This window comes from Legionella jordanis (assembly GCF_900637635.1).
Lineage (GTDB): Bacteria > Pseudomonadota > Gammaproteobacteria > Legionellales > Legionellaceae > Tatlockia > Tatlockia jordanis.
This window is the reverse complement of sequence record NZ_LR134383.1, coordinates 2437913-2553255: the sequence shown is the minus strand read 5'-3', so window position 1 is coordinate 2553255 and position 115343 is coordinate 2437913. Positions and strand designations below refer to the sequence as shown.

Here is a 115343-nt window from a genome sequence, read left to right as displayed (position 1 = left end):
ACATGCTTGATGAATTACAAAAAACTGTTAATAACAAGACAGTGCCTGCTAACTTAATGATTAAAGAAAAAAATGTACATGAAGCTTTTTCAACAATTAGCCAAAGATTTTTTAAATTGCAAAAAGACATTGAGTTATATGAGCTCCAAGAGGACAAACAGGTATATGTTCACTAGACATAAGCTTAGCTGACTTTAATTTCTCGTGCGTGACAAGCATTAAGAATGTTTACCACTTCATTGATTTGTTCGTCAGTACTTACTGTCACCCAAATGACAAATCCGCCTGCACGCTCTTGTTTTCGAACCTGCTCAATTTGGTGTTTCTTTATAAATTTGGCCAAGAAAGCGCCCACAATAGCACCAACAATGCCCCCTAAAACACCGTAGAAAATATTGTCAGAGGGAGAGCGGACATCCCCTATCAAAAAAACGGCGACCACGACGCAGATGAACACCGGTATGCCAAAAGAAAATCCCACAACCCAACCAAAATCATCTCTTAAAAAATGCTCTTTTTTGGGAGGATTTGCGCTCTTTTGAATGGCGTCAGGCCTTACGTAAGGTTTTCCGAAGGTTTGTTCCATCTTTTCAGGTGGACCTTGGATGCTAATGTCATGGCGAGCAACTGTTGTTTCTGTCAATTTGTTAATGACAACCTCGAGGACGCTTTCACTGCTGAAAATGGCACTGACAGTGCGAGTGACCACGCTAGCCATGGAAAACCTCCTTTTTCTTAAAGACCATTCATATTATAAGCATAGCTTTTTAAAGAAGCAGAATGCAACCCTCACATAGGGGCTGGCCAGACAACTTACTCTGCCTCCGCAAGCTCCATTGATGCCGTTAATTCATGGTGAGATTTTTCATCAACGAGCACGTACTGAGATAATTGCAGTACAAGTATGCTCAACGGCAAGATAAGAATGATGTCTAAGGGGAATTGCAGTTGCCCCCGTCCTCCAAATGAACCAAAGTAAGAAACGGCAAGCATGGCAACCATATAGAAAGCAAACCAGAACAGACTGCGGCTGCATTCAGTGATTCGACGCCGCTGATAAATTATATAGATCACAAAGCCAAGGAAAAGTGCCAAATCCAGCTTCCAAAGGATATCAAACCCACACCAGTACAGCATCAAGTTGCAAACGTAAAATGCAACATGACTGAAGAAAAGACTTGCCCATAGTTTAAAAGGGCGATGCCGATGGGGTTGTAGTTTTCGCATGGCTAGAAGGCAAATAGGACCAATCCCGTAAGATAAAATGCTGCAGGAAGACAGAAAAGCCACCATTTTTTGCCAACCGGGGAAGGGAAGAAAGGACAAGCTTCCTACTAAAAAATTGACATAGAGGGTAATATAAGGAATTTTATGCTTATTGAGTTTTAGGAATAAATTTGGTAAATGTTTATTTAAAGCCATACCATAGAGAATACGAGAGGTGGCTGCAGTATAAACCAAGGTTGTTCCAAATGGAGAGAATGCCGCATCAAACATCAACAACATGGCCACAAAACCAAGCCCTATCAAGAGTGTTAAGCCTACCAGTGGGCCGCTGTCTCCAGGGAAACTTAAGTTTTGCCAACCATTTGCCAAATAATCCGAGGGAATAGCGGCTAAAAAACTCAATTGCAACATGAAGTACAATAAAAAGCCTACGAGCACAGCTCCCAGGATGGCAATTGGAATGTTACGTTGGGGATTTTGAACCTCCCCTGCTAGCATTAAACCATTCTGAAAACCCGTGAAAGCAAAGGCAATTCCTCCCGTAGACAAAGCCGTAAAAATTTGTACCCAAGCCTGAGTTGTGTTGAGTTTAAGATGAACATTTTGCATGGAGGAGGTTGTCGAAAGAAGAGCTATAATGGCAATGCTTGGAACCAAAAATTTAATGATGCTTGCAAATTTATTGCATTCGGCAAGCATTTTAATGCCATAGGAATTTAGTAAAACCACAAAAAACATGATACCTATTGCAGCTATATAACCAGTTGCCGATAAAGTGAAGCTGTTGCTATTTTTGACCAGCAATATAGGAAAAAGGTGGCTGGAATACTGCAAAATAGCTTGAATTTCAATAGGGGTCATCACCACATAAGAAAGCCAAGAAGTCCATGCGAATAAAAAGCCAACGTCATTTCCATGAGTAAAACTGGGATAATTGGTCATGCCGCCAGAGATTGGGAACATGGCTCCTAACTCACATAAAGGCAACGCAATAAATAACATGAACAATGCGGCAATAAGCCAACTCATTAAGGCATTGCTGCCTGCCATTTGAGCGCTGATAAAAGGACTAAAAAGCCAGCCAGAACCAATCATGCCTCCAGCCGCGGCAATTAATACATTAGTACGGGAGATATCGCGTTTAAGCATAGCTGCTTCCTTCGCTTATGCAGGTCAAACTAAGATTATATCCTCAATGGGTTAAAGATTGCGATATGTTAAAAACTCTTTAATCCTGAAAATCAAGCCTTGGCGAAACACAAGCGGCAGTAATTGCAAGGAATTAGGCCATTGTTTTGCTTCTTAAGCTGCAATTACATTCATTTAGACTTATAAAACCAGTGTATGAGAGCAGCATGATTACACGCTGCTCATCATTCAAATTAAGAAAAGCTATTGAGTTTGGGCAGGGGTTGCGGCAGTTAATTGCCCGGAGGGTTGAGATTCTCTGACTTTTTGCAGCAATAGCATGCTGTTGGTTAAAAGAATTCGCTCTTCTTGCTGTCGGTTCAGATAAAGTTGATAGTTAATTTCGGCAAGCAACACAGCGATCTCTTTTTGCATGGTTGCAGCTGAGGCTTGATTTAAACTACTTAACCAAGGTGTTCCTTGCTGGCCATTTTGGCTAGGACTAAACAATCTCCAGGTAGCCATTTGATACTCGCTTAAGGCCTGGCTGGTGGTGTTTGAAGTCGCTCCACTTGAACCCTGCTGACCAATAACCGGCTGGGGCATTCTCTTGGAGAGAATATAGTAAAGGTTACTGACTCCTACAGAGGCTTGAGCGGCATAGACTCGTAGATTGGCTAAATAATTGGCAAGAAGCGATTGGGCTTGCCACTTTTGTAAGGGATTTTTAGACAAAGTTTGTGCATAGATTTGGTTATAAGCATTGCGGCTTGGTAATGCCAAGGGTGTTACGGAGCCTGTTGCATAGCGAATGAAATTTTGGGCTTGCTGTGCGGCATTTTGCGATTGTAAGGGACCCGCTGCGGTTTGTTGACCTGAAATGCCAACCCCCGTGTTTACAAAAGGAGATCCTTGATTGCTCGCTCCTGAAGAGGTTGTGTCATACATCAGAGGTGCAATCAAACTATTGCCATTCAGCTGGGCTATCCAGGGCTGATTGTAAGAAGGAGAAAAAAATGTTTGTGGGTCAGGAATTGCGCCGATAATGTTAAGCATGACCTGATTTTCATTTTTTATTCCTGAAGGATAAGTACATTCGACAAAGCTCGTCCCGGCATTATCCAGGCAGTAGCTGTAATCCGGGGTAGTCAAAATGTTGGCAATAGCCTGACTTACTGGATCATTTTGAAAACCGCCACCTCCAGAGCCAGGTTGATCAATTAAGGGGGATACGGAAATTAATCCACTGGATGGGCTTGAATACCGAGATGAATTAAAGGTGCTATTTGCAGAATTATTAAGTTCTGCATAAGGTGTATTCCCGGGCACAAAAATGGAGGGAGCTTCAGTTCCGCTGGCAATATTCGCAATGCCTGCAGTTGTAACTGGAAGGGCACCAAAAACAGTTTGCAAGGATGGCAACAATATTTGCTGAATGGCATTGGACGTCACCTGCAGAATGGCCTCACTCACTGGTGTTTGCTGTTGGCTTGGACTGGTGGTTAAATCGTAGCCCAAATATTGTCCTAAATTCAAAACATAATTTTTCAGCGTATCCATCGAGTTGTCGGTTGATGAGCCCGACCCGTCAGAAGCAAAGGTCGATGAGCTGGCAAGTAGCAATAAACCCGGTAATACTAGGCGACAACTAGGTAATTTCATCATTCTTCCCCTTCAAGAGCACGAGCAACTAATCTTAAGCGATACTCGGAAAACACACGGGCGAGTAAGCGTAAACGTTCAAAAACTATATTTCTTTTTAGAAAAAATCCAGCCGGGTCATGACTGCCGGCACTGGTTTCTTCAGCGTGAATGAGAATGCGGGAAGCACTGCCTGGATGGACGGTATCAATGGCTTGTAAAAGACGTAAGCCACGGCCGGACTTAATATTTCCAACAAGACGGATAAACAAATCTTCTTGACCCAGAGCACTCATGTCGATTTTTTCGATGTCATCCAGTTCTTTACCTAAGCGGTTTATGGCTTCTTCTAATTCGGGATTTCCGTCGAGAGTCCAGTCTTCAACACTTTCCATAAATGTGATGACTCGATAAATCATGGGGTCAACGTATTCGTACCAATATCTGGAAGAGGCTTCATGACTAAGATCGGGCATTTTTTACTCTTTTTTTACGGTGAAACTCGTTAGTTGGACTGCGAATGTTGTAACTACTATAGTATAGTATGAAGAGTAAAAGTCCATTAGCAAACAGTAAATTTTATGAAAATTAAAAGAAGCACTCGCTTGGCCAGAACCCTCAAACAAATTATAAATGTACGTGCATGGTCGGACTATGATCGTGTGCGATCTTTTACCTCTTATATTGTAGGTGGTTTCCAAAGAATGTTTGTGCCTCAACAGCACGGAGCAGAGGAATCCTTTGAGGCTGCAATGACCAGAATGAACTTAAGCGAGGACGATCTTAAGAACAAAGCTTCAGCTTTGTATCGTCTAAGTATGTTGATGCTGACTGCTGCTATATTTATCTTGGGTTATGCCATTTATCATCTGTATTTTGGTGGCTATCGAGCGGTCCTAGTCAGTCTGGTTCTGGTAATGATTGCTCTGGTCTTATCTTTTCGTTATCACTTCTGGTATTACCAAATCAAAGCAAGGAAGTTAGGGTGCACTTTTAGTGAGTGGTACAGACAAGGTCTGAAAGGTGAAAAATGATGAATAAAATAGCTTTGATTTTACTGGGTTTGCTCGTTCCAACTTTGGTTCTTGCAGCTGACAACGGTACAACCTTGAATTTTTCACCACCGCCAAGTGATTACTCGGTTATATTTCTTGGCAATATTTTTGGTATCGTGGATGGGGTTTTGCATGGTACCGGAAGCCAGATTATGGGCACCATGTTTGGGGTGTTTAATGCGGCCGTTCTTGCCATTGGCGGTATTATCATCATGTACACTCTAATGGTGTCTACGATGAATACTGCACATGAAGGCCAAATGCTTGGGCAAAAATGGTCTTCTATTTGGGTACCTATGCGCTCCGTCCTAGGCCTTACCTTAATGATACCCAAGGCCAGCGGGTATTGTGTAATGCAGATTTTTGTTATGTGGATTGTCGTCCAGGGGGTTGGTGCCGCAGACAAAGTGTGGCAAGCCGCGTTGAGCTATTTAAACCGTGGTGGAGCCATTATCCAAACCCAAATGAGTCCGACAAAGTCGTTATTAGCTGGAAGCAATAACGAGGTAGCTACTGGCGCTGAAATCATTCTTTCGGGTCAAGTTTGTATGCTGGGTTTGCAAACGGCTCTTAACAATCAAAGGCAAAGCTATTTAAATCTCCAGCAAAACAATGCAGGACCTTGCGCAGGCTCCCCCTCCGGCCCCATGAAAGATTTTTGCGAGAACCCTGTCCCTGATTTTCTAAGCAGCGTAAACGTGGTCGCTTACGAGAATGATCATAAAAAGGACAGCGCTTTTACTGTTCCCATGCCCAATCTAAGCGACAAACCTTATAGTGCGCTTAATGGTATTTGTGGCTCATTGCATTGGAATAAATTTACAGGAGCCGACAATCTTTCAAACGTTAGTCTAACCAAAGATGAGCTAAAAACCACACAAATGTCCAGAGCCATTGGTATACAGCAAATGTATATTGATTTATCCAGTGTTGCTCAAATTATGGTTAATAATGACCCCTTGCTAAATAACAATCTAGCCCCTATAAGTGGCTCCGATGGAAGCCAAAAATACTTCTCGTCAAATGCCGTTCAGCAATTCGGTGTTCCCTTGACCCCTAACTCACAACAAATTTGCGATGGTAACAATGCAAACACAAGTGAGTGCAGCAACTGGGGCTCCGACCCAAATAGTACCAACAACTCATCACCATTATTTAATGGAACTGAGGTCCAGGGAGCCATCGCTGATTACAATGGTATCTTACTACCTGCTCTCAATTTATTAGAGCAAGACCAGAAAGGTCAGTCTGCCAAGGATGCAAGAGCCTTTATCCAGGATGCAAACAATTACGGTTGGATTTTGGCTGGAAGTTATTTCTTCAACTTGGCTCAGCTTAATTCCACCTCGATGCTTAATCCCGATAAAACAGACTCAGGAACCGGTTTGGGTGAAAGTATCTTCCCTACGATTTTACCCGCTGTGACCAGTGGTTTTGCTTCAAACAATACCTGCTCCCCAGGCCAATCTGCACCCAACTATTTGTGCCAGTGGATGCAAGGAGATCCTGCTCCCATTAATGCTGTAGTGGGTTTAATAGACGGCTCCAATGTTGGCCAGGAACGGGTCAACTTCCCAGCATCTAAAGACATTGCCGGACTTAATACGGGCGGACAAGATGTTTCTGCTGCTAAAGGAGCGGCTTCTTCAACCGTCTATGGCTTCCTGCATAATTCTATGATGGTTCAATTACCTGGGCAACCCGGGCAAAATCCTCCACAATTTGCTATGAAATTTAACATCAATATCGATTTATCCAAATTTCAATTGCCAAGCCAGGATTTCCCATGCGGTGAATTGAAGATCATGTTCTTCCACATGTGTTTGGGTTCCTTAATGGGAGAGGTATTCTATAACCTCATTATTCGAAACATATTTAACTTCTTCTTGAATGCGATCGCCCAAATTATCAATGCGGTCATCATGACCTTCCTTTCAGTGCCATTACTGGGAATTGCAGCAACATTCCGGGCTGGGGTAGCTATGATTCAACAGCCATCGGTGAACCCAGTTATTGCCTTGGCGAATATGGGTGTTAACTACATTAACTTTGCCAATGAACTATGGATTGTCTTGCTCACGGTTGCCGTAACCACCTCATTGATTCCATTGTTTGGCCTATTCATTTTCGCACTGATAGCAATGGCCTTCCCGCTGTTGTTTGCCTGGATGTCAGTCATGTTAAGTATTGGGTTTATCACGGCCTATTATGTGCCATTCCTGCCTTATATGATCTTTACATTCGGCGCCATTGCCTGGTTAATGGTCGTGATTGAAGCCATGGTAGCTGCGCCAATTGTGGCCTTGGGAATAACCCATCCTGAAGGTCATGATGCTTTTGGTAAGGGTGAACAAGCCATTATGATTTTGTTTAATGTCTTCTTAAGGCCTGCGATGATGATCATTGGCTATATTGCCGCGATTGCTTTGACTTACGTATCGGTTTGGATTATTAACGCCGGCTTCTCCAATGCTATGGCCTTTATCCAAGGAAGCTACACCAGCGGTGGCGATTGGAGCTTTAACTCCAATTGGAACGCTCAAAATGCACCCAATCTGGTTGATCAGGCAGGTCAAATGAACATGACTCAAGGATATACAGGCTGGGCAGGCATATATGGCTTCTTCTTCTCGCTTCTGACTTACACAACGATGTACCTAATCGTTGTGCAAAAATCATTTACCTTAATTACTGTCCTTCCCGATAAAGTGCTGCGTTGGATTGGTGGTCAGGCTGAAAGCACTGGACAGGAGGTTGCACAGTGGGGTGAAGATGTTAAAGGGCAGGTGAAAGGCGGTGGTGACTCCACTTCAAAAGCTGCTCAACAAATTGATTCTCAATTGTCTGCCGGAGGCCAAAAAGCAGTTGGCAAAGTTAAAGGGTTGTTCAAGAAAGGTGGTCCTAGCATTGGAGGTCAAGGAAGCACTGGAACAGACTCCACGCCTAGCAAACCGGATGATTGATGCTTGCTACGCCTAAATGGAAAAAGGAGCATGATTGCTCCTTTTTTTTTTAAGACTCTCTTAAGCTTTATAAGTTATATTTGCTCATAATTTGTTCATAGAGTCTAAATATATGCCCAAGAAGTATAAAGAGAAGTGTGAATTGCTGAGAGACGTTCAAGAGACCCATTATTATCAGGAAAAAAAGCAAAAAATTCACGAAATTAAAAATTTTAAGCTCAAGAAGAAAATCGACTCCCACATGAAGAGTCATAAAAATATGCCACCAGATGGTACGACTCGAGAATCAGGTTATTCGGTATATTGCTTTTCAGGTTCCGAAGTGCGCGCCAATCGCGCCATGGTGCATGCAAAAAAAAATGGTCACGCCTATATTCTTTCTCGCCTAAAGAATGCACCTAAACTTCCAGTTTCCTGCTTGGCTTCTGCCGAACATGTAATTAGCATGCAGTCAGAAGTTGAAGACTTTCAATCCGAGTTTTTGCCGGAGTCTAAAAAGCAGGTGGTATATGAGATTAATCTTAAAATTAATAATCCATCTAACTGGAAGACTGAAAGAAACAAATTATTGAAGGTGATTTGCGAGAATGATGATCTGTTAACTGCTGCTGACATCCATTTATCTTGTGATAAAAAAAGTCAGATAGTGACTGTCGAATTGGGGACTCAGCAAGCCGACATACAGCACACGATAGGTAATTTAAGGAATGCCCGGCGTTACCAGATATTAAGTTGCAACTTTGATGCAATTCAGCTTAATGAGGGTATTTGCCTGCTAAAGCCTGATGCTTCGAACCCTATTCATGCCCTGGTTAATATTGCTGAGGGCCGGAGTGAAGGTGTTACGACAAAATTCTTTTTAGAAAGAGATGCAGGGAAAACCAGTGGCCAAGCTTGCTCTAGCTATCAAGACAATAAATGGACCTTTAACTTTTTTACCTCTCTGTCCCAAATGAAACAGCAAACAGGGTTTCCTGAAAATGCTTTGGCAGTAAAAATAGTAAAAAAATGAAGCCCGACAGCCAGTAACATTAGGCCAGTTCTGCCAGAGTTGAATTGCTAACCTCGAGGTGGAAAAGGATCATGGCCGTGACTGTCTTTCCTTAAAATCTCACCATCCATGCCATGAATAAATAACTCAGTACCTGCTCTTCGGCTCATTTTTCTTGCGGCAGCGATGGCTTTATCCTGAGTCTCAAAATGTCGACTTGCCTTTAATCCATGTTCCCTGCGCACATCCCATCCCCCAAGACGGCTATTTGGCAAAACATGATAATCATTTCTGCTCATGAGCTTCTCCCAAAAACATCCCTTATATTTATTCTAGCCTAGGCTCGATGGGGCATTCATAGGTAATTCCTTTCAGCACCGAGGAAGTGGGGGACAATTGACATGAAACCAACAGCCAAATCCCTGTTAGCTATCGGCATCAGGTACTTTATCGCTGGTATTCTTTCGTGCCGGCAATGATGAGCTTGTAGGTTCTTTCAGAAATGAGTCCCTGCTCAAATTTGCTTCTGGCATCCACAGTCATAAGCTGTCCCCGTTCGCGGACCAATTTTCGGGTTAGGGAGGTAACTTCATTGGGATCACCTTCCAACAGGGCATCGCGAACCTGCTCATCAAAAACAAGGTATTCACGTAAAGCCACACGTTTACCGTCAACAGTGGGAACCAGTTTTTGCCAAATACACAGGCGAATGGTTTCAAGAATATCAATGGTTCTTCCGATACGCTCTTCCCCCGCGAAGGATGTAACCAGGCGGCGCATGGTTTCGGCCACTCCTGAGGTGTGAAGTGTGGTGTAAACAGGATGACCCGTTAAAGCGGCTTCAAGTGCTGCACTAATCGTTTCGGCATCACGACACTCGCCCACCATAATTAACCTTGGCTTACGTCGAAGGGCATTTCTTACCCCATCGGCAAAGTCTGGTAAATGACGGGGAATTTCGGATTGGCTGACCACCGCTGAGATGGTTTCGATTTCGTCATACACGAATTCGATTGGTGCCTCATAAGTAAGTACTTTACGATGAGAATCTTCTTTCTCGATTAATTCACGGATAATGGATGCCAGGAGCGTCGATTTTCCGGAACCGGTAGCTCCCGTAATAAAGACAATGCCTTCTTGTGGCGCTATGGCCTCAAGAATATTGTCAGGCAACCCCATGGTTTCAAGTTTTGGTGGCGTGGTCGGTATGGTTCTTAAAGTAATTTGAATTGCATCATGGCCTTCAACGAGACAAGATGTAGCATTCACACGATAACGATATCGCACACCGCGATTTGGTCGAAATTCGTAATGGGTGTCGATGTCTTTACCGGAAAGCAGCTGGGTTGTCGCATTAGGGCCATAAATGGAGTTAATCAGATCGCCAAGCTCCGTGTTGGAAAGACGGCGGTTGGTGATTTTGTACAAACGTCCATAGACTTCGGCATAAATAGGTTCACCGGTCTGAATGGTAATGTCAGAAGCTTTAAGGCCCTCTGCATGCTCAAGCATTTTATCCATAAATACCGGGGTAAAACGCGTCGGCTCATCGGGCATTAAATTAATATTTGTACTGCTCATAGCTTAGTATTCTTAAGAGAGTGGCTTGTCGTTAATGGGAGCAATGACGGGTTGCCATGCCTTACTGGTTATACTAATTTTAGTGCTTTGTGCCAATTTTTCCATGTTTTTGAAACGTTCCAAAGCCTCTTCATCTTTAGCTACGGCAGCGACCCACTCTTTACTATTTATATTAAGTCCAGGTAAAGCAGTAATGCGTAATACACGATCATCTATGTGCATTTCGGATGAATCCCCGGTAACTCCCAAATCAGTGTGGGAAACAAACGGTGGAGAAACCATATTCATGGCCAGCAATTTACGATACAAAATCATACCGGCAAAATCTTCTTTAATTCGAGCTATGCTTTCTTCAAGAATAACCCCGGCCTGTTCGATGCCGTTTTTCCATCCCTTTTCCACGTAAAAGCACCACAACGCTCTTTCTTGTTTGGTTTTAGGCAGCAAAGTCACGTTGGGAGGATCTGGCTTTTTATAGTCGAGCCATAAGTATTGCCGCCAGTTTGGAGGTGTCGTTATAAATCGAGCTTGTTTTGCAACCTTGTAAGTGCGATCAGAAATTCGAATGGTTTGGGTATCGGCGAGATTAAAGGTATTTCGCCCTTCAAGCAGCACGGGTGGCAGAATATTGTGTTCAAGAATGAGTGAATTAAAATCAAAAATAGCATCTAAATTCCGCGCTTGACGATTTAAATGCTCATCAATTATTTTGGTTCTCCACGCTAAACCAGCTTGAGCCCCTAAACTGAGGGCGGTTTCTTTTAGCGCCATTTCACGAATTTTGCCCATGTTGGCTTTGCTTCGTGATTTGGATCCACTGGTGTTCGCCATGGCCTGTAAACCGGCAAGGGAGCCTGTATCAGGAACAATAACGGTTCTGTGACAGCCCACTAATAAAATAATTAAGCAAAGGCAAAGACTAGGAATATATTTTCGCATAGCGTAATTCTACAACTTGACTATTAGGATAAACGTAAAGGCTTGCTTTTTTCCCTGCTTGATAATCGATGTCACGCAGGATTTCAGCTAAGCTCACATCCTTGTCATTAAGGCTGATTAAAATAGGGACGGCAGGTTCTTTACCTAAAACTCGCAACCGAAAATGGGCGGCTTTTGCAACTCGCAAAGTGACTTCCTCAATTGGGCCTGACCAATCCACCGATGCTCGAGCTTGTAAATTATAAGCATTGGGAATGGTAAGGGTGTTGTCTTTGTCCTGTGGAATAATAACTTTCTCGATTCGTTTAATTTCCAGCATGGAATCACTAACCGATGAGGCTGCTTGAGCTAGTTTAATGGTGGCATCATCGCTGGGATTATTAACGGGTGGTTTCATGAAAATCGTTGCTCCACGACAACCAACAAGAATCACAGAAGCGAGAATCGGTACAACCAACTTATTGATCATATTTTGGACTTTCGTAAACCTTTGAGCTCTTGAGATTGAAACAGGAGCCTCTGTCTTTGTCAAGGACAGGATAGGCCGGGATAGGATGTTAGTTCTTCTTATAAAGGCCATAAGTTACTTGTCCTGCTTGTTTTAATTTTTCTTCTTGCCAATGTACTGGATCAATTGGCAGTTTATCAGGTGATTCAAGATAAACCAAGCCACCAGGAGGCAGCAAATTTGAATGCGCTAAAATATCCAAACATTGAAGTTGATAATTCTTCGCAAAAGGCGGATCTAAAAAAATAATATCAAACACTTCCTTGCAATGTTTAAGGTAATATTCTGCATCAGCATTGATTACAGTAATGACAGGAGAATTAAATGATGAAGCGATAGTTTGCAAATTGCTATAGGCTTTTTTAGAGGCTTCGACGAGCACGACCCGACTGGCTCCTCGAGAAAATGCTTCAAAGCCAAGTGCACCGCTGCCAGCGAAAGCATCCAAACAACGGGCACCTCGAATATCATTCATTAACCAGTTAAATAGAGTTTCCTTAACTCGATCAGGAGTAGGGCGCAGGCCTTCAATTGCAGGAAAAGACAGTTTTTTCCCGCGAAATTGGCCTCCTATGATTCGGACAGTTTGTTTCACAATTTACCCACCGAAACCAGGAGCATCTTGGTTGAATTAATTTGCTTTTGGAAAGCAGCTTTGATTTCTGCAGTGCTAACTGCATTGATGCGCTCCACATAAGTAGTCAGATAATCATCGGGCAGGTTGTAAAAGGCAATGCGTAATAACATGGATGCAATGCTGCTGTTGCTTGATAAAGACAAGGGGAAGCTGCCTGTCAAATATTTTTTCGCCGCCATAAGCTCCGCTTCATTGGGACCGTCAGCAATGAACTGTTTTAAAGTGTCTTCAGTAATTTTAAGTGCAGTAGGCGCTTGTTGATTGACAGTCGACAAGCTAATTAAAAAAGGTCCATACCCAGGCATCGGCATGAATTGGCTGACAACACCATAGGTTAGTCCTCTTTTTTCACGCACTTCATTGGCTAACCTTGAAACCAGTGCACCTCCTCCCAAAATGTAATTGCCCACCGTCAATGGAAAATAGTCAGGAGAGTGGTGATCAATTCCTACTTGCCCAAGGCGTAAAATAGTCTGGGAAGAGGGAAAATCCACAGTGATTTTATCGGCAGCCTTTAATTGAGGGGCTTTGGGAATTGCAGGAGCGGCTTGACCTCGCGCCAGGGGCTGAGTTAATTGTTCAGCCAGTTGATGTGCTTTTTCGACATCAATAGCGCCTACCATAACAATAACGGCATTAGCAGCCACAAAATATTGCTTGTAAAAATGGCGGACATCAGTTAATTCAAGGGATTTTACAGTGTCTTCGAGTCCAATGACAGGATGGCCATAGGGATGGTCTTTATACAATCTTTCAAAAAAAATTATATTGGCAACGTCGTCTGGCGATTCTTGCGTTTGGGCTATGGCCAGTAATTGTTGATTTTTTTCTCTTTGAAAGGCTTCAACAGGGAAATCAGGTTGGCTAAGGATTAAACCAAATGCCCCAACGGCTTGTTTAAGTGCTTCCTGAGTCGTTAAGGTTTTTAAACTTAGAACAACCATATCGCGGCTGCTTTCTCCCTGATATTGAGCGCCAATATTGGCTAATTTCTCAGCGATCACAGTCGCATCATCACCTGCATTGCCTTGATTCAATAAATTCGTCGTAAGAGAGCTTAAGCCAAATTTCGGACCGTCATAGGCCGAACCTGCTGCAAACGCAATATTAATGTCCAGCATTGGGACTTCAAGGGCTTGATAAAATACCACTTTGGCGCCATTGGCTGTTTGCCAACGTTGCACTTTAAAGGAATTGGCATCCGCAACTTGAGAAAAAAAGATTAGAGATGTAAGAAGGCTTAAAATTGTTTTCATGCTTTTTCCTCTCGATTGGCAGGGATCAACAGAGCATCTGTTTCTGCCATTTCTTTAAAGTAACGTTGCGCAACTTCCTGGATTTGCTGAGGCGTGATGCTGTTAATCCGATCGGTATAAGCCTCTGCCGTTTGCCAGCCAAGTCCAATTGTTTCTAACATGCCTAATTCCATGGCTTGGCCAAATATAGAATCCTTTTCAAAGGTTTTTTGAGCAATGATTTGGGTTTTTATTCGTTGCAATTCTTCTGGATTAACCAATTCGGTTTTTAAGCGATTGATTTCTTTCAACATGGCATTTTTTAAATCATTGATGTTGTGGGATTGTGATGGGGTGCCGAAGAAAACAATTTGAGTTTCGTAGCGGGAATACAGGTTATAATAGACATCTACTCCGCTTGCAACATGATTGCCACGAATCAGATTTTTAGCAAAGCGAGCGCTATCCCCTGCATCCAGAAGGCCAGTAATCACTTCTAGTGCATAGGGCTCCCAACTATTTTTGCTGCTTTTAACTGAAGGAACTGTGTATCCAAACATGAGCATGGGAATTTTCGCTGGAGCATAAACTTCAACGGTTTTTTGCCCCAAAGAAGGAGGCTCTAATTGCTCTCGGCGGATATAGTTTGCCTGTTTTTTTATAGAACCAAAATACTGAATGGCCAGTTGGTGAATTTTCTCAGCATCCACGTCGCCAGCAACGACTAAAGTGGCGTTGTTGGGAGCGTAATGATTTTGATACCAATTTTTTAAATCATCAACACTCATTTGCTGCAGGTCGCTCATCCACCCAATAACCGGATGATGATAGGGATTCGTCAGATGAGCAGCGGCTAAATAGCGTTCGAATGTCAATGCCTGGGGATTGTCATCGGTTCGAAGGCGTCGTTCTTCCCGAATGACTTGAATTTCTTTAGCAAATTCTTCTTTATCCAAGAGGAGATTTTGCATGCGATCGGCTTCTAGTTCGAAGGCGATGGGTAATTGTGAAGCTGAAATTTTTTCAAAATAAGTGGTGTAGTCAAAATTGGTAAAGGCGTTTTCTTGACCGCCAACTTCAGCAATTGTTTTCGAAAAAATGCCTAAAGGATATTTTTGTGTTCCTTTGAACATCACATGCTCTAAAGCATGTGAAACACCGGTTAAACCGCCTGGTTCATCGGCTGAGCCAACGTTATACCAAATCATGGAAACCGCAACAGGAGCGCGATGATCTTCTTTCACCAAAATTTTTAAACCATTATCTAATCTAAATTCTCGGACCTGAGTTGAGGCTTGAAAGGAGAGCGTTGTTAAAAAGAGCATTAAAGCGATTCGCATGGATTAACTCCGACGCAAAAAAAGTGATAGAATTTCATATTTCCTCTGTTTTGTACACTTATGATTAAATGGTTTAAGCGAAATCAGCATGAAACAGGTTCCGTTACAGAATCAACGGAAGCACTTTCTACACCCGAAGAAATGGGTGAAATTGAAGGGCAAAATTCTTCCGCATCTGCTCAAGATGCAGAAAAACAAGGGTTTTTTGCTCGCTTCAAACGAGGTTTAACCAAGACCCGCCAACAGCTCGGTGATGGCATTGGACGGCTATTGCTGGGTAAAAAGGAAATTGACAGCAACATTCTTGAGGAACTTGAGATTTTACTCTTAGGGTCTGACCTTGGAATTGAGACGTCGCAAACGATCTTAAAACAATTGATAGATGGTTTGGCCAGGCAGAAGTTAACGGATGGCAATGCCGTCTTCGATGCTTTAAAAGAGCGTCTTGAGAATATGCTTAAGCCTTGTGAAAAACCATTGAATCCGGAAACGGATGATCATTCTCCTTTTGTGATCCTCACGGTGGGTGTTAATGGTGCTGGTAAAACCACATCCATTGGTAAAATGGCCAAGCAATTTCAGCAGCAAGGTAAAAAAGTGATGTTGGCTGCAGGCGATACTTTTCGTGCAGCCGCAGTCGAACAACTCCAGGTTTGGGGTGAACGCAACCAAATTCCTGTCGTGGCCCAGCATACTGGCGCCGATAGCGCTTCTGTGATTTTCGATGCTTTGCAGGCCGCCAGGTCCAGAAAAATTGATGTGTTAATAGCGGATACCGCAGGGCGGCTTCACACCCAGGGTAACTTGATGGAAGAGTTAAAAAAAGTGAAGCGGGTGCTGCAAAAATTGGATCCCAAAGCGCCTCATGAAGTGCTTTTGGTTTTGGATGCCAGCATCGGACAGAATGCCTTGAATCAGGCCCGCCAATTCCATGAAGCGATTGGTTTAACGGGAATTATGATGACGAAACTGGATGGTACTGCAAGAGGAGGGATACTGTTTGCAATTGCTAATGAACTAGGCATACCATTCCGTTATCTAGGGATTGGAGAAGGGATAGATGATCTTCGTCCTTTCAATGCTTCACAATTTGTGAGAGCCATATTTAATGATTAACTTTGATCAAGTGACTAAACGCTATCCTGGAGGGTTTGAAGCACTAAGCCAGGTTAATTTTTCATTGCAAAGGGGGGAAATGGCTTTTCTAACTGGTCATTCCGGCGCAGGGAAAAGTACACTGCTTAAGCTCATCGCAATGTTGGAAGCGCCTTCATCAGGGCAAATTGTTGTCAATGGAATTCGCCTCAATCAGCTTAAGAAAAAAGAAATAGCTGATTATCGAGCCAGTCTCGGCATTACCTTTCAATCCCCCAATCTGTTGACTGACCGTACTATCTTCGACAACGTGGCTCTTCCTTTGCAAATTCAAGGAGTAAGCCCCGCCATGATTAGCAAACGGGTTCATGCCGCATTAGACATGGTAGGATTACTCAATAAGGAAAAAATGCTGCCTCTGCATTTATCGGGTGGCGAACAGCAACGGGTGGGGATTGCCCGTGCCGTCGTGCACAAACCTGCCTTGCTGTTGGCTGACGAACCAACCGGAAACCTGGATCCAGGTTTATCTACTGAAATCATGAAATTGTTTGAGCAATTTAATCAGGTAGGGGTTAGCATCCTCATCGCCACTCATGATCTTGCTTTAATTGCTGGAATGAAACATCGTATTTTCATGCTCAAAGGAGGTCGAATGTGTTAAAAACGATTCGAGCCATGGCTTCCTACCATTTGCAAGCGGCTAACAACAGCCTTAATTTTCTTTGCCGTAACCCAATGGCCACGATGATGACAGTGGTTGTTATTGCTATTACTTTAACTCTGCCAGCGCTGTTTTGGGTTTTAAGTGATAATCTGCAAAATATTACGAAAAATTGGCAAAGAGGCGGCCATATTTCTCTTTACTTGAAAACGTCTTTGTCGAATCAGGAACAAAATGCCGCTGTTATTCAGATTCAAGCGATGGAAGGGGTTGGAAAAGTGAACCTTAAAACTGCTGAAGAAGGTTTAAAGGAACTTCAGCAGCAAGAAGGCATGCACGATATCATGCGTTATTTGCCTGAAAATCCTTTGCCTGCAGTGATTGAAGTAATTCCTGCGATAGGATTTAGCCAGCCATTTCAGGTGCAGCAGTTGTATACTCGGTTGCAGTCTTTAGCTCAAGTTGAACAGGCAAAGCTTGATATGGAATGGATAAGTCGTCTTCATGCTATTTTAGGCTTTGCCAATAAGGCCGCTCATGCTGTCATGGCGCTATTAGCCAGTGCTGTTGTGTTAATCATTGGCAACACGCTCAGACTCGCTATACACAATCGACATGAGGAGATCCAGGTGCTAAAATTAATAGGAGCAACTGACCCTTTTATTGCCCGACCCTTTCTATATTCAGGTATTTGGTATAGCTTGGCGGGTGCCATTTTGGCTGTATTGTTTGTAAACATTTTTATGTTAAGTTTTGCAGTTGCCATTAAACAATTAGCCGCGGCCTATCAGATGCATTATCCCATTATGGGATTATCTGTAAGGCAAGCCTATTCTCTTGTTTTAGTCTCTACTTTATTGGGCTGGTTGGGGGCGAGATTGTCCGTTAAACGACAACTTGCTTCTATTGAGCCCTATAATTAGATATACTACAGGAGGTTTTTTACCAACGTTTCAGTATAATCTTGGTAGTAATTGGAGGATGTATATGAATCAGCAGTTACAACTGGCATCTCTCAATCTGCCCATTGGCAGCCTTGATGCCTATATTCATCGCGTTAATCAAATACCAATTTTATCTGCTGAAGAAGAGCATAGTTTTGCTGAACGCTTTCAAAATGAAGGTGATTTAGAAGCCGCTCGCCAATTGGTTTTAGCTCACCTACGCTATGTGGTACGCGTTGCACGCGGCTACTTAGGTTACGGCTTGCCTCTAAATGACTTAATTCAAGAAGGCAACATTGGACTTATGAAAGCGGTCAAACGCTTTGACCCCAAATTGGGCGTGCGCTTGGTTTCTTTTGCTGTTCACTGGATTAAGGCCGAAATACACGAATTTGTTCTTCGCAATTGGCGCATTGTGAAAGTAGCAACAACCAAAGCCCAAAGAAAATTATTTTTTAATCTCCGCCAAATGAAAAATCGTTTAGGTTGGTTTAGCCGCGAAGAAGTTGATGCAGTGGCGAAAGATTTGGGAGTGAGCCGCGAAGACGTATTGGTTATGGAGCAGCGTCTTAATGCCATGGATGCCTCTTATGATGCTCCACTTTCTGACGACGATGATGAAGGGTTTAAAGCACCGATTCATTTCCTTCATGACAATATGAGTGATCCTGCCTATTTAATTGAACAGGAAGTGAGTGGAGAGCGTGGACGTGAGCAGCTATTCCTGGCTTTGGAACAATTGGATGAGCGCAGCCAGGATATTTTGCAGCAGCGTTGGCTTGCTGATGAAAAAGCTACTTTGCATGATTTGGCTGCCAAGTATGGAGTCTCAGCGGAACGAGTTCGCCAGCTTGAGAAAAATGCCATGAAAAAAATTCGCCAATTCATGGAAAATGCTAATTGATCTTATCGGCGTGCCTTTTTGATTATTAACAGTTTAGGAATCTCATGTGCTCCTTTGCGAGTGCTGAGAATTCCTGAGTTCCCGTTTGCAGTTAAACTCCCATTTCGAATTCCATTCTGATCGCATGATTAAAACACCTCCAATTGCCCATGCATGGTTTAAGTAAATCTCCAAGCAGCATTGCTTTGCAATTATTGACCAATTAGTCTATTTTTAAAGATACCCCTATCATAAAGGAGATAAAAATGAACAAGGATGATTTGAATAAACCAAGTCAACATCAAAATATGGGTATCAATCAACCAGGCCAACCGAAACAAGCTCCAAGTCAACCGGGACAACAAAAACAAGGCCAATTTGGAAAAAACCAACAACAACAAAAACCTGGACAACAGGATAAAAGAGGTTTTTAAGCAAAAACCAGAGAAACAGGGCGCTGAGCGCCCTTTTTATTGGGGCTAACTCACTAAAAATAGCACAAGAGCCAATTATCCCTTCGAGCCGTTTAATATAATAATACCTGAATCTGCCATAGAAAATCAGAGTAGTTATGCTAAAATCTTCCTTTTAGTAGAAGAAATAAAGTGGATAAGTTATTAACAACAACCATTCGGAAGGCATTGCTGCAAGATGCAGCGGCAATTGCTAGCAATCACATCTGTTCCTGGCAGGAAACCTACAAAGAGTATATACCTGCGTCTGTGTTGAACAGTTTGTCATTGAAAGAGAAAACTGAGCAATGGCGTGCTCTTATAAAACAGAAGGTAGACATACTGGTGGTGGAAGTCGAGCATGAAATTGTTGGCTTTCTGAGTATGTGTGTATTTCGTGATGCCAAGCCAAATAATAACGACGGTGAAATCAGTGCTATTTATCTGCACCCAGCTTATTGGCGACAAGGATTAGGGACAAAATTATGCCAGATAGCCTTTGCTGAGTTATCGAAATCAGGCTTCAAATATGTCTACGTTTGGGTATTGTCCAGGAATAATGGCGCCAGAGTATTTTACGAGTCACTGGGGTTTGCAATGACTCAAGAAAAAAAAATAGAGGAGTTTTGCGAAGGAGGGGCTCCACTGGAGGAAATTCTATACAAAAAAACTGTGAAGTGAGAATTGTATTGTTAACTGCTTGATTAGAATGACTAATATTCGATATCACTGTGAAAAGGTTCAGATAAGTGAAAAAATAAAATTGAACAAAAATATAAATACATGCGCGAGTCATTTCCATCCGAGTCTAATTTTCTGGAAAAAAGGTTTATTCAGTAAAGAAAAAAACAATTCATAATGATCGAACTTTATTCATAATTCGTTAAGCTTAAGCATTTATACTGCATTTATACCTGTTGTTCTTAGTGATCCACCATGCTTGCAAATGAAGAAGTATCAAAAGTAATTGCAAGGGACAAAATGCAACTTACGCAGTTTATTCTTGATTTATGCGGTTTCACCTTGGATGAGGCTGGATATGATTCAAAGAGCTATGCTTTTTATTTGCATGTGGCATTTCGCCATCAAGCCGTTTTACAAAGTAAGGAATGGAGTGATCTTTGTACCGAAGTACTGGAAAAAGGGCAGGGTCTTGATTGGGACAGTAAGAATGAAGAGCTCTATCAAAGAATCGTATCTTTTTCTCAATCCATAGTTACCGAAGTCACTGAAGCAAGCCAGGATAACTGGGCAGTGAAGCTTATTAAAACCAGTTATCTGAGTCGTTTGGATAAAGCTCGCAGGAGCTGTGAACATGCTATTCGTTTTATCAATGCAGTAGATGAGACTCAATCAGATGTATCCGTGAGTCAAGTACTAGGTGTTGATGCACCGAGAGAAAAATACACTGAAGCTTTAAAAGCGCAAAGAGCTTATATGGATTCGCTTTTGGCGTTGCCATTTGTATTGGAAAAGACTTGCCTGAGCCTTGCTAAGAATACGGGTGTCCATTATCAGCCAAGAAAATCTGCTGAAATGCTGGCTGCCGCTTTAGATTGTATGAATCAGGGAATGAAGCTCTATGGAGTAGACAGGCAGGATTTCATTATAAAAGGCCTTAAGATTGCCCTGGACATTACCATGCCCAATGTGCAAGGATTTGATGCGCAACTGCAAGAAACCATTACAAGTGACTTGCTGCCATTCATCAACAAGATCCTGGATGCGGCGCTTCAGCTGGAAGAAAAGAAAAAGGCTATTTTTCCTTCAAGTGAATTAGATGGTGATGAGATAAGTCTTGCACGCAAGAGGCTTCTTGCCACTCTGGGTGTTAATTTTGAATCGTTACAAACGATTCTCCTGGAAACCTTATTGATTCCAGCTCAACAATGTTCCGATGCTGTAGCTGGTGTTTTTGGTTTGGCTCAGGCTGCTGTCGCAGCTGCTCAAAACCCAAACCCCCTAGACAGGGTATTCGAGGTAAAAACTGCTTTTAGCCATTTTGATCGCTTAAGTAGCTTATGCAATGAAGTGGACCCCGCTTTGTTGCCTGCGTGGCTAGTGCAAACCAATAACTATTACCAAGATTTGCGGGGTCATGCCTCCAACGCAGGTAAAGTGGTTCAGGTTGTAGTGGATGGCTTAGGCGTTTTCTACAACTACGCCTTATCTTTTATTCCTCAATCCGTTCGTCATTATGTCTCCAGAGCCAACGCCTTAACGCGTGTTTTTCAAGTGATTGATAATTCTCCCTTGGAATACAAAACGGATAAATTAATGGCCTATTTTGCTTTTTATGAATTGGCGAAGACGAGTGAAATTGAGGAGGTGCTTAAGGAAAGATTTTTTGCCGCTTATATGGATGAAGTGGTCAAATCGAAGCCCGATCTAGTACGTCAAGAATTCCTTTATAAGAATTATCTGGCTTTCGAGGCCCAGATGAACGCCAAATTTAATTTGGCAACCCCATTGAACAGTCGCATTGCCAATTATCCGAAAAGCAATGATATGACAGCATCATTGATAAGCGTTCTTGAAGAGAATGTTGGCTCATCTGACTTGCAAAAGTTGGATGTATTAATGCTCCTTTATCGATTACAACATTTGGAAAGTCAATTTGAGTTGAATTGGCAAAGAGAGCTTCAACTGAATAATTTCGGGCCAATATTTAAGGAATTGGCGGCAGGTGCCAAACAAGCCAAAGAAAGCCCACATCCTGTGCATCAAGCTTTTCAACGTGAATTTCTAAATCCAGCCATTCAACGCATGGTCGGTAAATACCAGGAAGAGAAACTTGTTCCAGCCTTGGAAAGTATGTTGGATTCTCGCGCCCCATCCCTAGGGGGGCATTATCATAAACTCCGAAGCATCTACTCCAAATTAAGAGAGGATATTGTTTGGTCTCCGGAAGATTGGCGAACCTTCAAAGAATGTTGTCGACTGGATGGAAAATTTCAATGGGCAGAATTTCAAGCGCTTAAAGTTGCTGCTTTGGAATTAGGTAACCATTCTAAAAAAGAAGCAAATAATAACCATTGGCTAACTCCAAGAGAGAATTTAAGAAAGCAAACTGAGGAGAGTTTTGAAACCGTCAAGCCGGTAATCAGCAACATGCTTAAGCTCATTCAAGAACGACTCGATGAACAGGAACTCTCTTGTAAAAAATTACAAAAACTCAGCAAAAATAACGATGTACTTGATCTTTGTCAAAAAAAGATAAGTTACATCAATGCATTAAATCAGCTAATTAATGCCTTGCTGTACGATCTGGAGCATGATCAGAAACTAAGGGCGCACATCAGTACCCTGCTCAGTGCAGATGCCGTTCAAGTTACACAAGAGGAGTTGCTAAGGCAGGTCAATGTCTCCGCTCTTGGAAAACTGCTTCGCCTGGCTTGGAATGCGTTGCCTAATGCGACAAATGGCGCCAGTGCTGTTAATGATAATTTTGTCTTTAATTTACTGAAATATTATTTTGCTGACAGTGTCATTGGCAATGTTCTGGAAAAGGAACAGGCTTTTGCGAGCGCTCTGGATAAGGAACCTATTCCAGCATTAATTGCTAAATTGAATGATCCTCTGGCGGAAAGCAATTTGCTCCCAAGTCAAGAAAAAATCATGGATGCCTTGGTTAATAACATGATCAATGTTGCCGATGAAACGATCATTCCTTGGGGGGCGAATTATTTAGCAAACATAGCCAGTAAGGTGGTGAAGCAAAACCTGGCGCAATTATTACCCTATCCTTTCTTGGTTAATCTGGCGATGGTTGTCATTCAAAGTGAAACAGTCCAGGAACAAATTGCTCCAATTTTTAATGATTTAATGAGTGAGTACAGCGGTATAGTGTTGGATAAAGCGTCCGAGTTTAAAGAAGAAGCAAAAAAACGCTTATACCCAGTGTTGGGTATTGAAATCCAAAGGACTCTTGAAGAAAGCGCTCTCCATTATGCCCAAAATCCAGAGGGTGCATCCGACACAGAACGTGATGCATTCATCATGTACTACCTGCAATATCAGCAAATCAAGCTCAATAATGTGGAATTCAATGCGGCAAAAACAATTGAATATTTGTTCCCGCAGTTATTGCGAAAAAAGACTATCGACATCAATGGGATGGTGGACGCTTTAGAAAATCAATTTAAAAAATTTGATCAATTTCTACCCTCATCTCCGGATGATGAGCCTGCAATTGCAGAGACAGAATCTCAGCTCGTGTTTTTAATTAGTCATATTGATCTGTCGGATCCAGATAACGACAAACTTGTTAAATTGGCTTTAATTAATCGTATATTAATCATGGCAATTGATACTGCGGAGCAGATTAGTAATCCAGAAAAAATTATGAGTCTGCAACAAACAGCAATCCAGCAAATGGCAGCCGCTTTAGAGAAAATTAAAGTTTTGCATCATGAACAGTTAGTGGAGCAAAACAAGGCCTTAGCTGGGATACAAATAGATTCTGAGGAAATGGACGATGAAGGCTTTATCATGCTCAATGCAGCCAATAAGGACAGCATGTATGAAACGTTGGCTGTAGCGAACACCAGAATACGCAAAATGCAGCTGAAAAATCTTAAAACGAAGCTCGCAGAAACGCAGAAACTGGTGAGTAAAGAAATGGATGAGCGCCAAGCCATGCTTGATTCCAAAGAACCTTTGCTAGGTATTAGTATTGCTGAATGGGAGTACCACAAATCCAAACCCATACGATTGCTGTACATCGTTTTGTCAAACTCATTCGAAGTGTTTAGCCTCATGTTTACTTGGCTGTCTTTACTGTTGCCAATTCTTGCTGGAAGTGGCGTATTAGAAGGCTTACTAACTGCGCTTGGTGTTACTGGTGCCATTGGAGCAACAGCTACTCCGATAGGAGCCATCATCTTTGGCGTTATCGCTTTAGCTCGAATTAGTTATAAATTGGGCATGGAGATTTGGAATAGACGTGATGAATTCACCCAAATAAACCAAAATCCATCTTTTTGGCGGCGTGCAGGATTAACTTCATTGTTGCTGTTGAAATGTCTGGGATTGGCCATTGCAAAAACCCTGTTAACGGACTACCTTGTCGCGGAATTGAGTACCTATTTTGCCTTTGGCCCATTTGAGCGATTACGTAATGCATTTCGTATATGGCCAAGTCGCGAAAGAGTGAGTGAAGAACAAAGAGTACTTAATGAACTAAAAACTCAAATGAGTAAACTGAATGACTTAATTGATGAACAAAATGCTTTTCTTGATGGTAAAGCCGCTAAAGATTGTCAGGCCGAATTAAACGAATCAGTTGATGCAATTACCAAGTCGTTGAAAGAAACAAGAGATTATTTGAACCAAGCAAGCTTTAATGATGCCAGACGAAGCCCAGGGATGGACTTTCAGCTTTCCCTTGAGCAATTGGACGCGAGTTTTAATAGTTTAAAACAAGAAGTGATGCAACTAAGTCAATTAAATCGTGCTCAATCAGGATTTTCTCAAGTTGTGGACAATTCAGAAAAACCGTTAGCAAAGAATAAAGACAGCACTGAAAGTACTGTCAAAAAAGAAGAAAATCGAGCTGCCATTGTAGATTTACAAGCTTATCGTAAGAAACTCGATGCGGTGAAAGCGTCAAAATCAGAACAAACGCAAAGCAGTTACCTCAGTCGTTTTTGGAATTGGTTTGCTAAACCACAAACCACAGTGGTTGCAATGCCTCCCGCACAAGTAAAACCTTTAGAAGAATCATTGTCTGTATCAAGCGTTTATATGATTCCGCCAAATAAGGACTTAACCTTATCTGAAATGATGGAAAGTTTCGTTCTAATAAAAGATGCAGATGAAGTTGGCCAAATCATTCAAAGCATCGAAGCGACCACAACTGCTGGTGAAAAAGAAATAAAAAGGGAGGGGGTGAGCCGGTCTCCATACAAAGAGGCAGTGGCAGCCTTATTTTTCAATCCGGCTGGAGAGGTGCAAAATTCCAAAACAGTGGAGCAAATGCCAGCCGTTGTCAATGGCAAGAGTCCCTAAGGCTATTTATATAATGACCTTTGAATTAATCTTAATGTTGATTTATTGCATATAGGCCATTCCAAAAGATTAAAAATTGTCTATTATTTTAGTAGACGGCTAATACCCAGGGAGGGAGTTATGGCTGATATTTATTTAAGTTATTCCTTCAAAGACGAAGTTTTACTGATTTCCTGTTCACATAATGCATTTAATTCCTTGGTGGGTTCAGGAGCTCACACAGCTCCAAATACAATAAGTCACAACAAAACAGTGGCGAATGACAAAGAACTTAAAAATTGGTTACACGATGAGTTTTCTGCAATTAAAACTCACTCCGATTATTCAAGCGTAAAAAAAGTAGTTTACATAGGGGATGTCAATTTAAACCACTCAGCTAAAAGCGAATTCCCCCTGTTTATTAGGGATAATTTTATTAAAGATCATTTCTCACCTCATCCCGTTCAAAAGGTTTTATTTTCAGCCGATGAGGACATTGTTCAAGATGCGCGAGCACTCAATATTCCAGATGCAACCGTAGTCATTACTCAATCGTCAAAACCCGCAGCGAGTCAAATCATTAATCAAATGCAAGCCAATAAAAAGCCTGCTTCACAAAATCAAGGAGACGAGTTTGGGATCTTAACCGAGGAGAATGAGGAGGATGAGAATTGGGTCCCTCCGGAAAATGAATTTAAATCTATTTTTAAAGGGGATAGGTATAGCATGTTTCATCACGATGCTTCTGCCAGCAAAAAAAATATACAGAAAGACAACCCCGAGCCGGATAGCCCTGAGTCTGGAATGTAACATTGCAAAAGACCTTATTGCTAATCTAATAAATAGTTCTTAGCAAAAGCAGCCAGAAGGTTATAGAAGTTACTGTTTACATAATAAAGGGAATGTAAGCTGTCTCGGAATAGCTTTGACCGTGAGCCTGGATGTAATTTTTTCTTTCCTTTTTTGCGACATGATTAGCTGAATGGCAAACTTGCACGATCTGCTTGGCATCAAAGCGATTTAAATAAGCTCCGATGAGATATCCTATTTCAAGAGGGAGTCCAGCGGCTGGAGCAGTAGACGTTGTGGAGTTCGCCTCTTCAACCAACTTTTCAGATGCAATTTTACCCTTGGCTGCATAGGGATTCCAAAACAATAATAGTCCCGCAGTAGCCGCCCTGGTAAACACTTTCTCTTCTTGTGAAGCGTAGCGGGCCTTACAATTGCGCTTGTAAGTAATGCCATTAGCTATCATAGTATCCTTATTGCTTAATCTCATAAATTTCTCTGTTTCAATCCTATGCAGACAATTGTTGACGAAGTTTGCTCTTGGTTTTTTCATCGGCAAAAGAAGCATCAATGGCTCGGTCTGTAAATGCCCTCATTTCATCGTCACTGTATTGATAATGCGTTTGTACTAGTTCGTATTCACGAGCCACATCTGTTCGGAAAAAAGGCGGGTCATCAGAACCCAAGCTAACATTGAGGCCCGCTTTAATAAATTCAGGCAAGGGGTGACTGGCAAAATCATTAAACAACCCCAAAGCAATATTGCTTGAGGGACATACTTCAAGAGCAATATTATTTTCTTTTAATATGGTCATGGTTTCAGGGGAATGAATGGCTTGTACCCCATGGCCGATACGTTTGATGGGCAAATACTTGAGGGCTTCAAGAATGCCACTCGGACCGGCAAATTCGCCTGCGTGGGCAGTGCAAGAAAGTCCACCGGCAGCGGCGATTTGATAAGCCGTTGCAAACAGCTTTGGCGGATAGTTCACTTCATCACCGCCCAAGCCAAAACCTACAATGTAAGGCATATCCTCCTTTACTGCCTGTTTAGCCACTTTCACGGCTGCATCAATGCCATAGTGCCGTACTGCCGTGATGATGATTCGACCTGTGATTCCGTGTTTCTGCTCTGCATCATCAATGGCTTGTTGAATGGCTTTCAAATGTTCACAAGAAGGAATGCCACTTGATTGCTCAGCATGATCAGGCGAATACATGGTTTCAAGGTAAATCACACCCTTCCTGGCGTTCAATTCCAGGTAGTTATAAGTAATATCATAGTAATCTTCAGGCTTTTGAATGACTTTTGCGATTTCATCATAAACCCTCAGAAAGTCTAAAAAGTTTTGATATTGATAACTTTGGCCATCGGCTGCAAACAATTTAACATCAAGATTAATGTTATTTCTTTCGGCAAGCTTTTTAGCCAAAGAAGGCGAAATCGTACCTTCGAGATGGCTATGAAGTTCGGCTTTTTTTATGGTCATAATATTTCCAAGAAAGGCTATAATGAACGTGATGGTAAGTTTTTGCAAAACCCGTTAAAATTACGTTTTTTAGTTATCCTAACAGGATTATTCAATGAGCAAATATGATATTGATAAAGCTTACGTAAGTCCCTATGACAAATTTTTCCATGGCTTTGATACTAAACACAAACCATCGGAATCACAATTAAAAGAAATCAAAAAATATGAAAGAATTTTTCGTCTTCGCGATAACCCCAATTTAAAAGTTGAAGACGGTGAAATTTGGGAAGGTTTCTAGTCCTCCTGGCTATAAACTAAAATCATTTCTTCTGGAACATCAAAAATAATTATTCGATGTTCCAGCATAGGCGCTTTCTATCAGCCGCCAATCAGAGCATGTAATCCCTTATAAGCAAGGATTGTTAACAGAGATGCTGCTGGTAAAGTTAAAATCCATGAAGTAAAAATATTGCGGATAACGATTAGATTTAACGCACCAATACCTCTGGCCAGGCCGACGCCTAAAACGGCACCCACTAAAGTCTGCGTTGCTGAAACTGGTATTCCGGTACTGGTTGCCACCACCACCGTTGTCGCTGCAGCCAAGGTGGCTGCAAATGCACGGCTTGGGGTTAAGGCAGTAATGGAGCTACCGACGGTTTCAATGACTTTCCGGCCATACATCAGAAAACCAATGACCACGCCACCGCAACCTAAAAGAATAATCCATGCAGGATAATTGGCCGCAGCAATGGGATGATCAGCATTCATAATCAAGCTGTAAATGATGGTTAAAGGTCCAACAGCTAAGGCCACATCGTTTGAACCGTGGGCAAATACCATGGCGCAAGCGGTTAATCCCATTAACACAGCAAAATGTTTTTCAACCTGTAAAAAGCGTTCCCGGCGGCGGATTCGAGGCATTTCAGGAATGTGCCTGATAATAATCATGCCAATGATAGTCAAGCTGATGCTTGAAGCTAATGTAACGGCTAGATCCTGTTTGAGATTTAAATGAATGTCAAAATGGTTTAAGCCTTTAAATACGGTAATGAAGGATAAAATGGAGCCCACCAGGAAAAGATAAATGGGAACATACCACTTGGCCTTTTCCAATGGATCGCTTTTGATAAAAATAGTTTGTTGGATGCTCATAAAAAGAGCATAGGCAGTAATGCCGGCGATAAGAGGGGAGGTAAACCAACCAATTGCAATATGGTACACCTGCTGCCACTGCACCGCATTTGAGCCCAGCACAAGTGAACCAAATCCCACCATGGAGCCTACGAGAGCATTGGTAATAGAGACAGGCACGCCCAAATAACTGGCCAAATTCATCCAGACGGTACAAGCGATCAAAACACTCAGCATCCCTTCAATGAGAACAAGGGGTTGATTGGATAATTGGCTGCTACTGATGATGCCATCGCGCATGGTCTCTGTGACACCACTTCCGCCAAGAAATGCACCTGCAAATTCAAAGATTACAGCGATGATCATGGCTTGTCGGACCGTGATGGCTTTTGAGCCCATGGTTGTGCTCATGACATTAGCCAAATCATTGGCGCCAACGCCCCATGTCATAAGAAAACAAAAAGCAATTGCAAGAATATATAATAAAACAGGATAAGCCATAGAAATTACTACCGGGCAATGAGAATTTGGAGACGACCACCTACAGTTTGAGCGTGATCGGCCAAGTCACCAATCCATTGAACAAGTTTGTAAAGAAAAATTACTTCGATGGCAGGTAAATCCTTTTCCAGCTCAAAAATACGGTGTCTAATGTCTGCCAGTTTGTCATCACTGTCATGTTCAATCTCATCAAGCGTTACAATCATTTGCTCAACAATTTTAACTTCATTTCCGCGAAAACCACTTTCAAGCAATTCATCTAATTCATTAATGGCTTTACAAGCTTGTCGCGAGGCATCAAGACAACGATCTAAAAAGGGAATGAAAACCTTAGTCAAACCTTGAGGAATAACCATTTTTCGACTAACTATTAAACCCGCTATATCCTGAGCTTTGTTAGCGATGCGATCTTGGGCGCTGAGTAATTCAAGAAGGTCTGTACGTGATACAGGGAGAAATAAACCTGTTGGGAGATGCAAACGCAAGTCCCTCTTGATCAGATCCGCCTCTTTTTCAAGGTACGAAATTTTTTTCTGGATGCTTTCAGCAGTTGGCCAATCCTCTTGAAGCACTGCCTCAAAAAAAGGGTGAAGTTGTTTAGCGCATTGATGTGCTTTACGCATATGCTGTTCTATTGGCCGAATTGGTGATGGCCCAAACATGTTAAATATGCTACCCATATTCTGTGCATCTTTTTTGAGATTGTTGGATTATAAACTAAACACTTCATTGCACAAAGGTTTATTGCAAATAAGCAAATAAAATGCTGACGAGCTTTCATTGGAGCGTTTCTTTGGTAGACTGAAAGAGGTTTAACAAGGAGTGTTTAGCATGGTCGTCCGCTGGATTTTCATAATATTGTTATTTAGTAATGCCGCTTGGGCTGACGAATTGATAACTAAAGTTATTGATTTGCACTATCAAAATGCTGATGCAGTAATTAAGTTGCTGCAACCATTGCTACAAACTAATGAACAAATTACCGGAAGCGGGCAAACATTGATTGTAAAGGTTCAACCGAATACTTTGACTCAAATCAGAGATATATTGCACAAGATTGATCAACCCCCTGTGACTTTTCAGATCACGGTTTATCAAGGTGATCCTGATTGGCTTAGTACGGCGAATTCAGACAGCATTGTCATCAGCACATCGTCTGCTTCACAGCAAAAACGCCGTCAATCCATTGAGGTTATGAATGGAGAATCTGCATTTGTAAGCACTGGGGAAGATCAGCCGGTGATTAGCTCCGTGGGCGTAGGTTGGTTATCAACTGGTGTAAGCTATAATAGGCGTTTGGTTCAAAATGGCTTGCTCGTTGAACCGCAATTGCAGGGACAGAAAGTAAAGCTGACCGTAAGAAGAATTCGTGAACAAGACAGCAATGCCAGTAACCAGCAGTTTGATCAACAACAGGTGGTCACCACCGTACTTATTCCTTTAAATGAATGGGTTTCACTCGGAAGTGCGGAAGGTGATGCGCCGGCGGATGCCGATACCACCGTTTATCGAGCTGGTAATCAGTATACGCAAAATTCTACCTTATACATCAAAGTAAATATTGTTCAAAAAAGCAGTTCTGGAATTCAAAAATAAGCGATTGCACCCAGGCGAGGCCTTCTGCAAGTGAGGGATGGGCGTCCGTCCTATTTTATTCAGAAATTACTTATTTTTTACGATTGCTGTTTTTTTAAAGCTATTTTTCTTTTTTTGTACTGATACAATATTGCCCTAAGCTTAAACAGATGCTGATAAAATAAGCGCAAATGCATAAATAAAATTGCTATTTTATGAGGCAAAACTGAACCAAAATTGGCTAGGGCAGGAGCTGTAAATGAAGAATTTGGAATTAACCAGTGACGATTGGTCGCAAGGTTATCAAAAATTTACCCAGAATGAAGGTGCTGTACAAACCAGTCTTCAACCTACTGTTCAGTTGAATTTAAAATTTGAACCAAGGGGTTGGCATTATTTAATTGAACAACTGGCGGATTTAAAAAAAGCCGGCTTGCTCTCAATCGATAATAACGCTGAACTGGGAATCTTGACCATCATCAGTAAGCTTGGCAAGACCAGCGATTACATTGCCGTGATTAATGATTATTTGAAACATCTTAGGACTGAGTTTGCATTTTTTAAGAAACAGCTTAGTCAAACAGGAGAGTCTATTGAGCATTTCCATGACAAAGTTACTACAAATGGCTTGGTCATTCGGATACCTTCCCCAAAGCTTTATGATCAATTCATGGCCAAACTGGATAAAAAACAATTGGTTTCCTTGGTTTATGAAAATCAACTTGAACCCTCAAGTGAAAACGATGAACACTTAGAACTTACGCCTTTTGACATGGTACCAAGGCCGAAAGGAAGCAGGGGCCGAAAAAAATAACACTTTCTATTTCGACTTGACAACAAGCAAGCCTAGCCAAACAATAACCCATTAATCAGAAACAGTTATGAGGCAAGATGATAGAAGACAGAATGCAAATTACTGGTATCAGAGGACGGGAGATTTTAGATTCTCGCGGCAATCCTACAGTTGAGGCGGATGTTTTCCTGAGTAATGGAGAAATGGGACGAGCCAGCGTGCCATCAGGGGCATCTACAGGGAGCCGTGAGGCATGTGAGTTGCGGGATAATGACCAAAGCCGATACGCCGGCAAAGGTGTGCGTGAAGCAGTCAATCACATCAATTTAGATATAAATCAAGCTTTAAAGGGTTTTTCGATAATCGATCAGGAAGGTATTGATAATCGTTTAATTGAACTCGATGGAAGTCCAAATAAATCGAAATTGGGTGCCAATGCCATTTTAGCGGTTTCGCTCGCCTGCGCCCGAGCTCATGCCCAAAGTGTAAAAAAGCCATTGTATGCATCTCTTAACGAGGGGCAGTTGATGATGATGCCTGTGCCCATGATGAATGTTCTAAATGGCGGGGCCCATGCAGACAATAACGTTGATATTCAGGAATTCATGCTTATGCCAATTGGCGCGGCAGATTTTCCTGGCGCCTTGCAAATGGGTACAGAAATTTTTCACACTTTAAAGGCGGTTTTGAAAAAACAAGGTTTAAATACGGCTGTGGGTGATGAAGGCGGATTTGCGCCTGATCTTAAATCGAATCAGCAAGCTTTAGACATCCTTGTGGAAGCCGTACAAAAAGCAGGTTACCAATTGCTGAAAGATGTGGTTTTTGCTTTGGATGTAGCAGCTTCTGAATTGTTTGAGAATGGCTATTACCACTTGGCTTCTGAGGGGAGGAAGTTAAGTAGTGAAGACATGATTCGATATTACAATACCCTTCTTGAGCATTATCCAATTGTCAGCATTGAAGATGGTTTAGATGAAAATGACTGGGAAGGCTGGCAGAAGTTGACTGCCTCACTGGGAAGCCAGGTACAGTTGGTCGGAGATGATTTATTTGTAACAAATTCAAAAATTTTGCAAGAAGGAATCGAACAAAATATGGCTAATGCCATCTTAATTAAATTAAATCAAATTGGCACTTTAACTGAGACGAGACAAGCCATTCATTTAGCTCATGCAAATGGTTATCGTTGCATTATTTCACACCGTTCAGGTGAGACTGAAGACAGTTTCATTGCCGACTTATCAGTAGCAACTGGATGTGGTCAAATCAAGACCGGCTCGCTGTGCCGCACCGACCGGGTGGCTAAATATAACCAGTTGTTGCGAATTCAAGAGATGTCTGCACTGCCTTACGCAGGCAGAACGACTCTCAATTTAAAATCCATTTAACAAAAGCTTCTTTGCCTACTTGTCCTTCTTTAGGGATGCCAAAAAGAAAGGACAAGTATATAATAATCAAAAGCACTCTTCTAACTTTCCCATGCGTACGATCATCATCATTTTGCTTTTAGCATTAATCGGTTTGCAATATAAATTATGGTTGGGGGATGGCAGCATTTTACAATGGATGAGTTTGGAAAAAAAATTGGAAACTCAGACTGAAGAAAATGAAAAACTTCTAGCACGTAATCGAGCCATGGAAGCTGATATTATGGAGTTAAAAAGTGGTGATCAGGCTTTAGAAGAACAAGCCCGCTATGAATTGGGTATGCTAAAGGAAGGGGAAGTTTACTATCAGTTTATTGACTAGTTTTATTGTGGTTTTGCTTAATTGCTATTCTTTAACTTTTTGCTAGAATGTAGCGCGGGTTTAAGAAAGCCTATTAAAGGGTTTGGAATAATACAACAACAGGGACTAGATATGAAATCAAAAATTTTATTGTTATCCATTGCATCTACTTTGGCATTTTCTCCTGCCTTTGCTGCCAGCAATTCAACGAATCAAAATAGTGCTACAACTGCTAACACCACCAGCAATCAGGCTGCCACCAACAACCAAGCAGATGGTGAAGTGCTTGGCTTTCTTGTTGTTCTCGATCAAAATGAAATGACGGCTGCCAAGGACGCTTTAAGTAAAAAAGTAAGTCCCAAAGTAAAATCCTATGCCAAAATGCTCTGGAATGATCATAATAAAAATCTGAAAGAAACGATGCGAATCAGTAAAAAAATGAATCAGTCTCCAGTAGACAATAGCCAAACTACTGCTTTGAAGCAACAAGGCCAGCAAACAGAAGCTACTTTACAGCCTTTAAACGACAGAGATTTCGAAGTGGCTTTCATTGATGCGATGGTAAAAGGACATCAAGATGCTTTGAATGCAATTGATCAGAACATGAATACAGTTTCTAACAAGGAATTGAAAAAACACTTAAAAGCTACGCGTACCAGTGTTCAACATCATCTGGATCAAGCCAAAAAAATTCAACAGTCTTTGCAAAATTCCAATTCTAACGCGAATGGTAATTCAAACTCTTAATCTAAAAAGGCTCTGCTGTCAGCAGAGCCTCCTTTTTGCGGAATAAGCATGCCCTTGAAACATTTAGAGATTCGCTGCTTTAGCAGAATTAAATGTGATCTCTGACATCAATATTCCCTTCCGCGCGGGCACAGTGTCCACAACAGTAATAATCCCCTTCTGCATCCACTCCATGCCCCACAATTTTGCAACCACAATGTTTACAGTTAGGTGCTAATTTGTGGATAGCGCATTCAAAACAGTCGAACGTATAGGCTTGACCATTTCGACGGACTTGAAAGGAATGCTCGTAGGAATTACCACAAACGTCACAGCTGGCCATATTGATATCCTTATCTTTGTATGGACATATTTAAACTATATACCAAAAATAAAAACCTTGTTTAAATGCATTGTCTGTACGCTAAGTTCACTTTTGCTAATTTCGTATAAGTTTCGCCTGTAGAAAAATTTACCTTCCAGTAAGCCAAAACAAAAGGACCAGAATAATTCAGTTGACTGCTCTGAAATTCTTCTCTGCATTGGTAGATAGAACGAGTTATCTCATATACAGCAGTAAATTCAAGCAGGGGTGTATAAATTAGGATAGCAATTAAAAAATAGAGAAACACATGTAAACATCGGTTAATAAATTTTTCTATCTCTCATGAGTAAGTTTTGGAGTTAAACCTCACTTTTTAGTGCCGACTGTCTAATTGTTAAAATTATACATTTTGCGTAAATTACAGAAGAAATGCTCTGATTTAGACGTTTTGTGGTACAATGCGCAGCAGTTCAACCGCAAGAAGAGCCTACTATGTTAGATTTACAATTAAGCTATTTAACGGGTTCTGCCGAAGTGGTGTCGAATCATCTTATGGGCGATGATACCAATCCCCGAAAACGACGCAGCATCGGTCAGATGTTTTTTAAACCTTATGAGTCTAAAAAAGAATTCATCTTTTGTGCTCGCCATACCTTTACGCCATTGGCCTTGTGGGGGATGACCCTCATAGATCCAGTGGGAATGGCTGTTTATGCGTTAGGCCTTACGGCTTTTGCAACCGGGATAATGCTCGGCGGCCTATTAGGCTATTGCTTTACTGGTGATCGGCTCATCCCGGCTTTTTGCCTCCATGCCTCTTTAAAAATAATGTCAATATTAGGCCAAGGTATCCTTGATATGCTTGTTTTACCGTTGTCCTTAGTGATCATGACCACTCGAGGCATTTCTACCGGCCTTCAATCTGCAGGTATTTATGATTATGACAAACCAGCAGAACCGGTTCTCACCAGTGAGATTAACATGCAACCCATTTAGTGGGTGTCGTATTGAGCTTTCAATTTGTCTAGCGCTGAGTTGAAGATTCTGTGATGCTTTTATCTTCAACTCGGCTGTTAATGTTGAGTCGGGAAATACGTCTTTTAAAAATGTATAATTGGTCATCTCATGGTTTATGGCTCAAGCTAAGCTATGGAATTGTTCAAAAACTTCAAACCCAGGGTCAGCACAGCTCATTTGAAATATGGGACTAATTGCAAAACTTTTTTAACGAAATCAGGCCCGGGGTCATCCTTATCCGTTTGATAATTAGGATCACGCTCAAGCCATAAAGCACTCCCTTTGAATCGCAAATATTCATTATGACCTATCACGTATTTTATTTCGGGGTACTTCTTTTTTAGATAACAAACCAAAAAAGCATTGGCTTTGACCTGGGCATCGGTTAAATCATCTACGCTGTTAACCCCGCCTATGTTTTCAATCCCTATGGCATAATGATTAAGTCCAATAACATGTCTGGCCATCCAATTTTCCGGCATCAGCTGATAGATAGTTCCATCGCGATCCACAACAAAATGGCTAGAAACATTTAAGGTCCCGGGCAACTCCTTTATTCTCGGAGAGTTTCTGGGGAAAGTGGGAGGATTAAAAATGCGAAATGTGTTGTCTAATGAGGGTATACAAGTCCAATGCAACACGATCATTTTAGGTTCTATTTCAATGGATTTGCTGTTAATGCCATAATGAAGAAGCTGATATTGCCTAGTGAGTGCAATGCGTTCTTCATTGAATTGGATAGGTTTTTGATGAATCTCTTGCGGATTGAAGCAAGAAAAGGCATAAGCCGTTGAATGTATACACCATAAAAAAAGTAGAAAAGATTTCATATTATTGTTTCAGCAACATGAAGTAAGCATTTACATAGTTAGGCAGATGTTGAGTGGCCTTGTAAAAAGCATCCTTGCCTGCGTAACTACCGCTTAAATAATCGATTTGAAAGGCATTATTGTCAAATGCTCCCCCCGTATCAGCCATAATACCGGCTTTCGTGATCATTCTGCCATCTTGCCCAGGATATTGCAGCATCAGCAATTTTCCAAGTCCGAACTGTTTAAGATCAGCGGCAAAAGTTACTTTTGGATTAACTGTAATTTTCTGTTCAGCGTCCTTGCCATAGCCTTTGATGCCATTGACTTCTTTAAAAAACCAATAACGCTCTTGTTGGTAAGGAGCTTTGTTTTTATCATAGGGGATGTTATTGCATCGATGCACATTGAAAATTTTATATTGATGATGACCAAAATCAGCGACAACAGTACCTTGCATTAATGCTGCTTCGAGATCGTTGCGGCTTAAATAAGCCAAAACGGGCACATTTTTATGAGTCAGCGCTCCTTTTAATATGGCTTGCTTACCGTAGCGAAAGCGCAATAATTCAGGCTTGGTGTTGGCTTCTTCCAGGGACAAAGATTCTTCGTCTTTCGGTAAAGCATAGAGTGCGAAAGGGTAAGTCGCTGAAGGACTATGAGATGCCTTGGCCAAATGGACATAATATTTGGTCATTAAAATTTTATCTTTGGCTAAATTTTTAATGAGTGGTTTGTTTAAGCTTAGCGGTTTGGCTTGCTCCATATCTGGATACCAACGTACAAAATCAAAGTGCTTTTGAATAAATTGAGGATTAGCCATTTCATTCTGATGTTGACAAATAAAAACTAAGGTTTCTTTCACTCGCCCTAAAGGTATTTTAAACAGCTTTCCCTCATGAATCACTGCCGGATCATAGTCTTTGCCTCTATTTAAATAAGCCAGTGTTTCTTTTGCGGTTGCGCATAAAGCTTTGCCATCAATCAGGTATTGTGTGGATGATTGTGGTGCAGAAGGCATAAAGTGAGGCGCCGCCATGGCCTGGGAACCAATCAGTAGGTTGATGAACAAGAGTTTAAATTTCATGTTAGTGCGTGAACTTGCATAAAAAGGCAATTATATCACTGCTTTAATCAAAAATTTAAATGCATTTGATAGATAGCCTACTATAACATAGCATGCTATATTATAATGAATGCATTATCACTTTAGATTAAAACCATGCAACCCCTACATATTAAGACAGCCCTAACACAATCCCAGTTACTGACAAATCGCTTTGGAAAAATTGTTTATTTCAAAAATGAACTTCTCCAGCCATCCGGCTCTTTCAAACTTAGGGGCATTGGCAAGTTGTGCCAATCTGAATGGCAACGGGGAGTTCGCTCTTTCGTCGCTTCTTCTGGAGGAAATGCTGGGGTAGCCGTGGCCTATTGTGGGATGAAATTAAAAGTGCCGACTAAAGTATTTATCCCAAGCACAAGCCATCCTATTTATATAGAAGCAATCAAGGCCTTTGGTGCTCAGGTGGTTGTTGCAGGGGGTGCATGGGATGAAGCGCATCGGGCAGCGCAGAATTTTGCCGAAGAAAAACAGGCAGCTTATATACCCCCCTTTGATCATCCTCTCCTATGGCAAGGGCATGCAACGATGATGACTGAGCTTGTGTCGCAAGGCATGCCAAAACCAGATGCCGTCATTGCTTCGGTAGGAGGGGGTGGGTTGGCTTGTGGTGTGTTGGAGGGTATGCGGCAGTGTAAATGGCAAGATGTTCCTTTGATAGCTGTTGAAACTCGGGGTGCAGACTCATTTTCTCAATCACTGAAAGCGAATCAGCTCATTCGCTTACCCGTGATTACAAGTAAAGCCACCAGCTTGGGTGCGAAATGCATTTCAGCACAATTAATGCGCTGGGAAAAAGAACACGATGTAAGAAGTTTGGTAGTCAGTGACGAAGATGCCGATTACGGCAGCAGGGCTTTTGCCAAGGATCAACGTATGCTGGTTGAGCTAGCAAGTGGTGCTTCTTTAGCCCCTGTTTATCAGAATCACCCAATTATCCAGTCTTTTAAAACCATATTGGTGATTGTCTGCGGTGGACTCAACATTAGCCATTTCGATTTGAATCATAGCTGAATAAGGAAATCAACTCGCCAAAGAGTATAGATGCCATAACAGGTAGATGGGTAATCTAGTTAGAGAAGATCATTGCGTAATCATCTTAAAATTATTGTCGTTGGGATCTTCCTCCATCATTTTTAACGTGTCAGCCGCTGACCTTTGCCAAGTTGAGGCTCGTTGCAAATAATGAATTTCTCCATGGGGGTCAAACTTTTTTTCTTCAGTGGCTTCTTCTATTGTGTAATCCTTATATAATTTTCGATTTTTTTTAAAGATGTCCCTTTCTGGGGTAGCGCACTTGGGTGTTCCTTCCCTTGGTTTTGGAATTGCTTGAAAAAAAGTGATTTTTTGACCATAGTCAATCTCATCAGAATATAAAGAACTCACTTCTTTGACCTTATAGCCATAAGCCAAGGATTCTTTGTTTTTTATGCTGCCATCAGGTCTAGGGCTTATATCAATGATCCTGGGATCCCAGGCATCCACTTCCCAATAGGAATAATCGATTTCATTCTCTAATTGAATCTTAATCTCTAAGTACACATGATCATGACTTTCAGATGCAACAATTCGTAGCTTTGCTAAAGCCGATCGGGCATCAATTCTTTGGCCAATTTCAACAATCAAGTGATCAGCCAATTCGTGGCAATTACCCAAGCCGGTGTGCTCGACCAAATCATGGCGAAACATGTAATCTTCATCTTTGGCCTTTAAGATGGGTTTTCGCACGTTTTTTTCAAAATAATGATTTTCCTTGATTTCCTTGTGGTATTTTTTATAACCACTCAGCTGATTTCGAATCACTACTTTTTTTCGGGTTTCTAGAATGGCTTCACTGCAGATCTGGACAAATTCGGCTCTTGTTAAACGCGACATGATAAAATAATGGGAAAAAATGATTGTTATTTTACCATTTTGGACATTAAGGAATTCTTAAAGATAAATGTTTTTCAAAAAGTTGTTTAATTTTCCAATTTCGAAGTCTAGGACCTAAACTGCAATCAAATCCAAAATTGCAGATGGCTTTTCCCGCCATAAACTAAGAACATAACCACCGCCTCCCGAGCCTGTGGGTTTTACAGCCATAGCTCCAGCATCTAACAGTTTCTGCATATGTTGCTGTAAATTTTCACTGATAAGCCCCCATTTTCTAAAGCAATGAGCCGCTTGATTGATTGCTTCAGCCAATTGGTTTATGGCTGTGCTATTCGTCTCCTTTAAAGCCAATTGTGCTTTTTCAACACTATCGTTCATTTCTACATCAATTAAGGCTGTGTTCTCAGGATTTAATAACCATAGATCCTGCACTTGTTTAATGCAGTGGGAAGTAATTCCAATCTGACCACAGGAGGAAAGAAACCAATGAGGTTGCCAACGTTGTTCGAGGGCCGTGATGTGACCATTTTGAAATTTTACTCCAGCTCCTGCTGAAACGCCTGCGATGTCGAGGCCGCTACTTTTTCCGTGGAATAAGTTTTCTAAATCTCTGGCAAAAGAAAAGAGGTTGTCTTGATGCAGCATGGATTGCGACATAAACCAGCGAGCAACGGCAACGCATAAGGCAGCCGAGGCACCCATACCCACGCCAATGGGAATATCATTGTATAAATGAAAATGCCCATGCAAATCACTTAAGGATCTACCTAGTAATTGCTGCCCTTGTTCCAATACACTCCAAAATAACATATGAATGTCAGAACTATTTTCCCCGTCATACTCAGCGCTTAGGCCAGCATTGCTTGCTCTATAGGACAAGGTTAGTGTCTTTCCGGGAATTGGAAAGACCAGCGCTGCATGTCCTCTTAAAACTGCATGTTCACCAGCCAAAATCCATTTTCCATGAGTAGTGGTTTGAAAATCAAAGGACATCATAATTACCAACTAAATAATCACGCTTAAACTGCAGAGCCATTTCAGTTTGCTCAGGCTTATACAGTAAATGAATATTGGGTCCAGCATCCATGGTAATGATTGGGCCGTCTCCTGTTCGCTCCCATAGATTCTGCAATACCTGTAAAGCTTCCTGGGTGGCTTCAGTCATGTAAGTAAATGGTTCAGCACAACTTTGAAACAATTGATGCATGTCCTGAAATTCTCGCCAACAAATGCGGTAAGCACTTACCCAATCTTTCATTTCCAAAGCCGTCATCAGGACTTTAAGATTTTCTGTGGCACGTTGGGCACGGGTAGGATAGTGACCACTGGTCTTCACTCGCTGATGGGCTTCTCTAGAGGAGACCTTTTTTTCGGCATGACTGATGACAATGACTTGATGCAGCAAATTATTATAGGGCAAATCCACTGCTTCTACTGTATTTTCATGCCAAAGTGCCCAAGGGGAAAAAAAGGAGCGACAAGAAGAGCCAGAACCTAATCGGCTTAATTGTGCCTGCTCCTCCACAGAGGGTAAGGGTTTTTGGGTTAGTTCACTTAAAGCCAGTACCGCGCACTTGGTTAGTGCAGCAAAACTGGATGCTGAACTGGCCAAACCGCTGCTATGGGGGAAATTATTTGAGGAACGAACCAAAAAAGCGCCAGTGTAGTTAAATTGATTTTTTATGAGTGCCAAATGTTGCAAAAAGCGGTTTTGTTCAGCAGCGGATAAATTGAAACTTGCCCCGCCTGGGATTTCCAAAGGCTCCCAGAAGTCTTTTTTTCCAGCAATTGATTCAAGTTGGACGCTGCTTAATAAATGATTTAAGGTATAAGATAATGAAGGATTAATGGGTAAATTACTGGCATCATCTTTTTTACCCATATACTTTATTAAGGCAATATTAGACGGTGCTTGAGAAAACCACTGCATAAAACCACTCCTTCTGTATCCATTAAAGTTGAAATTAATCCCAACTGCATTTTGCAGTCAATCACCATTGTTAATGCCCGGGAATGTCTCCCCACAAAATTTTGTGCAATTGCAATTGAAAGCGAACCGCTAATTTATCTTCAACGATCCAATCAGCAAGGGTGGTGGGGTTTAGTTGATTCCAGCTCGGTGAAAATAACACTTGTAGACGAGCCGTTAGATTATGTTCTTTAACAATCAAGCAGGCCCACTCGTAATCTTCACGGCTACATAGTACAAACTTGATTTGATCACTGGGTTTTAACCAATCCAAATTGCTAAACAAATTTTTTTGCTCTTCACCTGAGTCAGGTGTTTTTAAATCCATAACAATCATTACTCGGTTATCAACCTGACTGAGATCACGTGCTCCGCTGGTTTCTAAAGAAACTTTATAGCCTGCATCGCAAAGCTCGGTAAGAAGGTTAATGCAAGAAGGTTGGGCTAGGGGTTCCCCACCGGTTACGCAGACCTGTTCGCATTGGTAAGCAGACAATTGCTCCAGAATATCTGCAATTGACAGCATTTTTCCGCCGCTAAATGCATAGGCCGTATCGCAATAATGGCAGCGTAATGGGCAACCTGTTAAACGAATAAAAACCGTGGGGAGACCCACGGTTACCGACTCACCTTGTAAGGAATGAAAAATTTCGGTGATGCGTAAATGATTACTGCTTTGTTTCATGAAACGCCAAGACTCTCCAATTTAGTGGTTGCTAATTGCGCGGTAGGAGTGTCGGGATAATTCCTGAGTACTTCTTGTAAGCGTAGTCTAGCTTCTTCAACTTTGCCTGAAGCAGCCAAGGCATAGCCAATCTTTAAAGTACTTGCTGCCGCTTTGCTGGAAGATGGAAATTGTTTCAGGACAATTTCAAAATGATCAATGGCTTTGGGGTAGTTATTTTTAACCATGTACAACTCCCCAAGCCAATATTGAGCATTCGCCGTATAACCCCCTTTGGGGTATTGGCTAATAAAATGTTGCATGGCCGTCAAGGCTTCGTCAAAACGTTTATTTTTGACTAAGTCATAAGCAGCTAAATAACTGATTTGTTCATCGGCAGGATTTCCCCTTGTAACAGGATTGCTTGGGGCGACGATGATTTGTTGGGCTGGAGGTGCTAATTTTCCCTTTGTTTCCCCAGAAAGAGGGGGGGATTTGCTTTCTGTTGCTCCAAGGGATAGCTCTGTTGCAGCTTTAGGTTCTGGGCTCAGCTGGGCCGATTGCCCAGATTTGCTGCCACTGCCGCGCAGTCTGGCGTCCAAATCTTTATAAAATGATAATTGCTGTTGTTGTAAGGCTTTTAAATCATGAGCCTGTACTTCCAATTGTCCACGTAGCTCCTGAATTTCCTGCTGCATACCCTGGATTTTGTCCAATAATGCCGCATTGGGAGTAGTACTGTCGCGATTATCTTGCGCTAGTGCAATTTCTTCTTCGTTATTAATGTCATCTAATTGAGCTTTGGCAACAGGCTGCTCTGCGGCAGCCTGTTGTTCATCCAAAATCGCAAAATTTTCGCTATCATCAACTACAGGTGCTTCGGCAAAAACCTGAATGGGTAAAAAACAGGCAAAGCATAAGCATAGTAACAGTCGATGTGGCTTTATCATCTTGTTGCCTCATAAGTTAACTCAACACGACGATTTTGCATATGGGATGCTTCGTCATGTCCTAAATTAGCAGGACGTTCTTTACCATAACTTACAACGCGAATTTGATCACGGCCGACACCAGCCATTCTCATCAGTTCAGCTACAGTATTTGCACGACGCTCTCCTAAGGCGATGTTGTATTCACGGCTACCGCGTTCATCAGTATGACCGGCTAGCAATACACGTGCACCTGGATGCGTCTTTAAGTATTCAGACTGGGCGTTAAGAGAAGCAGTGTATTTGGGATTAAAAGAAGCATCGTCGTAGGAAAATAGGTAAAGCTGATTGTGAGGTGCTTGGGTTGTATAGGATTCACCAGGCTCCTGACCAGCAAAACGGCTAAATCCTCCAAGACCATGAGCAGAAGCTCCACCTGCACCACCCATGCCGTCAGCACTGCCAGGGGCTTTGGAACAGGATGCGAGCAGCACCACGCTGGCAGCAACTAGTCCAAATTTAAAAAACGATCTGGCTTTCATCCTTTTATTCTCCTTCTTATTCATTATTTCTAACAGTTAAAGCGCCACAATGGCGGCTCATTGTACAATTGTTTTAATGATTTCGCCATTGTCTTTAGAGATTTAAGATTCTCAGGCGGTTTCATGAATTTTTCTAACGTTGCGAATCACAAATTGAGTTAACTCCCCTGTAAATAGAGCAGTTGCGCGATTCGCTGCAACCACGCCTCCGTAGGGAGTGTCAGCCACACAAGGGATACGGTAACTGAAAATGCGCGAAGCTAAAACCTGATTGTCTTCCACACGGACTAAAACCACTTTGGCAGCGAACTCAACAGCACTGGGTTTTGTTAAAAAATTCTGCTGAAGTTCTAGCAGCTGCGTATCAATTCGGTATTCGGTGATTTCTGAACCAGGGCTTGAGGCAACCACATGAAAATAGCCACTTCGCTGCAAGCTTTGAACAATCAAGGGTAAAAGCATATCAGCTGGTTCATCTACCCAGGCACTGTGAACAAAAGGTTTAAGTTCAAACAACTTGTCTGTGTAAAGCATTTCTTCTCGCTGGTAACCAGCAACAGCATCTGGGGCATTAACAAAGATGGAATGAGATGAAGCCTTGGCCGTTAATTGCTTTTTGCTGAAGGAAGCCAGTTTAAATTGATCATTCACCAACGGTTTTACCGCACATCCAAGTAATACCAGACAGGCAGAACTGAGCAAAAGCCTACTAAATTTTTTCACATTACTCTCCTGGCCCAGGTTTGGGTGCTTTGGTACCTCGAATAAGAACAGAAGGATTTTGACGCATTTGAGCACTAATTTTTTCAAGATTACTGGCAACTACTTCCAGTCTTCGTAAGACGCTCACCGCGGGAGGTACCGCTTGTTGAGAAATCTTACTAATGGCCAGTTTTCCAGCTTGCATGGTTTCTGAGATGTTATCCCCTGCTTCGCTTAAGGAATTGGCCATGTGGTTAAATTTTTTGACTCCAGCCTTCAAGTCGGCAATAACCGCAGGAAATTCCTGACTGGCTTTGGCGGTGTTTTTCAAGAAAACATCGGCATTTTTCAAACTTTGATGAATGTATTGACTGTCTTTAGCAATTACACTCGTCACTTCCTCAAAATTGGCCAGGGTTTTTTTGATGTAGGTTGCATTTTCCTTATCAAATATTCGACTTACCTCCAGGCTCACTTTATTAACATTTTCAGAGACATCTTTAAGTACACTGTCGAGCTGATGGAACAAAGAGGGTTTTGAAGGGATGACCGGGTAGGCTTGATTGGGCAACTTTTGCAAGGGCGTCAAATCAGAAGAACTGGCAGAAAGACCCACATAGGTTACGCCAGTAATCCCTTGTGAAATTAAGGTGGCGCTGGTGCTGGTGGTGATTGGTGTTCCTTCTTCGATACTGAGGAGCAGTTTAACCTGTTGAGGATCCGTCTGGTTCAATTCAATGGCTTTTACAAAACCCACCTGAACGCCATTGAACTTAACGGCCGCTTCATTACTAAGACCAGATACTGCTTCATGCATATACACTTCGTATACATTGTATTTTTTTTGTTCAAAGCCAACGGAAAGCCATAACCCTGAAGCAATGAGACCTGCTATCAGAACCAGAACGATAATACCAACTACGGTGTAATTGACTTTCGCTTCCAAAGGTCATACCCCCATTTCAAAGAAATCAGTTTAAAGTTTACTGAAGTAATCAGCAATTAATGGATGTTTGTTTTTTTTCAATTGCTCAAAAGGACCAATGTCCAATATTTTACCTTCACCTACAAATGCAATTCTATCGGTTATGTGCTCTAACGATTGTAAATCGTGGCTGACCATGACAATCGTAAGATTCAAAGCATCTCGTAAAAAACGGATTAATTTATCAAATTCCCGTGCGCTTTTCGGATCTAAACCAGTCGTTGGCTCATCAAGAAATAACAACTCCGGATCCATAGCCAAGGCACGGGCAGCTGCAGCTCGTCTTTGCATGCCTCCACTTAACTCGGAAGGGTATTTGCCAGCTGCCTCTTTCGGCAAACCCACTAAGGCAATTTTAAGCATGGCCAACTGGTCCATGAATTTTTCAGGTAAAGTGCTGAATTCACGCATCGGAAAAGTAATATTTTCTCGCACATTCATGGCTGAGAACAAGGCACTGTGCTGGAACATCATTCCCCAGCGCCGGCGAAGTGCGTCTGCATCATGTGGAGAAAGTTTGTCAATTTCTTGGCCAAAAATTTTTATTATGCCAGCGGTTGGTTTTAAAAGCATTAGCAGGCTTCTTAAAATGGTGGTTTTCCCGCTGCCGCTCCCCCCAATAATCGCTAAAATTTCGCCTTTTTTGACGGATAGATTCACATCAGAATGAACCCATTGGCCTCCTAAATAATTTTTTAATCCTTTTATTTCGATAATTGGCTCGGTCATTTTACAAATTCAGCCAGCTGTAGATGATGGAATAAATGGCATCAGCCACTATGATTAAAAAAAGAGCTTGAACCACACTTTTTGTGGTCTGACTCCCTATATTGTCTGCTTCAACCCGAAACCCTTGATAGCAGCCAACTAATGAAACCAGAATGGCAAATGCTGGTGCTTTGTATAAACCTAACATGAGCTGATCAAGACCAACCGCATCTCGCAAACGCAACATAAAATCGGAATAGCTAACATTTAACATCCATTTCGACATAAACAAAGCCCCGAGAATGCTGAATACATCAGCCCAAAAAATCAGCAAGGGAAAGATCAACAGCAGAGCCAACACTTTCGGCAATACCAGCAGTTCAGTAGCTGATAAACCCATAGTATCAATTGCATCAATTTCTTCATTAATTTTCATACTGCCTATCTGTGCTGTGAACGCGGAGCTGGTGCGCCCAGCGACGATGATGGCAGTAATTAAAGGACCAAATTCGCGAAAAATGGCTAAACCTGATAAATAAGCAATAAAAATATTGGCGCCATAAGTTTGTAGTTGTAAGCCCATTTGATAGGCTAAAACAATACCAATCAAAAACGCCAGCAGACCCACAATTGGTAAAGCCTGAATGCCTGCTGAATAAATATTGGAGACAATACTGGCTAAGTGAAAACGACGCCAATAGCCAAATGCTTCAAATATTTTACTGCTTAAATCACCAAGCAGAATCACAAAGCCATCTAACTGTTGAAATTTGTTGATGGACTCTTCGCCGACCCTGGCGAAAAAATTCTTTTTGGCCGGAGGGGGGGGATCATAATTTAAAAATTGGCCACTTTTTTCCACCAGATTGACCAAAGCCATTTGTTCATCGGTAAATTGGATTAAGGAGACTTCTTTGCCTTTCTCCTTAAGGGCTTTCATGCAGTTTAATATGGTCAATGCACCCGCACTGTCCAGATAGCTTAAGCGTTCTCCACTAATGTTTAGTTTTTCAACTTCCGGAAACTGGGAAGCATAAAACTGCGTTAAAATGCCATCCAATTGTAAAACAGACCAGGAACCTTCGCACAGATAGCTGTTCTCTTCTTGATTAAAAATAAGTTGAGTCGAAGGGTTTGCCGTAGCCATGATTAAATCATTGAGAGAAATAGCCTAGCATAATACGAAACCTTTCTGTCAGCAAAACCTAAATCACTCATGGAACTTGCCAAACGGTAGATTCTTGTTATTCTGCTTGAATCCTATAGATTTTTTTTCTTAGTGCCATCAAGGGATTGTTGCAATGCAGATTATCCACAGGATAGGATTTTATCTTTGTTTTGGTCTTCTCCTGTCTTGTCGTATTGCTTTGCCGCCGCAAAAGCAGGTGGAACATTTAAAAGCACTGCCCAAAATGGGGCAGGAAATTCAAGCCCAGAAAAGAACAAAAACATTTAAAAAAGGCGTCTGGCCCAGCAGGTATTGGTGGCTTGCTTATGGTTCTTCTGAATTAAATGAGTTGATGCTGCAGTCATTGCTGAATAACCCTTCCATTCAGGAAGTAAAAAGCCGTCTTGAGGTTGCAAAACAAGAAGCACTCATAGAGCGTTCAAGACTCTATCCCTTGGTTTTTTTTGATTTTAGGGAAAATAAACAGTATCTAAGTAAAAACGGTTTGTATCGTGCTTTAAACCACAACATTCCTCTGGATGCGGATCTCATCGATCTGTCTTTGTCTTTCCGCTACGAATTTGATTTTTGGGGCAAGTACCGAAATTTGTTTTATGCAGCGATTGGTCGGGCAAAGGCTCAGCGGGCAGAGGTAGCTGAAATTCAATTGATTACCACCACCGCTTTAGCACAAGCGTATTTTGCCTATAAAGTGAATTTAATTAAAAAGCAGTTTTATCAGGAATTAGTTGGGGTTCGCAAAAATATTTTGGCCTTGCAAAATTCACTGGTCAAAAATGCTTTGGCGGATGATCTCCCTAGCTACAGCGCTGCTGAAAATCTGATAGAGGCTCAGCAATTGCTGGCGGGAATTGACAATGAAATCAGCCAAAACAGGCACTTGCTGAATATTCTTGCAGGTCGAAGCCCGGAAATGCCTTTATCACAGAGCAAAAAACTTCCGGGTCTTCCCAGACAATTAATTATACCGGGTAGCATTTCTTTGGACTTGCTGGCCCGAAGGCCAGATTTAATGGCGCAAATTTGGCGAGCCAAGGCCCTGGCTTATCAAACAGGGGCAGCAATGGCTGAATATTATCCTGATGTCAATCTGGTTGGTTTATTGGGGCTTGAAAGTACGGGTTGGAAGAAATTGCTTCGTGCGAGTAGTTTTACTGCAGCAATAAGACCGGCGGTGCATTTACCCATTTTCACGGCCGGAGCTATCCGTGCCAATATTCGCGCAACGAAAGCTGAATTTGATGAAGCCATTTTCGCATATAACTCGTTGCTGTTAAGCAGCACACAGGAAGTACTCGATGTTTTGCAATTTGCAAAAACAGTCTATGCACAAAAACAAGAGCAGGAAAGAATTCTTAAACTTGTATCGGATCGTTATCGCATTGTTCAACGAAGAGAACGCGATGGATTGGATAATGGCATGGCAGTGTATCGGGAACAGGAGGAGTTGATTCAAAGAAAATTGGTCAATCTTAATCTTCTTTATAACCAATACCTCGCCTCCGTTAAATTAACGAAAGCTTTGGGAGGAGGTTATTGCCAGGCTGACATTCCATTATTGAGACAATCATGAAGGAAAGACGAAATTATTACATTGTTGCCATTTTGATTTTAATTCTCCTTTTTTTCTTATTCATCTTTATTATCTGGCGCAATGAAATTTATACCAATGATGCTTATGTGCAAGGTAATCAGGTGTATATCAAACCTTTGCGCAGCGGTTTTGTAACCGGTATTTTTAGTGATGATACTTTCTTTGTCAGAAAAGGGCAGCTTTTAGTCAGTCTCGATGAAACGGATTCCTTAATCGCTCTAGATAGAGCCAAAGCCAACCTTTCTCAAATTGTTCGCGAAGTCTGCCAAGCCTTTCATGATGTCTTTCGTTTGCAAGCTGACATTGAAATTAGAAAGGCGCAGTTGCGAAAAGCCAAACAAAATTTTCAACATCGTGCTGGGGCTATTAAGGCAAAAGGGGTTTCTTTGGAAGATTACCAAAACGCTGCGGATGATTTGAGGGCGAGTGAGGCCGCTTTAAAAAGCACGACCAATGATTTTCAAAAAGTATTAGCTTTTGTGCAAGGCAGTTCAATTGTGAATCATCCGGCGGTGCAAAAGGCGTCTCAAGAGGTTCGTGACGCCTGGGTGCAGTTATACCGCTCTAAAATTTATGCTCCGGTCGATGGTTTAATTGCTCAAAGAACCATTCAGGTGGGAATGTCCGTAAATCCTACGGAGCCATTAATGTCCATTATTCCTTTAGATCAAATTTGGGTGAATGCCAATTTCAAAGAAACTCAGCTCAGGCATATGCGAATCGGTCAATCCGTTCTAATCCGTTCCGATTTATATGGGGATGCAATTTATTACCAGGGGAAAATCGTTGGTTTACCAGGCGGTGCTGGAAACGCTTTCTCCTTATTGCCTCCTGAAAATTTGACAGGAAATTGGATTAAAATTGTTCAGAGACTGCCGGTTCGAGTGGCTCTAAACCCTGAGCAATTAAAAAAATACCCTCTTCGCATTGGTTTGTCCCTTGAGGTGTGGGCTAATTTTTCTGATCAAAGCGGTCCATTAATACCCACGACCAATCAAGGACCTGTTTATCAAACAGACATTTATAAAAAGGAAGAATTGGGAGACAAGGAATTAATTAAACACATTATTTTAGCGAATCTTGATCCCTCGTTAAATCAGTACGCTTATCAAGCTTTGACCATTAAAAATAAGGAACAAGAGGTTTAAATGAGCTTTTTTGTACTGATGTTTGCTCTGGCTGCGGTGATATTTAATTTAACTTTGCCCATCATGGCAGGCGTTTACATTGTGAGTGATTTGGGTGGGAGTAGTTTTTTAAGCGCCTATGGTGTGTGCTTTTTTTGCCTTGGCAATGCGATAACCGTGCCCCTGGGCAAGCCCACGATGATGCCTTTGAAGCCCATTCAAATGTTGCTCTCTTGTCTCGTTCTCATGGCTTTGATTTCCTGGGAGTGTGCCACAGCAACTGATTATTTGAATTTCATTTTCTTTCGGTTTCTCGAGGGTTTGGCTTCAGGACCTTTGTACTTGCTGATTTCGGTCACTTTATTTCCCCGCGTTATTTCGCCTGAACGACAATCACGATTGCTGCCCTATTTGTTCATTGTTTTTTCGTTTACTCCTGTTCTAGGTGCAAGTTGGGGGGGGTGGATTGCCTACAGTTACCATTGGCGATTCCTGTTTTTTAGCAACATCCCCATCTGCGTATTCTTAATTGCTTATGCACTCATGGAATTTGACGATGAGGAGCAAAACGCTCCCATCGCTTTCGATGGATTGGGCTATGCCTGGTATGCAATGATGATTTTTTGTCTTGGTACGGCTTTAATTACTGGACAAGAACTGGATTGGTTCCGTTCTAATTTGATTGGTTTTCTATTTATTGCAGGAACTCTTTGCACAGTGCTTTTTGTCGTTGAAAGTTTAAATTCCCCGAGTCCCGTTATGGATTTGCGCATGTTTGGCAATTTTTATTTTAGTTTTGCCATGATTAATATTGCAATTCTGTTTATGATTTATTTTGGCATGGTTATACTTTTGGCTTTATGGCTTAAGCTTTATGTCAATTATACCCCTAACTGGATTGCTTTAATCATTGGAACAATGGCTTTCGGTGCCTGGATACCTGTCTTGTTACATCATAAGCCGATGGACCCGCGCATACCTCTAGCGATAGCCTTGTTGTTTTTTTGCATCTCCAGCTTCTATACGATGACATTTAATGTGGAAATTAACTTTAACCGCATTGCTTTTTCAAGAATTCTTGCAGGTTTTGGCCTGGCCTTATTCTTACCCCCACTGTTTCGTATTTCAGTGCAAAATTTTTCAGGAAAATACTCCGTTGAAGCCATTAATACGTTTCACATTATCCGTTTGGTTAGCAGTGGAATTGGGGCGGCTTTATTTATCATTTTATGGCAGCGCCGACAGGTATTTTATTATGAGCGTCTAGGCAGTAAATTAACGGTATTTTCCCAGTCCACACAAACTTTTTTTAAACAGGCAGGCCAGATAAACCTTTATGGAGAAAAAGCGCTAGCACAATTGAATGTGTATCTTACAAGGCAGGCAACGGCTTTGGCGCTGGATGATTGTTTTTACTTAATGGGTTGGATTAGTCTTGGTTTATTGCTGATGCTTGCACTAAGCATTTACCCTCTGAAACGCCGGTTTGAGCTGCCATTTCGCAGCAAAGATGCGGCAAATGCTTGAATTTGATGACCACCAATAAACGTCCTAGTTCAACCATTTAATTTGTGATAAAATAACCAGCATTTTTTTCTGGTTGCAATAAAGGGCATGCAAGACAACTACAGCCAATTTGAAAGACGAAAACAGGATCACATAGAACTAGCTCTAAGAGACAGTAATCAGGCCAGTGAGTTAAATGTTTTGGATCAATTTTCCCTTTGTCATGAAGCCTTACCCGATCTTGATTTTTCCGATATTGTAATTGCCAGTAACCGCTTTGGCCGAGCGGTTGAAAAACCTTTTTTTGTAAGCTCAATGACTGCAGGGCATCGCGATGCTGTAAACATCAATCACAATTTAATGGAAGCTTGCGCTGCAAGCCGATGGGCTATGGGGGTTGGTTCACAAAGACGAGAATTAACTGACCCGCAGGCGGCTCATGAATGGAGTCTCTTAAGAAGAAATTTCCCCAAGTTAAATTTATTCAGTAATTTGGGTATTGCCCAATTGATTCATAGCCCAATAGAGCAAATCCAGCGCTTGACAGATGCTTTGGAGGCTGAGGCTTTAATTATTCATTGCAACCCCCTGCAAGAAGCTCTTCAACCCGAAGGCACTCCCCAATTTAAAGGCTGTTGGCAAGCTTTGTCTGATTTAACCGCCCGATTGGCCATCCCGGTAGTGATTAAGGAAACCGGTTGTGGTTTTTCAACAACGACCTTACAGCGCTTAAATGATCTCGGCATTGCCGCTGTTGATGTGAGTGGTTTAGGTGGGACACATTGGGGAAGAATAGAAGGGCAACGTGCTGCTGAGGGCAGTGTGCAGCAAAAAGCGGCGATCAGCTTTAGAAACTGGGGAATTGATACAGTGCAAAGTGTTAAAAACGCCGTTTCGATTGCTCCAAAATTTGAAATTTGGGGTTCGGGGGGCGTGCGTCATGGGCTTGATGCTGCCAAATTATTTGCCTTGGGCGTGAGTTCGGTGGGTTTTGCCAAGCCCATGCTCAATGCCGCCCTCGAACAAGCCAATGCCGTTTTTGAACTGATGATGACCATCGAATATGAATTAAAGGTTGCTATGTTTTGCACAGGTAGCCGCGTACTCAGTGAATTGAAGGAGAAGGCATGCCGTTAAGCCATCAAGCCAATCATTTATTCCAGGGGTTTTCTAAATTGGCACCCGAGGAAAGATTTCAGCGTTTAATTGAGCTTGGCGCCCTGACGGCGGAAGACATTTCTTACTTAAAAAATGGCGGCGTAAAAGAAACTGCCCTGGCCGATAAGTTAATTGAAAATGTAATAGGGTATTTTCAACTGCCTTTAGGGGTAGCCACTAATTTTTGCATTGATGGGCAAGACTATATCATTCCTCTAGCCGTTGAAGAAACTTCAATTATTGCTGCTTTGTCCAAAACGGCAAAATGGATAAGACAACAAGGTGAAATTAGCACCTGGGTAAATGGTGATTGCATCTTAGGGCAAATTCAGCTTGCCAAGGTGAGTGATTTTGCTCGTTTTTCAACCCTGTTCAGTGAGAACAAACGCTTTTTACTGGAGAAGGCAAACGAGGAAGTAGCGGCTAATATGGTTAAACGAGGCGGTGGTGTGATGAATTTGCAATTGCGCCATATTCCTCGCCAGGATGGTAGTGATATGGCGGTTATCCATGTGTATATGAATACTTGTGATGCCATGGGTGCCAACATCATCAATCAGGTTCTTGAATTTTTAAAAACACCCATTGAAAATTTAACGGGTGAAAAAGTAAGTATGTGCATCTTATCGAATCTGAATGATGAGAAACTGACTACAGCCAGAGTTGTGATTCGTGATGTCGAAGCTGAATTGGGTGAGCGTCTAGAAGAAGCGTCCCTGTTTGCCGAGATTGATCCCTATCGTGCTGCTACTCATAACAAGGGAGTTATGAACGGTATTGACCCTGTATTAATTGCCACTGGAAATGATTGGCGTGCTGTTGAAGCTGGTGTTCACGCTTACGCCAGCAAATCAGGGCATTATCAGGCCATTACGCGCTGGCGCTACCACAGCGGTGTATTAACAGGAGAATTAACAGCGCCAATCATTGTAGGCACTGTGGGGGGAGTTACAGCGCTTCATCCTACTGCCAAGTTATGCTTGCGTATGATGGGGGTTGAATCAGCGAATCATCTGTCTCGTATTTTAGCCGCAGTAGGACTGGTGCAAAATTTAGGGGCCCTTAAAGCTTTGTGCACAGAAGGAATTATTCAGGGACATATGAAGCTTCACATTGATAATTTGCTCCTTGTAGCAGGGGCCTCAGAGAGCGAAATGCCTGTACTTAAAGAACGCTTGCAAAGATGGTTAAGTATTAATAAGCGCGTGAGTCTTAATAATGCTTGTGAATTACTCAGCGAAATCAGACAGGCGCATACTGCATCATGAAATGGCGTATTCCAGCAAAAACTTTTCTATTGGGAGAGTATGCGGCAATTGCAGGCGGTTCTGCCATTGTATTAACAACGACTCCTTATTTTGAACTGTCAGTCAGCGATGATAATGTCTTACATGGTATCCATCCCAATTCGCCAGCTGGCCAATGGTGGCTTCATCATCGCCTCTCAGGCCAAGGTTTGCTTTGGCAGGATCCTTACCATGGAAAAGGAGGCCTAGGCGCTTCCAGTGCCCAGTTTATCGGAACTTATCTGGCCATCTGTCATCGCTTGAAAATGACAGCGGATCCGCAGAGTTTGTTAGCCGCCTATTATGAAACCTCCTGGAGTGGAGAAGGTTTAAAACCCAGCGGTTATGATGTACTTGCCCAAACACAAAATCGTTGCGTTTACATCAATCGTCAAAAAGACATTATGCACTCTTATGACTGGCTGTTCAGTGATATAAAATTTTTATTGTTGCACAGCGGTCAAAAATTAGAAACGCATTATCATTTACAACGGCTTTCCTTAACCACACCAATGAATTCTTTATCGGACATCAGTGAGCAAGGGCGTGAAGCTTTTGAGAAAGGCGATAGCAAAGCTTTGGTGGAGGCAGTAAACTATTATCAACAAGAATTAATTGCCTTAAACCTCGTCGCACCACATAGCCTTAAATACATTCGTGCTTTCAGAGAGCAATCGGATGTTTTAGCCGCCAAAGGTTGTGGAGCTTTAGGCGCTGATGTCATTTTGCTGATCGTTTCCAATGATGCATTTGCCACCAAAGTTCAGGATTTAACCCATGAGGGCTGGGATATTTTGGCCACTAGCGATTCTTTATACAAAGGAAGAGCATTATTGAAAAATAAAACCCATAAAACACTTGAAATTTTACCCTAATCGGGTATGATTCCAGCCTCTTTAGGGCCGTTAGCTCAGTCGGTAGAGCAGGAGGCTTTTAACCTCTGTGTCATAGGTTCGAATCCTATACGGCCCACCATTTTTAGTTTTTGTTTTACTATGGAATCGCGAGATTCTAAAATTATAACCTGTAAGGGCCGTTAGCTCAGTCGGTAGAGCAGGAGGCTTTTAACCTCTGTGTCATAGGTTCGAATCCTATACGGCCCACCATTCTGGCAAATGCAGTCTTAGTCCAGACAAAGCAGTGCGGTAAAGAAATACCCGTAATCCTCTTGCGCTCGTAGCTCAGCTGGATAGAGTACTTGGCTTCGAACCAAGGTGTCGGGGGTTCGAGTCCCTCCGAGCGCGCCATTTAATCGCTTTAAAATCAAATAGTTAGCTCTTCATTTTTAAATTAACCTACTGCCCTAATTTCACACTGTGGGGATTTTGTGGGGATAGTGTGGGATCCACCTTGTTTTACTCTCAAAATAGTAAGCTCTTTACTTTCTCGTCGGCTTTGAATAATTAAATTTGCAGCCTCCAATAAATTGCTCAACTCAGCCTGAGAATAATGAGTAGTAATTCTGCCAGAACGATGCCCCAACAGATCCTGTCTATCCTCATAACTTACACCAGCTGCTCGAAGTCTTCTTCCAAAAGTGTGTTTTAAATCATGAACTCTCAGATCACTAAGATTTGCTTTTTTACGCGCATTTCGCCAAGCAGTGTTGTTCATGCGTGTAATTGGCTTTCCATTGTAAGAAAACACAAACTCAGAATGAATACCTCTAACCTCCTCAATAACTGCTTTAGCTTCATCATTAAGGATAACCAGCCGATCTTCCCCATTTTTTACCAACTGTCTTAATTCACCATCCCTATTAATATGGCTAGGGATAATGAAAACGCTCGTATTTAAACTTGGAACACGTTTTTCCCATTCCCAACGTAATTGACATACTTCTTGCTCTCGGCATCCAGTATTAACTTTAAAACGTGCCATTTGATTTAAATGAACTGGCAACGCTTCTAAGAACCTTGATTGCTCTGACCAAGATAAAGGAAATGGTGCTCGTGCATCTTTAACTGGCAATAATTTAATCTTAGGAGCAACCAGAAGCCACGTTAAACTATTCTCATCAATCCACTCAGTTGCTGCAACGTTTAAAATATGCCGAACTAACTCCAGTGTATTATTAATTGATTTCGTTTTAAGTTTCGCTTCCTGTTTTGCTTTTATAAATGATTGCAATGTTCCTATATGCACTTGCTCCAAGGTCAAATCACCAATAAACGGGCAAATAGACTTTAGGAGTATTGCATCGGTATCAATGCTGGCCTTATGTTGATTTTCATTTAAAAATCGCACCGCAGCTTCTTTAAAACTGCGTTTTGGCCTTACTCCATAAATCGTTGCCTGTCTAATCTCTTCGATCCGCCTGGCTAAGTATTGCTCCGCTTCCTGGAGCGACTTTGAGCCAGTGCTTTCTCGAATGCGATGTCCAAGGACTTGCTTTTCGATATGCCAAACTTGGCCTCTTTTAAATAGTCCTGTTGTTTGTTTACGTCCCATGGCTTTGTACTCCTTTGCTCTTTGCCGCCTGGACGCCCACTACACTGCTTATATTGATCTACCCAAGCATCCAGGTCAAGTCGATCAAACGCTACGCCTTGTTTGCCTATAGGAATTTCTATAAGATTAGGTCTTACGAAAGTATTAAAGCGATTTCTGTCCATGCCAATATACTTGGGGACATCTTTCAAACGAATAAGTCGAGGTAGTAAAGCGATAGTAGACATATTAAAAACCAAAAAACACGATTTGTTTTTTTATTTAAACATATCGTGTTTTTTGGTTCAATTGTTTTTCTTTAATTTTTTGAAAAATAATTTATTTGGAATACCTACTATTCATCATTGTCCCACTGTAATGCAAACTCGTGTAACTTATTTTGCAATACAGCTTTACTAATTAATTTGGTTTCATACTCTGCAATTAACGTTGGAGAAGCATGTCTATTCATCGCATATTGAACAACCTCCTCATCCTTCGTTTTGCAAATTAATATACCAATCGTTGGATTTTCATGTGTTTTTTTTATGTTTTTATCCAATACTTCTAAATAAAATTGTAATTGCCCTAAATGCGAAGGACTAAATTCTGTGCACTTTAATTCTATTGCAATCATACAGTTAAGCGCTCGATGAAAAAGCAATAAATCCACACGAAAATCTTTCATTCCTACTTGCAAAGGGTATTCCTCTCCAATCAAACTAAAATCTGGGCCAAGTTCAAGTAGAAATTTTTTTAAGTTTGCGACCAAGGCTCGTCTTAAATCTTTTTCTTTGTGATCATCAGGTAAACTTAAAAACTCAAAAACATAACTGTCTTTAAACCTCCCCTTGCTATCAGGTAATTCTGTCAGCACTGCTGACAGTTTTTGATCGGCAAGCACCGTTCTTTCAAATGTTCCGACGTTTATTAACCTTGAAAAATCGCGTTCAGAGTAATGATGTTTGGCGGCTAAACGCAGATAAAACTCTTTTTCTTCAATAGACTTTGTTTTAGACAAAATGTGCAAATGATTTGTCCACGTAATTTCTGTCAGCACTGCCGACAGTTCTGTATTCTCATGATAAGTCTCGTAAAATTGCTTCATTCTCCATATATTACGCGCTGAAAACCCCTTAATTGTTGGTAGCTCTATTGATATATAGTCCGCTAGCTCTTCTACAATACCCTTGCCCCAACCATCATGTGTTATCTTATTAGATACATACTGTCCGATAGACCAATACAACTGAATAAGAGTTTTATTGACTTGTTGCCAAACTCTGGATTTAGCTTCAGTAATCATTTGATGCACTTTAGCAAAATCTGACTGATTATTTCCTTTTAATTCTTTGGCCACTTATAAAATTCCTAAAAATTATTAAATTGATATAGTTAACACGTCGGTTGGATGAGAGAACAAACTACCCTCACAAACCACTTTTGCACCATGTTTTTCATATAATCGATTTAAACTAGGCTTTAGCGTATCTAGCAAAATCAAATCCGAACCTACCGCTGTGGCTAATCGTTTTGCTTCTTCAATAATCTGTTTACCAAACCCTAGTCCTCGATAATTTTTATCTACATAGACATACATTAGTTCACGTGCACTTAACCCACGTGGGTTAGGAAATTCATGTTCTAATAGAGCAAACATTGCTACAGGCTGTCCTGCATAAGTACCAATATAGACATCATGGCTCAGCGTATGCATTACGCCTTCACGATATTCAACCCCCTTATTTCGTATATATCCCCATTCAGCCTCAGCCCATTTGGCTGCAAGGGGGATATATTCCATACAATCACTTAATCGTGTAAAAGTAAGTCTGTGCTTTGCTAAAGCGGCACTAAACAATAACATTACAAATACCTCATTTTTAATAGGTTAAAGCGGATTCAAAACGTAACAATTTTCTTCGACCTTGTTCACAAATCATTATGGAGCCTAATCCTATGATTACCCCAAACATATAATACCAGGCGGGTGAAATAAAATTATTGGTTGTATTCACTAACCACATCATTACTATAGGTGTTGTACCACCAAACAATGAAATACCTACATTAAAAGCAACTCCAAACCCGCTATAACGATATTGATGAGGAAATAGAGAAACCATATAGGCGTTGAGTGGTGCATAAGTAATAGCAATCAAAATAGACATGAAAGCCAATCCCATTGCTATCAAAACAACATTTCCGGTGGCAAGTAGGTAAAAAATCGGAATACTCAAAATTAACATGGCTACCATACCCAATCGAATTACTTTTAGCAATCCTATTCTGTCTGCTAACAAAGCTATAAATGGTTCAAGTGTGGCATCAATTGCCAACGCCATTGTAATAATTAAGGTAGCTAAACCAAGTGAAATATGAAAATAACTATGCAGGTACGTAGCAGTAAACACATAAGTTCCAAAAGTCATGATACTCACCAACCATGCTATCCCTATAATACCAGCTACTGCCAGAGGCGCTTCTTTTAGCGCCGCCAGAAAAGGCAAACGTCGTTTATCATGTTGCGCAATATGTTCATATTCAGGCGTTTCAGCAACATGGGTTCGTAAATAAAAAATCAAAATACCAGCAATCAAAGCCAATCCAAAACCAATTCGCCATCCCCAGTCTGGCATAAATGAAGCCGTAAAGAATGAAGCTGCCAGGCCAGCCATTATCAAACCAGTACTGTAAGCTGAGCTGGTTAAACAACCATAAAATGCTTTTTTCTCAGACTTAGCATGTTCAACAAGAAAAATAGCAGATCCAGTAAATTCACTACTTGCGACAAAACCTTGAATAACCCTTAACAAAGTAATAAGAAGAGGGGCTGCGATTCCTATATATTGGTAAGAAGGAACGACGCTTATTAGAGCCGTAGGAATAGCCATTGCTAAAATACTTAGAGTTAAAGCACGTTTTCTTCCGAACTGATCACCAATATAGCCAAAAAATAGTGAACCAATTGGTGCCAATAAATAACCAACAGCGAATACACCAAATGCACTTAAAAGCGAAGCAAATTGATTGTCGTTAGGAAAATAAGTCGCTGCAATAATTGGCGCGAAATAGCCAAACAGCGCGAAATCATACCATTGTAATGCAGTGCCAGAAACGCCAGCAAATAATGCTTTACTCGAAGAGGATATGTTCATCAGCAACTCCTATGCTCAACAAGTTATTGATACCCATTTGGTCACACTTAAAAATTTGCCAGTCTAATAAAGCGACCCCACCAATTTTTTTATAAAAATGCCTGGCTTCTCGATTATTTCGAGATACCCACCATTCTATTCTTGAACAGCTAAGAGCAGCTGCTTTACATGCAACATACTTGAATAAAGCACTCCCAATACCTTGACGCCGATACTTAGGAGAAACATATAAATTCTCAATATAAATTCCCCGCGTTACATTGATGCAAATGTTATTTTGGGTGTAATTAAACATCACCAAACCACAAATTTCTTCTTCCACCAAAGCTACACCGATGAAATGGTTAGGCTCCTCAAAAAAAAGAAGTTCACCAAGCTGTGATTCCGTTATTTTAATTTTATCCAGAATGTTCTCATACTTTGCCAGTTCCAGGATTATTGCGTAAATTTGATTCAAATGCTCGAATTTTGCTTGAATTATTGTCACCATAGGATATCTTAATAAGGGTTGTAAATAATGTGATCATAAACTATGAACAAGGATATAGTACTCATTCCTGGAGCATTGGCAACTCCAAAGCTGTGGAATCTACAAGAGATATTTTTTCAGGAAAGCAAACGATTTCATTATGTTAATGTGCTCAATAGTCATTCTATTGTGGAAATGGCTCAGCGTTTTACTTCAATTGCCCCTAAAAAATTTTCTTTAATTGGCTTTTCTATGGGGGGCTATATTGCCCTAGAGTTGTATCGCCATATCCCTAATAAAATTGAAAAACTCATACTGATTAATTCTGCTGCAAAGCTAGTGTCTGAGAAGGGGCAATTGGAACGCGAGCGTTCTCTGGATTTAATGGGTAAAGGAAAATTCGATTTTTTAATCAAACTTATCTTTAAAAATTCAATTTATGATAAAAAAAAGCACAATGTGCTATTGCCCCTAGTCCAAGAAATGGCAATAGAAGTTGGCGTTGATAACTATAAAAAACAACTCAATGCCATTTTAAATAAACCAGATCATTCAACTTTATTACCTTCAATTGAATGTCCAACACTCTTAATAGCCAGTAAAGAGGATAATGTCATGCCTCCTGAGCGTTCAGAGCATATGGCAAAGAATATAAAGCATTCCAAACTTATTTACATTGAGCAGTGCGGTCACATGGCTATGTTGGAGCAACCAGAAAAAATGAACCAAATTTTAAATGACTGGCTGTAAGTAGTACTGCTGTTACAGGTGTAGCAATGCATAGCGTTGATGAAGATGGAACTATTTGTGTTAACTTAAATGACTATAATGAGTTATCAGACTCAATTCGGTTTCGCGCAAAAATTGATCACTTAACTGAGAAATTAAATTGTCCCAAAGAAATATCTAATTTTTCTGTTTCAATGCTTTTTCATGGTGGTCAACGGTATTACATTTCAAATCTATACCTTTGGGCAATTCCATATAGAACAGAAGGGCTGTATCGTGGGGATGTTGATCATGACCGTACCATCTATGAGAACAAAGAGTTTTTTATTCAGCGAGATATAAAATATGATGCGATGCAAATTCCCATTATTCAAATATTAGAAGCCCGTTACAGATTAAGTACTACATTCGCTATGGTTCGCCAATGTGATGAATGTGATTTAATTGTAGAGGCCTATCATTCTGAAAAAGTAGCAGATCCCAAAAAACTCTACTATCAAGTCCGAGAACCCTTTGAACAATTTATATGCCTTTTTCTTGATGCCATGTTGCCAGAAATAAAAACGGCGTTGCCTAATCAAAAATGGTTAGCCATATTCAACGATAGTGAATTTAGAAAAAATGTCATCATGCGAAAAGCGGTTAAAAAACCACTAATGCAGCTCACTCCAAGAGAATTACAATGCTTAAGCTTAATTTCCAAAGGAATGACCATCTCAAAAATATCTGAAACCTTATTTTTATCCACAGATACCGTAAAGACACATGCTAAATCCATTCGCAATAAAATGAATAGCGTTAGTATTACAGAAGCGGTTACAAAAGCCTTTCGTTATGGATTGATATCATAAAATTACCCACATTGGGTGATAGGATTATCCGCGTAAACTTTTATACTCCACATGTTGTCATAATTTTTACACGGAGTTGTAACATGGGATGTATTGTAGAATTTAACGATGGCTTTCGATTTGATTTTGCTCAAAATAAATGCAAACAAAAACTATGGATTGACGTTTTACTGCGGTTTAGTAAAGCAAATATTGAACATTTAGCTTATATTCTTGATTTATCAGTTGAAACATTAACTCAAGTTTATCTAGGTAATCATTATCTTGAGGATGAAGCAGCTAAACGTTTAGGCCATTTGTTCTTAGTCACATTTTGTGACTAGGAATTATCCTGAATGCTGCTTAAAACATATAATCTTTATCGTTTAAGTGTAAGGAAAATGAACTTATTTTTTACAAGGGATGTTGTTTCAATTTCTAACTAATTAAGTACTGTGCTCCCATCACACTTAGTAAAAATTATCAAGCAGCTATGGTAAAATTTTTGTTTACTTAAAAATAGCTTTATCCACATGATGCCTGTACAAAATACCACTCAGCTTAGATCAAATATTAAAAGGATCATGATTATCGACAGACCTGGAAGCGGTAAGTCAACCTTCGCTGTTCAGTTGCAAAAAAAATTGAAAGTCCCGCTATTTCACTTGGATAAATATTTTTTTGAAAAAAATTGGATCGAAAGTAATTATCAAGAATTTTTATCCTTACAAAAAGAAATGATTTCCAACCCAGGTTGGATCATCGATGGAAATTCCACCAAGTCTTATGAAATGCGGTACAAAAAGGCGGAGCTTTGTCTTTATTTTAATTTTCCGCGATTGTTGTGTATTGGCGCGTTTTTAAGCGCTTATTTCATAAGTATCCAGGTATTGATGATCGAGCATCAGAATGTCCTGAAACAGTACGTTGGTCATTATTAAAATACATGTGGAATTTCGAGAATAGAGTCAACCCTATTTTGCAACAATTGCAATCCAAATACCCTCACGTTCAATTCATAGAACTCCGCTCTGCTCGAAAGGTAATTCAATTTATCAACGATGTTTTTGAATTGTGATTCTTATAACGCGTAGTGGCTTCAATTCACGTAGTTTTACGTATTGATACATCTTTACACCCATTTGTATAATTATTGTATGGTTTATGTTTGGGAAAATAGAAATGAATCAACCTCTACGAATTTTTATTATTGGCCATCATGGAGCAGGTAAAGCATTACTTGCGAAGAGCATAGCCCAATCATTAGGATGGCGATTTATTGATGCAGATTTGGGATTGGAATCTCATACTGGCCGTCACTTGTCTGAAGTTCTCGGCAGCCAAGGAAGTTGTGCTTTTTATGATTGTCAATTTGAAATTTTAGCCTCCTTGTGCACCCAAGAGCATATCGTTGTGACAACCGATCCTAGTGTTGCTTGCTCCGAAAAAAATCGCCAATTATTGTGCCAAGAAATGACCGTATTTTTGGATGTTAGTACGCCAGTTCAAGTCGAACGCACTTCATGCAATGCAACCTATTTATTACCTGTACCAAGTTTGCATGACTTTTTTGATCAATTGCATAATGAACGCGATAGTTTATATAAAGAAATAGCTACACTGACGATTCAGGGTGATGATGGCAAATTAGAAGATCATACACATTGTATTGTTAAAGCTATTTTGGGAAATGAAAAGATACCGTCCAAACCAAGCTTAAAATCAACTTTAGAGAAAAAAGATATGACACTATTCCATAAAATATCTCATACAAAAGTTGATTTATCTGAACAACAAGCCATATACCTCAAGTTACTAGCCCAAGGAAAATCAGCTAAAGAAATTGCACGCGAAGCCCATGTTTCTTATAGGACAGTTGAAGGTACTATTGCCAAATTGATAGAATCTTTAGGTTGCTCTTCAAGTAAAGAATTAATTGCTTTATATCATGAACAACCATGAAACTTGATCCCTTATTATCATCCGCCCTGAAAACATACTATTCAAATGAAGTATAATAGCTAAATATTATTTTCTTAATCTCTTAATTCATCACAAAGGTTCCATTTTTTCAGCACCGACATGAATCATGAAATTCCTCTTCTATGGCGTTTCATAACACGCATCATCGATCCCGATTTAGATGTGACGATCCATGCGATTCCACTGTGTGGAAATTGCCTATCCAAGTATTTTTAGATTAATCCAACTGGGTTTGATTGGCATAAACCAAATCACGTTTTTCTGTTATGAATTTGTTTTTCAGATTTGTACGTTTTTCATCACAGCAAGGTGAGATTACCAATTCTTTTTGAGCGAATAATTAATAAAATAATTGTTAGCCTAGAATGCATGGCATTCATCATTCTAACTATCGAGATGAAACCAATCGAAATTATAGCGTTGTTTTTTCCTTCCGAGATCGCCTGCATCAAACAATAAATTTAGTATTTCTCAGCAAGATATAACAATTGGAGTACCTAGGTATTTAAAATCAGTTGAATCTGCAAAAACAGAAAATAAAGCCCCAACTATCTATTCGTTGCTATACTAGGTGAACAAGGGGAGTTCTCACAATCCTGTTTCGAACACACATTTGAAACTACTTAGTTTACGACGAGTAAATTATAGGAATGAAGATAAGGAGAATCATCATGTTTTCTTTACGCGATTTAATTATTTTTCTGGCCGGTGCTGAGTTTTGGCATACATTTACACATATCTTTTTCGCTTTTTTTGTTTCTTTACCGATTGATTTTAACTTTTACGTCTTAACTCCCACTAAAAATTTTTGGGGAATTATCATCAATGGAATTATTACCATTATTCTTCTTTGGTGGGCAAAGCGGTTAACTAAGAAGAGATAAGGAGAATGGATATAAGATTATAGATTGGCAGTATTAATTTCAGCCTTAAATGACTGGACAATTACTGTTAATGCTAGGATAAATTTGCATATTAGAGTGGACAATAAAAACGAAGTAGGACATAAACCATCTTTTTGGGTGTATGACGGTTTATCAACCATTTAATCATTGCTCTTCAAAAGAATTACTGAAGAATTTTCAAAGCAGCAGCAATGATAACGAAGCTATTGGTAAATCTCGAGGCGAAAATACTACGAAAATTCACATAGCTACCGACACTCAAGAGCTTCCAATCAATTTCAAATTAACGGGCGGTGAGGTACATAATTGCAGAATAGCACCAGAATTCATCAAAAAATTACCTCTTAGAGATGCTGACAAAGAATATGATAGTGAAGAAGTTTGAGAACTATTCGAAATAATCATCAAATCCGATCATCCCTAGATACCTATGTGAAATGCAAACGGCTCCTAATCATGATAGCTTAAGATTTTGTTGAATTTAGAAAGAAAAATATTTGACAATTATATAATGAACAAAGGCGCAACTTTATGCGCCAAAAATGTCAGCTTATGGCTGTGAAGTTGACATTTATTATTGACTTGGCAAGATAAGAACTGTAGCTGACTCTATACATGAAGGAAAAACCGAAGACAAAAATGAGGAAACAATGAAAAAAAACGCCACTAACGAAAGCGTCTTGTCACTGTATCTTGATGGACGCAAGGCAAAAAAACAGGGCCCCGAAGCTGTAAAAAAACGCCAGCGCAAACGGCTCGCAGAGTTAGTGGCTTTCGCGCGCGCTCATTCGCCCTACTATCACGAACTATATCAAGGTCTTCCAGAAAAAATCGAAGACCTGAATCTCTTGCCTATTACTGACAAGAAAAAACTCATGGCGCGCTTTGACGATTGGGCGACTGATCGCGAGATTACGGTGGACAAGGCGCAAAAGTTTGTTGGAAATCTGAACCTCATCGGAGAGCGGTTTTTGGGAAAATACGTGCTTATCACTACTTCAGGCACAACGGGAACGCCCGGCATATTTGTGGTGGACGAAAAAACCCTTGCAGTGACCCAAACCATGCTTCTTCGTTGGTTGATGGCATGGCAAGTCAGCCTGATAGACATTGCAAAGGTGATTTTCGGCAGATTTCGCACAGCCATGATTTGCGCTACTGGCGGCCATTATGCCGAGGTGGTCGCTGCCAACCGTATGCGCAAAGGAAGCAAACGCCGAGCGAAAGCCATTCGGGTGTTTTCCGTCGACATGCCAACACCGGAGCTGGTCGCACAGTTAAACAAATTTCGGCCAACCCTCCTTTCGCCCTACGCAAGCATAGGTGCGCTATTAGCCAGTGAGCAGGATGCAGGTCGCCTGCAGATTAATCCCGCTCTAGTTGTTCTTTCTGCCGAAGGGCTGCCGCTTCCTGAATATGATCGAATCGCCAATGCGTTTAAGACTAAAGTTCTTTATAGTTACGCGGCAACCGAGTGTATGTTCATTGGCCCCGCCTGCGAGCACCACTGGCTTCATGTCAACGCCGATTGGGTACTTCTTGAGCCGGTTGACGCCGATTACCGCGCTACACCGCCTGGCGTGATGTCGCATACCGTTTTGGTGACCAATCTCGCGAACAAGACCCAGCCCATAATCCGTTACGACTTGGGAGACCGAATCATGTTAAAACCAGAGCCATGCTCCTGCGGAAATACATTGCCTGCAATCCGCGTACTTGGTCGTACCGCTGATGTGCTTACCTTCAAAAAAGACAACGGAGAAAAAGTGAGCATCCCGGCGCTAGTGCTTGAGCTTGATTTAATTCCCGGAGTCGAGAAAGCACAGATCGTTCAAATATCACCGACAAATTTGCAACTGCGATTAAGGCTCGCTGCTGACGCTGATTCGGACTATGCATGGCAAATCGCGGAGGCAAATACCAAGCACTTACTTAAAAAGCGCGGCCTCAACAATGTTGCTATCGAGCGATCCAAAGAATTGCCTGAGCAATCCGCCGGCGGAAAGTATCGCTCGGTTATATAGATAGCGATTCTCTTGGTTGAGTCGTGAGCGCTGGATAAAAGCCGAGACAATGATCTCGATGAGGTATGAAAAGACGAATGAAGAAGATAATATAATCTTCTCTAAATTTTTATTTTAACTAGCATCTTACATAGATTTGAACCTCGTAAGTATTGACTCGTTTTTTTATTAGTTGCATTATTATGCAACTATGCAAACTATTAAAATTCAAAGCCCTGAGATATTCCAGGCCTTGGCTGATTTAACGCGGCTTCGTATTATGCGTGTTTTAATTAAGACAAACGAAAAAGCGTGCTTATGCGAATTAGCAGATAGCCTTATGGAGCCTCAATATAACCTTTCTCGTCATCTCAAAATTCTTCGACAAGCAGGTTTATTAATAGCAGAGAAACAAGGGCGTTGGGTTTATCACGAATTAGCTCATAAAATGGATAAAGCTAAATTCCTACCAAATCTTTATCAGCTAATTAAAGTTCTACCAGATAATAATGGTATTTTTGTTGAGGATTTGTCTCGCTTCCGAAAACGTTTACTTTTACGTGAAAAAGGACGTTGCAACATCAGTGCCCAAGCATTGCTAATGAATAGAAAGGAATATAAATAATGTCGTGTTCTAATTGCTCTAACCACAAAACCCCTATGCCCAGTCTCTGGCGTAATCCAAAGGTAATTACTTCCGTCATTTCTCTTTTTTTGTTGGCGATAGGATTTATAGGAGAATACCTTGATCTTCCTAAAAACATAGCAAATGGTTTTTATATCAGTGCTGTATTGATAGGTGGTTTCTATTTTGGACGCGAAGCTATTGAAAAGCTTGTTAAAAAATATGAAATTGGTATTGAATTTCTAATGTCTACAGCCGCAATTATTGCGGGAGTAATGGGTCATTGGGTGGAATCAGCAACGCTTGTGTTTTTATATTCTATTTCTGAGGCAGCAGAGGGTTATGCGAGTGAACGAGCACGTCATGCGATTCAAGCACTCATGGATCTCGCTCCCAAAATGGCATTAGTAATCCGCAATGGACAAGAACAACACGTATCTATAGAACAGATTCAAATAGGAGATTTATTTATTGTTCATCCAGGGGAAGCACTCGCCACTGATGGTGAGGTCGTCTCTGGTCATTCTAATGTCAATCAAGCCCCAATCACCGGTGAATCAGTTCCTGTTGAAAAATCCAAAGGAAGTCAAGTTTTTTCGGCAACCATCAATGGGGAAGGAACGCTTACAGTACGTGCAACGAAGACATTTACTGATAATACTTTATCTCGAATAATTTATCTGGTTGAAAAAGCCCAAGATAAAAAAGGCCGTAGCCAAAGGTTTATTGAACGATTTGGTAAATATTATAGTCCTATTATTCTTTTAGCTGGTATTTTTATTGCCGTTTTGCCCCCTTTATCTGGATTAGAATGGAGCGAATGGATTATGCGCGCTACTGTGTTTATCGTTGCTGCAGCGCCTTGTGCTCTGGTCATCTCCATTCCAATTACTCTGGTAGCAGCACTTGGCACAGCAGGACGCAATGGATTATTGATTAAAGGTGGAGTGTATTTGGAAAATTTAGCCAAGATAAAAATCATAGCACTTGATAAGACAGGAACACTGACGCTTGGGCATCCTGAAGTAACGGATATTATTGCATTCAATAATTATACGGAACATCAAATATTAACTTTAGCGGCGGCTCTTGAATTTCGTTCCCAACATCCCCTCGCTCAGGCAGTCTTACAGCGCGCAAAACAAGAAAATATCCAACCTGTTGCACCAGAAAACTTTCAATCATTGACTGGGTTAGGAATTAAAGGCTCGGTGGCAGGAGAAGAGTTATGGATTGGTAACTCTAAATTATTTACCCAAAGAGGAGTAACTTTAGATAACACAATTGAACAGATAAAAAAATTACAAGAAGAAGGAAAAACGGTCTCCTTGTTAGGAGATAAATCGAAAATTATCGGATTAATTGCTATTACTGATCCGTTAAGACCGGATGCAGCACAAGCCGTATTGGATTTAAAAAGCGCTGGAATTAAGCGAGTAGTTATGTTGACAGGTGATAATTCCTTAACTGCTTCCATTATTGCTCAACAAACAAATGTGGATGAGTTTTATGCTGAACTGTCTCCAGAAGATAAAACTCTTAAGGTAGAAGAACTTGAAGCCTCTATGGGGAGAGTAGCTATGGTAGGAGATGGCGTCAATGATGCACCATCATTGGCAACAGCTCATGTCGGCATCGCTATGGGTGCCATCGGCACTGACGTTGCATTGGAGACCGCGGATATCGCTTTAATGGGGGATGACTTATCAAAGTTGCCTTATTTAATCAACTTTAGTCACAGAACTTGGAATATTATCCTACAAAATCTAGGCCTTTCTGCTTTAGTCATTACTATCCTCATCATCGGCGCTGTGAGCGGTTATTTCACTTTGCCTGTGGCTGTACTAGCCCATGAAATAAGTGAGATTGTAGTTATTGCAAGTGGGCTTCGTATGCTTAAAGCTTAGGCTCTTGTATTGTAAGTAGTCTAATAGACTACGACTGATATAAAATGCATGTTCTGTTGGCAAAATTTTAAGTCATTCTCACCTTTCATTGGATTCTCTATTTAGATTTAGAAGGATGAGTGACATCGTAGCACCAATAGTGATTACTGAGTCTGCGATATTAAAGTTAGGAAAATACCAATGATGATAATGTATTTGGATAAAATCAATCACATGACCGTGAGCAAATCGGTCAATTAAGTTACTGATTGCACCACCCAGAATTAAGCTTAATGAACAGGCTTGCCAGTGTTTTTCCATGGGTAAACGATAAATCCAGACTACTATTGCGATTGAGAAAATTATGGCAATCATTGCAAATAAACTAACCTGCCAACCACCTGCATTATTTAAAAAGCCCCATGCCGCACCTTTGTTAAAGGTAAGAGTAAGATTAAATATTGGGAAGATTTGAATGGACTCACCATAGTATAAATGACTTGCTGTAAGATATTTTGCATATTGATCTAGTAGGACGGCAAACACTGATAACCAAAGCCAGTATAATTGTTTTTTGTTACATAGCATATTTTTTCCTGTTTAATAAATTTAGTAACCGTTCTTTTTTTGAGGTATTTCAAAGACTAAATTAAGTCACGTGCTTTAGTAAGGGTAACAAGTCACTAATAATGACATCGATCCTTAAATCAGTTGGTCATTTAATTATTCCTCAAAACTCCTACCAAAAGTCTTAATTCTGAGCAATTCACTTCCCAGAAACATAAATTTTCAATTAAGAGGGGAACTCTTAGCCAGTGAAGACCTGAGTCCAATTGCTATTTATTGGTTAATAATACACTAACACGCTCGAGTCGATTGCGCGCTTCTTGTGCTATTTCTTGCATTCCAGGTTTATTAACAAGCCCCATAACCGCAAGCGGATCCATAAAGGAAACAAGAATATTACCTTCATTTTCTTCTCTAATAACAACATTACAAGGTAATAACAAACCAATATCAGGGTCTATTTCAAGCGCGCGATGTGCAAGCTGGGGATTGCATGCGCCGAGAATTAGATAAGGATTAACATCCACGCCCAGTTTTTGTTTAAGTGTTGCCTGTACGTCAATTTCCGTTAATACACCAAATCCTTCTGTTTTTAAGGCTTCAATTACATCTGTCTTAGTATTTTTAAAAGAATCCTGTTGTTTTATATTGAAACTATACATAATGCACAAATTCCTTTTTCTATTTTGATTTAATTTCGTTAATCTGACTAATCACTAAAACAATATCACTTTCAAAGGGCATTGTAAGTAAGAATATGCCAATGCCTGCATTATTAATACAAATATCAATTCGATGTTGATCTTCTTCAATCTGTTTAAATACAGTGTGTACTGACTTCTTATCTGCAACATCCATAAGATAAAATGAACTATTAGGGATTTGCTTTTTAATAGCGTGTAAGACCTCCTCTCTTCTGGCAACCAAAATCACTTTGGCACCATGTTCCGCTAATACAAAAGCCATACGTTCGCCTAAACCACTAGAAGCGCCAGTGATTAAAGCCGTTTTTCCTTTTAGGTTATACTGCATCAAATTATATCTCTATTCTTGAAAGCTCTGCCAAAAATCACCGCAGATACTTTCTAATCTCTATAACGACCCCTATTATCTGAGCCTCTTGAGCGTCCTTAATACTGACTGTTGCCCATAAGTCACTACATGCTAATAACTGAAAGTGGCAACCATCTGCTTCTCCATATCGGCGTAATACTGTCTGTTTTTTCTGGGTTAAATAAACTAAAACATAGTGGCCTGGATTAGGTTGTGAATCTCCATCAATAACTACCACATCTCCTGGGTTAAGCTCCGGTTGCATGCTGCTATCGTCCACTGAGGTGGCAAATAACGCCGAGCTTTTAATCGAGGGATTCAGTGAATCAACCAAAATTGTTTTTTCAAAAATAAAGGGTTCTTGTTGACCTAAAATTTCTCTAGCATGTGGTGCTTCTTTCATACTCAATATAGGGATGTACCGAAACTTATTTTCAGGATTCTGAATTAAATCGCCTTGCGGATTATCCGTTAAGCATAACAAGTAAGAAGCAGACACATTTAACTGATCGGCAAGCAGTTTAGCTTCCAATGGCCCAGGGCTTCGTGTTCCTTGCTCCCAATTACTAATTCTTGCAGGAGATAGTTCTGCTGTTCTTGCTGCTAATTCTTTAATTGTAATACCCAGTTCTTTACGAGCTTTGGTAATACGATTACCTATTTGTTCTCTAATATCCATTGTGATCCTTCAAAAAAATGAGACATACCCATTGACAAAAACACGATTCGTTTTATATTATGAATAAATTAAAACGATTTGTTTTTTATAAATTAGTGATACTTACCATATTTAATCATAAATTTATTTAAAAATCACATCCTGTTTTATTTTTTCTTTTTTATTCATTGATAATAGGTCATGCTATGGAATTTATTATTATCACCCATCAGGAACTTTCTGCACTCAGTGGTTTACCTTATCTACAACAATTAACTTATCTTCAAGGCATTAAACCCTACGTTGATTACAAAACAGGGTTAGTCGGTATTCGTCGTGGTATTAGTTATCAGTCATTGAGTGAAGCACTTTACATAGAACCTCATTCTGGTATTAAAAGCGGTAGCCCAAGTAAAGATCAATTGCGACGTGCTTTGAAAGGGCTTGAGAAGGCTGGGTTAATTCAAATCCAGTCTTGGGAAAGGAAGCTTGTTTTACGTTGTTTATTACTAGACAGGCATGATTCTGTTCATAATAAAGCCGCCATAAAAACACATGACTATAGCGCACCTCAAGAACCACAAAAAAGTCTATTAGACTCAACAAAATCCAATACGAATAAACTAGATCCCGACACAACCCCAAGGGATGAACCCGCCACTCCTCAAGATAATAATAATTATTTTTTTATTTCTTTATCACAAGCCTTTGATATCTTCTGGGATCTGTACCCTCTGAAAAAAGAAAAAGAAAACGCTTTTGAGGTATTTAAAAAACTAAAGCCTTCTCAGAGCTTAGTCCAGCAAATCATAGCCCGCTTAACCGAACAAATTCAACTTGAGATAAAAAAACGCTCCGAAGGCGTTTGGGTTCCGGCCTGGAAGTATCCAGCAAATTGGTTAACGCAGCGATGCTGGGAAACAACATCAACAAATCTTGAAGCCAAGGAGTATGACCATGCAATCCATGAAACAAATCGTAAATACGCATCATCTACAAACAGCATCAGGACTACAGAGTTGCGTGAAAGCCCAAGTTTCAGTGACGCCGAGTTCCAAAGCCTCTGGAAATTGCATTGAGCAAGTCAACAAACTGTTTCTGAAATTTTCAACCTTCTATGGACACATATGGCGTAGCCAATTCAAGAATGAAGCCTATTCAAATTTTGCACGTCAAGAATGGTCAAAAGCACTAGAGGGATTTGATGCTCAGTTAATTGATCAAGCAATTGATGAGTGTCTTAAAAACCGCGAAATGCCGCCTGCGCTGGCGCAATTTATTGAGTGTTGCAAACAACTATTATCCAGAAAAAAACAATGTTTTCAAAGAGAGGTTTACAAACCTTGTGACCCTGTTGTTGCCCACACGCACCTGAGAAAAATAAAAGCAATCTTAAACATGAAATAAAAATAACCGGAGAAAAATAATGTTGGTACTGACAAGAAAAAAGGGTGAGCAAATACTAATTGATAAAGGACAGATTGAAATACATGTCATTTATCAACGAAGAGGAGTAGTCGCTTTAGGCATTAAGGCTCCAGCTCATATTGATGTTGATCGAAAAGAAATTTTTTTAAGAAAACAAACCAATCCTCAAAACAACGATAAAGAGATATCAAAATGAAAACTAGCGTTCAAATATCTTTAATTGGCGCACTGGGTCTAACATCACTCTGCTCTATTGCAGCCAATGTTACCCAGATAAACCGCTATGCAACCGTTGCCAACAAACCATTAGCAGCCCAGATCAATCCACTCCTTGCCATTCAACAAGTCCATTTTCCTCAAGAAGTACAAACCATAGGTCAGGCAGTTGAATGGTGGTTGAAGTTTTCAGGATTTTCTCTGGTATCGAAAGAAAAACAACTTGAGAGCCTGCAAACCGTCATGCGCCAAGCCTTGCCTCAGATTGATAGAAACCTCGGCCCTTTGACTGTTAAGGACGGCCTTGAAGTTCTTGTTGGCCAACAGTCCTTTACCTTAATTGAAGATCCTTTATTACGGCAAGTGAATTTCAAATTAAGAGCTGGGGTACGAAATGGGGGCAAATCATGATCAATCGCACAACGACCTTAAAGTATTTATTGGCAGCAGGATTAGGCTTGACCTTGGCAGGTATCATTGTTGGTATTAACTATTTTCCAACAAATAAAACGAATGATTCGGATGTTATTTCACATCGTCTTGATACCTTGCAAGCACAGCTTGGTGCTTTGCATGCGGAAGTCAAAAAGCCCGTTGAGACAGTGGATTTAACTGCTGTTAATCAGGATTTTCATAAACTGACCTACTTGATTGAACAGCTCAAAAATCATGATGAAGCAGATATTAATCGCTTGATTAATGATAATCGTGCTGAATTAACGCAAAGGTTGGATGTACTACGTGAAATGGTGATGGCTTTGGATAAAAAGCAGCATCCAATTAAATACCTGCCCGTTAACACCTTACCATTTAAAGTCATCAGTATAGACAGCATTCAGCAAGTCAGTGTGGCAACAGTGGCTTATAACTTTAAAACAGTGCCTTTGGAAAAAAGCGACCAATTAGCTGGCTGGACAGTATTAAGTATTGACTTCGGTCTACAACGCATGGAATTGGAAAACGGTAATAAAGAGCATGTTGTGGTGAGTATGGATGTGTTGTCTGGAGAATCTGATGCTTAAGTATTCTGCCTTCCTGATTTCCATATTAACCTGTCATGCAGTACATGCTGATCTGACTATTCCAGGATTAAATCAACAGCCCTTAAATCACTTTGCCATTGAAGATAAAACATTGGCAAGAACAGGATTAACGACTAATGAAGACGATCTGACCTCAGAGCAAGACATCAATAAAATTACACTGACCGATACCCAACTGCATGAAGCTAAAGTGTGGGGATTAACGCCTGAGGAAGAAAAACGTTATGTCCTACTCATGCAAAATAAAAGTAAACTCTACTACAAAGACTTAAGACAAACCCCTATTGATATTCTGGGTCTTAATGCCAGAAATGAAACCGAACGCAACCATTTTGCAGAATTGGCAGCAAAACAAGAAGCCCAGAAAGTAGCGAAAAATATTGCCTGGAACAATGCTTTTTATAAGGCCTATAACAAGCTGTTTGTAAATATCCCTGTGATTGGTGATTTTGATCCATCCCCTTATTCACCCTATGCCCACAAACCAGTGCAATTAAGCCAGGGCGATACCCTGTACTTCTTTATCAAAGAACAGGATGCTGTAAAAACCATTTTGCTGATGCTCTTTGATGCCATAGAGCAAACACAGAATACACAATTACATCTGATGTTACTGGATATGAATGATACAACCATCCAAATCTGGGCGAATCAACATCAAATACCACAACATCTTGTTAATGCTGGCCGCATTAGCCTCAACCATGGGGAACTAAGCTACCAATCCCTCAAAGTCAAAAAATCATTACCGCTGTTATTGCTCTCCAAAAACGGCCATTCCAGCATCGTTGATTTGGGGAGATTTTAATATGAGACGGTCAACCATACTCATTGGGTTACTGATGATAACTTCCTGCTATGCCTGGCAAACCATTAACATGGAGCAATTCATTAAAGAAAGCCAAGTCCAACTCACCGAAGAATCTTTAAAACTACAAGAAAAGTTGGATGCAAGACTGCCCGTATCAAGTAAAGCCACTGCTGGCAAAGTAGAAAAGCGAACACTCACACTCGTTAATTTCTCAAACCCTGTGTTCATCATTGGGGATGATACGGACTCTTACCAATGGTTGCAAAAAAACGCGAAAAAGCTGGAAGAAGCACAATCCTTGGGCTTTGTAGCCAACATCAATACCAGCGAACAACTTCAAGCGTTACAACGCCTCACCAAAGCGCCTTTATTACCGGCTAACGTGGATGACTTAATGGAACTCTTTCAAGAAACCCATTACCCACTCGCTTTCTTTGGGGAAGAATTATGGCAATAAGGACTGCAACACCCAAACCCTCCAAAAAAACGGTCATGAGTTTTATGCTGCTTGTTTTATTGGGCTGGTTAATACTTATGGGTTGGGTATCCAGTCTTTGGTGCTGTTTAGGATTTGAAAAAGCTTTTAGTTCAGTTACCACGCTTTCTCAAAAACAAACGCAAGCAATTACCGCATTTAACGGAGTGATGGTTGCTAACACTATTAAATCCTGGTTAAAAACCATTCCTACTCAAGGTGTTGCCAACAAAGCGGCGCAAACAGGCTCCCTGATTAAAAAAGGGCTGGATGAAGTGATGCCTGATGAAACCAACGATTTAAATGAAATAACACAAGATTTTATCCTAATTGCCAATCAAGTTTGGTTACTGATGGGATTAACTACTCAAGTAATGTTCATCAAACTGGTTATTCTGATTTCGGCTATCCCTCTGTTTTTATTAATGGTCGTGGTTGGACTGGTTGATGGGTTAAATCAACGCGCTATCCGTACCGCATCATTAGGCCGTGAATCATCCTATGTCTTTCACCAACTCAATCGCCACGCCAAGCGAGGCCTTTTACTGTTATTAAGCTTATGGCTTGCGCTGCCCATAAGCATCACGCCTGCCTTTGTTTTTGTACCTGCAAGCCTATTGTTAGGCATCATGGTTTCAATCACCGCAAGTCGATTTAAAAAATATTTGTAGGAGAAAAACATGAAACGATTATTGTTATTACTCATATTAAGTCTGCCAATGGCCTCTCATGCAAGTGACGATGCACTCAACCAAACGCTGGTCAGAATAATTAATCAGATTAATGCCATCATGCCTTTGCTTGATGAAGCAAAAACTGAAATTAAACCCAATACCCGCATCCAATTGCATATAGAACATTTTGAAGGCTCTGATGGAAAGACACACGCAGGCCTTCGTACCGATTTACTGTCCATTCGTAATGCGCTGATTGATTACATCAATAAACCAGCCATTGAACCTAAAACCATCAAGCCGTTAGCGTTGGATTTTATAGGAAAGTGACGATGAGCAAAGTAGATATTGCCAAAACTTTTGCTTCCAGTTTTAAACAAGCTGCAGGCGATACAACTGCAAGTGCCTACTCAAGCAGCATCCGATTTGTCGCCATCATGCTAGTCATTATTGGCCTTATTTGGTGCATCAATCAATTCATGGGTAATACAGAAAAAGAACAAGAAGGATTTCTTATCCTTCTAGGCTCCCGCTTAATCCGCATTGTTCTTGGGTTTTGTTTATTCATTCTAATTTTAATCGTTAAGGGGAATTAATCATGAAAAAGTCAATTGCAGGTGTCAAACAATGGGGGCAACGAATGGGTACAGGACTCATTACTTTAAATTATGCGCCCGCATTGTTTGCCGATAACTGGTTTCCAAAAATCTCTAATGCCGATGACATCAGTGATGGTAATAAAAGCATGATGACAGTTACAGGTAACTATGTTCGTCAAGGCCTGGGCTTATTGCTTTTTATTGCTGCTGTCATGAGTTTTATTAAATTCATCACTACCATTCAGCATGGCATTGAAGAATCTAAAAAAAATGATGGTTCTATGGTGGCCTTTGGTACGTTTGCGGTGATGGGGATTACTTATCTTGCCATCAGTATTGTAGCAGGTTATGTCGGCTACAGCATGATTACCAAATTCAAGATTTAGGGGGATTCATGAATCAACCGTCCTCACGTCATCTGTCGTTTGATTATGAAGCCTATAAAGGGTTAAGCCTAAGAGAGCTTATCTGGATAGTGGTGGTAACAACACCACTAATTAGCATGGGATGTGCTTTGGCAGGACTTTTTATTGGCTATCCGTTGGCCGTCGGATGTATTGGTTTCATTGTTGGTTTTATTGTGTCCATTACTTTTTGCCCTAAACGGGCGGCTGCCATTAAGGCTGGTAAACCGCATGGTTATTTAATGAAAAAAACTGTGTTGTTGATGGCAAAGTGGGGGTTAAGACACTCGCCCTACATTCACCATCAAGGTGTCTGGCAAAAATCAAGACTTGTGAGGTAGTTCTATGTTTCATTACTGGAAAAAAGTGGACAGTTTAAATCATATCAATCGGTTGTTATTAGCCTTTGTATTCGTACTCATTTTGATTGTATTTGGCCTGATCATTACGCTGGCTAAAATACCCAATCGTTTTGAATTTTGGCTAACACCTTCTATGAGTAGTAATGGTGGATTAATCAAGGAAAACGCCATACCCAAAGAGTACGTTCAGGGTTTTGTTGCCACACTGCTACCCACCTTAAACACCTGGTCACAAGGTGGTAAAAAAGAATTTGCTACTAATCTTTCAGGCTTTCATTACTACTTCACTCCACGACATCAGGCATTAATGGATAAAACCTTGATAGCTTATAAGGATGTCCAGCTTTTTAATCGAATACAAGTAGCAAGTCTTTATCGGTTTATGGAAAGTGATGATGTCAAAGTAATCGCTCATAACACTTGGGAAGTTCATCTGGTTTTACGCATTACCCAACGCTTAAAAGACGATAGCCCCATGGTCATTGCAGACAAGATTGTGGACTACCATGTACGTGTGGTCAAGGTCAATCTCTCTCGCTTACAAAATCCTTTTCAACTGGCATTGGATGGTTACACCCAACCAGAAACACTAATCACCGATTTATTGGCAACCAATACAAGAGGTACGCAACATGACAACAACTAAATGGTTACTCACCCTAATTGCCTTAATTAGCAGTCAATACGCGCTTGCGCTGGATGCAGAGCATGTCTTGTGGGATAAAACACCCATCCCTGTTGAACTATCCTTGAATGAGGAGAGGCTCATCCATTTTCCTCAAGCCATTAGTATTGTAGATAATGAAGCAGCTTCCCAAACCGCGCTTTTGAAAATTCAGGACGCTTTATATCTGAAAGGCAAGGACGTTTTTAAAAACAAAAGGCTCTTGGTGCAGCTCATGCCTCAAGGTGAGGTCATTATCTTAAACTTAAGCGTTAATGATAAAACTCATGATGTAAAACCAATAGAAGTGCTTTTGGAATCCAAAGAAAGTACCAGCTCCCCTCAAGAAGGGGCTAATCCTCTGGATTTAAATGCAGTAACACTGACGCGCTTTGCCATCCAATCCTTGTATGCCCCACAAAGACTGTTGGTGATCCCTGATGGTGTGGGGCGTGTGCCTATGCAAACCCGAAAACAAGTAAGCCTTTTTTACGGTGCCAGTATTGAAGCAAGACCATTGATTTCATGGCATGGAGGAGCTTTTTATGTGACTGCGGTAGAGTTGAAAAACCTGTTGAACAAGGAAGTAGTTGTTGATCCTCGCCAAATGATGGGTAACTGGCAAACCGCTACCTTTTACCCCACCAACACTCTATCACCTCGTGGTAAGAAAGAGTCTACCACGGTAGTTCTGGTATCAGACAGACCCTTTGGTATAGCACTTTCAGCAAGTCGGGAGTATGTACGATGAAAAAGAATACTGGACTTAAAGTATTGACTGGCACGGTGATCGCGGTTGTTGCACTCATTATGATGAATGGCAAACATCATGACCGTAAACCCGAAGTCACTCGCCTCGATCCCAATAATCTGAATGAAGCCATTGCCAGCCAGTTTAATGACAACATCCGTGATGTTGCTGCAAGACTACAGGAAACCGAAAAGAAACTTGCTGGCCTTGAATCAGAAAACAAGCAACTCAAACGCAAAAATGAAGATGTTCAGGTTTCATATAACCCTGAGGTACTTAAAGAAATAGAGGTACTGAAAGCTGAATTGGCTCATGTTAAAAACAATCGGGATAACCAACCAAGTCCTCAATCCTACACAGTCAATGGAGGGCCTGTTCTTGCCAAAGAACAAAATATTAAAGACATCGATGCCTTATTCATGAAACGTGAAAACAATCCTAATGAACAAGCCTATTGGGAAAATTTAAAGAAAAAACAGCAGACATTAACTCAAAAAGTTAAAACAGCAGCTTCAAACAGTGAAGATAAAAAAAATATTCCCTATTACACTATTCCAGCGGGCTCTGATTTAGGCAGGACAACCTTGTTATCGGCACTGATTGGTGAGGTGCCGGTTGAGGGCAAACTCATGCAACCTTTGTTTCCGTTTTCAGCCATTGTTAATCGTGGTGATTTAATGGCTGCTAATGGTATCCCTTTGCCTCCCAATATTTCAGGTATGAAAGTTAATGGTTATGCAATCGGTGTTGGTTCTTTTTTGGATAACATCAGCTGTGTTCGAGCCTATGTAACCTCTGCTTTGTTTGTTTTTGATGACGGTCATTTTGTGACTGTGGGTAAAGAGCAAATGACCGGAACAGCTGAAATGGTCAATAACGAAAGTTTAGGTTATCTCACCACCGCTTTTGGTAATCCCTGCATTAAAGGCCAGTATTTTACTAATGCTCCAAGAGTACTTGCGGCACTCGTGGCTTCCGATGGGATTAAAGGGTTTGGTAATGCACTTTCCCAGTGGCAAATGACCTATACCGCCAATGCCAATGGTGCGACAGGCACACCTACCGGCTCTATGGGCAATTATGCTTTGGGTGGTGCGCTTTCCCAAGGAACAGTCAAAGCTGCTGATTGGCTGGAAAAACGTATTCAAGGCAGCTTCGATATGGTTTTTGTTCCAGCATCTCAAGGATACAGACCGACACGACTTTCATTTCACGTCACACAAACCATCAACCTTGATAAAGAAACCAATGGGAGAGTATTAGATTATGGCCATTTACAACAAACTGCACACGATTTTAGTCTTAGGTAGCGTCTTGGGGCTTAGTGCTTGCGCCTCAAAGACAGTTGGCTCCACGGCTATTCCCGAAGGAGGATTGACTGTTAGCCAACTTTATCAGCAAAGCCTTGGCGAAGCCATGCCTGGCTGGTCTGTACCTAAAAGACAGGCGAAGATCGTAAATTATTCAGGGTATACACGAGATGCTTCCAACGAGATTCAACATTTGTTCAAGGCTTTGGATAACCCACAAGTTCCGATTTATGTGTTTCCTCATGTGGCTGTCATTGGTGATGAGCAATTGTTAAAACCAGGCTATACCACAGCCTTTTTTCTCTACAAGCAAAATCAATTTGCACTAGCTTCCGAGCACTATTAAGAGGTAAATAATGAAATTATTCAGCCAAGTAAGTGACTGGCTGTTAGGACAACCCAATAAACCAGCATTAACGCAACAAAACATAAAAAAAAGATTTGAGAATCACAACCCTTCCTTTGCCAATCAATTGTCTATGGTGGATTTCAATGATGAACTCAATCTCTTTTTACTCAATGATGGAGTCAGCATTGGCTCAGGTTTTGAATTAGCCTCCATTCCAGCAGAGGCTACATCTACTGAACATTTACACGCTGTATTTAGCAAAATTCGCGAGACTTTTGCCACGGTCGTACCTTTGCACAAAGAAGATCCCTGGGTAATGCAAATGTATGTCAATGACGAATACAGTTTAAAACCTGTTCTCACCCATATTCAACAAAGCATTGCACCGGAAATTGCTGAAACATCCTTTACTCGTGACTATTTGGCAAGGTTGGATGATCTGTTTTGCAAGATGACAAGACCCGAAGGGTTGTTTGTTGATCCAAAAACCGATGCACCATATCGCGGCAGACGAAGACGAATCAGGGTTTTGTTTTATCGCCTCTATCAAAAAACGCTAACCACTAGAGAGCTGGCACTTGCCGAGCATCAGGAAGTCATGGCTCAGATTGAAAGCAAATTACTATCACCTGGTCTTCAACTAAAACAACTAACCGGTAAAGATTATTATCAGTGGTTGGTGCGTTGGTTTGCAGCCAACCCCGAAGAACTATTAGCTCGCTTCCCTTATCCTAAAGACAAAATACCAGCAGGCTATACCTTAAGCCAGAATGTCTTGTTTCATGAACCGCAAAGTGATGAGCATGGATTTATATTTGATAAGATGGTTCATCGTATTCTTTATATTGATGGTCTGAAAGAAGCGCCTGAAATAGGTCTTTTATCACGTGAAAAACCACAAGCCAATCCAAAACATCGGTACGCACTTTTAGATAAGTTGCCAGAAGGAGCCACCTACACCATTCAGGTGATTTTTGAAAATGATGAGGCCTTAGATACGCATCTGATGCGTCTTGAAAAAGGCATCGTAGGGACAAGTCTTAAACCCTCACAGGTCAGAGAAGACATCAAAACTGCGCGAGATGAATTGTCTATAGGAAACCGCCTGTTTTGGGTTAATCAATCCATTTTTTATCGTGCCAACACCGAAGAACAAGCAGTACGTATTGAAAAGGAACTAAAAGAATTATTTATTGAAGCCAAAATGCCTTTGCTTTCTTCTGGTTTCGACATTCATCCCATCAACAGTTATCTCAATGCCTTACCTTTTAATTTCATCCCGCAATACGCTCGCCAATATTTGCGCTTTGACCGATTGATGTATGCGTCCGAATTAGCCTCTTTACTGCCCGTGTATGGACGCAACCAGGGAGCAAGACACCTTCCCTGTTTCACTTTTTTTAACCGTTTGGGAGAACCAGTACTCTTTGATGTGTTGCATCATGATTTTATCAGCCAAAACTCCCACATGGCCTTGTTCGCCAATTCCGGTGGCGGCAAATCAGTGGCTACTGGCTGGATGATTAATTCGTTGATGGCCACTAAAAATGCCCGCATCATTCTTTTTGAAATGGGTAATTCTTTTGATCGTATGCTCCTTCATGCCAAAGCGCATGGCAAAAAAACAAAGCAGTTATTACTTAGCAATAAGAAAAATGAAGCTGTTCCATTAAATCCTTTTTGTGAGGCCTATAAAGCCATTCCTGAAATAACAGACAATTTAAATGTAGAGCAGGCAGCTCTAATTGCGCAAAAAATCATGGCACTCAAAGCAAATCTCGAACAGCCTGCCAGTTCGGAAGATTTATCCTGTGATGATGGATCTCGATCGTATCTGGCAGAACTGGCTTTGGCATTGCGTACCATGATTACTGAAGCCAATGCGTTGGAAGAAGAGCAATTTACCTTAGCAGATGAAACATTGTTAATTGAAGTATTAAGTGATGCCATCTTAACGTCTTTTAACCATGACATACCGCAAATGCTGACTGAACATGTCGTGAGTGCTTTTAAACGGCGATTGGATAAAGAAACGGTGGCTCGCAAGAAAGACCGCATTTTAGATATGCACGACCGATTAAACAGTTATGTCATTAACAGCGCCAAATCACGCTTTTTTAATGTGCCAACTGAACCTTTAGGAGATTTTGATATCTTTCATGTTGATATCTCCGCGATTAAAGATGATACCGGAAAGCTCACTTTAGTGATGGTGTCCTTATTACCAAGAATATTGGCTATGGCAGAAGCCACTCAAAACGACAACAGACCAACCTTTCTTTTTATTGATGAATCTCATTTGCAATTTCAAATTCCTTCGGTGGTGGCCGTGTGTTTACTGGTTGCCAAAGTAGCCAGAAAGTTAGGTCTTTGGCTGGTTGCTATTACCCAAAACGTCACAGACATGAATTCGGAAAAAGCCACCAAGATTTTATCGCTCATTGAAACCTGGATTTTATTAGGTCTTGATGAAAAGGAAATTAGCGATGTCAAACGCTTTAAATCATTAACTCCGCAACAGGAAGCCTTAATTAGAGATATTGATTCGCAAAAAGGCTTATATGCAGAAGCGGTTTTATTAGGCTCACGTTATCAAGGATTATTTCGTGTCATTCCACCTCGCTACTTGCTTGCTCTTTTAATGACTGAAAAATCAGAAAAAGCACAGCGCCATACCCTGGAGAAACAACATGATGTCCTTAAAGCCGCCGAATTGCTTGCTGACCTTCTCGAAAATAAAAAACAAAGCAAAAATCATGATGCTTATTTCTATGATGATTAGCACATCCATCCATGCAAGAGAAAGCATAGAGCCACCTAGTCCTATTAGCAGTTTTGGAATTGCCACCAAGGTATTGGGCAGGATCTTTACCAACAGTCACTACAAGGTAATTGGTTCCTGTACTTGGGCAGTAGGAAAACTTCCGCCTAAGCTGGTAGCTGTTCCTGCAATCGAGCAGTTTTTACCTGACTTAATTGTCACAGTGGCCAATCGCCCTGAAACCAATCCATGGATTGAAGCACGTGCACTTTATGAAAATCCGGCAAGCCAAGCCTTGTATCAAAAAACCTATCTACTAGCGACTGGTTCAGCGCTAGGTTTTGGCGATGATGCAGGACAAACCTCAGCCATGCACATCAATGAAGAACGCACACGGGTTGTTGATATAATTGGCAGCCCCGCGGGTCTTTATCGTTTCCCTTATTTGTCACATAAACCTGAAACACGTTTTGGTTCTCCTTACTACATCAGTGAGGCTGATGCCGTATCAGACCGCACAGAGCTTGCTGAAATTGCTTATATGGCAACTCATCCTCATCTGTTATTCAACCATGACATAGGATCCGCAACACAGTCGTGGGGACATGAAATCCCAAGGATTATGCGAGTCACGCAGCCCTCACGCTTTAGAGCATCCGTTGTTGCAGCCCTTCATGCAGCAGACATCGTGACCAATAAAAACAGTCTTCATGTGACCCAGAGCACCAGTAATTCTTGTGGTGCTAATTGCGTAGTAGCCAATGTCATATTCGATGGCCACAACAAAAACATCATCTGGCAGGAAGTATACCCCAAAAACCGCAACCTCAACTTTAATGATACCAGCGATATGGGTGTAGAAGATGACAAAGCAGGTAATGGGAATTATGTCTTTGTAGTTTGGCGAAAATATCGAGGCTGTATTACCCATGAAGGGAAATTGCTTCGCGCACTTTCATTCCCCAAAGTGGGGCATCCTCAAAAACGATAGGAGTTAATCATGCACAAACTGTCTATGTCTTTAATTACATTAATGCTACCAAAAATGCTCTTTGCCAGTTCTTTTATGCCTAATGAATCGGATTATTATTACAAGTTGGGTGGCTCATCCAATCTATATGTACCCCCTGTTAATAATGACCAAACCATCACTATTGGTGGTAATGTCGATGGGCGGCTTGGCTTTACCTGTAATGGATTTAATCCTGTAGTCTCTATTACCAATACCTTTCAGGATATGAAGTCTTCTGCGATGAATATTCCTGGCGGTATTATTGATAACCTCAAAGGATCTGTTGCAGGCTTTCCACTGTATAAACTACAACAATCCATGCCTGCGCTTTATAACGTACTGCAAAATACGGCCAGCTACGCGCAGAATGAATTTAGCATCAAAGTAAAAGATTGCCAGGATGTGAAAAAGACTCTGGAAGAGGGTCAATCACCTATGGAAAGTATGCTTTCTGTGTCTGATAGTCAGGGCTGGCTTGAGGCAGCAAAACGAGCGAAAACTGAAAATGTGGATGTGACTTCAACGGCTAAAAGTATTGCTAAAAAACGAGACGAATATGGACTTCCCTGGATAGGTCGGGAAAGCGGAAATGCTGGTGGAACATACCAACGGCCTATCAAAGTCATTAACGATGTAGTTATTGCGGGTTACAATATTTTACTAAATCGCAAACCGCTTAATAATGAGAAGAAGCCAGATACCAAAACACCCATGACGCACACTTGGCCAACGCCCGCTGATGCCAGTCAATGGGCAGTAAAAGTATTAGGTGATATTCATGTAAGCACCGCTACAGATGCAGATAAAACCAAACACGATGCCAAAGCTGGCATTGGATTATCCGCGTTATTACAAAGTTGCGACAGCTCCAACACCTGTACTTCCAATGTATCTAAAGCACTGTGGAATCTAGTAGACAAAAAATGGCCGTTGACTGAAGAAAAACTCAAAATGGTTAGTGCATCCAACTTAATGATTACAGATGAAATCATCATCACCATACAACGTATGCCGCGTGAAGAACAAATCTTGACTGTTTCCAAATTGGCTGAGGAAATTGCTGTACAAAACATGCTCGATAAAGCCTTGATGATGCGCCGTATTTTACAAGCTGGTTTACAAATACAAGAAGTACAAAACTTAAAACCCGCGCTTGATATGGTGAAATTTGCCTTAAAGAAACTCGATGATGACATTCATTCTTTAGCTTTTGAAAGCGAAGTTCGTAAAAAAATGATGACTGAAACCTTAGGTCTTTTGATGGATATGCGAGGTAGCGATATAGCCAAGGGCTTGCCTGGTGATGACCATGAACAATCGCAAGTTAAAAATGGCGCAGTCTATGCGAAACCTGATTCCAAAGGAGCATAAGATGGTCGTATTTAGCCCTTTATCCTTGTACACCACCTATTTAGGCTGGCAGCAATATGAGGTGATTTTTAATGCCCTGTGGCAAACCGGGTTGTTATACCTTGGTTTTCTTATGGTAGGGTATCGATTCTTAAAAAATGTGCTGGCACCTTCTGGTGCCACACATCACGCGGCAGAGTATGCCTTGAATCATTTTCTTTATGAATTGGCAATTACTTTTTTGATTTGCGGCATCTTTATCTACCCCTGTGTCCCATTGGAAGAAAAAGCCATGAGTTTTAAGCCCATGTGCGGTATAAAAAAAGGAACAGATGCAAAAACTTCTACTTTAAAAGATACAGGTACTACTTATGATGAAGCATTTGCAGACGTACTGACCCCCAATGTCAAAATGCCTATTGGTTTTGCACTCTTGCAAAATTACATGTCAGGGATTACCTACGGCTTGATGAAAGTGACGGGTTGCACCGACAGCTTACAAGCGATTGAAGGCGATTTAATTTCCACCTATTTACCTGCCGATGTACGTGAACAAGCATTGAATTTTCACAGACAATGCTTCCTTGAGGCCAGAAGTCAATATCACAATGAACCGCACGACAAAACCAAGGTCAATGACATTTTAAAAAAATACGGTGGTGAGGAGGATTTAAAATGGGTGGGTTCCAAAGTCTATCAAACACTATACTATGATAAAATTTACGCAAGACAACCTGTACCAGGCTTTACCTTTAACGAAGCCCCCAACAAAAATCTCGAAAAAGCAGCAGAACGTGGTGATATTGATGCCAAACATCTGCCAGAGCAAGGTTATCCCACCTGCAATCAATGGTGGAAAAAGCTCAAAACAGATTTGGTGCAAGTAGCCAATAACGCCAGTGTCTTTGACAGCCACCTGAATTACTATGCGGTTTTAGACAGGGTACGCACGTTCAAAAATAACCATCCTAAAGCTTGGGGTTCGCAGTTAAGCTCAGAAGACTACATTGCCAAGATGTTGCTTAATGACAGTCGCGACATGCAGGCTAACAGTATGAAAAATCTAATGGGAAATACCAATGGGGCTTTTGGTGGTGCCATTTCTCATGGGTTAGTAAATATTGGGCAATTAACAAAATCATGGACATCAACGCCGTTAAAGCGTGAAGCAATTATGCAAACACTACCTGTCATGCAGGCCTTTTTGTATTTCTTCCTGATTATCTTGACTCCTGTGATTTTGGCTTTAAGTGGTTATAACCCTAAGGCGTTAGGCAGTATTTGCGGTCTGTTTATAATGGCGATTTTCCTGCAATACCTGTGGCATCTGGTAGGTTTTGTCGAGCGCAGCGTGCTTGATCCTTTAGGACAAAACGATGCCATTGCAGCCATGCGCAATATGGCGGTTTTATTCTACTTTATTGCACCCATGTTACTCTTAAAACTATCCAGTCATTTTGGTGGAGAAGCAGGGGCAGCCCTTGGTGCATTGGTTAATGACGCAGCACAACACAGTAACAAAGTTGCTAACTCAGGTGTGGATACCATCAAGCAAGGGGCAAAAATAGCCAGCATGGGGAAAGTAAAATGAAGCTAGTCTCCATGAATATGTCTGGCGTATTCAGAACCACTGATTGCACCATCTTCATAAAGTTCGGTTGCCTTCCCTGTAACATAGTGTGGTTTATCTTTTTCATCGGAAGCAAAGACAACGATCGCTTGCAAAACAAGAAGACTTATCTTGCCAAATATTTTCAATCCCGTCCAAATCACCGACTGTACTGGGGTGTTCTTCCTAATCATAAGGAGTTTTTCCATGTTAAATAATTGGTTTTATAAATCCATTATAGGCATAAGCAAATTCATTCTGCCAGTGGTATTACTTTTGTTCTTAGCACCTCAATTGATGCGATTTAGTACTGAAATTAGCAGCATGAATGACTTTTTCAAAATCCATCAAGTAGGCTTTTTACTCTGCCATATGCTGTTTTATATAGCTCTGTATTGGGCTTGGCCAAAACTGATTACAGGCATGGTAAACCGACGCCAAGATGAACTTGATGAAGCTCAAATTAAATTGGCTTTGCAAGCAAAATACTACCTGCTTGCAGCACTAATCTTTTTTGAATTACTGATTTGGTGGAGATAAATCATGAGCCAATATCCCGTTGAAAACCTTTTGCGTGAACCCACTGAATTCTATACCTTCCTAACCTGTGTTTCACTGGCATGGCTTACTGTCACTCAACCACACCTGTTTCTACTCACACAAAACATGGGAGTCTATGCAGCACTTAGCCTTATGACATTGGGTCTAGTTAGAGGATACCAGGCCTTCCGCATCAAGTGTTATCACCGCAGACTTATTGCTATGCCTTATTATGCTTTGTCCACCACGGAAGTGCCATTATCCAAGAAATGGTTGTTTCTTGGGAAAGGGTTTCGTTGGTTGCCTCATCATACGCAGCGATTACATCAAATTAAACAAATTAGAAATGAATTATTTATGCAACGAAATACCTGCTATCGCAAAGTACGTGATTATTGCAAAAACCACGAAAGTTCATTATTGACCCAACTGTTTAATACCCCATCAAGACTCAATCCATTTAAACCTGAACCACCTGTAGGTGGCAGCTCATACCTACATGGGCTAGGTGAAAAAGATAATTCAGTCTATATCCCGCAGGAAGTGCGAGTTGGTCATACTTTTGTAGTCGGGACAACTCGAGTTGGCAAAACACGTCTAGCAAGTATCCTAATAAATCAGGATATTAGAAATGGCGATGCAGTGATTGTCATTGACCCCAAAGGAGATTTAGATTTAGTTCGTGATATGTACTCAGCCTGCAAGGCTAGTGGCAGATTACATGATTTTAGAGTGGTGCATTTAGGTTTTCCTGAATTGTCTGCTCACTACAATCCGCTCAAAAACTATGATCAAGTCAGTGAGGTTGCTACACGTGTTACCGATGCGATTCAAGCTGAGGGCGAAGGAAAACAGTTTGCAGCCTTTGCCTGGAAGTACGTGAACATTGTAGCGATCTGCCTTGAAGAAATGAAACAACTTATTTCTTACACTTCTATAGGGTTTTACATCAATCGATTGGATCAACTACTAATGACCTACTCTGATGCCATACTCCCCACACATGATCCAAATTATCATGAAAAAATAGAAGAAATCATCGCTAATAATGATTGCCGTGTAGATAAATACGGCAATACTCCGCCGCCTATGAGCCGCTCAAAAGCGGTAGTGAAGTATTTACAAGAGCATATCAGTAAAGCCATCACTTCAGGTAATGTTGAAAGCCTTCATGATCAAGTATTCATTGATCTGTTTGATGCGGCCATCATGGATAAAAATTATTACGATAAAATCACAGCCAGTGTTGGTCCTGTATTATCAGAAATTAATAAAAGTAATGCATCAAGGATCTTTTCATTTCATAAAAGCAATTGTGAAATCGAGTTGATGAGTGCAATAAAAAACAAACAAGTCATCTATATCGGGCTGGATAGCCTAACAAACCCCAATATCGCCCAAGCAGTAGGTAAAGCCTTTTTGTCAGATTTAGTATCCACTGCTGGAAAAATATATAAGGAAAGTAATGCGAATTACCGTCTCAATTTACATTGTGATGAGCTTTCTGAAATCATCCAAGACTCGTTTGTCAAAATTTTAAATAAAGCAGGTGGCGCTGGCTTTCAAGTGACCGCTTATGCTCAGACCAAACAAGATATGGAGGTAGCACTAGGTTCAAAAGCCAAAGCAGAAGTGACTGAAGGAAATCTAAACACCCTCATCATGTTACGTGTTAAAAATGAAGAAACAGCCAATTTATTAGTTAAAGTCTTACCGAAAATTGGCGTGGTCGAGCACACTCAAGTGTCCATGGTTAACGACACACCCCATGGTGAGGATGGTGTTTATTTTAATACCACTAATGAAGATCGAGTACAAACCACCGCAGTACCTATGATTGATGTCAATGACATTATCTCATTGCCCAAAGGGCAGGCCTTTGTTTTAGTGAATGGCGGAGAGCTGTACAAAGTAAGAATACCCTTACCTGTGAACGATGGATTAGCCCCCAAGGATATCAAAAGCGCTATTCGTGCAATTAACCAATTGGATGATAACCTTGGAGATTAAGATGAAAGCAGAAATTACTTTAAACCTTCGTACCCGCGAAGTGTATAAATTATTTGAAAGAAAAATTAGTGGAGATAGGCTGTTTATTGATGCTATTTTGCATAAGATTAACATTGTCATTGGGCGATGCCGCAGACAAGATCCAATAGCCATTAAAGTACTGTACGAAATGGAACAACAGCTCAATGCGCGAATTCAGGAATTTGTCTCTGAAATTAAACGTTTTGAAGTACTGCTTTCTAAGAAGAAAGAGTTTAAAGACAAACAAATTAATTTTGTAGTGCAGTTTCATCCGAAACTCATTGTGTATAATTCTCTAATTCTGAAATTAGCTGAGTTTTTTGAAGTTTATGACAACCTTATTGCTAATTTGAAATTACTTCGACTCATAGGGTGCTTTGACACAGATGAAGCTTATTTTATTAATACTCAGAAATACCAAAAATCTGCAAATCAAACGCTAAGTAAAATTGTACTCTTTAATTGATTAAAAATTAAAGCCTATAGGTTCATTATATAGATTGCATGAATTGAAAATGCGATAATTTATAATGGGTTATTAAATTATCGGAAATTAATGAGTCAATTTGTTCTAAAAAAAATAGTGGAGTGGTCTAAAAGTAGACCACTATGGCAAAGAGATGCTTTACGCAGAATCCTTTATAAAGGAGAACTTCATGAGGAAGATGTTAATGATCTAATTGAGCTATGCAAAGCTGAAGCTGGATTAATATCATCTACTAAAAAAAGCATTCCAATTAACGAGGAACATATTCCATCAACTCCAACCGAAGAAAACTCCATTACTTTAAAAGCGATCACTGAGATTCAAAATGTTAATAGATTAGCAAGCAATCAAACGCTTACTTTTGAACCTAAAGGTATAACAATAATATATGGTGATAATGGAGCTGGAAAATCAGGATACGTTAGAATATTAAAAAGAGCTTGCAGAGCAAGACATACAAGTGAAATATTAGATAATATATATGTGATAAAAGATAAAAATGAGAAGCCTAAAGCTTCTTTTCATTTCAATATAGGCGGTAAAGAACAAGCTAATCTAGCATGGGAAGATAGTGATATCCCACATCAAACTTTATCTGCGATTAGTGTTTTTGATAGACAGTGTGCAGATATACAAATTAGCAAAGAAAATGAAATAGCATTTCGCCCTCATGGATTGGACATACCAGACGAGTTTGTAAGAATATGCAAACTGATTAACCAAAATCTTGCTAATGATAAAAAGTTGTTAGAGGAACAAAATGATTTTTTATTTAAAAATCCATTCTGGAATAAAAAAACACCAACTGGAATTTTATTAGATAACATAACTCATGCAACTAATGTTGAGGAGCTAAAAAGCAGTTGTTTATTAACACAAGAGAATAAACATAGACTTGAACAACTGAGAGTAGATTTAGGAAAAAATCCAAGTAAAGCAACTGCTGAACAAAAACTAAAAGCAGATAATATACAGCGACTGAATTCCATATTAAATAATATTGAAAAAGTTTTGTCAGAAATTTCACTTTCTCATATAACTAACTTGAAACAAAAGGCAGAAACAATAAAGGCAAGTATCGACTTGGCAGCAAGTAATGCTTTTTCAAGTGGTTCTCTTGATGGAATTGGGGGGGAGCAATGGCGCTTACTTTGGGAAGCGGCACGTAGATACGCTACTGATGTAGCGTATCCAGATGGACAATTCCCTCCTTTAAATAAGGATATGTTATGTGTACTTTGCCAAGAGCCCCTTTCATCTGAAGCTATTCAACGCATGAAAAATTTTGAGCAATTTATTCAAAACGATTTATCCATTCAAAACAAGCAAGTAAATATTGATTTATCTAAAGCCCAACAAGATCTTTTAAATTTAGATCTGAGTGTTATCTCATTAAAAGGATTTTTAGATGAAGTTAGCTTGCATGATCAAGCTATCACAAAAAATATTAAACGATTCATTGCCTCTGCCAGGTTACGTAAACATTGCTATCTAAAACAGTGGAATCAAAACAATATTTCTTTACCCTCACTTGTTTCCAGCCCAACAAAACAACTTAATACAATCGAAGAAAAAACTCGCCAATATGCTCAGGAGCTACTTAATGCGTTAAATCAAGAGCAGAAACAAAAATTGCAACTCGAATACGATGAATTGCAAAATAGAGCCGGAGTTGCCACAAATATTCAATTAATAACAGATACCATAGAGCGCCTAAAAACAATTAACCTTATTAACCAGTTAATTAACCAAACATTGACTGCTGATATTACAAAATTAAGCAATCAAATCTCGGATACTGTTATAACTCCAATGTTAAGAGATCGTTTTCAAGAGGAATTAACACAACTGGCTGCCGATAAAGTACGTGTTGAAATTGTTCGTTCAGGAGGTAAGCATGGAGCATCTCAATATCAAGTGAAATTATTTGCTAATCCTAAAGCAAAAGTTAATATGATTTTAAGTGAAGGTGAACAAACTTGTGTGGCATTTGCAGCATTTTTATCCGAATTAGCTACAGCAAATCACCATTCAGCACTTATATTTGATGATCCTGTTTCTTCACTTGATCATCGATGGCGTAATAAGATCGCCAAACGTTTAATTGAAGAGTCTCGTAAACGACAAGTAATAGTTTTTACTCATGATTTAGTATTCGTCAATGATCTTTATGAGCTTACTCATATTCATAAAATTCCAGTAAAAACACAAACAATTACCAATGGTCCAATTGGAGCTGGGGTTGTTTCTAGTGAATTGCCGTGGAAAGGAAAGAGCATCAAAGATCGCATAGATAAGCTTGAGAAGCTCTTAAATAAAGCAGAGCAGTATTATCAAAATAATGATGAGGATTGTTATCATCAAGAAGCTACGAGCATTTATAACAAACTTCGTGCAACTTGGGAGAGAGGGCTGGAGGAAATAGGCTTTGCACGAGTTATTCTGCGCTATCGAGATTATATTAACACAAAAGATTTGGTTAAAGTGTCAGTATTAACTCGAGATGATTGCGAGATTTTTGAACGAGGATTCAAAAAATGTTGCGATATAACCGATGCTCATGATCCTGCTCTTGGGAGAAATATAGAATTGCCTTCACCCCAAGAAATTAAACAAGATATTCAAAATCTTAAGACATGGATGGATAGTATAAAATCACGCCAAAATAATACTTAACTTTCCCGCAAGCTGCGTCACTGCATTTCCCGCAGTGACGCAGCCGAAGGGCTGCGAAATTTTTAAATAAATTCAACCTACTACTTATCATTGAGCAAGCGCGCACAACGCGATTGCTCAAAATAATCATTTAAAAGCCCTTGTCCAACACAAATCGTTTTGCTAATGTAACATTAAGCATAACTGACGAGACCGGTGCGATTCCGGCGAAACCATAACAGGTCTTATGCAATAGCCACTCCCATTCTCTAATCTTGTGGTAGAACGATAAGTCGAGAACAAAACACCATCTGCACTTCGCAGAATTATTGTAATAAAAAGCAATACAATTCTTTAAGAATTGAACCTCACAATACCTTCTCTGTATTGCCTATGCGCAACAAAGGCTCGTAGAAACTTTGTTGTATTTAAAAAACCATTAAACCTAAGGAGATCACCACCCCAAAAAATTTGTACCAATGTAATCAGGTCAATATAAGTTTGTAGTTTAAAACTGATTTGCCCCTGAACTGAGCCTTGAGGCACTACGCCAGGTACTGCAATCTTGCAGACCGCTCTACCAACACTAAACAAAATACCAGGGCAAATAGTTTTAGAGGGTTACAGATGAGAAAAAATCAGCTCAGACAACAAGTAGATCAGTATTGTAAACACAATCACACGGGGTCATTCAGCGCGAAAAAACACCGTCATTTTGTATTACACAAAATGGTTCGTGATTTATATCATATTGGCCATGTTCCCCCCAAATGGCATGCAGTTACTCATGATCATATAGTGCAACTTGTTGCTCATTGGCAAAAAGAGGAGATCAAACCCAAAACCATCATGAAATACATGACCCTCATTCGTAGATTTTTTCAGAGTATTGACCATACAATTGATAATATTAGTAACCAGCATTTGGGAATTAAAAGCGTTCAACTTCGCTCCAAGACAACTGTATTTCCAAATAATTATTTGGAAATACTAACAAATCCTATTGCAAAAATAGTGCTCGAATTTCAGATTTATTTTGGATTAACGCTTAGTGAGGCAATGCGTCTAAATCCTGCTATTCATATTCAGGAAAATTCACTATGGATTACAAGAGATATTGCCACAAACAGCCATGACAGGAGGATTCCTGTTAGAAATGATAGACAAGTTCAAGCTAATACAGCACTTCAAACACTATGCAAAGAAGAAAGTTTGATTTTAACTTTTGGATATCATTCTGTACGCGCTGCATACAGCCATGAAATGAAAAAAATAGGTTTGTCATCATCAAAGAGCTACCGCTGTTTTTATGCCAAAAGTATGTATCCAGAACTGCGTCAAATCTTATCTCCTTATTTGTCTAAACAAACCATCATGCGTGAAATGGGACTGCAATCCAGACGCACGCTTTGGAGCTATCTGCATGAGTAATACAAAATTACGTTCAGCAAAATTCTCAATCAATGAATTGGTTAAAAAATCATATAACCACTCCTATGCCAGTCAATCAGACATGCGTCACATGCTATTTCGATGTGTGAAAGATTTGCATGAGATTGGCTATAAAATTGGCCATATAAAAGGATTAAAAGCAAAACATATCTACGTGTTAGTAGAGCACTGGAAATCTGAAGGAAAAAATACAGGAACAATTAAAAACTATATGGCCAAACTACGCAAAGCAGCTTGTCTATTAGATAATCCCAAGCTTATTAAGCCCGAAAATAGTGCTTATAGCATCGGTAAACGCTCTAATATATCCTCGATCAACAAAGCAATTCATCATATTGATCTATCCAGGTGCACCGATCCTTACATTAGATTATCCCTTGAAGGTCAGATGCTTTTTGGCCTAAGGCGTGAAGAATCCATGAAATTTACGCTTAGTGAAGCACACCATGGAGATAGCTTGACGATTAAACCAAGTTGGACAAAAGGAGGCATAGGTAGAACATTAAACATAACAAATGAGGCACAACGTCAATGGTTAACCAAGGTTTCTCGTCAGGTCAAAACTGGGGAATCGCTCATACCATCCAATAGGACCTATAAGCAGCACTTAAGTCATTATGAAGAACAAACAAAAATCATGAGGGTTAGTAAACTGCATGGCTTAAGACACGCCTACGCCCAAAGACGATATAGAGAGCTAACTCAATTATTTGATCCAAAAAATCAAGGAATGCTATGTCCATTTGAAGGCGGAAAAAAATTCAAAGACATGAGTCCAATAGAAAAAGCCATGGATAGAAAAGCACGCCAAATGATTAGCCTTGAATTAGGACACTCTCGCTTATCAATCACAAGAATTTATTTAGGAAAGTAAGTTGTTATGTAAAGTTTCAGATAAAACCTCATTAAAATCAAAATACGATCTCCCAAAATACTTTACATAATATCTCCGATAATTAACTCAGGCGGCCACAAAGGTCGTCACTCATTAACGGAGGATTATGTATGATTACTCGAAAACCTAAATCAAAAGGGTTAACACTAGAAGAGCTGGTATTTGCTGCTTTAAGTCAGTTGCAAGTGCTTCATTATGATGAACGTTCAATACGTCGTTATCAAACTGTGTGGCGAAAATTAATCGATTTTGCTAAGCAAAACAATTATAAAGGTAAATTGACCGAAAAACTCATGATGGATTTTCTAGCTTACTACGACATTAAGCATGAGTTGCCAACCTATACCTACAAAGACTGGCGAAGACATGCGGAATATGGTCTTACTATTTTGTGGCACTATGCACGGTTTGGCTATTTTGAACGATGTAAAATCGTTTTAAGTAAACTTAACATGCCAAAATCGATGCAGAAATACTTGGAAATATATAAAGAGTATTGTGAAAAAAAGCGGTACTTACGTCCTTATACTGTACAGGAGTGCTTGCGACAACTGGGTCTGCTTTTTGATTTTTTAGGGAAACGTAACATAAGCACCTTTGATCAAATACGGCCACAGGATTTATCGGATTATGTATGCTCTTTATCTCGCTTTAGCCAAAAAACAGTGGCAAGCATCGTTTCGCACTTACGTGTGTTTTTCCGATTTCTTCTTTATAAGGGTAAATTGGAAATCGATTTAAGTGAAAAGATGCCTAGCGTGAGTTTTTGTCAACAAGCAAAAATCCCATCAGTATGGGATCGAGGATTAGTCACGCAGTTATTAAATACAATTGACAGGGGTTCACCAAGAGGTAAACGAGATTATGCGATTTTATTGCTGGCTTACCGATTAGGATTGCGCCTAGGTGATATTCGTACATTGAAGTTTGATGATATTGACTGGGAATCTGAGTCAATTTCTATCATACAATCCAAAACTCAAACACCTTTGGTACTGCCTTTAACGAATGAGGTAGGAAACGCACTTATTGATTACATAAAGCATGCACGTCCTAAAGCACAGTATCGTGAAGTATTTTTACGATTAAGACCGCCGGTTAAACCATTTAATCAAAATTCTCATCTTTACCATATCGTTGCCCAATGGCGACACATGGCTGGTATTGAGTTTAGAAGCCAACAGAAGCAGGGTTTGCATTCACTGCGGCATACCTTAGCTACTCATTTGTTAGAAGACAATACGCCGTTTTCATTGATTGCTAATATTTTAGGTCATGCTTCAATGAATTCAACTATGATCTATGCAAAAGCGAGTGTCGAAACTTTACGACAAGTAGCATTATCTATAAAGGAGATGGATCATGTTCGCTAATCACAAGCTGTTTCAGTATGAAAGTCCACTTGCTCCATTGATAAAACGGTTAATTAGAGAAAAACGTACCGCTGGGCATAAATATGATACGTCTGCTCTAGTATTAAAAGATTTTGATCACTTTCTCTGTCAGACGAGTATCAACCCAAACGAATTGCCTAAAAATCTTGTGCTACAATGGTTGGATCAACAGCCTAATGAAAAATCTTCAACTAGGCAACGGCGCATTGTATTGATACGCCAGTTAGCCCGATTGATGATCAGATTAGGTTATTCAGCATTTCTGCCACCTTATGGTATTGCTCCTAAAAGATCATTCGTGTTCTCACCACGCATTCTAACGCATGAAGAAGTTCGTAAAATTATTCAAGCTGCCGATCAACTTAAACCAAACGCTAAGTCCCCCTGGCGAAACATCGTCATACCAGAAGTCTTTCGTTTGCTCTATAGCTGTGGTTTTCGTGTTAGTGAGGTCTTAAATTTACGTATCCGTGACATTGATTTAAAACAGGGCGTTATTATTGTCAGAAGAGGCAAATTTGGCAAAGATCGACTTGTGCCTCCGGCATTGGATATGGTTGAGAGACTTCGGGTTTATGCACAACGCATGGAAAAAGAGTCCCTAGAAAAGCGTACAGAAGAAGCTTTTTTCTTTCCATCAAGTCGCAAGCAAGGAGGCTTGAGTGGGTCAGGAATTTATAGCTTATTTCGTCAGCTATTGTATCAGTGTGGGATATCACATGGTGGTAGGGGTAAAGGGCCTAGAGTTCATGATCTACGCCATACTTTTGCTGTACATCGATTAATTCAGTGGTATGAAGAAGGGGCTGATCTAAATGCTAAATTACCTTTTCTAGTGGCATACCTTGGTCATAAAGATTTTACAGGTACACAAAAATACCTGCATCTGACTGCTGAATTATTTCCTAATATAACTAAACGTATGAATGAACAATTTGGCGGTGTGATACCGCAAGGGAGATAGTTATGAAACCTACTAATTTCTCTATTCACTTAAGTTATTATTTGACTCATTACTTAGCAGGAAAACGTCACTTAAGTCCCAATACTATCAAGGCTTATCGTGATGTTTTTATAGTACTGCTTGGTTTTTGCCGCGACGTTAAAGGCATAGTGATTGAAAAGTTAGAGCTTGAGCAAATTAATGTTACTCTAGTAGATGACTTTCTTACTTATCTTGAAAAAGAACGGCATTGTTCTCATCACACATTAAATCATAGACTGACCACGTTGCATGCTTTCTTTCGTTACATCCAGATAGAAGAGCCTGAACTTTTATTACAATGCCAACAGATTTTAGCTATTCCATTGCGCCGTTGTGTTCGATCTGAAGTTGGTTATTTGTCAAAAGAATATTTAGAAATACTTCTGGCTCAGCCTAATCTTGAAAAACCTGATGGTCGGCGAGATGCCGTATTATTGAGCGTACTTTACGATACAGGCTCACGTGTTCAGGAGTTGATTGATCTTACCGTTGGTGATGTGCGATTAGAATCACCTGCTCAGGTTAGAATATTAGGTAAAGGTAGAAAAATACGAACAGTACCTTTGATGGATAATACTGTTAAGTTACTAAGAAATTATTTACATGAACATGGCCTAACCTCTTCTGAACAATTTGATTACCCATTATTTCAAAACCGTCAAGGCAATAAATTCACACGAGTTGGTGTGAATTATATTTTGCAAAAATATGCGCGTATGGTTCAGAAGCATCATCCTCAATTCAAACAGAAAATTAGTCCGCATACATTGAGACATACAAAAGGAATGCATTTATTACAAGGCGGAGTTTCTTTGGATATTATCCGCGACTTCTTAGGTCATGTTGATATTAAAACCACAGAAATTTATGCTAGAGCTAACCTTGAAATGAAACGCGCAGCTATCGAAAAAGTAAGTACTGCACCGACACCCAAAATCCCCACATGGAAAGAAAATAAATCTCTGTTGAAATGGCTCCAATCGTTATAAGGGACACATTTATGAACTACTACTCTAATAGAAGTCCACCGAAATAGTAAGAATATTATGTAAAGTATTTTGGAGATCATATTTTGATTTTAATGAGGTTTTATCTGAAACTTTACATAACAACTTACTTTCCTAAATAGATTTAATGAAAAGCTTTTCATTAAAGTTATTGCGGCTAAAATCAATCAAAACGTGTTTTATTTTTAAATTTAAAACACGTTTTGATTGATTTATTGGTTGTAACAGTTTAGAGTACTAGATATATAACACAACTGAAGAGCCAGTGAGAGTCTGGCGAAACCTAACTGGTCTTGTGAAGAGCCACTATCATTCCCTAATCTTATGGCAGAACGTTAAGTTGGGAACCTCAGTTTCAATCACTGATCATCCACCAGGGTGAAACTACATTAAAACCCCTTGTTTTAAACCTTTTTATCTATTCGCAATTGTTCATTTGCGAACGGCTGTTCTTTAAAAATTAGGCTAATCAACCAGGCTTGTCGTAATCGAGTATGGATGACTCATTTTTTTAATCATCCGGGAAAGACTTCCCTGATGGGATGGTTTTCCCAATTTTTGGAGAAAATCATGGAAAATGTGAGTTTTACTATCTCAAGAAAGGAATACGTATTTTTTGATTTAGCTTGTTGTATTAATGAACTTCATACCTTGCGCAATGAATTATCAGCACAAGATATAGAGGAAATTAAACAGCTAAGTAAAAAATTGAATTCTCTTTTAGAAAATCAACGTCCTCACCTAAATTTAGTTTAACCCTAAGTAGGAGTGCTTATTTCTGCTAGGGAGTAACACTCCTTTTGCAAGGAGTCTTAAAATGGATACACCTCAGATTTATGTTGCATGTCTTGCAGCTTATAACAATGGCATACTACACGGAGAATGGATTGATGTAACTCAGGATGTAAGCACCATTTATGATGAAATTCATGAAATGTTAGCTAAAAGCCCCATTGAGGATGCAGAGGAATTTGCGATCCATGATTTTGAAGGATTTGGTGGTGCGCAAATTGGCGAGTATGACAGCATCAATGATATTGCTGAGCTGGCCTCCTTCATTATAAAGCATGGGGAGTTAGGTGCTGAACTTTTTAGCTACTACTCGATTGAGGATGCTGAGAAGATGTTAGAGGAGAATTATCACGGTGCTTATGATAGTGAAGTTGATTTTGCCCGTGCGCTTTTTGATGACTGCTACAGCAGTGCAATACCGGAGGATTTGCTGTTTTATTTTGATTATGAGGCTTTTGCACGTGATCTATTTATAAACGATTATTTTTCGGTAGAAGCAGATAGTCAAACGCATGTTTTTTCTAGCTACTAAGCCCCTTCTTTGGGGCTTTTTATTTGATATCGGTAGATATGGTATTGACCGCTATGGCTTTCTCAATAATACCTTTACACAATATTATTCAACACAGTCCATTTAATAATAGTGCTGCTCTGTTATTCTCGGAAAAATATCCTCATCTTTATCAATTTGTCCCTTTCTCATTTTAAAATTGATATTGTAATCAAGACAGTGCTCTACTAAATAAATTGGGGTTTCTGAATCAAATGAGGTAGTTTCATCAATCGAACTTCTATTCCAAAATTTATAAATAAAAGGATCTATAACGTTAAAGGTTAATTCTAATCCAGAGTAAGTGTAATCCAAACTAAAACTATGCCCAATATGTATTATTTTACACCTATTAATCCATGCTATTTCTAGCAATTTATATTCAATTTGGTAATCGGTTGTCAAAGCTAAAAGGTCTGGAAGATCTAAAAAACTACGAGATCGGGCTTTCTTAAAAAACTCATTCAATTGATCTTTTTTCGACGTTAATTTTGGTATTTTTTCATAAATTAATAATGGGTGCTTCTCAGCAATAGCTGCTTTCATTAAAATTTCTAATGCTTGCACAAGACTTGAATAAGCATAAGAGTGGACACATTCACCTCCCATTGGAGCAAAAGTTAAGTCATATAAACTTTTTCCTAATAGTGAACAACCAAACTCTACCATTCCACTATTAATTGCATTTAGATCTTCCAACATTATATTCCCACCATGCTCCCCAAATAAGGATGTTATTTAAAAACTGAATTAACCCATTGAACAAACTCAGTCATACTCATTAAATCGATCTTTCGCTTAGAGGTTGTGGCTTCATTTAGATTAAATTTTTCGCATGCATCACGGAACCATTCTATTGCTCCAGGTTTTGCACCACCTCCGTCTAGCAAAATAATAATGTGTGGCTCAACCATTTTTTCAGAGCAGTTTAAAAATAAATATGGAAGTTTTTCGTCTACACTTCCAGAAACTTGTTGCCATTTACATTCAATTCTAGTGTTTAGATTATAGGCTTTTGACATTAAGACAAATTCTGTAGCACTAGCATGCTTATAAAGGACCTCATATGGAACATTTTTTAATAATAACTCCTCACTATAACTCGATGGGTTTAATCTCCAATCTTTATACCGAACAACAGTAAATCCTTTTTTTGTAAGAGCAAATTCTACTAATCCTTCCAGAACCCCTCCACTACTGTTTGCATATGAGCCACCTTGTTTCATAACATTGCCCCTAATCAAATAAAGCAAGTACCTCTCTCGCTCGTGTTCTTGCGCTGCCGTTACAACTTATATTACGCTGCACATCAAAACTGACGATAAGTGATCCTTGATATAAACTCTGAATAAAAGTCGTATCATGATTGGATATAATCACAGGAATTCCCTTAGCAGCTAGTTCTTTAGCCACTCAACTAACTGCCTCTGATCTTCTAGCCCAAAACTAGTTGAATGATATTTTGTAAAATTAGCTGATGCAGATAATGGAGCATATGGAGGATCACAATAAATAACATCTCCCTTAACTGCCTCTTTCATAATCACCTTATAGTCAGCGCATCTAAATTCTGCTTTTTCCGCTTTTTGAATAAACGTAAACATTTCATTTTCTGGAAAATAGGGTTGTTTATAATCTCCGAAAGCTGTATTAAATTTACCAGAGCTGTTATATCGGATTAATCCATTAAAAGAATGACGATTGAGATAGAGAAATAATGCAGACTTTAAGTAACTATCCTTCGTTGAATTAAATTCTGAACGTAATGATAAATACACAGATTGTGAATTGGATTCCTTATTAAAAAATTTCTTACAAAAATAAATAAAATCACTTTTATCAACCTTCAAATGTTGGAATAAGTTGATTAGATCCGCATTGATATCAGCAAGTAGAAATTGTTTGTAATTGGTGTTTAAAAAAACAGATCCTGAACCTAAAAATGGTTCAATTAAACGATTTCCCTCGGGAAGGCTCGAACGAATCTTACTTATTATCTGAAACTTACCACTCGCCCATTTTAAAAATGGCCTAATACGAGTAATTGAATCCATCTCAATCCCTAAGCAATTGCTTTTCTATCATTACTTATCCCTTTTGTTTAATTTTAGCCTAATTATTGAAATTAATAGTTTATGAGCCACATATGCCCATTGTATTCAGATGAATTTTTTACCAAAGTGTATTTATTGTATCACCAAACGCATAGTCGAACACTGATCGAGTCACTCTATATTTGGCTCAGCAATCATTTTTTTGACCGATAAGAACCTAATAGTAAATTCGATTAGGTTTTAAAATACAGCCTCGGGTACCACTGGCACATGATGTCGGCCTTTTTATTCGGCTACTCTTGCAAATTTTGACTGTGGGGATTTTGTGGGGATCAGTACAGCGCTGTGATGCACTGTACTGCATTTGTAGTGAACGGCGGCATTTAATTATATAATAAATTCAATAAGTTAATTTCAAATTACCGGGCTTCGAACCAAGGTGTCGGGGGTTCGAGTCCCTCCGAGCGCGCCATTATCAAGTAAAACTTCATTTGAACCAGCAAAGGTTTTTCTAACTCATGGGGTTTCACCCCGTCCGCACAGGACTATTGTTTTAAACATGTAACAATGCTTAAGGCAGTAAGAAAATTTTCTAATAAAGGTTCTTGTTCAGCTAATAGGTCGCTCTTAGTCGACAAAGATGCATTGTGTTTTAGTAGATATCAAATTATAAAATTGTTTGATCAATACCAAATAATTGCAGCAGGCGCAAAGAATTTCTCATGCAAGAAGTTGGCGGCTAGCCAATCTATATTTTGTTTGAAATTTTCACCTTAGCGTGCGAGATGATTGCAGGCTTACCTTTCGCTGGAGACGTTTTCCTCTACCACCATTGCACATGTCGTGAGGAGCGAAGAATATTTTTTTGAAACCATTTTACATTTTCATTGGCTGGTGGACCATTATGCATGAGGTTGGTTGCGGTGCCTGAATGCCATAAGCCGCAGCTGTGACCTATTTCGTGAGGTAAGGCTATCATATTGTCTTCTTTCAGCCCTTGCTCATCAATGACGACGTATTCGCCAAGCACTGACATAGAGCAGCCGGATGGTCCTCCCACCAGCTCGCGCACCACAAACACAGTAACTGGAAATGTTAGCGAAACTGGAATAGCATTCCAGCCTGCCAAATGATTGGCAAAATACTCTCCAGCGATGCCAAACTCTTCACCCAAACTGCATTTAAAATCTAAAACTTCGGCCGGTGGCTCCTCTGGTAAAACCTCAATAAAGGATTTACTGTATGGGCGCAGGTCCACATTAAATAATTTTTTATAAATACGTTTCGTGTTTTCAATGACAACAGCGACGTCTTGTTCAGGCACAACCGGAACTAAATTCTCACCACCATCGGGATTGGGACTTTTTACTGATGCAATCACCACATGCAATCGGAGTTGTTTTCGCGGCCATGCTAAGAAACCAAACAGTAGATCCAGCAAGCCAAACGTTAATCTGTTTATAATGGTAATGACCACCTTAACGATTACGCGAACAACTGCTTTCACAACCCGCCATACTTTTTTTGCAGCCTTTTTAATACTTGACCATAATCCCATATTCATCTCCATTTAATCAGTATGCGGAATTGATCTCATCCCTAAAAAAACAGCATTGTGAATTAGATGTTAACATTACTTACAATTTAGCACAGGGTTAGATTGTAATCGTTCATAAGAAGTATATATTGGCCTGGCGCTGGACTAACGATGTGTGTAATGCATGATGTAGAAGTAAAGAAAACCTAAACACAATGTGGCTAGAGCTGTAATTTAATCCGCCTTGGCAGGTCAAATTAAAAGCTTTAGGAATAATCAGGAAATAATAAATGGAATTTTTTCGTCGAAACAAGGTGCTTCTTTTAATAATATCGCTCCTGATTTGTCTTTGGCTTTGTTTAATGCCTAAAAAACTGTCTAAAGAACCTGGAATGAATGTGAAAACCCCATCTGCAAACGAAATAAAATTAGCTAACCCTGCATACACCAGCAATATTTCAATTGAAGAAGCATTAAATCAACGCCGTTCAATAAGAGAATTTAAAAATAAATCAGTAAATTTGCAACAGATTGCTCAATTACTCTGGGCTTCGCAAGGCATAACCTCTAAAGAGGGCTTTCGCACGGCCCCTTCAGCAGGGGCACTTTACCCTTTGGAAATTTATTTAGTCAGTGGGAATATCGAGAAATTACCAGCAGGTATATACCATTACATACCGGCAACACATAGTTTGTATAAAATCAAAGAGGGTGATGTACGGAACCACCTGGCTGAGGCTGCTTTAGGGCAGGAGGTGGTGCGGCATGCGGCGGCCAGTATAGTGATAACGGCTGAATTTTCGCAAACCATTAATAAATATGGTGAGAAAGGCAAACAATTCGTTTTCATGGAAGCAGGTCACGCGGCCCAAAATATTTATCTGCAATCTATATCATTAGCTCTTGGCACCGTTTCTGTGGGAGCTTTTGATGAAAATCAGCTAAAAATCATCTTAGGGATTAAGGAAATTCCTTTGTATATTTTGCCAGTGGGCCGAATTTAAGGATATTGAGAGGCAATGAGCCTCTTCATGGGCTTGGGCCTTATTCAGATGCGCAATATTTTGCTAAATTATGCAGGCGCAAATGTTTGTGCTAGGGACAATCAAACCTGGCATAGGGATTAAAATCTACAATAGGAGTTTTCAGTCTCTTAACCAGTGCTGGCAAGTCAACGTTTGTCCTGTGTTCATCCAAAGAGCATAACGCTTCTATTTCTGGTAAATGTGGGCCAATTACGCCATAGCCTTTACCTGAAACAGCGTATGCCGGAGTAGAACCATAGGAGGAAATGACCCAAATAGCCAAAGTCTTGCCAAGTTCTACCAGATTTTCAGCCCAAAGCTCTTGTTTACCCAAGTGATGAATTTCGAGTGAACGTTTTAAATGGGGTGCTTTGATGTTTGGTTTATCCCAGAAAGGGTTTTCCGAATCGCAATAATGATGGCGTATGTGAGCGGGAAGTAAGCTCTGGGCTGTCCCAATGACGGTGCACCAGTAAGAATGCCTTTCATCGGAGTTCATATTAAGATAGTTCTTTTTATAATCTGAAAGTGCTGTAATCAAGGGCTGGAGACTAAAATATCGTTCATTGACATAGCGGATTCCCTTTAGGGTGTATGCTACACCTTTATTCACAATTTGCTCATACTGTTCTTCTAACTTAAGTCTTATCTGCTCGCCCTTCGCATTCTTAGGCATACAATCCAACATCATTTGTGCCATGTAGCGCACGTCCTTTGCCCAAATAGCATGCTGAAAAACACTGAGAGGCTCAAATACCCTCCCGGAAATATCACGTAAGGGCGCCTTGACTAACAAATCTTCAGGGTGCTCTTTTAGCATGGCCTCCATTTCATCTTGTGCAGCCAAACCTGCGAGTGTAAAGAGCACCTCTATTCTTAAGTCTGGTCTTATCTTGACTAGGCTGGCAACACGAGTAACATTAGCTTCGGCCGCGTATTGCGCTAATTTGGCTAAAATACGATTTTCTTGCAGGAGACCCGAGCGAAAAAAGGGAAAGTATTTGGTTCGATTACTTTTTATTTCTTGAGGCTCATCGGAGTTATTTAAATAAGTCGCAACGAGCATGAGCGGATCAGCGCTTAAGGACTCCAGAGGAAAAAGTTCATTGTTTTCTTGGTTCATTTAAAATCACATTTGTAAAGGGAAGTGCATTCACATGTTAGAGCAGTCTAGCTTAAATCCGCTTAATTTTAATCGACATTTTCTTAAATACAGGATTCGATATTATTTTGCTGAGGCTAAGGAGTTATTAGCCAGACATAAGCTGCTCATGGCTTTTATTATTTGCTTGTTGGCACCTGGAGTACAAAATATGCAGATATTAGGCCTTCCTTTTTATTCACTTATTGATCCTGCAACCCCGGTTAGTAAGAAATTAATGCATTTAATTGGCTTACTTTCAATTTTGCTAACCCTAAGCCAGGCACAAACCAGGTTTATAAAGGGTGGTGATTTTCGAGAGTATTTGCAAACCTTTTACATCCCTCCTCGTGTTCACAAAAAAATTGATTTGGTTATTCTATGTTTTTCCTTAAATCTGGTTTGGTTAGCAATTTTAGTTGCCGGAGTAAACATCTCTCGTCAAACCGGGTCAGTACTGTTTATCCTCTCCCAATATTGTCTGTATAGCTCCCTAATCAGTACCATAATCATTCTCTTGCTTAATGCTCTGTATAAGAAATGGGTTAATGCCATTGTTCTGAGTTCTATGCTGATATTAGGTTCGGCTACATCAGCAAAAAGCGATGCATTCTTAAATATGGGTATCAGTTTAGTATTATATGCATTTTGTGGCTTAATCCTTTGGAATTCACAACCACTTCCTAAGAAAAAACGGCTCTTTAAAATCAATATCTGCTTACCATATTTTAGCTTTGTGAATGCATTAAAACGGATTTTTACACTTCAAACGGCAACTTATCGAGAAAATAGAAAGTCATTTCTTTTAAGACTTGTTCTGTGTAGTGCGTTATCAATTCTGACGTTAAATTTTTTCTATTGTTCCGAGATAAAGGAAACCAGGTTGGGATTATTTTTCTTCTTAAACACGATACAAGTTTATTTTATATCTACATTTTTTAATTTTTTTGAAAAAGCTAAATGGGATTACGCTTTATTTTATCAGGTATTCCCATATTCAAAGTTTGCTCTCTATGCTAGAGAAATTAATTTTATTACCTGTCTATTAATACTAATTTCCTCACCATTACTTATATTTTGCTTAATTAGCCCCGGACAAAATGTTTCAGCAACTTTAACCGCTACAGTGCTAAACCCATTCACTTTAATTATTAATCGAATGCTTTATGCCCAATCTTTGCGATTTTGTTTACTGACCTCTCTTATAAGCACAGTAAGTATGAATTTTGTCCAATACATTTTTTTAGGAGCTTGTTTTGCATACTAGTATTCAGCTTAGGAAACTTAATAAATCGTTTGCGGATAAGGTCTTATTTTCGGATCTATCTTATACTTTTAAAAGGCAGGCTTATCATCTAATTGGTAAAAATGGGGTAGGGAAGTCTATTTTGTTAAAATTAATAGTGGGTCTTGAACTTCCTGATTCAGGTTCTATTGTACTTAACGACAAATATCTAGTAACCGCTAATGAGCTTAATAAAAAAAACTTGTTCTATGTTCCAGATGATTTGGCAATTTATCCATTTTTAACAGGCGAGGAGTTCTTAGTCTGGATGGCAAAGGCCAGAACAAATAATCCGGGTGAAATAAATTACCTCGTTAAACAATTGGATGTCCAATCCCATTTAAAGACAGCATTTGGCAACATGTCATTCGGAACAAAAAAGAAATTTCTTTTAATTTCTGCATTAATTGGCCATCCTGAGTTTATCATTTTAGATGAGCCTCTAAATGGCTTGGATACAAAATCACAACATACATTACTATTGCTCTTAAAAGAAAAGTTGAATGACTGTGGAATGATTCTAACAACACACCATGACGCAAATTTAGAATTACTGGAAACCATAAAAGTCGAGATTGTAAATCATCATGTGGTTGATGTTCACGAAACCAGCGATGAGAGTATGGTTGTATGAAAGCCAGGAAGACTGACTAGCTTTTGGTTTGTTGTTCGATAGCATGAGTGGCTGCCTTTAATTCCTCAGCACCGATGTCTAATTGCCTGAAGGCTTCTGAGTCAATCAAAGATAATTCATAATGTTTAATCATGCACAGGCTAATTTTTGCCGATTGAAAACGGCATTGAAATACATGTCCGCCTTTCATTTCCTCCGGATTTAAAAAATGCATGTGATGGCCTGGGACATTGAATGCGGAAAAATATTCAGGAAATCGAAAGCCTGCAATGACTCCATGGATATTCTTATAAGAAAAATTGACTTGTACTTTTGGAAACGTTTCTGTTAATGGGCGATAGGGTTGCGGTTGGCAAGCTTCAGAACGGCACTCGATCTCATCAAAAATAGAGGTGAAGCGGTAAGCATAGATATAATTTTTTGAAATGATGTTTTTATCGAATTCCTGGACGAAATGCTCAAAACTGCTAATGTTTTTCAAAACAAAACTATCTGTTTCTTCGAAGTCTACCACCCAGGCAAAGGGGGTATGTTGTGTAGGAACAACAGGTCTTGCGATTCCATCCTCAATGATTCTGTAAAACCGGCCGTCATACCCAATCAATTCACCATGTACATCATCAAAAGTACCAATTCCGAAATTACCCTTTTCGGTTAATGTCTTAAGCGTGCAATCTCCTTTATAAACCTTATCGATAAAACCGCACAATACACCCGTTTGAAACAATTTTTTATCCGAACAATTCATGATATTTTCCAAAGTGGATGCCGGCAGATAGGATGCCTTAGTATTCTCTATCTTAATTATTGCCAATCTTTATAGGAAATGTTAATTCCATAGTTTAATTTTTTGGCCATGCTCAAACCCAACCCATCCATTTCAGGAAGGAGATCAATGATCAAGCGGATAATTTCTGGAGGTCAGACGGGCGTTGATCAAGCTGCTTTAAAAACAGCTAAGGATATGGCATTTGCAATTGCAGGTTTTTGCCCCAAGGGAGGCCTGGATGAGAATCAAGTGAATTCATTAATCTCTTTTCCTGAATTGACAGAAGCAGCATCCACTGCTCCAGAGGACAGAACCAAGCGAAATATTGAGGCTTCAGATGGATCATTAATTGTTGTACCCAGTTGGCCTTTGCCGCAGAACAGCAAAGATGGAACTCAATTCATGATTGATTACTGCCAGCGCCAAAAAAAGCCTTTTATCATAATAAGCCTGAATCACAAAGGAGGGTCTGTTGAGAAGATTAAGGCCTGGATTAACGCCAATCGTATTCGAAGTTTAAATATTGGCGGGCCAAGGGAATCCAGTAGCCCAGGCATCTATGAGCAATCCTGCGAATTATTTAAGGAATTATTTACTCAATTAAAATCTGCTAAATAGGCATTGGCTATCCAAAAGTTCGATTTCATAAAGCCGAAGGGGAGTGGTTAAACTCCCCTTCTTTAAAGACTAACAATTACCTGATTGATGTGCGCACAATGAGTTTAATAGGCTTACGAAGCGAGTATCTAGAATTGAGCTTCCTTGAAGCATGATGGCGGTGTTCACATATCCATAAGAAGTAACTCCCACTACCCGATTGGGCGCTGGATTATATCCTGCTCCTTGTCCGGTTGATGGAATGCCAAAATTTTGCACCCAAGGCCCGCCGCTAGAGCCACCTTGCATGTCTGAACCATATTCGACATTATTAGGAGAAACCCAGCGTGCACTTTGCGCAGTAACCTGATGCATTTCCTGGCAACTGTCAAAATTACAAGGGTAACCCAATAAATGGCTGTGATTGGGTATTAATGAATTCGTTTGCCAACCTAAAGCACCTGTGAGATAGGAAATACTTCTCAGCGTGCCCATAAAGGTTTGATCAGCCACTTCCAACATGGCGTAATCAGCAGCATTAGGAACTGTGCCGCCCCCTGTGGACCAGCTCGGTGTGGTTAACACATAAGTCGCAGTCCAGCTTAGAAACGGAGCTGCCCCATTGCGATAAGCGGGAATAAAAGTGAAATTCATAAAGTAACCGCCAAGTCCTCCAGAACCTGAATGCACGCAATGACCAGCCGTTAGCACTACCCTTTTGGCAATAACAGAAGCTGAGCACACATAATCACCTTGGCCTGGTATGGTGAAGAATAACTTTCCTACTGTGGAATAGGGGAATGACGAATTGGCTGTGGAGGGGATAAGACGGGAACTCGTGAAATTATAACCTGATGAACCATAATTAAACTGCTTTTTTTGGGCAGGTATTTCCTCAAGGCCATCGGGAGTAAACAAGATGGTATTGCTGGGTTTAACGCCTTCAGCAGGAGGGACTGCATCCTGAAACTGTGGTTTTTCATCAAGTGGTTTTTGGCTATTTTCTTGTATGTCTTGAGGAGAAACACGGGGAATGGGCATTTCTTTTGCATTTTTTAATCTTTCTGGTGTCCAATACTCTTGAACTGAGGAGGGCGATTGATTAATGGATAACCCCAAACCATTGTCTTCAGCCAGAAGAGGGTGGCTAAGTGGAAACAGCAACAGAGAAATCAAATAAGCTTTTAATTTCATCATGAACTCCATTTCATTAATGCGGTTGAAAATGACAGCCTTGTCAAAGCAAATTTAAAGATGTCATGACTACAAGGTTTTGTCCAGAAGAACAGAAACGGCACAAAAGAAGCAAGACATTCGTGCTCAGTGAGGTGCTTTCTGCTTTGGAATTAATAAGGGATCATGTGAAATTAAAATTAGAAAATTAGCAGTTTACCTTCCAAAAATCGAAAAGAGGCCCTTCTTTACCAAAGATTGGATCACTCTTGGGCAAGCGAACGTTCCTGATGTTGTCATCTACTCTTGGATGTTCATCAGCTTTCCCATAATTCATGTCATAATCCAAATCAAACGGGTAGGCTCCAATGCATTTAAAATCCTTGGAGGCACCGGTATTTTTGTGGGAAACTCCAGCTGGAATGATTAAAACGTCGCCCTTGCTGACTCCATAAATACTCCCTTTCTCACCGCCAACCTGCACATTGCATTCACCGGAAATCACCACAAGACATTCATGGGTGTTGCTGTGATAATGATGATAATCATAAATTCCATCGACCCAGGAATTAATCCAGCCATTATCTTTTAAAAAATTCTGCAGCGATTCGGCAGGTTGATTGCTTAGTGAAAGGGGTTGTTGATAAACCAAAAAAGGGTAGTAGGCGTTTCCAGGAAAAAAGCCGTTACTATTAATTATTTCATGTATCACTTTCTTAGGTGACTTCGCTCGAATCAAATCCATCTCATTCTTTTTCTTAAATTTTGCCAAATTTTAACTTGTTTTTTAAGCTTGAAACAAGCGCATAATTGTAGAGACTGGTTATGGCTAAATAGCTCTTGTATTAGCCAGGCTCATTTCTTTCTAGTAAAAGCAGGTGGTATTCTACCGAGGCGCCCGCCGGAAACCTTTTGCAATTCCTCTTTCGGAAGATCTTTCTTGGCTTTATCTGAATCTTTATTGCAATTGCGGGAGTTAACTTTTTTCATGACTGCTGTCCTCAAAGAAAATCACTTTTAAATTATAGTCGATATATTTATCTTTACTTTTGTTTGCTTTCATCCGCATTATTTTCTCTAGATTGTAGTTATGGACAGGGAGCGTTTATGAGCAAAAAAATTGGTTTAGGTCTTGGATTATTAATCCTTTTTTTAACTTCTTTGCATAGCTTTTCAGACACTGTGAGTGATTGGAAAACACTGCAACCGGGTAAGCTGATTGTTGCTACTTATTTTAGCAATCCGCCGTTTGAGTTTTTAAATCATGGAAAGCAAGTCGGTTTCGAAGTGGATTTGATTAAAGCTTTGGCAAAACATTTGGGATTGCAAGTTGAATTTAAAAGTACCCAATGGGAAACAATAATTAATGAGCTCAAGGAAGGGAGATACGATCTTATAATGGGGGCGATCACGATTACAGCGGCGAGAAAGAAGGTATTGGCTTACTCAAATCCCTATATGACTACTACATTAAGTATTCTCATTAACCGTCAAAAGAATCCTAAAATGGATTCTCTTAAGAACTTAAAACATCGGATTATCGGGGTTCAGGCGGCGACAACGGATTTCGAAGTGGCCAAGAAAATGAAGACCCTGGGACGAATTGCTGACATTAAAGTCTATTCATTCAAAGAATTCAATACGGCTGTGTTAGATCTTCTAGCTGGTCGAATTGATGCTTTAATGAAGGTAAGCCCTGTTGCTCAGTATTATGTCGGGCAACATCCAAATTTAGCTGTGTTAGCGATTGTTCCCAATGATCCGCAGCCTCTGGGCTTTGCGGTCAACAAGAACAACCCCAAGCTTCTTAGGGCAATTAATCAGGCCCAAGCTGTGCTAAAGTCAAACGGCACCTATGAGAAAATATACAATCATTGGTTTTCAACCACCACAACCTAATCATTAAAGCAAAGTTCTGATTAATCATGGCAAATTTACAGCTGACAGGTTAAGATGATTTTATTTCTGTGTTAGCCGTCAGCAACTGGAGTGGCTTTTTCAAATTGAAGAGAGCCCATTTAGGGAAAATGAGACATTGCTTAGGGATTTTTACAGTCAGTACTTGTTTGCTGCTTAGCTCCTGCCTGGTGGGTCCGAATTACAAGGAACCACGCAAGCTTGTTGCTTCGCATTGGATTCAAAAAAGCCCTGCCGTCAAGGAAGCACCAGTGCATGAAGCAACTTGGTGGAAAGTGTTTAATGATCCAACATTAACCTATCTTGTCGAACAGGCTTATCAAAATAATCTTTCTCTTCAGGTTGCGGGTATAAGGGTATTACAAACCCGCGCACAGCTTGCGCAATCGGTAGGAGAACTTTACCCCCAGCAACAAGCTCTGTTTGGTAATTACACTTACCAACGGGTTGGTGGGTCATCGCTTCAGGATATCTTACCCTCCAGTTTTGAAACGGCTGTCCTTGGTGTTACTGCCAGTTGGGAGCTTGATTTTTGGGGTAAATACCGTCGAGCTATTCGCTCGAACGACGCTAACTTCTTAGCTTCCATTGCAGCTTATGACAATGCTTTGGTGAGTTTGACAGCCGATGTTGCAAGCAGTTACATGAATATTCGCACCTATGAAGAACTAATTCGCGTGACGAAAGCCAATATTCAGTTGCAAACCATGAGTCTTAGAATAGCCAAATCACGCTTTAAAGCGGGGGAGACCAGTTTACTCGACGTAGAGCAAGCGCAGACAGAGCTGGCATCGACCATTGCCTCGCTTCCACCTTTGGTTGCCAGTCTTCAGCGCTATAAGGATCTTCTTGGTTTATTGTTGGGTACAGTACCCAATGCTGTTGATTGTTTTTTAATTAAGAGCAATGGCATTCCTAAAGCACCTCAGCAGGTAGCTGTAGGAATTCCCATTGAAACTTTAGCTCAACGTCCGGATATACATCAGGCTCGACTCGCAGCCATTGCCCAATCCGAGGCGATAGGGGCTGTAAAGGCTAACCTTTTTCCCTCATTTTCACTATCAGGAACTTTTGCTTTTGCTGCAAACACCATTGGCAATAATTCCATCAGCGACATTTTTAAGTGGTCAAACCGAAACATTGCAGCGGGTCCCGGCTTTACCTGGCCCATTTTAAATTATGGCCAAATCACCAATGCTGTTCGTGTACAAGATGCCGTATTTCAGGAGACGGTTTTAAATTACGTCAATCAGGTACTTAAAGCCCAACAAGAGGTCCAAGACAACATTAGCCGCTACATTCAGGCGAGAAAAGCAGAACAAGCACTGGTTTTTGCTAATAATTCTGCAATTAAAACGACCAAACTGGCTTTAACTCGCTACAAAGAAGGACAGACCAATTACACGGCAGTTTTGAATGCGGAACAACAACAACTTCGAATCCAAACGTCTTTAACGAATGCCAAAGGCGAGACGGCTAAGGCTCTCGTTGCTTTGTACCGGTCATTAGGGGGTGGTTGGCAAATCCGCAATGGTAATGATGTGGTTCCGCAACATATTAAAGCGGAAATGGCCCAGCGAACAAACTGGGGAAGTTTGCTGAAACAGAAAAATCATGAGCCGCCGATTACCAAAGGCCAACGATTAAAGCAACTTTACCTACCAAACTGGTGATGAGTATGAATGCAGAAAGAAAAAGATCAAGGTGGCTAAAACTAGGCTTATTTGCAGTACTTGTTTGTATTCTTCTTTTTCTGTTGCTGCATCATAAGCCAACCAACGTGACAAGCAGCTTGCCGGCACCTGTGGTAATTGTTCAAAAACCCACAGCGCTGAAAATGGCAGAGTACGTCACGCAAACTGGTAATTTAGTGGCTTACAACTCGGTCAATCTGGTAGCAAGAGTTGAAGGTTATTTAAAGGAAATTAAATTTAAAGACGGCAGTTTCGTCGAAAAAGGACAGGAGTTATTTGTCATCGAGCCAGATCCCTATCAGGAGAAAGTTGCTGAAGCCAAAGCCCAGCTTGAAGCCACTAAAGCTGCAGCTTTATATAACGAAACGGAATACGCCAGGCAAAAGCAAATGTATCGTCAAAACGCCACTTCGCTTAAAAATGTAGAAAAATGGTTGGCTAAATCAGAAGAATCCAAGGCAGAAATATCCAAGGCGCAAGCCAATTTGCAGGTTGCAGAAGTAAATTACAGTTACACGCGGGTATTGGCTCCTTTTCATGGACGAATTGGACGTCATTTAGTGGACCCTGGTAATTTGGTTGGAAATGGTAAAGCAACGAATTTAGCAACCCTTGAGCAAATCAATCCAATTTATGCGTATTTTAATCTCAATGAATTGGACCTGATTAAAATTCGGAAAATCGCAAAAAAACGCGGGCTAAAGCCTGAAGACATAAATCAAATTCCGGTTTATGTGGCCATGCAAAATGAACGAGGGTTTCCTCATCAAGGTAAACTTGATTTCGTAAATACGGGCCTCAATGCCTCTACCGGCACCATGGAATTTCGTGCCTTATTACCCAATGCAAATTTTAGCTTGTTGCCGGGGTTGTTTGTGCAAGTACGCATTCCGGTGACTGAAGCTATTGTTCAATTGACCATTCCAGATACCGCAATTCTTTACGACCAAATTGGCTCCTACGTACTGGTCGCGGATGAAACCAATCATGTGATTTTAAAACGAGTGGTGCTGGGTAGTGTAGAGCATGGGATGCGTGCCATCACCAAAGGCATTGATGCAAATGATCATGTGATTATTGAGGGTTTGCAGAATGCTGCTGTGGGCATTCAGGTTGCGCCGCAAATCCAACAAACCAGGGGACAGGCATGAGAAAAGCGCTTGCGCCCTATGTTGGCTCCGGTTTTTAACGGGATTTAAAGTGAGAAACGGGCATGATTTCTAAATTTTTTATCGAACGACCTGTGTTGGCGAATGTGATTGCCTTATTACTCGTATTTCTCGGCTTAATAGCCATAGCCATCTTGCCCGTGTCTCAGTACCCTGCCATTGTACCGCCTACCATTCAGGTAACCACCAACTATCCTGGAGCGGATGCCAAAACTCTAATTAAGACCGTTGCCCTGCCTATTGAGCAGCAAGTGAATGGTGTTGAAAAAATGCTGTATATGCAATCCACCAGCAACAACAATGGCAATTACAATTTAATTGTAACTTTTGAAATTGGTACAGATCTGAATTTTGCGCAAGTGTTGGTGCAAAATCGAGTGCAGGCTGCCATGGCGCAACTTCCGCAGGCTGTACAGCAACAGGGGGTTCTCGTTCAACAAAAATCGACAGCCATTTTGCAATTTATTACTCTCACCGCAAAAAATAATGAATACGATGGTTTATTTCTGAGTAATTACGCAACCATTAACATGCAAGACGAGTTGGCGCGTTTACCTGGGGTAGGGAACGTAGTTATTTTTGGCTCAGGAACCTATGCAATGCGCATTTGGCTTGATCCGAAAAAAATGTTTGCTTTCGGCCTTAATCCCAAAGATGTATTGAATGCCATTAGAAATCAAAATAAAGAAATTTCGGCGGGGCAAATTGCCGCTCCTCCCGTGAATGGTCAGCCAAGCTATCAATTAACTGTAAATGTGCCAGGGCAACTGGCGGATCCAGAAGAATTTGCCAACATCATCATTAAAAGCCAGGCGACACAACCCAATGAACAGGCTAATGCGAGCTCAAGTGCACAAATTGTACGAATTCGTGATGTGGGACGAGTTGAATTAGGTTCGTCCAATTATAACCAGCTATCAAAACTCAATGGAAAACCTACAGCGGC

Annotated in this window: 120 protein-coding genes, 3 tRNA genes and 1 pseudogene (2 of these 124 running past the window's edge); 77 read left to right on the top strand and 47 right to left on the bottom strand. The window is 40.4% G+C overall.

The genetic code is table 11. From position 1 onward, the window contains the following. Positions 1–176, top strand: the 3' portion of a protein-coding gene (locus EL203_RS11510) for a hypothetical protein (protein ID WP_058471270.1). Its footprint begins 1609 nt before the window's first position; only the last 176 of its 1785 coding nucleotides appear in the window; its start codon lies off the left edge, out of view; it ends in the stop codon at positions 174–176. A gap of 8 nt (positions 177–184) precedes the next feature. On the opposite strand, the gene EL203_RS11505 is transcribed toward EL203_RS11510, so the two are convergent. The 4 genes from EL203_RS11505 to icmW all read right to left on the bottom strand — a co-directional run bounded on the left by EL203_RS11505 (position 185) and on the right by icmW (position 4472). Next, positions 185–718 (bottom strand): hypothetical protein, encoded by a 534-nt coding sequence (locus EL203_RS11505; RefSeq protein ID WP_058471269.1) that lies wholly within the window; start codon positions 716–718, stop codon positions 185–187. Between the two features lie 95 nt (positions 719–813). Then, a complete protein-coding gene (locus EL203_RS11500; protein WP_058471268.1) occupies positions 814–2376 on the bottom strand; it encodes an APC family permease in 1563 nt (520 codons plus the stop codon). Between the two features lie 243 nt (positions 2377–2619). Beyond that, entirely contained in the window at positions 2620–4020 is a 1401-nt protein-coding gene (gene icmX, locus EL203_RS11495; protein WP_126320121.1) for a type IVB secretion system protein IcmX, read from the bottom strand. Beyond that, a complete protein-coding gene (gene icmW, locus EL203_RS11490; protein WP_058471266.1) occupies positions 4017–4472 on the bottom strand; it encodes a type IVB secretion system protein IcmW in 456 nt (151 codons plus the stop codon). Before icmW ends, icmX begins: the two co-directional genes overlap by 4 nt. A gap of 105 nt (positions 4473–4577) precedes the next feature. Here icmW and icmV point away from each other — a divergent pair, with 105 nt between their 5' ends. The 3 genes from icmV (at position 4578) to EL203_RS11475 (ending at position 9026) form a co-directional block, all read left to right on the top strand. After that, entirely contained in the window at positions 4578–5030 is a 453-nt protein-coding gene (gene icmV / locus EL203_RS11485; RefSeq protein ID WP_058471265.1) for a type IVB secretion system protein IcmV, read from the top strand. Then, a complete protein-coding gene (dotA, locus tag EL203_RS11480; RefSeq protein WP_058471264.1) occupies positions 5030–8014 on the top strand; it encodes a type IVB secretion system protein DotA in 2985 nt (994 codons plus the stop codon). Before icmV ends, dotA begins: the two co-directional genes overlap by 1 nt. A gap of 112 nt (positions 8015–8126) precedes the next feature. Further along, positions 8127–9026, top strand: coding sequence for a hypothetical protein (locus EL203_RS11475; RefSeq protein ID WP_058471263.1), 900 nt, complete (start codon positions 8127–8129; stop codon positions 9024–9026). A gap of 47 nt (positions 9027–9073) precedes the next feature. Here the strand turns inward: EL203_RS11475 and EL203_RS11470 are convergent, their stop codons facing one another. The 7 genes from EL203_RS11470 to EL203_RS11440 form a co-directional block, all read right to left on the bottom strand. Then, positions 9074–9304 carry a DUF2188 domain-containing protein gene (locus EL203_RS11470; protein WP_058471262.1) on the bottom strand — a complete coding sequence of 77 codons (231 nt, stop codon included), beginning with the start codon at positions 9302–9304 and terminating at the stop codon, positions 9074–9076. 148 nt (positions 9305–9452) lie between these two features. Beyond that, positions 9453–10586: a Dot/Icm type IV secretion system ATPase DotB gene (gene dotB / locus EL203_RS11465; RefSeq protein ID WP_122224873.1), complete on the bottom strand. Its 1134-nt coding sequence runs from the start codon at positions 10584–10586 to the stop codon at positions 9453–9455. Between the two features lie 12 nt (positions 10587–10598). Then, on the bottom strand, positions 10599–11525 hold the full coding sequence (locus EL203_RS11460) for a type IV secretion system DotC family protein (RefSeq protein ID WP_058471260.1): 927 nt from the start codon (positions 11523–11525) through the stop codon (positions 10599–10601). Continuing rightward, the gene (dotD, locus tag EL203_RS11455) at positions 11506–11994 is read right to left on the bottom strand and encodes a type IVB secretion system lipoprotein DotD (protein WP_058471259.1); all 489 of its coding nucleotides are present in this window, start codon (positions 11992–11994) and stop codon (positions 11506–11508) included. The genes EL203_RS11460 and dotD overlap by 20 nt, the downstream gene beginning before the upstream one ends. An 88-nt stretch (positions 11995–12082) precedes the next feature. Next, the gene (rsmD, locus tag EL203_RS11450) at positions 12083–12628 is read right to left on the bottom strand and encodes a 16S rRNA (guanine(966)-N(2))-methyltransferase RsmD (RefSeq protein ID WP_058471258.1); all 546 of its coding nucleotides are present in this window, start codon (positions 12626–12628) and stop codon (positions 12083–12085) included. After that, positions 12625–13926, bottom strand: a complete 1302-nt coding sequence (locus EL203_RS11445) for a M16 family metallopeptidase (protein WP_058471257.1) — start codon at positions 13924–13926, stop codon at positions 12625–12627. The genes rsmD and EL203_RS11445 overlap by 4 nt, the downstream gene beginning before the upstream one ends. Beyond that, positions 13923–15245, bottom strand: coding sequence for a M16 family metallopeptidase (locus EL203_RS11440; RefSeq protein ID WP_058471256.1), 1323 nt, complete (start codon positions 15243–15245; stop codon positions 13923–13925). The genes EL203_RS11445 and EL203_RS11440 overlap by 4 nt, the downstream gene beginning before the upstream one ends. A gap of 141 nt (positions 15246–15386) precedes the next feature. On the opposite strand from EL203_RS11440, the gene ftsY reads away from it, so the two are divergent. The 8 genes from ftsY (at position 15387) to EL203_RS11405 (ending at position 26081) form a co-directional block, all read left to right on the top strand. Continuing rightward, positions 15387–16361, top strand: a complete 975-nt coding sequence (gene ftsY / locus EL203_RS11435) for a signal recognition particle-docking protein FtsY (protein WP_375232609.1) — start codon at positions 15387–15389, stop codon at positions 16359–16361. Next, positions 16354–17004, top strand: a complete 651-nt coding sequence (gene ftsE / locus EL203_RS11430; protein ID WP_058471254.1) for a cell division ATP-binding protein FtsE — start codon at positions 16354–16356, stop codon at positions 17002–17004. Before ftsY ends, ftsE begins: the two co-directional genes overlap by 8 nt. After that, positions 16998–17927, top strand: a complete 930-nt coding sequence (gene ftsX, locus EL203_RS11425; RefSeq protein ID WP_058471253.1) for a permease-like cell division protein FtsX — start codon at positions 16998–17000, stop codon at positions 17925–17927. Before ftsE ends, ftsX begins: the two co-directional genes overlap by 7 nt. A 64-nt stretch (positions 17928–17991) precedes the next feature. After that, entirely contained in the window at positions 17992–18852 is an 861-nt protein-coding gene (rpoH, locus tag EL203_RS11420) for an RNA polymerase sigma factor RpoH (RefSeq protein WP_058471252.1), read from the top strand. 245 nt (positions 18853–19097) lie between these two features. After that, a complete protein-coding gene (locus EL203_RS14440) occupies positions 19098–19265 on the top strand; it encodes a hypothetical protein (RefSeq protein ID WP_156413826.1) in 168 nt (55 codons plus the stop codon). Between the two features lie 171 nt (positions 19266–19436). After that, a complete protein-coding gene (locus tag EL203_RS11415) occupies positions 19437–19964 on the top strand; it encodes a GNAT family N-acetyltransferase (RefSeq protein WP_058471251.1) in 528 nt (175 codons plus the stop codon). 255 nt (positions 19965–20219) lie between these two features. Continuing rightward, positions 20220–25292 carry a hypothetical protein gene (locus tag EL203_RS11410; RefSeq protein WP_058471250.1) on the top strand — a complete coding sequence of 1691 codons (5073 nt, stop codon included), beginning with the start codon at positions 20220–20222 and terminating at the stop codon, positions 25290–25292. A 120-nt stretch (positions 25293–25412) separates the two neighbouring features. After that, the gene (locus tag EL203_RS11405) at positions 25413–26081 is read left to right on the top strand and encodes a hypothetical protein (RefSeq protein ID WP_058471249.1); all 669 of its coding nucleotides are present in this window, start codon (positions 25413–25415) and stop codon (positions 26079–26081) included. Positions 26082–26157: 76 nt separating this feature from the next. On the opposite strand, the gene EL203_RS11400 is transcribed toward EL203_RS11405, so the two are convergent. Together EL203_RS11400 and EL203_RS11395 are read right to left on the bottom strand one after the other, a co-directional pair. Continuing rightward, a complete protein-coding gene (locus EL203_RS11400) occupies positions 26158–26550 on the bottom strand; it encodes a hypothetical protein (protein WP_126320120.1) in 393 nt (130 codons plus the stop codon). 19 nt (positions 26551–26569) lie between these two features. Further along, a complete protein-coding gene (locus EL203_RS11395) occupies positions 26570–27550 on the bottom strand; it encodes an adenosine deaminase (protein WP_058471247.1) in 981 nt (326 codons plus the stop codon). A 94-nt stretch (positions 27551–27644) separates the two neighbouring features. Between EL203_RS11395 and EL203_RS11390 the strand changes: the two genes are divergently transcribed. After that, a complete protein-coding gene (locus tag EL203_RS11390) occupies positions 27645–27830 on the top strand; it encodes a CBU_0585 family protein (RefSeq protein ID WP_058471246.1) in 186 nt (61 codons plus the stop codon). An 80-nt stretch (positions 27831–27910) separates the two neighbouring features. Here the strand turns inward: EL203_RS11390 and EL203_RS11385 are convergent, their stop codons facing one another. Both EL203_RS11385 and EL203_RS11380 read right to left on the bottom strand, forming a co-directional pair. Continuing rightward, the gene (locus EL203_RS11385; RefSeq protein ID WP_058471245.1) at positions 27911–29167 is read right to left on the bottom strand and encodes an inorganic phosphate transporter; all 1257 of its coding nucleotides are present in this window, start codon (positions 29165–29167) and stop codon (positions 27911–27913) included. Between the two features lie 8 nt (positions 29168–29175). Next, positions 29176–29829, bottom strand: a complete 654-nt coding sequence (locus tag EL203_RS11380; protein WP_183145276.1) for a TIGR00153 family protein — start codon at positions 29827–29829, stop codon at positions 29176–29178. 169 nt (positions 29830–29998) lie between these two features. Between EL203_RS11380 and EL203_RS11375 the strand changes: the two genes are divergently transcribed. The 5 genes from EL203_RS11375 to EL203_RS11355 all read left to right on the top strand — a co-directional run bounded on the left by EL203_RS11375 (position 29999) and on the right by EL203_RS11355 (position 34013). Then, positions 29999–30763 carry a type II/III secretion system protein gene (locus tag EL203_RS11375; RefSeq protein WP_058471243.1) on the top strand — a complete coding sequence of 255 codons (765 nt, stop codon included), beginning with the start codon at positions 29999–30001 and terminating at the stop codon, positions 30761–30763. A gap of 238 nt (positions 30764–31001) precedes the next feature. Next, complete coding sequence (locus EL203_RS11370) at positions 31002–31556, top strand: hypothetical protein (protein ID WP_058471242.1); 555 nt, start codon at positions 31002–31004, stop codon at positions 31554–31556. A 92-nt stretch (positions 31557–31648) separates the two neighbouring features. Beyond that, the gene (gene eno, locus EL203_RS11365; protein WP_058472222.1) at positions 31649–32926 is read left to right on the top strand and encodes a phosphopyruvate hydratase; all 1278 of its coding nucleotides are present in this window, start codon (positions 31649–31651) and stop codon (positions 32924–32926) included. 91 nt (positions 32927–33017) lie between these two features. After that, the gene (gene ftsB / locus EL203_RS11360) at positions 33018–33287 is read left to right on the top strand and encodes a cell division protein FtsB (protein WP_058471241.1); all 270 of its coding nucleotides are present in this window, start codon (positions 33018–33020) and stop codon (positions 33285–33287) included. Positions 33288–33398: 111 nt separating this feature from the next. Next, positions 33399–34013: a DUF4142 domain-containing protein gene (locus tag EL203_RS11355; RefSeq protein WP_058471240.1), complete on the top strand. Its 615-nt coding sequence runs from the start codon at positions 33399–33401 to the stop codon at positions 34011–34013. A gap of 88 nt (positions 34014–34101) precedes the next feature. Here the strand turns inward: EL203_RS11355 and EL203_RS11350 are convergent, their stop codons facing one another. Continuing rightward, on the bottom strand, positions 34102–34335 hold the full coding sequence (locus EL203_RS11350; protein ID WP_058471239.1) for a hypothetical protein: 234 nt from the start codon (positions 34333–34335) through the stop codon (positions 34102–34104). Between the two features lie 474 nt (positions 34336–34809). Between EL203_RS11350 and EL203_RS11345 the strand changes: the two genes are divergently transcribed. Next, positions 34810–35313 (top strand): hypothetical protein, encoded by a 504-nt coding sequence (locus EL203_RS11345; RefSeq protein WP_058471238.1) that lies wholly within the window; start codon positions 34810–34812, stop codon positions 35311–35313. 194 nt (positions 35314–35507) lie between these two features. On the opposite strand, the gene EL203_RS11340 is transcribed toward EL203_RS11345, so the two are convergent. Beyond that, on the bottom strand, positions 35508–36164 hold the full coding sequence (locus tag EL203_RS11340; protein ID WP_058471237.1) for an N-acetylmuramoyl-L-alanine amidase: 657 nt from the start codon (positions 36162–36164) through the stop codon (positions 35508–35510). 1 nt (position 36165) lies between these two features. Further along, positions 36166–37230 (bottom strand): MltA domain-containing protein, encoded by a 1065-nt coding sequence (locus tag EL203_RS11335; RefSeq protein ID WP_058471236.1) that lies wholly within the window; start codon positions 37228–37230, stop codon positions 36166–36168. Positions 37231–37365: 135 nt separating this feature from the next. Here EL203_RS11335 and EL203_RS11330 point away from each other — a divergent pair, with 135 nt between their 5' ends. Next, positions 37366–38280: a pyridoxal-phosphate dependent enzyme gene (locus tag EL203_RS11330; protein WP_058471235.1), complete on the top strand. Its 915-nt coding sequence runs from the start codon at positions 37366–37368 to the stop codon at positions 38278–38280. A gap of 69 nt (positions 38281–38349) precedes the next feature. Here the strand turns inward: EL203_RS11330 and EL203_RS11325 are convergent, their stop codons facing one another. From EL203_RS11325 to EL203_RS11280, 10 genes are all read right to left on the bottom strand, one after another. Then, entirely contained in the window at positions 38350–39141 is a 792-nt protein-coding gene (locus EL203_RS11325) for a hypothetical protein (protein WP_058471234.1), read from the bottom strand. Between the two features lie 114 nt (positions 39142–39255). After that, positions 39256–40134: a mevalonate kinase family protein gene (locus EL203_RS11320; RefSeq protein WP_058471233.1), complete on the bottom strand. Its 879-nt coding sequence runs from the start codon at positions 40132–40134 to the stop codon at positions 39256–39258. Then, on the bottom strand, positions 40124–41071 hold the full coding sequence (locus tag EL203_RS11315; protein ID WP_058471232.1) for a diphosphomevalonate/mevalonate 3,5-bisphosphate decarboxylase family protein: 948 nt from the start codon (positions 41069–41071) through the stop codon (positions 40124–40126). Before EL203_RS11315 ends, EL203_RS11320 begins: the two co-directional genes overlap by 11 nt. A gap of 70 nt (positions 41072–41141) precedes the next feature. Further along, on the bottom strand, positions 41142–41795 hold the full coding sequence (gene queE, locus EL203_RS11310; protein ID WP_058471231.1) for a 7-carboxy-7-deazaguanine synthase QueE: 654 nt from the start codon (positions 41793–41795) through the stop codon (positions 41142–41144). Beyond that, a complete protein-coding gene (gene ybgF, locus EL203_RS11305) occupies positions 41792–42724 on the bottom strand; it encodes a tol-pal system protein YbgF (RefSeq protein WP_058471230.1) in 933 nt (310 codons plus the stop codon). Before ybgF ends, queE begins: the two co-directional genes overlap by 4 nt. Continuing rightward, positions 42721–43245, bottom strand: a complete 525-nt coding sequence (pal, locus tag EL203_RS11300; protein ID WP_058471229.1) for a peptidoglycan-associated lipoprotein Pal — start codon at positions 43243–43245, stop codon at positions 42721–42723. Before pal ends, ybgF begins: the two co-directional genes overlap by 4 nt. 111 nt (positions 43246–43356) lie before the next feature. Beyond that, a complete protein-coding gene (locus EL203_RS11295; RefSeq protein WP_064108380.1) occupies positions 43357–43968 on the bottom strand; it encodes an ABC-type transport auxiliary lipoprotein family protein in 612 nt (203 codons plus the stop codon). Position 43969: 1 nt separating this feature from the next. After that, the gene (locus tag EL203_RS11290) at positions 43970–44893 is read right to left on the bottom strand and encodes an MlaD family protein (protein WP_058471228.1); all 924 of its coding nucleotides are present in this window, start codon (positions 44891–44893) and stop codon (positions 43970–43972) included. A gap of 30 nt (positions 44894–44923) precedes the next feature. Continuing rightward, positions 44924–45661 (bottom strand): ABC transporter ATP-binding protein, encoded by a 738-nt coding sequence (locus EL203_RS11285; RefSeq protein WP_058471227.1) that lies wholly within the window; start codon positions 45659–45661, stop codon positions 44924–44926. 1 nt (position 45662) lies between these two features. Then, on the bottom strand, positions 45663–46787 hold the full coding sequence (locus EL203_RS11280; RefSeq protein WP_058471226.1) for an MlaE family ABC transporter permease: 1125 nt from the start codon (positions 46785–46787) through the stop codon (positions 45663–45665). Between the two features lie 154 nt (positions 46788–46941). Here EL203_RS11280 and EL203_RS11275 point away from each other — a divergent pair, with 154 nt between their 5' ends. The 9 genes from EL203_RS11275 (at position 46942) to EL203_RS11235 (ending at position 54747) form a co-directional block, all read left to right on the top strand. Then, positions 46942–48402, top strand: a complete 1461-nt coding sequence (locus tag EL203_RS11275) for an efflux transporter outer membrane subunit (RefSeq protein WP_058471225.1) — start codon at positions 46942–46944, stop codon at positions 48400–48402. Next, a complete protein-coding gene (locus EL203_RS11270; protein WP_058471224.1) occupies positions 48399–49571 on the top strand; it encodes an HlyD family secretion protein in 1173 nt (390 codons plus the stop codon). Before EL203_RS11275 ends, EL203_RS11270 begins: the two co-directional genes overlap by 4 nt. Further along, complete coding sequence (locus EL203_RS11265; RefSeq protein WP_058471223.1) at positions 49572–51077, top strand: MFS transporter; 1506 nt, start codon at positions 49572–49574, stop codon at positions 51075–51077. An 87-nt stretch (positions 51078–51164) separates the two neighbouring features. Then, positions 51165–52193 (top strand): type 2 isopentenyl-diphosphate Delta-isomerase, encoded by a 1029-nt coding sequence (gene fni / locus EL203_RS11260; protein ID WP_058471222.1) that lies wholly within the window; start codon positions 51165–51167, stop codon positions 52191–52193. After that, positions 52184–53482 (top strand): hydroxymethylglutaryl-CoA reductase, degradative, encoded by a 1299-nt coding sequence (locus tag EL203_RS11255; protein ID WP_058471221.1) that lies wholly within the window; start codon positions 52184–52186, stop codon positions 53480–53482. The genes fni and EL203_RS11255 overlap by 10 nt, the downstream gene beginning before the upstream one ends. After that, entirely contained in the window at positions 53479–54375 is an 897-nt protein-coding gene (locus tag EL203_RS11250) for a mevalonate kinase family protein (protein WP_058471220.1), read from the top strand. Before EL203_RS11255 ends, EL203_RS11250 begins: the two co-directional genes overlap by 4 nt. A gap of 24 nt (positions 54376–54399) precedes the next feature. Continuing rightward, a tRNA-Lys gene (locus EL203_RS11245) sits at positions 54400–54475 on the top strand. A gap of 55 nt (positions 54476–54530) precedes the next feature. Further along, positions 54531–54606, top strand: a tRNA-Lys gene (locus tag EL203_RS11240). Positions 54607–54670: 64 nt separating this feature from the next. Then, positions 54671–54747 (top strand) — tRNA-Arg (locus EL203_RS11235). Positions 54748–54790: 43 nt separating this feature from the next. Here the strand turns inward: EL203_RS11235 and EL203_RS11230 are convergent. The 5 genes from EL203_RS11230 to EL203_RS11205 all read right to left on the bottom strand — a co-directional run bounded on the left by EL203_RS11230 (position 54791) and on the right by EL203_RS11205 (position 59578). After that, positions 54791–55951, bottom strand: a complete 1161-nt coding sequence (locus EL203_RS11230; RefSeq protein ID WP_058471219.1) for a tyrosine-type recombinase/integrase — start codon at positions 55949–55951, stop codon at positions 54791–54793. Between the two features lie 334 nt (positions 55952–56285). After that, positions 56286–57290 (bottom strand): PDDEXK nuclease domain-containing protein, encoded by a 1005-nt coding sequence (locus EL203_RS11220; protein ID WP_082647168.1) that lies wholly within the window; start codon positions 57288–57290, stop codon positions 56286–56288. 21 nt (positions 57291–57311) lie between these two features. After that, positions 57312–57797 carry a GNAT family N-acetyltransferase gene (locus tag EL203_RS11215; RefSeq protein ID WP_058471218.1) on the bottom strand — a complete coding sequence of 162 codons (486 nt, stop codon included), beginning with the start codon at positions 57795–57797 and terminating at the stop codon, positions 57312–57314. A gap of 16 nt (positions 57798–57813) precedes the next feature. Beyond that, a complete protein-coding gene (locus EL203_RS11210; protein ID WP_058471217.1) occupies positions 57814–59088 on the bottom strand; it encodes an MFS transporter in 1275 nt (424 codons plus the stop codon). Beyond that, the gene (locus EL203_RS11205) at positions 59066–59578 is read right to left on the bottom strand and encodes a GNAT family N-acetyltransferase (protein WP_058471216.1); all 513 of its coding nucleotides are present in this window, start codon (positions 59576–59578) and stop codon (positions 59066–59068) included. Before EL203_RS11205 ends, EL203_RS11210 begins: the two co-directional genes overlap by 23 nt. A gap of 42 nt (positions 59579–59620) precedes the next feature. Between EL203_RS11205 and EL203_RS11200 the strand changes: the two genes are divergently transcribed. From EL203_RS11200 to EL203_RS11155, 10 genes are all read left to right on the top strand, one after another. Further along, positions 59621–60307, top strand: coding sequence for an alpha/beta fold hydrolase (locus EL203_RS11200; protein WP_058471215.1), 687 nt, complete (start codon positions 59621–59623; stop codon positions 60305–60307). A gap of 26 nt (positions 60308–60333) precedes the next feature. Continuing rightward, positions 60334–61137, top strand: a complete 804-nt coding sequence (locus EL203_RS11195; protein WP_058471214.1) for a helix-turn-helix transcriptional regulator — start codon at positions 60334–60336, stop codon at positions 61135–61137. Between the two features lie 83 nt (positions 61138–61220). Continuing rightward, a complete protein-coding gene (locus tag EL203_RS11190; RefSeq protein WP_058471213.1) occupies positions 61221–61460 on the top strand; it encodes a hypothetical protein in 240 nt (79 codons plus the stop codon). A gap of 240 nt (positions 61461–61700) precedes the next feature. Continuing rightward, complete coding sequence (locus tag EL203_RS11185; RefSeq protein WP_232003944.1) at positions 61701–62057, top strand: P-loop NTPase family protein; 357 nt, start codon at positions 61701–61703, stop codon at positions 62055–62057. Positions 62058–62298: 241 nt separating this feature from the next. Beyond that, positions 62299–63078, top strand: a complete 780-nt coding sequence (locus EL203_RS11180; RefSeq protein ID WP_058471212.1) for a shikimate kinase — start codon at positions 62299–62301, stop codon at positions 63076–63078. Between the two features lie 692 nt (positions 63079–63770). Then, the gene (locus EL203_RS11175) at positions 63771–63983 is read left to right on the top strand and encodes a hypothetical protein (RefSeq protein WP_058471211.1); all 213 of its coding nucleotides are present in this window, start codon (positions 63771–63773) and stop codon (positions 63981–63983) included. Between the two features lie 142 nt (positions 63984–64125). After that, entirely contained in the window at positions 64126–64389 is a 264-nt protein-coding gene (locus EL203_RS11170; RefSeq protein WP_058471210.1) for a transposase, read from the top strand. A 265-nt stretch (positions 64390–64654) separates the two neighbouring features. Next, positions 64655–66028, top strand: a complete 1374-nt coding sequence (locus tag EL203_RS11165) for a CoF synthetase (RefSeq protein WP_058471209.1) — start codon at positions 64655–64657, stop codon at positions 66026–66028. Between the two features lie 190 nt (positions 66029–66218). Continuing rightward, positions 66219–66632 carry an ArsR/SmtB family transcription factor gene (locus EL203_RS11160; RefSeq protein WP_058471208.1) on the top strand — a complete coding sequence of 138 codons (414 nt, stop codon included), beginning with the start codon at positions 66219–66221 and terminating at the stop codon, positions 66630–66632. Further along, positions 66632–68539 (top strand): heavy metal translocating P-type ATPase, encoded by a 1908-nt coding sequence (locus EL203_RS11155; RefSeq protein WP_058471207.1) that lies wholly within the window; start codon positions 66632–66634, stop codon positions 68537–68539. Before EL203_RS11160 ends, EL203_RS11155 begins: the two co-directional genes overlap by 1 nt. A gap of 78 nt (positions 68540–68617) precedes the next feature. Here the strand turns inward: EL203_RS11155 and lspA are convergent, their stop codons facing one another. From lspA to EL203_RS11135, 4 genes are all read right to left on the bottom strand, one after another. Then, the gene (gene lspA, locus EL203_RS11150; protein WP_058471206.1) at positions 68618–69106 is read right to left on the bottom strand and encodes a signal peptidase II; all 489 of its coding nucleotides are present in this window, start codon (positions 69104–69106) and stop codon (positions 68618–68620) included. A 248-nt stretch (positions 69107–69354) separates the two neighbouring features. Then, positions 69355–69747, bottom strand: coding sequence for a DUF302 domain-containing protein (locus EL203_RS11145; protein ID WP_058471205.1), 393 nt, complete (start codon positions 69745–69747; stop codon positions 69355–69357). A 19-nt stretch (positions 69748–69766) separates the two neighbouring features. Beyond that, positions 69767–70117, bottom strand: a complete 351-nt coding sequence (locus tag EL203_RS11140) for an SDR family NAD(P)-dependent oxidoreductase (protein WP_232003942.1) — start codon at positions 70115–70117, stop codon at positions 69767–69769. Between the two features lie 37 nt (positions 70118–70154). After that, positions 70155–70817: a LexA family transcriptional regulator gene (locus EL203_RS11135; RefSeq protein WP_058471204.1), complete on the bottom strand. Its 663-nt coding sequence runs from the start codon at positions 70815–70817 to the stop codon at positions 70155–70157. 185 nt (positions 70818–71002) lie between these two features. Between EL203_RS11135 and EL203_RS11130 the strand changes: the two genes are divergently transcribed. The 19 genes from EL203_RS11130 to EL203_RS11035 all read left to right on the top strand — a co-directional run bounded on the left by EL203_RS11130 (position 71003) and on the right by EL203_RS11035 (position 86596). After that, positions 71003–71875, top strand: coding sequence for a hypothetical protein (locus EL203_RS11130; RefSeq protein ID WP_058471203.1), 873 nt, complete (start codon positions 71003–71005; stop codon positions 71873–71875). A 347-nt stretch (positions 71876–72222) separates the two neighbouring features. Continuing rightward, positions 72223–72420 (top strand): carbon storage regulator, encoded by a 198-nt coding sequence (locus tag EL203_RS11120; protein WP_027220152.1) that lies wholly within the window; start codon positions 72223–72225, stop codon positions 72418–72420. Beyond that, positions 72417–72851: a PFGI-1 class ICE element type IV pilus protein PilL2 gene (pilL2, locus tag EL203_RS11115; protein WP_058471201.1), complete on the top strand. Its 435-nt coding sequence runs from the start codon at positions 72417–72419 to the stop codon at positions 72849–72851. Before EL203_RS11120 ends, pilL2 begins: the two co-directional genes overlap by 4 nt. Next, a complete protein-coding gene (locus tag EL203_RS11110; RefSeq protein WP_058471200.1) occupies positions 72848–73462 on the top strand; it encodes a hypothetical protein in 615 nt (204 codons plus the stop codon). The genes pilL2 and EL203_RS11110 overlap by 4 nt, the downstream gene beginning before the upstream one ends. Further along, the gene (locus EL203_RS11105; RefSeq protein ID WP_058471199.1) at positions 73455–74291 is read left to right on the top strand and encodes a TIGR03759 family integrating conjugative element protein; all 837 of its coding nucleotides are present in this window, start codon (positions 73455–73457) and stop codon (positions 74289–74291) included. The genes EL203_RS11110 and EL203_RS11105 overlap by 8 nt, the downstream gene beginning before the upstream one ends. Position 74292: 1 nt before the next feature. Then, positions 74293–74751, top strand: a complete 459-nt coding sequence (locus EL203_RS11100) for an integrating conjugative element protein (protein WP_058471198.1) — start codon at positions 74293–74295, stop codon at positions 74749–74751. Beyond that, on the top strand, positions 74742–75440 hold the full coding sequence (locus EL203_RS11095) for a TIGR03747 family integrating conjugative element membrane protein (protein WP_058471197.1): 699 nt from the start codon (positions 74742–74744) through the stop codon (positions 75438–75440). Before EL203_RS11100 ends, EL203_RS11095 begins: the two co-directional genes overlap by 10 nt. Before the next feature lie 9 nt (positions 75441–75449). Further along, positions 75450–75773 carry a hypothetical protein gene (locus EL203_RS11090; RefSeq protein ID WP_058471196.1) on the top strand — a complete coding sequence of 108 codons (324 nt, stop codon included), beginning with the start codon at positions 75450–75452 and terminating at the stop codon, positions 75771–75773. A gap of 2 nt (positions 75774–75775) precedes the next feature. Further along, a complete protein-coding gene (locus EL203_RS11085) occupies positions 75776–76039 on the top strand; it encodes a hypothetical protein (protein ID WP_015961511.1) in 264 nt (87 codons plus the stop codon). A 2-nt stretch (positions 76040–76041) separates the two neighbouring features. Beyond that, entirely contained in the window at positions 76042–76428 is a 387-nt protein-coding gene (locus EL203_RS11080) for a hypothetical protein (RefSeq protein WP_058448731.1), read from the top strand. A gap of 8 nt (positions 76429–76436) precedes the next feature. After that, positions 76437–76787 carry a TIGR03750 family conjugal transfer protein gene (locus EL203_RS11075; protein WP_058471195.1) on the top strand — a complete coding sequence of 117 codons (351 nt, stop codon included), beginning with the start codon at positions 76437–76439 and terminating at the stop codon, positions 76785–76787. A gap of 4 nt (positions 76788–76791) precedes the next feature. Further along, positions 76792–77454: a DUF2895 family protein gene (locus EL203_RS11070; RefSeq protein ID WP_058471194.1), complete on the top strand. Its 663-nt coding sequence runs from the start codon at positions 76792–76794 to the stop codon at positions 77452–77454. Further along, on the top strand, positions 77441–78223 hold the full coding sequence (locus EL203_RS11065) for a TIGR03749 family integrating conjugative element protein (RefSeq protein ID WP_058471193.1): 783 nt from the start codon (positions 77441–77443) through the stop codon (positions 78221–78223). The genes EL203_RS11070 and EL203_RS11065 overlap by 14 nt, the downstream gene beginning before the upstream one ends. After that, a complete protein-coding gene (locus tag EL203_RS11060; RefSeq protein ID WP_058471192.1) occupies positions 78220–79533 on the top strand; it encodes a TIGR03752 family integrating conjugative element protein in 1314 nt (437 codons plus the stop codon). Before EL203_RS11065 ends, EL203_RS11060 begins: the two co-directional genes overlap by 4 nt. Continuing rightward, positions 79490–79879 carry a TIGR03751 family conjugal transfer lipoprotein gene (locus EL203_RS11055; protein WP_058471191.1) on the top strand — a complete coding sequence of 130 codons (390 nt, stop codon included), beginning with the start codon at positions 79490–79492 and terminating at the stop codon, positions 79877–79879. The genes EL203_RS11060 and EL203_RS11055 overlap by 44 nt, the downstream gene beginning before the upstream one ends. A gap of 10 nt (positions 79880–79889) precedes the next feature. After that, positions 79890–82664 carry a conjugative transfer ATPase gene (locus tag EL203_RS11050; RefSeq protein WP_064108379.1) on the top strand — a complete coding sequence of 925 codons (2775 nt, stop codon included), beginning with the start codon at positions 79890–79892 and terminating at the stop codon, positions 82662–82664. Next, the gene (locus EL203_RS11045; RefSeq protein WP_058471931.1) at positions 82639–83634 is read left to right on the top strand and encodes a TIGR03756 family integrating conjugative element protein; all 996 of its coding nucleotides are present in this window, start codon (positions 82639–82641) and stop codon (positions 83632–83634) included. Before EL203_RS11050 ends, EL203_RS11045 begins: the two co-directional genes overlap by 26 nt. Before the next feature lie 9 nt (positions 83635–83643). Next, positions 83644–85026, top strand: a complete 1383-nt coding sequence (locus EL203_RS11040) for an integrating conjugative element protein (protein WP_058471932.1) — start codon at positions 83644–83646, stop codon at positions 85024–85026. Between the two features lies 1 nt (position 85027). Further along, the gene (locus tag EL203_RS11035; protein WP_058471933.1) at positions 85028–86596 is read left to right on the top strand and encodes a conjugal transfer protein TraG N-terminal domain-containing protein; all 1569 of its coding nucleotides are present in this window, start codon (positions 85028–85030) and stop codon (positions 86594–86596) included. A 2-nt stretch (positions 86597–86598) separates the two neighbouring features. Here EL203_RS11035 and EL203_RS11030 read toward each other — a convergent pair whose 3' ends face one another. Then, complete coding sequence (locus EL203_RS11030; RefSeq protein WP_058472267.1) at positions 86599–86808, bottom strand: hypothetical protein; 210 nt, start codon at positions 86806–86808, stop codon at positions 86599–86601. 13 nt (positions 86809–86821) lie between these two features. Between EL203_RS11030 and EL203_RS11025 the strand changes: the two genes are divergently transcribed. The 11 genes from EL203_RS11025 (at position 86822) to EL203_RS10975 (ending at position 99384) form a co-directional block, all read left to right on the top strand. Beyond that, the gene (locus EL203_RS11025) at positions 86822–87154 is read left to right on the top strand and encodes a hypothetical protein (RefSeq protein WP_058471934.1); all 333 of its coding nucleotides are present in this window, start codon (positions 86822–86824) and stop codon (positions 87152–87154) included. Between the two features lie 3 nt (positions 87155–87157). Next, complete coding sequence (gene traD / locus EL203_RS11020; RefSeq protein WP_058471935.1) at positions 87158–89164, top strand: type IV conjugative transfer system coupling protein TraD; 2007 nt, start codon at positions 87158–87160, stop codon at positions 89162–89164. 1 nt (position 89165) lies between these two features. Beyond that, positions 89166–89651, top strand: coding sequence for a hypothetical protein (locus tag EL203_RS11015; RefSeq protein ID WP_058471936.1), 486 nt, complete (start codon positions 89166–89168; stop codon positions 89649–89651). Between the two features lie 90 nt (positions 89652–89741). After that, the gene (locus EL203_RS11010) at positions 89742–92348 is read left to right on the top strand and encodes an AAA family ATPase (protein WP_058471937.1); all 2607 of its coding nucleotides are present in this window, start codon (positions 89742–89744) and stop codon (positions 92346–92348) included. 606 nt (positions 92349–92954) lie between these two features. After that, the gene (locus EL203_RS11005; RefSeq protein ID WP_058471938.1) at positions 92955–93758 is read left to right on the top strand and encodes a phage integrase N-terminal domain-containing protein; all 804 of its coding nucleotides are present in this window, start codon (positions 92955–92957) and stop codon (positions 93756–93758) included. Beyond that, complete coding sequence (locus EL203_RS11000; RefSeq protein ID WP_058471939.1) at positions 93751–94653, top strand: phage integrase N-terminal domain-containing protein; 903 nt, start codon at positions 93751–93753, stop codon at positions 94651–94653. The genes EL203_RS11005 and EL203_RS11000 overlap by 8 nt, the downstream gene beginning before the upstream one ends. Positions 94654–94784: 131 nt before the next feature. Continuing rightward, complete coding sequence (locus EL203_RS10995; RefSeq protein ID WP_058471940.1) at positions 94785–96047, top strand: site-specific integrase; 1263 nt, start codon at positions 94785–94787, stop codon at positions 96045–96047. Continuing rightward, a complete protein-coding gene (locus EL203_RS10990) occupies positions 96037–97032 on the top strand; it encodes a tyrosine-type recombinase/integrase (protein WP_058471941.1) in 996 nt (331 codons plus the stop codon). Before EL203_RS10995 ends, EL203_RS10990 begins: the two co-directional genes overlap by 11 nt. Before the next feature lie 2 nt (positions 97033–97034). Beyond that, a complete protein-coding gene (locus EL203_RS10985) occupies positions 97035–98042 on the top strand; it encodes a tyrosine-type recombinase/integrase (protein WP_058471942.1) in 1008 nt (335 codons plus the stop codon). Between the two features lie 588 nt (positions 98043–98630). Continuing rightward, positions 98631–98816, top strand: a complete 186-nt coding sequence (locus tag EL203_RS10980; protein WP_232003941.1) for a hypothetical protein — start codon at positions 98631–98633, stop codon at positions 98814–98816. 61 nt (positions 98817–98877) lie between these two features. After that, positions 98878–99384 (top strand): antirestriction protein ArdA, encoded by a 507-nt coding sequence (locus tag EL203_RS10975; protein WP_058471944.1) that lies wholly within the window; start codon positions 98878–98880, stop codon positions 99382–99384. Between the two features lie 102 nt (positions 99385–99486). Here the strand turns inward: EL203_RS10975 and EL203_RS10970 are convergent, their stop codons facing one another. From EL203_RS10970 to EL203_RS10955, 4 genes and pseudogenes are all read right to left on the bottom strand, one after another. Next, positions 99487–100104, bottom strand: a complete 618-nt coding sequence (locus tag EL203_RS10970) for a hypothetical protein (protein ID WP_058471945.1) — start codon at positions 100102–100104, stop codon at positions 99487–99489. A 32-nt stretch (positions 100105–100136) separates the two neighbouring features. After that, entirely contained in the window at positions 100137–100628 is a 492-nt protein-coding gene (locus tag EL203_RS10965) for a PD-(D/E)XK nuclease superfamily protein (protein ID WP_058471946.1), read from the bottom strand. 10 nt (positions 100629–100638) lie between these two features. Then, positions 100639–101456: pseudogene (locus EL203_RS10960) on the bottom strand (Dam family site-specific DNA-(adenine-N6)-methyltransferase). Between the two features lie 823 nt (positions 101457–102279). Further along, positions 102280–103014 (bottom strand): hypothetical protein, encoded by a 735-nt coding sequence (locus tag EL203_RS10955; protein WP_058471947.1) that lies wholly within the window; start codon positions 103012–103014, stop codon positions 102280–102282. A 269-nt stretch (positions 103015–103283) separates the two neighbouring features. On the opposite strand from EL203_RS10955, the gene EL203_RS10950 reads away from it, so the two are divergent. Then, positions 103284–103997, top strand: coding sequence for a SagB/ThcOx family dehydrogenase (locus EL203_RS10950; RefSeq protein ID WP_058471948.1), 714 nt, complete (start codon positions 103284–103286; stop codon positions 103995–103997). Positions 103998–104088: 91 nt separating this feature from the next. Here EL203_RS10950 and EL203_RS10945 read toward each other — a convergent pair whose 3' ends face one another. Further along, entirely contained in the window at positions 104089–105141 is a 1053-nt protein-coding gene (locus EL203_RS10945; protein ID WP_058471949.1) for a hypothetical protein, read from the bottom strand. Between the two features lie 34 nt (positions 105142–105175). Between EL203_RS10945 and EL203_RS10940 the strand changes: the two genes are divergently transcribed. After that, positions 105176–106426 (top strand): DUF6136 family protein, encoded by a 1251-nt coding sequence (locus EL203_RS10940; RefSeq protein ID WP_058471950.1) that lies wholly within the window; start codon positions 105176–105178, stop codon positions 106424–106426. Beyond that, positions 106416–107078, top strand: a complete 663-nt coding sequence (locus tag EL203_RS10935) for an ABC transporter ATP-binding protein (protein ID WP_058471951.1) — start codon at positions 106416–106418, stop codon at positions 107076–107078. The genes EL203_RS10940 and EL203_RS10935 overlap by 11 nt, the downstream gene beginning before the upstream one ends. Positions 107079–107094: 16 nt before the next feature. On the opposite strand, the gene EL203_RS10930 is transcribed toward EL203_RS10935, so the two are convergent. Next, a complete protein-coding gene (locus EL203_RS10930) occupies positions 107095–107826 on the bottom strand; it encodes an acetolactate decarboxylase (RefSeq protein ID WP_058471952.1) in 732 nt (243 codons plus the stop codon). Positions 107827–107973: 147 nt separating this feature from the next. Between EL203_RS10930 and EL203_RS10925 the strand changes: the two genes are divergently transcribed. Further along, positions 107974–108465, top strand: a complete 492-nt coding sequence (locus EL203_RS10925) for a YpsA SLOG family protein (RefSeq protein WP_058471953.1) — start codon at positions 107974–107976, stop codon at positions 108463–108465. A 69-nt stretch (positions 108466–108534) separates the two neighbouring features. Here the strand turns inward: EL203_RS10925 and EL203_RS10920 are convergent, their stop codons facing one another. From EL203_RS10920 to EL203_RS14690, 3 genes are all read right to left on the bottom strand, one after another. Beyond that, complete coding sequence (locus EL203_RS10920; protein ID WP_232003940.1) at positions 108535–109641, bottom strand: trypsin-like serine peptidase; 1107 nt, start codon at positions 109639–109641, stop codon at positions 108535–108537. Between the two features lie 184 nt (positions 109642–109825). Further along, positions 109826–110362, bottom strand: a complete 537-nt coding sequence (locus EL203_RS10915; protein WP_058471955.1) for a cupin domain-containing protein — start codon at positions 110360–110362, stop codon at positions 109826–109828. A gap of 110 nt (positions 110363–110472) precedes the next feature. Then, positions 110473–110607 carry a hypothetical protein gene (locus EL203_RS14690; protein WP_259637556.1) on the bottom strand — a complete coding sequence of 45 codons (135 nt, stop codon included), beginning with the start codon at positions 110605–110607 and terminating at the stop codon, positions 110473–110475. Between the two features lie 117 nt (positions 110608–110724). Here EL203_RS14690 and EL203_RS10910 point away from each other — a divergent pair, with 117 nt between their 5' ends. From EL203_RS10910 to EL203_RS10895, 4 genes are all read left to right on the top strand, one after another. Continuing rightward, positions 110725–111516, top strand: coding sequence for an ABC transporter substrate-binding protein (locus EL203_RS10910; RefSeq protein WP_058471956.1), 792 nt, complete (start codon positions 110725–110727; stop codon positions 111514–111516). A gap of 128 nt (positions 111517–111644) precedes the next feature. Continuing rightward, on the top strand, positions 111645–113207 hold the full coding sequence (locus EL203_RS10905; protein WP_058471957.1) for an efflux transporter outer membrane subunit: 1563 nt from the start codon (positions 111645–111647) through the stop codon (positions 113205–113207). A 5-nt stretch (positions 113208–113212) separates the two neighbouring features. Beyond that, a complete protein-coding gene (locus EL203_RS10900; RefSeq protein WP_122224874.1) occupies positions 113213–114379 on the top strand; it encodes an efflux RND transporter periplasmic adaptor subunit in 1167 nt (388 codons plus the stop codon). 62 nt (positions 114380–114441) lie between these two features. Next, on the top strand, positions 114442–115343 hold the beginning of the coding sequence (locus EL203_RS10895; protein WP_058471959.1) for an efflux RND transporter permease subunit. It continues 2293 nt past the right edge of the window; only the first 902 of its 3195 coding nucleotides appear in the window; the start codon lies at positions 114442–114444; the stop codon falls past the right edge of the window.

Excerpts from the sequence above, each read along its gene's own strand:
- EL203_RS11505 (WP_058471269.1), bottom strand. The coding sequence starts at position 718 with ATGGCTAGCGTGGTCACTCGCACTGTCAGTGCCATTTTCAGCAGTGAA.
- EL203_RS11500 (WP_058471268.1), bottom strand. The coding sequence starts at position 2,376 with ATGCTTAAACGCGATATCTCCCGTACTAATGTATTAATTGCCGCGGCT.
- icmX (WP_126320121.1), bottom strand. The coding sequence starts at position 4,020 with ATGATGAAATTACCTAGTTGTCGCCTAGTATTACCGGGTTTATTGCTA.
- icmW (WP_058471266.1), bottom strand. The coding sequence starts at position 4,472 with ATGCCCGATCTTAGTCATGAAGCCTCTTCCAGATATTGGTACGAATAC.
- icmV (WP_058471265.1), top strand. The coding sequence starts at position 4,578 with ATGAAAATTAAAAGAAGCACTCGCTTGGCCAGAACCCTCAAACAAATT.
- dotA (WP_058471264.1), top strand. The coding sequence starts at position 5,030 with ATGAATAAAATAGCTTTGATTTTACTGGGTTTGCTCGTTCCAACTTTG.
- EL203_RS11475 (WP_058471263.1), top strand. The coding sequence starts at position 8,127 with ATGCCCAAGAAGTATAAAGAGAAGTGTGAATTGCTGAGAGACGTTCAA.
- EL203_RS11470 (WP_058471262.1), bottom strand. The coding sequence starts at position 9,304 with ATGAGCAGAAATGATTATCATGTTTTGCCAAATAGCCGTCTTGGGGGA.
- dotB (WP_122224873.1), bottom strand. The coding sequence starts at position 10,586 with ATGAGCAGTACAAATATTAATTTAATGCCCGATGAGCCGACGCGTTTT.
- EL203_RS11460 (WP_058471260.1), bottom strand. The coding sequence starts at position 11,525 with ATGCGAAAATATATTCCTAGTCTTTGCCTTTGCTTAATTATTTTATTA.
- dotD (WP_058471259.1), bottom strand. The coding sequence starts at position 11,994 with ATGATCAATAAGTTGGTTGTACCGATTCTCGCTTCTGTGATTCTTGTT.
- EL203_RS11445 (WP_058471257.1), bottom strand. The coding sequence starts at position 13,926 with ATGAAAACAATTTTAAGCCTTCTTACATCTCTAATCTTTTTTTCTCAA.
- EL203_RS11440 (WP_058471256.1), bottom strand. The coding sequence starts at position 15,245 with ATGCGAATCGCTTTAATGCTCTTTTTAACAACGCTCTCCTTTCAAGCC.
- ftsY (WP_375232609.1), top strand. The coding sequence starts at position 15,387 with ATGGGTGAAATTGAAGGGCAAAATTCTTCCGCATCTGCTCAAGATGCA.
- ftsE (WP_058471254.1), top strand. The coding sequence starts at position 16,354 with ATGATTAACTTTGATCAAGTGACTAAACGCTATCCTGGAGGGTTTGAA.
- rpoH (WP_058471252.1), top strand. The coding sequence starts at position 17,992 with ATGAATCAGCAGTTACAACTGGCATCTCTCAATCTGCCCATTGGCAGC.
- EL203_RS14440 (WP_156413826.1), top strand. The coding sequence starts at position 19,098 with ATGAACAAGGATGATTTGAATAAACCAAGTCAACATCAAAATATGGGT.
- EL203_RS11410 (WP_058471250.1), top strand. The coding sequence starts at position 20,220 with ATGCTTGCAAATGAAGAAGTATCAAAAGTAATTGCAAGGGACAAAATG.
- EL203_RS11405 (WP_058471249.1), top strand. The coding sequence starts at position 25,413 with ATGGCTGATATTTATTTAAGTTATTCCTTCAAAGACGAAGTTTTACTG.
- EL203_RS11400 (WP_126320120.1), bottom strand. The coding sequence starts at position 26,550 with ATGAGATTAAGCAATAAGGATACTATGATAGCTAATGGCATTACTTAC.
- EL203_RS11395 (WP_058471247.1), bottom strand. The coding sequence starts at position 27,550 with ATGACCATAAAAAAAGCCGAACTTCATAGCCATCTCGAAGGTACGATT.
- EL203_RS11390 (WP_058471246.1), top strand. The coding sequence starts at position 27,645 with ATGAGCAAATATGATATTGATAAAGCTTACGTAAGTCCCTATGACAAA.
- EL203_RS11385 (WP_058471245.1), bottom strand. The coding sequence starts at position 29,167 with ATGGCTTATCCTGTTTTATTATATATTCTTGCAATTGCTTTTTGTTTT.
- EL203_RS11380 (WP_183145276.1), bottom strand. The coding sequence starts at position 29,829 with ATGTTTGGGCCATCACCAATTCGGCCAATAGAACAGCATATGCGTAAA.
- EL203_RS11375 (WP_058471243.1), top strand. The coding sequence starts at position 29,999 with ATGGTCGTCCGCTGGATTTTCATAATATTGTTATTTAGTAATGCCGCT.
- EL203_RS11370 (WP_058471242.1), top strand. The coding sequence starts at position 31,002 with ATGAAGAATTTGGAATTAACCAGTGACGATTGGTCGCAAGGTTATCAA.
- eno (WP_058472222.1), top strand. The coding sequence starts at position 31,649 with ATGCAAATTACTGGTATCAGAGGACGGGAGATTTTAGATTCTCGCGGC.
- ftsB (WP_058471241.1), top strand. The coding sequence starts at position 33,018 with ATGCGTACGATCATCATCATTTTGCTTTTAGCATTAATCGGTTTGCAA.
- EL203_RS11355 (WP_058471240.1), top strand. The coding sequence starts at position 33,399 with ATGAAATCAAAAATTTTATTGTTATCCATTGCATCTACTTTGGCATTT.
- EL203_RS11350 (WP_058471239.1), bottom strand. The coding sequence starts at position 34,335 with ATGGCCAGCTGTGACGTTTGTGGTAATTCCTACGAGCATTCCTTTCAA.
- EL203_RS11345 (WP_058471238.1), top strand. The coding sequence starts at position 34,810 with ATGTTAGATTTACAATTAAGCTATTTAACGGGTTCTGCCGAAGTGGTG.
- EL203_RS11340 (WP_058471237.1), bottom strand. The coding sequence starts at position 36,164 with ATGAAATCTTTTCTACTTTTTTTATGGTGTATACATTCAACGGCTTAT.
- EL203_RS11335 (WP_058471236.1), bottom strand. The coding sequence starts at position 37,230 with ATGAAATTTAAACTCTTGTTCATCAACCTACTGATTGGTTCCCAGGCC.
- EL203_RS11330 (WP_058471235.1), top strand. The coding sequence starts at position 37,366 with ATGCAACCCCTACATATTAAGACAGCCCTAACACAATCCCAGTTACTG.
- EL203_RS11325 (WP_058471234.1), bottom strand. The coding sequence starts at position 39,141 with ATGTCGCGTTTAACAAGAGCCGAATTTGTCCAGATCTGCAGTGAAGCC.
- EL203_RS11320 (WP_058471233.1), bottom strand. The coding sequence starts at position 40,134 with ATGTCCTTTGATTTTCAAACCACTACTCATGGAAAATGGATTTTGGCT.
- EL203_RS11315 (WP_058471232.1), bottom strand. The coding sequence starts at position 41,071 with ATGCAGTGGTTTTCTCAAGCACCGTCTAATATTGCCTTAATAAAGTAT.
- queE (WP_058471231.1), bottom strand. The coding sequence starts at position 41,795 with ATGAAACAAAGCAGTAATCATTTACGCATCACCGAAATTTTTCATTCC.
- ybgF (WP_058471230.1), bottom strand. The coding sequence starts at position 42,724 with ATGATAAAGCCACATCGACTGTTACTATGCTTATGCTTTGCCTGTTTT.
- pal (WP_058471229.1), bottom strand. The coding sequence starts at position 43,245 with ATGAAAGCCAGATCGTTTTTTAAATTTGGACTAGTTGCTGCCAGCGTG.
- EL203_RS11285 (WP_058471227.1), bottom strand. The coding sequence starts at position 45,661 with ATGACCGAGCCAATTATCGAAATAAAAGGATTAAAAAATTATTTAGGA.
- EL203_RS11280 (WP_058471226.1), bottom strand. The coding sequence starts at position 46,787 with ATGGCTACGGCAAACCCTTCGACTCAACTTATTTTTAATCAAGAAGAG.
- EL203_RS11275 (WP_058471225.1), top strand. The coding sequence starts at position 46,942 with ATGCAGATTATCCACAGGATAGGATTTTATCTTTGTTTTGGTCTTCTC.
- EL203_RS11270 (WP_058471224.1), top strand. The coding sequence starts at position 48,399 with ATGAAGGAAAGACGAAATTATTACATTGTTGCCATTTTGATTTTAATT.
- EL203_RS11265 (WP_058471223.1), top strand. The coding sequence starts at position 49,572 with ATGAGCTTTTTTGTACTGATGTTTGCTCTGGCTGCGGTGATATTTAAT.
- fni (WP_058471222.1), top strand. The coding sequence starts at position 51,165 with ATGCAAGACAACTACAGCCAATTTGAAAGACGAAAACAGGATCACATA.
- EL203_RS11255 (WP_058471221.1), top strand. The coding sequence starts at position 52,184 with ATGCCGTTAAGCCATCAAGCCAATCATTTATTCCAGGGGTTTTCTAAA.
- EL203_RS11250 (WP_058471220.1), top strand. The coding sequence starts at position 53,479 with ATGAAATGGCGTATTCCAGCAAAAACTTTTCTATTGGGAGAGTATGCG.
- EL203_RS11230 (WP_058471219.1), bottom strand. The coding sequence starts at position 55,951 with ATGGGACGTAAACAAACAACAGGACTATTTAAAAGAGGCCAAGTTTGG.
- EL203_RS11215 (WP_058471218.1), bottom strand. The coding sequence starts at position 57,797 with ATGTTATTGTTTAGTGCCGCTTTAGCAAAGCACAGACTTACTTTTACA.
- EL203_RS11210 (WP_058471217.1), bottom strand. The coding sequence starts at position 59,088 with ATGAACATATCCTCTTCGAGTAAAGCATTATTTGCTGGCGTTTCTGGC.
- EL203_RS11205 (WP_058471216.1), bottom strand. The coding sequence starts at position 59,578 with ATGGTGACAATAATTCAAGCAAAATTCGAGCATTTGAATCAAATTTAC.
- EL203_RS11200 (WP_058471215.1), top strand. The coding sequence starts at position 59,621 with ATGAACAAGGATATAGTACTCATTCCTGGAGCATTGGCAACTCCAAAG.
- EL203_RS11195 (WP_058471214.1), top strand. The coding sequence starts at position 60,334 with ATGCATAGCGTTGATGAAGATGGAACTATTTGTGTTAACTTAAATGAC.
- EL203_RS11190 (WP_058471213.1), top strand. The coding sequence starts at position 61,221 with ATGGGATGTATTGTAGAATTTAACGATGGCTTTCGATTTGATTTTGCT.
- EL203_RS11185 (WP_232003944.1), top strand. The coding sequence starts at position 61,701 with ATGATTATCGACAGACCTGGAAGCGGTAAGTCAACCTTCGCTGTTCAG.
- EL203_RS11180 (WP_058471212.1), top strand. The coding sequence starts at position 62,299 with ATGAATCAACCTCTACGAATTTTTATTATTGGCCATCATGGAGCAGGT.
- EL203_RS11175 (WP_058471211.1), top strand. The coding sequence starts at position 63,771 with ATGTTTTCTTTACGCGATTTAATTATTTTTCTGGCCGGTGCTGAGTTT.
- EL203_RS11170 (WP_058471210.1), top strand. The coding sequence starts at position 64,126 with ATGACGGTTTATCAACCATTTAATCATTGCTCTTCAAAAGAATTACTG.
- EL203_RS11165 (WP_058471209.1), top strand. The coding sequence starts at position 64,655 with ATGAAAAAAAACGCCACTAACGAAAGCGTCTTGTCACTGTATCTTGAT.
- EL203_RS11160 (WP_058471208.1), top strand. The coding sequence starts at position 66,219 with ATGCAAACTATTAAAATTCAAAGCCCTGAGATATTCCAGGCCTTGGCT.
- EL203_RS11155 (WP_058471207.1), top strand. The coding sequence starts at position 66,632 with ATGTCGTGTTCTAATTGCTCTAACCACAAAACCCCTATGCCCAGTCTC.
- lspA (WP_058471206.1), bottom strand. The coding sequence starts at position 69,106 with ATGCTATGTAACAAAAAACAATTATACTGGCTTTGGTTATCAGTGTTT.
- EL203_RS11145 (WP_058471205.1), bottom strand. The coding sequence starts at position 69,747 with ATGTATAGTTTCAATATAAAACAACAGGATTCTTTTAAAAATACTAAG.
- EL203_RS11140 (WP_232003942.1), bottom strand. The coding sequence starts at position 70,117 with ATGCAGTATAACCTAAAAGGAAAAACGGCTTTAATCACTGGCGCTTCT.
- EL203_RS11135 (WP_058471204.1), bottom strand. The coding sequence starts at position 70,817 with ATGGATATTAGAGAACAAATAGGTAATCGTATTACCAAAGCTCGTAAA.
- EL203_RS11130 (WP_058471203.1), top strand. The coding sequence starts at position 71,003 with ATGGAATTTATTATTATCACCCATCAGGAACTTTCTGCACTCAGTGGT.
- EL203_RS11120 (WP_027220152.1), top strand. The coding sequence starts at position 72,223 with ATGTTGGTACTGACAAGAAAAAAGGGTGAGCAAATACTAATTGATAAA.
- pilL2 (WP_058471201.1), top strand. The coding sequence starts at position 72,417 with ATGAAAACTAGCGTTCAAATATCTTTAATTGGCGCACTGGGTCTAACA.
- EL203_RS11110 (WP_058471200.1), top strand. The coding sequence starts at position 72,848 with ATGATCAATCGCACAACGACCTTAAAGTATTTATTGGCAGCAGGATTA.
- EL203_RS11105 (WP_058471199.1), top strand. The coding sequence starts at position 73,455 with ATGCTTAAGTATTCTGCCTTCCTGATTTCCATATTAACCTGTCATGCA.
- EL203_RS11100 (WP_058471198.1), top strand. The coding sequence starts at position 74,293 with ATGAGACGGTCAACCATACTCATTGGGTTACTGATGATAACTTCCTGC.
- EL203_RS11095 (WP_058471197.1), top strand. The coding sequence starts at position 74,742 with ATGGCAATAAGGACTGCAACACCCAAACCCTCCAAAAAAACGGTCATG.
- EL203_RS11090 (WP_058471196.1), top strand. The coding sequence starts at position 75,450 with ATGAAACGATTATTGTTATTACTCATATTAAGTCTGCCAATGGCCTCT.
- EL203_RS11085 (WP_015961511.1), top strand. The coding sequence starts at position 75,776 with ATGAGCAAAGTAGATATTGCCAAAACTTTTGCTTCCAGTTTTAAACAA.
- EL203_RS11080 (WP_058448731.1), top strand. The coding sequence starts at position 76,042 with ATGAAAAAGTCAATTGCAGGTGTCAAACAATGGGGGCAACGAATGGGT.
- EL203_RS11075 (WP_058471195.1), top strand. The coding sequence starts at position 76,437 with ATGAATCAACCGTCCTCACGTCATCTGTCGTTTGATTATGAAGCCTAT.
- EL203_RS11070 (WP_058471194.1), top strand. The coding sequence starts at position 76,792 with ATGTTTCATTACTGGAAAAAAGTGGACAGTTTAAATCATATCAATCGG.
- EL203_RS11065 (WP_058471193.1), top strand. The coding sequence starts at position 77,441 with ATGACAACAACTAAATGGTTACTCACCCTAATTGCCTTAATTAGCAGT.
- EL203_RS11060 (WP_058471192.1), top strand. The coding sequence starts at position 78,220 with ATGAAAAAGAATACTGGACTTAAAGTATTGACTGGCACGGTGATCGCG.
- EL203_RS11055 (WP_058471191.1), top strand. The coding sequence starts at position 79,490 with ATGGCCATTTACAACAAACTGCACACGATTTTAGTCTTAGGTAGCGTC.
- EL203_RS11050 (WP_064108379.1), top strand. The coding sequence starts at position 79,890 with ATGAAATTATTCAGCCAAGTAAGTGACTGGCTGTTAGGACAACCCAAT.
- EL203_RS11045 (WP_058471931.1), top strand. The coding sequence starts at position 82,639 with ATGATGCTTATTTCTATGATGATTAGCACATCCATCCATGCAAGAGAA.
- EL203_RS11040 (WP_058471932.1), top strand. The coding sequence starts at position 83,644 with ATGCACAAACTGTCTATGTCTTTAATTACATTAATGCTACCAAAAATG.
- EL203_RS11035 (WP_058471933.1), top strand. The coding sequence starts at position 85,028 with ATGGTCGTATTTAGCCCTTTATCCTTGTACACCACCTATTTAGGCTGG.
- EL203_RS11030 (WP_058472267.1), bottom strand. The coding sequence starts at position 86,808 with ATGATTAGGAAGAACACCCCAGTACAGTCGGTGATTTGGACGGGATTG.
- EL203_RS11025 (WP_058471934.1), top strand. The coding sequence starts at position 86,822 with ATGTTAAATAATTGGTTTTATAAATCCATTATAGGCATAAGCAAATTC.
- traD (WP_058471935.1), top strand. The coding sequence starts at position 87,158 with ATGAGCCAATATCCCGTTGAAAACCTTTTGCGTGAACCCACTGAATTC.
- EL203_RS11015 (WP_058471936.1), top strand. The coding sequence starts at position 89,166 with ATGAAAGCAGAAATTACTTTAAACCTTCGTACCCGCGAAGTGTATAAA.
- EL203_RS11010 (WP_058471937.1), top strand. The coding sequence starts at position 89,742 with ATGAGTCAATTTGTTCTAAAAAAAATAGTGGAGTGGTCTAAAAGTAGA.
- EL203_RS11005 (WP_058471938.1), top strand. The coding sequence starts at position 92,955 with ATGAGAAAAAATCAGCTCAGACAACAAGTAGATCAGTATTGTAAACAC.
- EL203_RS11000 (WP_058471939.1), top strand. The coding sequence starts at position 93,751 with ATGAGTAATACAAAATTACGTTCAGCAAAATTCTCAATCAATGAATTG.
- EL203_RS10995 (WP_058471940.1), top strand. The coding sequence starts at position 94,785 with ATGATTACTCGAAAACCTAAATCAAAAGGGTTAACACTAGAAGAGCTG.
- EL203_RS10990 (WP_058471941.1), top strand. The coding sequence starts at position 96,037 with ATGTTCGCTAATCACAAGCTGTTTCAGTATGAAAGTCCACTTGCTCCA.
- EL203_RS10985 (WP_058471942.1), top strand. The coding sequence starts at position 97,035 with ATGAAACCTACTAATTTCTCTATTCACTTAAGTTATTATTTGACTCAT.
- EL203_RS10980 (WP_232003941.1), top strand. The coding sequence starts at position 98,631 with ATGGAAAATGTGAGTTTTACTATCTCAAGAAAGGAATACGTATTTTTT.
- EL203_RS10975 (WP_058471944.1), top strand. The coding sequence starts at position 98,878 with ATGGATACACCTCAGATTTATGTTGCATGTCTTGCAGCTTATAACAAT.
- EL203_RS10970 (WP_058471945.1), bottom strand. The coding sequence starts at position 100,104 with ATGTTGGAAGATCTAAATGCAATTAATAGTGGAATGGTAGAGTTTGGT.
- EL203_RS10965 (WP_058471946.1), bottom strand. The coding sequence starts at position 100,628 with ATGAAACAAGGTGGCTCATATGCAAACAGTAGTGGAGGGGTTCTGGAA.
- EL203_RS10955 (WP_058471947.1), bottom strand. The coding sequence starts at position 103,014 with ATGGGATTATGGTCAAGTATTAAAAAGGCTGCAAAAAAAGTATGGCGG.
- EL203_RS10950 (WP_058471948.1), top strand. The coding sequence starts at position 103,284 with ATGGAATTTTTTCGTCGAAACAAGGTGCTTCTTTTAATAATATCGCTC.
- EL203_RS10945 (WP_058471949.1), bottom strand. The coding sequence starts at position 105,141 with ATGAACCAAGAAAACAATGAACTTTTTCCTCTGGAGTCCTTAAGCGCT.
- EL203_RS10940 (WP_058471950.1), top strand. The coding sequence starts at position 105,176 with ATGTTAGAGCAGTCTAGCTTAAATCCGCTTAATTTTAATCGACATTTT.
- EL203_RS10930 (WP_058471952.1), bottom strand. The coding sequence starts at position 107,826 with ATGAATTGTTCGGATAAAAAATTGTTTCAAACGGGTGTATTGTGCGGT.
- EL203_RS10925 (WP_058471953.1), top strand. The coding sequence starts at position 107,974 with ATGATCAAGCGGATAATTTCTGGAGGTCAGACGGGCGTTGATCAAGCT.
- EL203_RS10920 (WP_232003940.1), bottom strand. The coding sequence starts at position 109,641 with ATGATGAAATTAAAAGCTTATTTGATTTCTCTGTTGCTGTTTCCACTT.
- EL203_RS10915 (WP_058471955.1), bottom strand. The coding sequence starts at position 110,362 with ATGGATTTGATTCGAGCGAAGTCACCTAAGAAAGTGATACATGAAATA.
- EL203_RS14690 (WP_259637556.1), bottom strand. The coding sequence starts at position 110,607 with ATGAAAAAAGTTAACTCCCGCAATTGCAATAAAGATTCAGATAAAGCC.
- EL203_RS10910 (WP_058471956.1), top strand. The coding sequence starts at position 110,725 with ATGAGCAAAAAAATTGGTTTAGGTCTTGGATTATTAATCCTTTTTTTA.
- EL203_RS10905 (WP_058471957.1), top strand. The coding sequence starts at position 111,645 with ATGAGACATTGCTTAGGGATTTTTACAGTCAGTACTTGTTTGCTGCTT.
- EL203_RS10900 (WP_122224874.1), top strand. The coding sequence starts at position 113,213 with ATGAATGCAGAAAGAAAAAGATCAAGGTGGCTAAAACTAGGCTTATTT.